Raw genomic sequence first — 115,343 nt, 5'->3', positions numbered from 1 at the left:
ACCATTAGCAGATGTTTTTGATCCAACAGGAGCAGGAGATACTTTTGCAGGTGGTTTTTCAGGATTTATTGCCCAACAAGGTGATGTTTCTTTTGAAAACATGAAGACGGCGATTATTCAAGGTTCTAACTTAGCATCGTTCTGCGTAGAAAAATTCGGAACTGAAAGAATGGAATCATTGAAAAAAGAAGAAGTGCAAGAAAGATTGAAACAATTTAAAGCTTTAACACATTTTGATATAGAATTATAATAAATTTATGCCTCGAAATTTTCGGGGCATTTTTATTTGAAAATACAACACACAACTAAACAACTACAATACAATGAGTGACGCAATCAAACACGAATGTGGAATTGCACTTTTACGATTAAAAAAACCGTTAGAATTCTACAAAGAAAAATACGGTTCGGCTTTCTACGGAATACAGAAAATGTATCTTCTGATGGAAAAGCAACACAATCGCGGTCAAGACGGTGCCGGATTTGCATCAATCAAATTAGATGTTGAACCAGGTGAACGATACATTAGTCGAGTTCGTTCTAATGATGCTCAAGCAATTCAAGATGTTTTTAAACAAATCAATGAACGTGTAAACGAAGAATTGACATTACATCCAGAATATACTGATAATGTTGCGCTTCAAAAAGCCAATATTCCTTACATAGGAGAATTATTTCTTGGTCACGTACGCTACGGAACTTTTGGAAAAAACAGCATCGAAAGTGTTCATCCTTTTCTGCGTCAAAACAATTGGATGCATCGAAATCTTATTGTTGCCGGAAATTTCAACATGACGAATGTTAAAGAACTTTTTAATAGTCTAGTAGAATTAGGGCAACATCCAAAAGAAATGGCAGATACAGTTACTGTAATGGAAAAAATCGGACATTTTCTTGACGATGAAGTTACCGATTTATACCAAGAATGTAAAAACAACGGATTATCCAAAAGAGAAGCTTCACCAATTATTGCTGAAAAACTTCCTGTTGCCAAAATATTGAAACGTGCTTCCAAAGGTTGGGATGGTGGTTATGCCATGGCAGGACTTTTTGGACATGGAGACGCTTTTGTTTTTAGAGATCCAGCAGGAATTCGTCCGGCGTATTTCTATGAAGATGATGAAATTGTTGTTGTAGCTTCAGAACGACCAGTTATTCAAACCGTTTTCAACGTTACTTTTGATAAAGTTCAAGAATTGCAACCAGGAAACGCATTAATCATCAAAAAAAATGGAACGGTTACTGAAGAAGAAATAATCGTTCCAACAGTAAAAAAAGCTTGTTCGTTTGAAAGAATCTATTTTTCAAGAGGAAGCGATGCCGAAATTTATCAAGAACGTAAAGAGTTAGGAAAATTAATACTTCCAGCGGTTCTTGAAGCGATTGAAAATGATACAGACAACACGGTTTTCTCTTATATTCCAAACACAGCAGAAACTTCATTTTACGGAATGGTTGAAGCAGCAAATGATTTCTTGAATCAAAGAAAAAACAAATTTATCCTTGACAATAGAAAAAAGCTAACCAAAGATTCTTTGGAAGAATTGTTGTCTGTAAAAATCAGAACTGAAAAAATCGCAATCAAAGATGCCAAATTAAGAACATTTATAACGGATGATGCTAATCGTGATGATTTAGTCGCACACGTTTATGATGTTACTTATGGAGTTATTAAACCAACCGATAATTTGGTAATTATTGATGATAGTATCGTTCGTGGTACCACTTTAAAAATGAGTATCATCAAAATGATGGATCGATTAAATCCAAAAAGAATAGTTGTTGTTTCATCGGCGCCACAAATTAGGTATCCAGATTGCTACGGAATCGATATGGCTAAGCTAGAAGGATTGGTGGCTTTTCAAGCCGCAATAGAACTTTTAAAAGAGCGAAATCAGTATAAAATAGTTGATGAAGTTTATAAAAAATGCAAAGCTCAAGAAGATTTAAAAGATTCAGAATTAGTTAATTACGTTACAGAAATATATTCACCATTTAGCGATATAGAAATATCAAATAAAATAGCTCAATTATTAACTTCAAGTGATATAAAAGCAGAAGTAAAAATCATTTTTCAATCAGTTGACAATTTACATGTAGCATGTCCGAAGAATTCAGGTGATTGGTATTTCACTGGAGACTATCCAACGCCAGGTGGAAATCGTGTTGTAAACCGAGCATTTATGAACTTTTACGAAGGAAAAGACGCTAGAGCTTATTAAAAATAGTATAAATAGTGTATTTCATCGATTATTATTGTACTTCATCAATAATATTTTGAAACACAATACACCGCCATATATCTTTGGAAGACCATAGCATTAGTAGGTTAAGTTTATGGTAGATTTGGGGCAAAAAAGGTGAAAGAAATTTCACCTTTTTTATTTTCTACAAGTTCCTCTTCCAAAAAGGTTTATTTACTCTCATTTGCCTATCATTCCAATATATTAAACAATTTCAACTGCATTTGTAGGTCTCTTCCTATTATGTTTGCAGTACCATAGAATTAGTAGGTTAAGTTTATGGTAGATTTGGGGCAAAAAGGCGTCCGCAACTGTGGACGTCTTTTTAAAATTCACACACAAAAAAAACCGGCTGCACACACAACCGGTTTTTAATTTTATAAAAACAAAGTATTATTTTGCTTCATCGTATCTTCTAGAAACTTCATCCCAATTAATTACATTAAAGAAAGCTTCAATATAATCTGGACGACGGTTTTGATAATGCAAGTAGTAGGCGTGTTCCCATACATCCATTCCTAAAATTGGAGTTCCGCCACAACCAACTCCAGGCATTAATGTATTGTCTTGGTTTGGAGTTCCGCAAACTTCCAATTTTCCGTCTTTTACACAAACCCAAGCCCAACCTGAACCAAATTGAGTAGCTCCAGCTTTTGCGAAAGCAGCTTTAAACTCTTCAAAAGAACCAAAATCTTTTTCAATAGCAGCAGCTAAATCACCTGTAGGTAATCCGCCACCATTTGGCGACATAACTGTCCAAAATAAATTGTGATTGTAAAAACCGCCACCGTTATTTCTAACAGCTGCTTTAGTCAAATCAAGATTTTTAAGAATTTCTTCAATAGATTTTCCTTCTAGATCTGTTCCTGCAATGGCAGCATTTAGGTTTGTTGTGTAAGCATTGTGATGTTTAGAATGGTGTATTTCCATTGTTCTTGCATCAATGTGAGGTTCTAACGCGTCGTATGCGTATGGTAATTGTGGTAATTCAAAAGCCATGATATTTTTATTTTTAAAAGATTATTACTATGTGAATTCAAAGTTATAAATTTAACTTCTAAAAATGTTACACATTTACGTTATAATTTTATTAAATCCTTATACAAGCCATTCAAATTTGGCTAATACAATCTTAAATCAATGAAGTTCAATTTACAACCAACAAATTTACAGAATGAGTTAATAAAGTTAATTCCATTGCAGGAAACTGATTTTGAAGAACTTTACACTGTAGCAAACGACGAATTACTTTGGGAACAACATCCCAATAAATTACGTTACCAAAAACCAGTTTTCCAAAATTTTTTCGAAGGTGCAATTCAATCAAAAGGCGCATTTTTTATTAGAGAAGTAACAACTAACCAACCTATTGGCAGCAGTAGATTTTATGATTATAATTCAGAAACCAATTCTATATTAATAGGTTACACCTTTATAGGAAGAGAATTTTGGGGAAACGGCTACAACAAAGCATTAAAAAAATTAATGATGGACTATGCTTTTCAATATGTTGACACCATTTATTTTCATATTGGCGCCAACAATATTCGTTCTCAAAAAGCAATGGAAAAAATTGGCGGAATAAAAATTGAGGAATTTGAAGTAGAATATTACGGAGAAGATTCCAAATTGAATTATATTTATCGGATTAATAAAAAATAAATGCAAAAACCAGCTTTCTCCATATACGACGCATCGGCAGGATCAGGAAAAACCTATACTTTGGTAAAAGAATACCTCAAAATCATTCTTTTGTCTAAAAAGCAAGATGCTTATCGCAACATTCTCGCAATTACGTTTACCAATAAAGCGGTGCACGAAATGAAAAGCCGTGTGGTTGATAGTTTGTCTGAATTTGCCAAAGATACTCCTACCGAAAAAGCGCTGAGTTTAATGCAAGTCATTCATTCAGAAACTGGAATTTCACTTTTTGATATTAAGGAAAAAGCCAAAAGTATTATTAAGAATCTGATTCACAATTACGCTGCTTTTGATATTTCCACTATCGATAAATTTACTCACAAAGTCATTCGAGCCTTTGCGCACGATTTGAATTTACCAATAACGTTCGATGTTTCACTTGATACCGAAAACCTTTTAACAGAAGCAGTTGATGCTATAATCGCTCAAGCCGGAGAAGATGAAACGCTAACCAATCTTCTTGTGAATTTCACTATGGAAAAAACCGACGATGATAAATCGTGGGACGTTTCGCGTGAAATTATGGAAACCGGAAAACTAATTTTAAACGAAAATAATCGAGAAGAAATAAGTCATTTTAATAATAAATCAATTGCTGAATTTGTTGAAATCAAGAATAAATTAGTTGAATTTTGTAAACAAATTGAAGCTGAAACCATTGCTCAAGCCACAGAAGCATTGCTTTTGATAGAGAATAATGGGATTGATTTAAAATCGTTTTCTGGCGGATACTTCCCAAAACATTTAGTGAGTATTCAAGAAGGAAAATTCAATCCTAATAACAAAACGTATCACGAATTTGAAGATATAAAAATTAATAAAACCGCTAAAGATGGCGCAATAATCGAAAGCATTATTCCTAAATTATTGTCAATTTTAAAATCGATTTACACCAAATTTGAAAAGAAAAACTTCTACGAAGCGTTTTTAAAAAATATTACACCACTTTCCTTGATGAATACCTTGAGCAATAAATTGCAAGAGATTCAAAAAGAGCAAAATATACTTTCAATTGCCGAATTCAACAAGTTGATTAACGAGCAAATTCAAAACCAACCTGCACCGTTTATTTATGAACGTTTGGGTGAAAAATACAAACATTTTTTTATTGACGAATTTCAAGATACGTCTGAAATGCAATGGCAGAATTTGATTCCGTTGATTGATAATGCACTTTCAAGTGAAGATTTGGATGGAACTCGAGGTTCGCTTATGATTGTTGGTGATCCAAAACAATCTATTTACCGTTGGCGTGGCGGAAAAGCAGAACAGTTTATCGAATTAAGTAAAGATAAAAATCCGTTTATAAATCCAAGTAAAGAGCTTTTTCCACTCGGAATTAACTGGAGAAGTTACGATCAAGTAATTGATTTTAATAATAAGTTTTTTAAATTTTTAGCATCCAAATTTGCTAATGAAGATTACAAAGATTTGTATGAAAACCATTCACATCAAGAATTTAACGATAAAAAAGGCGGTTATGTAAATGTGAGTTTTATTCCAAAAATCGATAAAGAAGAAGTTTTTGATGAAGATAGTTTGGACAAAAACGATTTGTATTTGGAAGCAACTTTAAATGCCATTTTGAAAGTAAAAGCCAATGGATTCAATTACAAAGACATTGTAATTTTAACTCGAACAAAAAAACCAGGAACAGCTATTGCAAATCATTTAATTGAAAATGGAATTCCGATAGTTTCTTCTGAAAGTTTGTTGCTTGGTGCGTCTTCCGAAGTGAAAACGTGTATTTATATATTGCGATATTTAAAAAATTCAAATGATTTAGAATCGAAAGCCAATTTCTTGTATTATTTAGCTAATAATCATCAATCAGAATTGCCAATTCACGATTTTATTGCCAAAGGAATGGAGTTGAAAAACGAATTAGAATTTCAAAATTGGTTGACCGATATTGATGTCGATTTCTCATTTCAAAATATTCGTAAAAAGGCACTTTATGAAGCAACAGAAATCATAATTTCAAAAGTAATTCCGATTGAAAAACGAAATGCCTACGTGCAATATTTCTTAGATTTGATTTTGGAACACGATTTGAAAAAGCAATCCGGAATTTCTGATTTTCTTAGTTATTGGGAAAACAATTCGGAGAAATTAAGCATTCCCTCACCTGAAGGAAATGATGCCGTTCGAATTATGACCATTCATAAATCAAAAGGGTTGGAATTTCCTGTGGTGATTTTTCCATTTGCAGAACAAAATTATTCGCAAAATTTGGGTGATAAAATTTGGATTGCAGCTGATGAAGAACAAATTGGTTTGCCAAAAGCATTAGTTTCTAAAAACAAAGACGTCGAGAATTTTGGCGAAGAAGCATCAAAAGTTTACAATCAGAAAAAAGAAGAAGATTTATTAGACAATATCAATGTTTTGTACGTTGCTTTAACTCGTGCCGAAGAACAATTGTATGTAATTTCAGGATTGGTTTCTGAAAATAGCAAAGGAGAATTGCCTAATAATATGGCGACTTTCTTTATCGGATTTTTAGGAAGTGAATTCAAAGAAGAACAATTAGAATACGAATTTGGTTCGAATAAAAAAATTTCTACAACCAAAGAAGCAGTTTCAAATGCCTTGACAATTCCGCAACTTTCAGAAACATTAAATCCGAAAAACATCAAAATTGCACAACGCGAAAGCATTATGTGGAATACCAAACAACAAAAAGCGATTGAATTTGGAAACATCATTCACGAAATCTTGGCATTTGTAAAAACCAAAAACGACATCGATTTGGCAATTACCAAAGCCATCGAAAACGGATTAATAATTTCAAGTCAGAAAGAAGAAGTTTTGGCAACGCTTTCAGAAATTGTAAATCATAAAGAATTAAGCGATTACTTTTCTGAAGAGCATAAAGTGATGAATGAGCAAACCATCATCCAAAAACAAGGAAATATCGTAAAACCTGATAGAATGTCGATTTCTAAAGACAAAAAAGTATACCTTTTAGATTATAAAACAGGTCAACATTTGCCAAAACACAAAACACAATTAGAAAATTATCAAAAATCTATTGAAGATATGGGATTTCAAGTAGAGAAAAAATCACTCATATATATAGGAGAAACAATTGAAGTGTTACATTTGTAACCACAAACAATAAACGACAAACAAAGAATTAAAATATGTACGGAAAAATTCAACAACACCTGCAAAACGAATTAAATACTATTGAGCAAAATGGTATTTTCAAAAAAGAAAGAATTATTACATCTCCGCAAGGAGCGGAAATTATAGTTAATGGCGAAACGGTTTTAAATTTTTGTGCCAACAACTATTTAGGATTATCATCACATCCAGAAGTGGTTCAATCGGCAAAAGATGCTTTAGATTCTCATGGATTCGGAATGTCTTCAGTGCGTTTCATCTGCGGAACTCAAGATATTCATAAAACATTAGAAAAAAAGATTGCTGAATTCTACGGAACAGAAGATACTATATTATATGCTGCGGCATTTGATGCTAATGGTGGCGTTTTCGAACCTTTGTTAGGAGAAGAAGATTGTATTATTTCAGATAGTTTAAATCACGCTTCTATTATTGATGGTGTTCGATTGTGTAAAGCGGCTCGCTATCGTTATGAAAATTCCAATATGGAAGATTTAGAACAACAACTAATAAAAGCAACCGAAGCTGGACATCGTTTTAAACTTATTGTAACAGACGGAGTTTTCTCAATGGACGGATTGGTTGCGCCATTAGATAAAATTTGTGATTTGGCAGATAAGTATGATGCCTTAGTTATGGTTGATGAATGTCACGCTGCAGGTTTCATCGGAGCAACAGGAAAAGGAACTTTAGAAGCCAAAGGCGTAATGGGAAGAGTTGACATCATCACAGGAACTTTAGGAAAAGCGCTTGGTGGTGCAATGGGCGGATATACAACTGCTAAAAAAGAAGTTATTGAAATTTTGCGTCAGCGTTCTCGTCCTTATTTATTTTCAAATTCATTAGCACCAGCAATTGTTGGAGCTTCAATTAAAGTATTTGAACTTTTAGAAAAAGACACCACTTTAAGAGACAAATTAGAATGGAATACCAATTATTTTAAAGATGGTCTGAGAAAAGCAGGCATTGACTTTATCGATGGAGATTCAGCAATTGTCCCAGTAATGCTATATGATGCCAAGCTTTCGCAAATAATGGCAGACGAATTATTGAAAAAAGGAATTTATGTAATTGGTTTCTTTTATCCAGTGGTTCCAAAAGATAAAGCAAGAATTAGAGTGCAACTTTCTGCAGCTCATACTAAAGAACATTTAGACAAAGCAATACAAGCTTTTACAGAAGTTGCGAAGAATTTAAACGTAATTTAACTAACTTGTTTATTTGCATAAATTTGTAGAATTATTTCATAATTCCCACATTTTAAGCTTTTCATTTTGATAATTCATTTTATCGCATTACTTTTGCACCATTATATGTATATAATCTAACAAAATTAAGTATGAAACATCTTAACAAATTATTTGCTTTATTGATGCTTTTAGGATTAAGTTCTCAAGCACAAGATAGTAACAACAAATGGGCTATTTCGTTTGGAGTAAACGCAGTAGACGGAGCAAGAGTAAGTGCGGCTTCTAAAATAGAAGACCAATTTTCTCAATACTTTGACGCAAAAAGATACTGGAGTGTTTTACCATCAGTTTCTACTATTGGTGTGTCAAGATATGTAGGAGATAATTTCTCTTTTGGAGTAACTGGATCTGTAAACAAAATTACAAAACTTGTAGGTGAAAGAACTTACGATCCTTCAACAAACACTAATGATTACACTGTAACTAATCCTGGTGATTTGATGTATTATGGTGTTGATGGAGTTGTTAAATACAGCTTTATGAACATGATTAAATCAAAAATGATCGACCCATCTGTTCACGTTGGTGGAGGTTATACTTGGTTAGGTGATGCATCTGCTGGTACAATCAACGGAGGTTTAGGTTTGACTTTTTGGTTGTCTGAGCAAGTTGGTTTATCATTTAGTTCAACTTACAAACATTCATTTGATGATTCAAGAAATCCATCATTTGACGTTCCAACTCATTTACAACATTTTGGAGGTTTAACTTTCAAATTTGGTGCTAAAGATACAGACGGTGACGGAATCTACGATAGAGAAGATGCTTGTCCAGATGTTGCTGGTTTAAAAGAATTCAAAGGTTGTCCTGATACTGACGGAGACGGAATAGAAGATAGTAAAGATTCATGTGTTGATACAGCAGGTTTAGCTGAGTTCAACGGATGTCCTGATACTGACGGAGATGGTGTTGAAGATAGTAAAGATGCTTGTGTTGATGTAGCTGGTTTAAAATCATTAAATGGTTGTCCAGATGCTGACGGTGACGGTGTTGCTGATAAAGATGACGCTTGTAAAGACGTTAAAGGTCCTAAAGAAAACAAAGGTTGTCCTTGGCCAGATAGAGATGGTGATAAAGTTTTAGATAAAGATGACAAATGTCCAGATGTTGCTGGTACTGTAGCTAATCAAGGTTGTCCTGAAGTTTCTGACGAAGCTATCAAAAAATTAAATGATTATGCTAAAACTATCTTATTTGATACTAACAAAGCTACTTTCCAACAAAGAACTTACCCAGTATTAGAAGCTATTACTGCTATCTTGAAAGAATACCCAAGTGCTAACTTCTCAATCGAAGGACACACTGATGCTGATGGTAAAGATGCTGCTAACTTAACTTTGTCTGAAAACAGAGCTGCTGCAGTTAAAAATTACTTAATCGAAAAAGGTATCGCTGCTTCAAGATTATCATCTAAAGGTTTCGGTGAGTCAATGCCAATTGACTCTAACAAAACTAAAGCTGGTAAAGCTAACAATAGAAGAGTTGAAGTGAAATTAGTAAAATAATTTCTTCCAAAATATTTTTAAGAAACGCCTCGATTTATTGAGGCGTTTTTTTATATTTATAAAATGAATAACAACTCATTTTTAAATAAACTTTCCAAAGAAATTGTCGCCAACTATTCTGATAATTTTTCAGATTTAATAGTCATTCTGCCTAACAGAAGAGCTAAAGTTTTTCTTATTGATGAACTCAAAAAAGAAACAACGGCAACTATATTTTCTCCTGAAATAATTAGCATTGAAGACTTTGTTCAAGACATTGCAGGAATACGTTCTATTGATAGTGTCGAATTGTTATTCGAATTTTATAATGTCTATCTTTCTGTAACCGAGAAAGACCAAGAATCCTTCGAAACCTTTGCTAATTGGGCAAAGACGTTACTTCAAGATTTTAATGAAATTGATAGATATCTACTTGAACCTGATAAGATTTTAAAATATCTAGAAAACATAAAAGAAGTCGAACATTGGGCAGTTGATATTGATAAACGAACCGACTTAATTCATAAATATTTAATTTTTTGGAAAAAACTCCCACTGTATTATCATTCGCTTTATAATTATTTATTACATAAAGGAATTGGTTATCAAGGTTTAATTTACAGAGAAGCTGTAGATAATCTCAATCATTTTTCGGAAACTATAAAAGATAAAAAATTCCTTTTCGCTGGATTCAATGCTTTAAACCACGCCGAAGAGAAAATAATTCAACATCTTTTAGCCATTGATAAAGCCAAAATCTATTGGGATATTGATGAAACCTTTTTAAACGATCCATTTCACGATACAGGGCTTTTTCAGCGTAGATTCAAATCAACGTGGCCTTATTATAAAACCAGTCCGTATGAATGGATTACAAGTGATTTTAAGCAGGTAAAGAACATCCAAGTTATTGGTACGCCAAAAGCTATTGGTCAAGCCAAAATTGTTGGCGAAATAATTGAAAAGCAAAGTATTCAAAACGAAGGAAAACTTCAAAATGTTGCCGTAGTTCTTGGCGAAGAATCGCTTTTGGTTCCCATTTTATATTCGCTTCCATCCAATGTTGATGCTTTGAATATTACAATGGGTTATTCAAGCAAAAATAATCCTGCACAATTGCTAATTGCCAAACTTTTTAAAGCGCACACCAACGCCATTTCAAGAAATGCTTCAAGTTATGTGTTTTATTATAAAGACGTTTTAGATATTCTAACGCATCCGTTAATTGAACCGTATATCAATGCTAAGGAATTGGTAAACCGAATCAATCAAAACAATTATACCTTCATAGTTCACAAACGAATTCTAGAACTGCAAGAAAATCAGAATGAATTATTTCAATTGATTTTTCAAAAATGGGACACATCTTCTGTTGCTATTTTGGAAAATTTGAGTCAGATTTTGCTTAAAATCAAATCCAATTTAAGTTCAGACAATGAAGAAGAAAAGATTACGAATGCCTTTGTTTATTCGATTTTTAAAGTGATAAACAAAATGATTTCTTACTTTTCGTCTAATTCCAATATTGATTCTGTTGAAACACTTTATGCCATTTACAAGCAAGTAATTGATGTCGCTGAAGTTTCATTTGAAGGTGAACCTTTGAACGGATTGCAAATTATGGGAGTTCTTGAAAGTCGTGTGCTCGATTTTGAAACCGTAATAATCACATCGGTTAACGAAGGCAAATTTCCAGCTGGAAAAAGTATGAATTCGTTCATTCCGTATGATGTTAAAAAGGAGTACGGTTTACCAACTTTCAAAGAAAAAGATGCGATTTACACCTACCATTTCTATCATTTATTACAACGCGCTAAAAATATTTATTTGTTATATAATTCCGATAGTGAAGGTTTGGATGCAGGAGAACGAAGTCGATTCATCACACAATTGGAAGTCGAAAAACAACCCAATCACAACTTGACATTTCAAACGTATAATGCCAATGTTCCCGAAATTGCGCATCAACCATTAGTAATTCCAAAATCGGAAAAAGTGTTGTTGCGATTGAAGGAAATTGCAGATAAAGGATTTTCACCTTCAGCATTGACGACGTATATTCGAAATCCAATCCAGTTTTATTTTCAAAGAATATTGCGCATTTCTGAAACGGATGAAGTGGAAGAAAATATTGCTGTAAACACTCTTGGAACAATAATTCACGGAACTTTAGAAGAATTGTACAAACCGTTTATCGGTAAAATTTTAATTGAAAACGATATTAAAATTTGTATCAAAAATATCGATGACGAAGTGTTGAAACAATTCAAATTAGTATACAAAGAAGGCGAAATCAAAAAAGGAAAAAATTTGTTAGCTTTTGAAGTAGCCAAACGAAATGTATTGAATTTCTTGAAATTAGAATTAGAAGCTATTCAAAACGGTGATAAAATTCAAATTATAGCTTTAGAAAAACATTTAGAACGCGACTTGGTGCATCCAAAGTTACCTTTTTCAGTTAAAATTGGCGGAAACGTTGACAGAATCGAAAAACGAAACGGAAGAATCAGAATCATCGATTATAAAACCGGAAATGTAACCAAACCAAGTGTCACTTTAAAATTTTGGAATGGCTTAACAGAAGACATTAAAAACGATAAAATTATCCAAATTCTTGCTTATGCGTTTATGTATGAAGAAGAGGCCAAAGGTTTAGAAATCGAAGCTGGAATTATTTCTTTCAAAAACTTAAAAAATGGATTTTTGCCTTTTGGTTTTAAAGAAGGTAAAGAAACAGTAGAAGTAATTTCACCCGAAATAATGGAAAATTATCTTGAAGAAATTGTGGTTTTATTGAATGAGATTTTGAGTGCTGATGTGGCTTTTGAGGAAAAAGTTTAATACTCAACCGCAAAGGCGCTAAGTTTTCGCAAAGTTCGCAAAGGAAATGAAATAGGTTTTTGAAAACAGTAAAGAAAAGCTTTGCGAACTTTGCGCTTTTTCTTAGCTTCTTTGCGGTTAAACTCTTTTTAAAAACTCACCCAAAACAACAAACAATTCGTCCTTATTTTCAATATGGCTCATGTGTCCGTCTGGGAAAGTGTGTAGTTTTACGTTGGTTCCTTCAATTTGGTCAATGTTTTCATCGTAATTCAACACCGGATCTTCTTTTCCTAAAATCAATAGCATTGGATAATTGGCAAAATGCAAAATCACTTCTCTGTCTTTTCTAATTTTCATACCTTCTTGACAAGCGACAATGCCTTGAAGTGGCGTTTTTAATGCTTCCAACTTTACATATTCAATTTCATCTAATAGAATTTCACGATTTTTCTCACTGAATAAATTCGCAACACTCATTCGGATGCAAGCCACATAATTCTTTTTCACAGCAATAATCGCTCGGTCACGATTGGCTTTTCGTTCGTCGCTATCAGCTCTTGAAGTAGAATTTAAAAGCACCAAACCTTTCATAGCATCTGGATACAATTCGGCGAAAGCCAACGCAATATAACCTCCCATAGAATGACCAATCAAAACCGCTTTTCTAATTTTCAATTCGTGCAAAACGTGATGCACCATATCGGCTTGATCTTCCATTGAATGCACGTAACCCAAACATTCGGTTTGTCCGTGGCCCAATAAATCAATAGCTATAACGCGATGTTTCTTTGAAAATTCACTCACAAAAGCGTTCCACATTTCTTTATTTTCATAAAAGCCATGCAATAAAACTACAGCCGTTCCTTTTCCTTGGTCGGTGTAAGTGATTTTTGTGTTTTTGTAGATGGTGGTTTTCATTGGTGCAAAAGTAGAATTTTTTAAACTCGAATTCAATTCTATTAAAAAGATTAATTTATAATAGTTTTGTCATTTCGACACAGGAGAAATCACACAAAGTAATCACGAGTGAGATTCCTTCGGAATGACAACTTTGAACATAAAAAAAACGGCTCACTTTCGCAAACCGTTTTAACTGATAACTGAGACTGAGACTGAAAACTAACTATTCATCAAACTCTCAATTTCATCCACTTCAATAGGAATATTGCGCATCAAGTTGAATGCTTCGCCTTTTTCTTGAATTACCATATCGTCTTCAATACGAATTCCGAAACCTTCTGCTGGAATATAAATTCCTGGTTCAACCGTGAATACCATATTCGCTTGCATTGGTTCGTGTAATAATCCGTAATCGTGCGTGTCTAATCCCATGTGGTGAGACGTTCCGTGCATGAAATATTTTTTATACGCTGGCCAATCTGGATTTTCGTTTTGAACATCGGCTTTGTCAATCAATCCCAAACCTAAAAGTTCGGAAGTCATGATTTTACCAACTTCTACATGATATTGTTTCCACAAAGTTCCTGGAACCAACATTTTTGTAGCTTCATTTTTCACACGTAAAACGGCATTATAAACTTCTTTTTGTCTGTCAGAAAAACGTCCCGAAACCGGAACCATTCTCGTCATATCGCTTGAATAATTGGCATATTCTGCACCAACATCAAGCAAAATCAAATCACCTGCATTACATTGTTGGTTGTTTTCAATATAATGTAAAACGTTAGCATTATTTCCCGAAGCAATAATTGGCGTGTATGCAAAACCTTTGGAACGATTTCTTAGAAATTCATGCGCAAATTCTGCTTCGATTTCGTATTCCATTACGTTTGGTTTTACGAAATTCAAAACTCTTCTAAAACCTTTTTCAGTAATATTACAAGCTTCTTGAATCAAATCCAATTCTTCGCTTTCCTTAACAGAACGTAAACGCTGCAAAATAGGATTTGATTTCTCCACTTTATGCGCTGGATAATTTTCTTTCCACCATTTGATAAAACGCGCTTCACGAGTTTCAGTTTCAATTACCGCACGATAATGCTCGTTAGTGTTGATGTAAATGGTTTCGGCATAAGTCATCACTTCTTTCAAAGTTTTATGAAAATCTTGTAACCAAATCACACTTTTAATTCCGGCAACTTCAAACGCTCTTTCTTTTGTAAGTTTTTCGCCTTCCCAAATGGCAATGTGTTCGTTAGTTTCTTTTAAGAATAAAATCTCTTTCAAATGCTCATAAGGCGCATCCGGAAAAATCAACAAAATACTTTCTTCTTGATCAACGCCCGATAAATAAAAAATATCACGATGCTGTGCAAAAGGCAAAGTAGAATCGGCAGAAACTGGATAAATGTCGTTAGAATTAAAAACGGCAACACTATTTGGTTTCATTTGTGCCGTGAATTTGGCTCTGTTTTTAATAAACAAATCACGGTCTATTTGATGGTATTTCATATGTAAGTTTTTATTGTTTTTTAATGGTCATATGCAATCGCCTTGCGGCTCATGTCATTTTTAGATTATTAGATTTTCGGATTGTTAGACAATTCGATAATTTTATTTACCAAAATTAAGGAATAATTGAGTTCAAGTTGTAGCCAAATGGCGTTATTTTAATTAACCGCAAATTCGCAAATTATAATAGCAATTGTAAAGAAAAAATTTGCGAATTCGCGGTAACTATTAATTTATGTTTTTACGAATACGACTCATGTGTCGTGATGAAATTCCTAAGAAAGAAGCTAAATAATGCAACGGAACTTCTTGAAGTAATTTGGGTTCAGTGGCTAATAATTTTTTGTAACGTTCTTCAGGTGTTAACGTTAGCAAGTCAATTCGATAATCATCGATTAAGCAAATTTGTTTTTCGATTACATTATAATAAAACTGATGAAATGCTTTATTGTTTTCAATTAAATCTTTGAAGGTTTTTAAATCTACAATCCATAATTTACAATCGGCAATAGCTTTGATGCTTTTTCGCGATGGTTTGCCAAATAAAAAACTGCTTAAGGATGAAGTTACAGAGTTTTTTAAAGCTAAATAGGTTGTTTTTTCTTCGTCCAAAACTTCTATCGAATGTTGTAAAATCCCACTTTCTACAAAACAAAAATGTTGACAAACTTCATTTTCGTTTACAAAGAATTCATTTTTCTTTAAATGTAAAATTTTAAAACGTGCTTTTGCTTTTGCAATCAATTCTTCCATAGACTGTTCGTTTACATCAATAAATTGACATAAATAATTTAGAAAAACGTCATTAGATTTTGAAACTAGCATCGGTAAAAGTTTTAACAAAAATATCCAAATAGTTTTCAACTCAAATTAAAATCTATATTTTTATAAAAAATTTCACAATGAGAACTAAATTTTTGTCACTACTTTTTCTTTTTGCAATTAGTCTTCACGCACAAGACAAAAAACCGTATCAACTATTTGATAAAAATGGAAAGAAAGTCTCTTACGAAAAATTGCTAAAAGCATCTTTGAAAACCCAAGTTGTTCTTTTTGGAGAATATCATAATAATTCTGTTTCACATTGGTTGCAACTTGAATTGACTAAAGATGTTGCGGCAAAAACACCGGTGGTTCTTGGTGCAGAAATGATAGAAGCCGATAATCAAACCCAATTAAACCAATATTTGAAAGATGAAATTGATCAAAAGAAGCTAGATTCTACAGCGCGTTTGTGGAAAAATCATCCAACAGATTATAAACCTTTGGTTGATTTTGCAAAAGAAAACAACTTTGATTTTATAGCTACTAATATTCCTAGACGTTATGCTTCTATGGTTTCTAAAAAAGGTTTTGAAGCATTAGAAACTCTTACAACAGAAGAAAAGTCATGGATTGCACCACAACCAATTCCTTACGACGCATCACTTCCTGGTTATGTTGAAATGATGAAAATGATGGGTGACCATACAAGTCCAAATATGCCAAAAGCTCAAGCTAGTAAAGATGCAACGATGGCCTATTTTATAAATAAAAATTTGAAAGCCAACAGTGTTTTCATTCACTATAATGGGACTTTTCATTCTGATAATTTTGATGGGATTAATTGGTATTTAAAAACTTACAATCCGACCATAGAAATTGTAACAATATCTACTGTTGAACAAAAAGACATATCAAAACTTGAGAAAGAAAATTTCAATAAAGCTGATTTTATTCTCGTTATTGATGAAGATGTAACAAAAACGTATTAAATTCGTTTCATAGTTATGAGTTTTAAATTTGTTTGAAAATGATTTTAAACCCCAAAACCAAAACTAAAGTATGAAAAAAATAATTTTATTACTATCAATTTTAACTTTAAGCATTTCTTTCTTTTCTTGTGAAGATTTAGATGATAATCAGTTAGAACCTATGTTGATTATTAAATTTAAGTTTGATCCTAATCAATCCAGATTGAATAATTTAGGTCAGCCATCATTTGTTCCTTTTGGTAATGGAGCTCAATCGCCTGTTTTTAATAAAATTTCTTCTCATTATATAGAATTTGCAAAAGACGCCAATACCCAATTAGGTGATGGTAGTATTGTTTATCATGGACAAGAAACAACAATTGGAGGCAATAATGCAATTGATTTCAGTAAAGCTAAAATTGTTGCTGAAGGAGAAGCTTTTTTAGAAATCCCTCTCAAAGATTTAGCAATTGGAAGTTATGAATGGTTGAGAGTTTCTTTATCTTATCAGAATTACCAAATAAAAATTCGTAAACCAGGTTCGAGCCTTGAGTATGATGGAACTTTAGAAAGTTTTGTAGGATTCAACACCTATATAGGAACTCACAGTATTGGAAACACTTTTTTTCAAGTTGATGCCAATAAGCCACAAGGATATTGGGCTTTTGCACTAAATGATTTTCCATATTCTGCATCAGGTCAGGCTCCAGCAGGAGCAACGACAGTTCCAAATCCAATTGCTGCAACATCATCTATTCCTTTAACTTCATGTGTTGTAACAGGAAAATTTAACACACCTTTAGAGATAACAGGATTAGAAAAGAAGAATGTTATAATAACAGTTTCATTATCTACCAATAAAAGTTTTGAATGGATTGATACTAATGGTAACGGAAAATTTGATCCATCTCAAGGTGAAAATGTTGTTGATATGGGATTAAGAGGATTGATTCCGTCTTACACAAAGTAGTTTTGTTTAACAAAAAATACCTTTTTAAATCATTTAACACTTTGAAAATCAACAAGTGTTAAACTCACTTTAAATTGATTATAAATTACGACGAAAAGGTTGTAGTTAATATCAAATAGCTGTATTTTTGTTTGATTTTTTAAAATAAATTATACAATCTTATGGCAAAATCTGCACTTTTAAAGTCATCTATCGCAAAGAAATATTGGATGGCTCTTACGGGTTTATTTTTATGCTTGTTTTTGGCAGGGCATTTAGCTGGAAATCTACAACTGATTTTTAGCGACGCATTACATTTCAATCAGTATGCGTTATTTATGACTTCAAATCCAGCAGTTAAGTTACTTTCTTATGTAACCTACATTTCAATTTTATTTCATGCAGTTGATGGTTTTATGTTAACCTATCAAAATGTTAAAGCAAGACCAGTTGGTTATGCAAAATCCAATCCAGGAGCTAATAGCTCATTTTCTTCTAGAAATATGGCAATCTTAGGAACTCTAATCTTGGTTTTTATTGTTACACACATGGTTAATTTTTGGGCAAAGATGCATTTCGATAAAGACATGCCCTTGCAAACAATTACAGTTGAAGCAATGGGACAAAAACAAGAATTGTATTTAACTACCAATGAAGGTTACATGCCTGTTCAACAGGTAGCAAAATCTATAGATGAAGCTACCAAAACTGGTGTTCAAACTTACATTGAGAATAGAACAGAATTTTACAATACTCAAGCAAAAGTAAAAGTTGGAGAAGGTTACAAGGATCTTCACAAAATTACAGTTGCATTTTTTAAAGATGCAAAGTACGGTTTAATTGCAACAATTCTTTATGTGATTGCAATGGCTGTTTTAGCTTTCCACTTGTTACATGGTTTTCAAAGTGCTTTCCAATCTTTAGGACTTAATAATCCAAATTGGACTCCTAAAATCAAATTTTTCGGAACTGCTTTTGCTATTGTTGTTCCGTTGTTGTTTGCAATTATTCCAGTTTACATTCACTTTTTCTTAAAATAATCAACATCAGATATATATTATGAAGTTAGATTCTAAAATACCAGAAGGGCATATTTCACAAAAATGGACGGATTATAAAGATCATTTAAAATTAGTTGCCCCAAATAATAGACCAAAAATTGACATTATTGTTGTAGGAACTGGTTTAGCTGGAGCTTCGGCTGCCGCTTCACTTGGTGAAATGGGTTATAATGTTAAAGCTTTTTGTTTTCAAGATTCACCTCGTCGTGCGCACTCAATTGCTGCTCAAGGAGGAATAAACGCTGCTAAAAATTACCAAAATGACGGAGATAGTATTTTTAGATTATTCTATGATACCATCAAAGGTGGTGATTATAGAGCTCGTGAGGCAAACGTTCACCGTTTAGCTGAAGTTTCAGGAAATATTATCGACCAATGTGTGGCTCAAGGTGTTCCTTTTGCTCGTGATTATGGTGGATTATTAGATAACCGTTCGTTTGGTGGTACTCAAGTTCAAAGAACTTTTTATGCTGCTGGACAAACAGGACAACAATTATTATTAGGAGCTTATTCAGCTTTGTCAAGACAAATTGGACTTGGACGTGTACAAATGTTCAACCGTCACGAAATGTTAGATTTAGTAAAAGTAGATGGAAAAGCTCGTGGAATTATAGCACGTAACTTGGTTACAGGTGAATTAGAAAGACATTCAGCTCACGCAGTTGTTATCGCTTCTGGTGGTTATGGAAATGTTTATTTCCTTTCTACAAACGCTATGGGAAGTAATGTTACAGCTGGTTGGAAAGTACACAAACAAGGAGCTTTGTTCGCAAATCCTTGTTTTGTTCAAATTCACCCAACTTGTATTCCTGTTCACGGAACTAATCAAGCTAAATTAACTTTGATGTCAGAGTCATTGCGTAATTCAGGTCGTATTTGGGTTCCAAAGAAAAAAGAAGATGCTGAAGCCATTCGTGCAGGAAAATTAAAACCAACACAATTATCAGAAGAAGATAGAGATTATTTCTTAGAAAGAAGATATCCAGCTTTTGGTAATCTTGTGCCACGTGACGTTGCTTCAAGAGCAGCTAAAGAACGATGTGATGCAGGACACGGAATTGAAGCTAACGACACTAACGAAGGAGTTTACTTAGATTTCTCTACTGAAATTCAAAATAAAGGAAAACAAGCGGCTTATGCTCAAGGAAATCATAATCCAAGTGCCGAAGAAGTTACTAAATTAGGTAAAGCTTGGTTGGAAGAGAAATATGGTAACTTATTTACTATGTATCAAAAAATTACGGATGAAAATCCATATGAAACTCCAATGAAAATTTATCCAGCAGTGCACTATACAATGGGTGGTGTTTGGGTAGATTATAACTTACAATCTACAATTCCTGGTTGTTTTGTGGCTGGTGAGGCAAATTTCTCTGACCACGGTGCAAACAGACTTGGAGCTTCTGCTTTAATGCAAGGTTTAGCTGATGGTTATTTCGTTCTTCCTTATACAGTTTCTAACTATTTAGCAGACGAAATTAGAACAGGAAAAATTTCAACAGATTTACCTGAATTTGGTGACGCTGAAAATAGAGTTAAAGATTCTATTGATAAATTCCTAAACAATAAAGGTTCTAAATCGGTGGATCATTTCCACAAACGTTTGGGATTAATTATGTGGAATAAAGTTGGTATGGGTAGAAACGAAGCTGGTTTGAAACAAGCTATTGCTGAAATTACTGCTTTAAAAGAAGAATTCTACAGAGATGTAAATGTTCCTGGAAATGCGGATGAGTTTAATCCACAGTTAGAAAAAGCATTACGCGTTGCCGATTTTATTGATTTAGGTCAATTAATGGCAATGGATGCATTGCAAAGAAACGAATCATGTGGAGGTCATTTCCGTGAAGAATATCAAGATGCTGAAGGAGAAACCCTTCGTGATGATGAAAACTTCTCATTTGTTGGTGCTTGGGAATATAAAGGTGATGATATCACTAAAGAAGAGCTTCACAAAGAAGAATTGAAATATGAGTTTATTAAAATAGCCGCAAGAAATTACAAATAATAGAGTTATGAGCGCAGCAAAAAATATAAATATTACCCTAAAAATTTGGCGTCAGAAAAACTCCAAAGCTAAAGGAAATTTAGAAACATACAAATTAAATGATGTTTCTACAGCAAGTTCATTTTTAGAAATGTTAGACCAATTGAATGAGCAATTAATCAATGAGAATGTTGAGCCAATTGCATTCGATCACGATTGTCGTGAAGGAATTTGCGGAATGTGTTCTTTATACATCAACGGTCGTGCACATGGTCCAGATACAGGAATTACAACTTGTCAATTGCACATGAGAATGTTCAACGATGGCGATACTATATTTGTTGAACCATGGAGAAGTAGAGCATTCCCAGTAATTAAAGATTTAGTTGTTGATAGAAGTGCTTTCGATAGAATTCAACAAGCGGGTGGTTTCGTTTCTGTAAATACATCAGGAAATACAATTGATGCAAATGCAACTCCGATTAACAAAAACGATGCAGATAAAGCTTTTGAAGCTGCTGCTTGTATTGGTTGTGGAGCTTGTGTAGCAACTTGTAAAAATGGTTCTGCAATGTTATTCGTTGGTGCAAAAGTATCACAATATGCATTATTACCACAAGGAAAAGTTGAAGCTACAAATCGTGTTTTAAACATGGTGCGTCAAATGGACGAAGAAGGTTTCGGAAATTGTACCAATACTGGTGCATGTGAAGTGGAATGTCCAAAAGGAATTTCTCTCGAAAATATTGCTAGAATGAACAGAGAATATTTGAAAGCAAGTATAAAATAAAATTAAAATGAAAAAGCTAATTTTTTTATTTTTAGGATTGTCATTATTTAGTTGTTCCTCAGATGGAACTATAGATGATAATGGTTCTGGTGGAGGTTCTGGTGGTGGAAACACAACTGTTGATCCTTTTAAGGCAACTGTTGATGGTATTTCTTATGTTTTTACTACTTTAAATAATACTAATATTGCTGATGCAACAGGTGGATTATATGGTAACACTTATTTTTTAATAAAAGGAAATAAAGATACTGGTTCTGTAAAAGGAAATTTATCTGGAAAAATTGATACTAAAAAGTATGAAATTAAATTAGCTATTCCTAAGAGCAATGTAGCTATTGGTACACATAACTTCTCAAATACTATTCAACCAGATGAATATTATGCCGATTTAGACATAACAGGTGTACTTCCTGCTCAAACAGTTGTAGCATCAACTGGTTTTATTAAGATTACGACTTATAATGCAACTACAAAAAAGATAGTTGGTACTTTTTCATTTAATACAACAGATGGTTCTACAACGGCAATCACTCATACCATAACTGGTTCATTTGATTATGTTTTACCATAAAAATTATTGTTATTAAAATAATCTGAAACGCATTCATTAATTTGAATGCGTTTTTTTTATCTTTGAAAGGCAAACAAAACTACGATGAGAAACTTTCTTTCAATTATAATTCTATTTACCTCAATTGTCTCATTTGGACAAAATTTTCACAAATACGTCAACCCAATGATTGGAACTGGCGGACATGGTCATACTTATCCTGGAGCAACAGTTCCTTTTGGAATGGTACAACTTTCTCCAGACACTAGAATTGATGGAAGTTGGGATGGATGTTCAGGATATCATTACGATGATTCAGTAATTTATGGATTTTCACACACACACTTAAACGGAACTGGTTGCACCGATTATGGTGATATTATGCTAATGCCAACCATGAATGAATCCAATTTTGATCCAAAAGAATACGGTTCTAAATTCTCGCATTCTAATGAAAAAGCAAATGCCGGATTTTACTCAGTAAAGTTAGACAAGCATAATATTGATGTAAATTTAACCACTACAACTCGTGTTGGATTTCATCAATATATCTTTAATAATGCAGGTCAAGCCAATATAATTCTCGATTTAAATCATAGAGATAAATTGCTATATGGCGATATTAAAATCATTGATAAAAAAACAATACAGATTCTCAGAAGAAGTGAAGCTTGGGCCAAAGACCAATACGTTTATGCTCAAATTGAATTTTCTGTGCCATTGGAAATTTCAAATTCTCATTCGGATGAAGCAATTAGTCCAACTTTTTTTGCAGGCACACAGTTGAAATTAGCGTTTTCAAAAAAAGTTAAAAAAGGAGAAAAAATTTCAGTCAAAGTTTCACTTTCTCCAACAAGTTATGAAGGAGCAAAACTAAACATGTCCGAAATTAAACACTGGGATTTCAATAAAGTTAAACAAGAAGCCGAACAACTTTGGAATAAACAATTAGCTAAAATTGAGATTACAGAAACTGATAAAGATAAATTGTCAATTTTCTACACAGCTTTATACCACACAATGGTTCAACCAAACATTGCTCAAGATATTGATGGGAAATATCGTGGTAGAGACAACAAAATTCACAATGGCGAAGGATTCGATTATTATTCAGTATTCTCGCTATGGGATACGTTTCGAGGTGCGCATCCATTGTATACATTAATCGAAAAGAAACGTACTGCCGATTTCATAAATACGTTTCTAAAACAATACGAACAAGGTGGAAGATTACCAGTTTGGGAATTGGCATCTAATGAAACCGATTGTATGATTGGTTATCATTCGGTTTCGGTTATGGCTGATGCTATGGCGAAAGGAATTACTGGTTTTGACTACGAAAAAGCATTTAAAGCAGCAAAACACTCGGCGATGTTAGATCATTTAGGATTGGATGCCTATAAAAGACAAGGTTTTATTTCGATGGATGACGAACACGAAAGCGTTTCTAAAACTTTAGAATATGCTTACGACGATTGGTGTATTGCCCAAATGGCTCAAATTTTAAACAAGAAGGAAGACTACGAATATTTCATGAAACGTTCTCAAAGTTGGAAGAATGTTTTTGATTGGAATACTGGTTTCATGCGACCAAAGAAAAACGGCGGTTGGGATAAACCATTTGATGCGAGAGAAATCAATAATAATTTTACCGAAGGTAATTCATGGCAATATTCGTTTTTTGTGCCACAAGATATTCCAGGAATGATTGAAGCGTATGGCGGAAACGATAAATTTGAAGCCAAACTCGATGAAATGTTCAACTCTGAAAGTAAAACGACAGGTCGAGAACAAGCCGATGTTACGGGATTAATTGGTCAATACGCTCACGGAAATGAACCAAGTCATCACATGGCGTATTTGTACAATTACATTGGAAAGCCAGAAAAAACCACTGAAAAAGTATATTACATTTTAAATAATTTTTATAAAAACACACCAGACGGATTAATAGGAAACGAAGATTGCGGACAAATGAGCGCTTGGTATGTGTTGAGTTCTATGGGAATTTATGCGGTTACGCCTGGGAATCCTGAATGGACAGTAATTAAACCAAATTTCAAAAAAGTAAAAATAAATTTAGAAAATAAGATTTCTGAAGAAATTACAGTTGAAAATTGTTTAGAGCAAAGAGAATATTTTGGATTAAATTTACCAGAAATAGAGTCAGCAACAAATGATTTTGATTATGAAAAAATCATCCCAGTTCCAATCATTCAAGCGGAAAGTAAATCGTTTAAAGATAAAATGACGATTGAAATAGCACATCAGAATAACGGTTGTATTGTTTATTATGTCGTTGATGAAAAGGATAGTAGAGATGATTTATCATTTGGACCGTATGTAAAACCTTTTACGATAGATAAAACTTCATCAATTTCAGCTTATTGTTTATGTGATGAAAAAAGAAAAAGCGACACTATCTCCGCAACATACTTCAAAAAACCAAACAATTACACTATAGACATAAAATCTACTTACAATCCGCAATATCATGCTGGAGGAAATGAAGGTTTAATTGATGGAATTAATGGTTCGACTAACTGGAGAAAAGGCGATTGGCAAGGATATCAAAGTCAAGATTTTGAAGCCATTGTTGATTTGCAAAATGTAAAAGAAGTTTCTAGTTTTAGCGCAACCTTTCTACAAGACCAACGTTCTTGGATTTTAATGCCAACCAAAGTAGAATATTACAGTTCGACAGATAATATCAATTTTACATTAATCACTTCGGTTGCTAATGATGTAGATCCGAAAAAAGATGAAAACATCATTAAAGATTTTAGTTTCAAATCGGCAAAACCTATTAGCGCAAGATATATAAAAGTGAAAGCGTACAATTTTGGAAGACTTCCAGAATGGCATATTGGTTATCATGATAAAGGCGAAGCATTTATTTTCGTCGATGAAATAACAGTAAAATAAATTATTTAAATTTCTCAAATTTCTTTAATCTGTGTTCAAAAAATAAGTATCAAAAGATACTGAAACAAGTTCAGCATAAATGAAAATAGCCATAATACAAACCGAATTATCATGGGAAAATTCCAATGAAAACAAAGCTTTACTTCAAGAAAAGATAAATGCTATTTCGCAATATGTCGATTTAATTGTTTTGCCCGAAATGTTTACCTCTGGCTTTACAATGAATCCGAAAAACGTAGCTCAAACTATGCGAGGCGAAGCTATTTCTTGGTTAAAAGAAACTGCAAAAGCTAAAAATTGCGCCATCAGCGGAAGTTTGGTAATCGAAGAAAACGGTAACTATTTCAACCGATTGGTTTTTGTATTCCCAACTGGAGAAATTCAAACTTATGATAAACGGCACCTTTTTACTTTAGCTGGCGAAGAGAAAGTTTATACAGCTGGAAAGGATAAATTAATTGTAGAATATAAAGGATTCAAAATCTGTCCACTTATTTGTTACGATTTACGTTTCCCAGTTTTTGCCAGAAATGTTGAAGATTATGATGTCTTGATTTATGTTGCCAATTGGCCAAAACCACGTGTAAACGCTTGGGATATTTTGCTAAAAGCACGTGCCGTAGAAAACATGAGTTATGTAATTGGTGTAAATAGGGTTGGAAAAGACAACAACAATCTCGAATATGTAGGACATTCGCAAGCTATTGATTTTCTTGGTAATTACCTTCAAGAACCTCAAGAAATCGAAGGCGTTTTTATAGTAGAATTAGATAAAAATGAACTGTTAGAAACTAGAGAAAAACTAAATTTTCTAAATGACAGAGATAAGTTCCAAATTCTCTAAAAAACACAAAAGGCACAAAATCATTTCTTTTGCGCCTTTCGTGTTAAAATTTATTTCCCAACATCAACTGGTTGTTCAACATCCCAATTAGCTCTCACATCAACTTCTTTTAGAAAGTAAATAACTTCTTCGCTTTGGCGTTGTTCTAGAAAGCTTCCTGGTGTCCATCGCTTGTTTTTATCATCGTCATAGATTACACGAATGGTATATTTTGCAGGATCAATTAAGTCAAAATTCAATAATGTTTCCTTTTCAGAATATTGACTTACAATAACTTTTCCATCTTTATCAGTCAATTCTACAATGACAGGAAAGCGTTTTACATTCTCTAATTTTAAACGGAGGTTTCCATAATCAGAAACGTTGTTGGTTGAAAAATCAAACGATAAACTATCATTTTTTCTATCATAATAATCGGTTAATGCATCGGGCAAAACCTTTAAATTGTATTTTTCTAAAGGTTCTTTGTTAAAAATAAACTTCAATTCTTGTTTTTGTTCATCATACTCATTGGTGAATTTTACTTCTGCAGAATCTTTATTGATTAGTTTCATTTTCGTTACGTCCCATTTTGTTAATGGAACATTAGATTTTATTGCAAAATCATCTCTAAAGCTGATAGTTCCTTGTTGTTCTGAACTAAATCCTAAAGTATCTCTTTTTTGTTCTTTAACTTTTAAAGAAAAGATTTTTTGAAATTTATTTTTAGTAACATCAATACTTAATGAATCTCCTTTTACGGCTTTAAACCAAACTTGAAGCGAATCTTTCTTAGGTAATTGTGAAACAACAAAAGGAATAGCTTCAGAGTTCTTTTTAAGCGTTATTTTTACATCTTTAGGATTTCCTTCATATCCAATGGTAAATCTTGAACCAGAAGCTTGTGATGCGTTTACAGCTTTAAATGTTGGTTCTTCTTTAAAAAGTTCTAATTCATAAATGGTATCATTCGGAATAGTAATGAACTCTTTTTGAAATCCTATTTTTTCAGTTTTTGGATCAAATTTATTGTTTCCGTTTACATCTTTCAAGGCTATTAAACGGTATTTACCTTCTTTAAGATTCTCAAATTTAACTAATTGCAAACTGTCCAAAGTGTTGGTAATATATCTTGGAACTTGTTTGTAAATTATAGAATCATTATATTTATCATTAGCATCATAAAGCATTATGGAAACATAATTATCTACTTTTTTCTCAATAGCATCTTTTACTTTTGCACCCAAATTCAAGGAATCAATGTAACTTCCAGTTGAGAAAACATATTTAAATTGTTGGTAAGGATTTCCTTCGTTATTGTCTGCAATACTTTTTCCGAAATTAAAACTATAAGTAGTGTTTGGAAGAAGCGTGTCTTTAATTCTGATAGTAATGACTTTACTTGCATTGTAAGGTAAAATTTCTGGCTGACGCTTCATAGGTGGTGAGATGATAAGCTGCTTATTAATGTCTTTCAACTTAATGTATTCGTCAAAACTTATTTTTATTTCTTTTCCAGTGAAATTTGTTGAGAAATTTTTTGGTAAACTATTGACCATTTTTGGTGCAATAGTATCTTTCAAACCTCCAGTGATTGTCCCTTTTTTTGCACATCCAATCACCAGAAAAACTAGTAATAGTAAAACATATTTAAAAACACCTTTTTGCATCAATTCTTTAATTTCTTAGCGCAAAATAACAATTATATTTAGTGGAAACGAAATCTTTTTATTTATAATTAACTAAAAATCATTACTGCGTCATTGCCATACAAACAATACTGATTTTTGAACCTGGAATTTTTAGCAGTTCTCTACCACAAGCTTCAAGTGTTGAACCAGTTGTAATTACATCGTCAATTAATAAGAAGTGTTTATTGTGATGGGATTCGTTATAATTAACACCGAAGATATTTTCTACAACTTCAGCTCTTCCCAAAATGGATTTAGATGTTTGTGTTTTTGAATAAACATTTCTAACCAAAATACTTTCATTATAAGATTTCTTCCAGCTTTTGGATAGTGCTTCACCAAAAGAAGTAACTTGATTATAACCACGTTCTTTAAATCTTTTTTTATGTAACGGAATAGGAATTATGAAGTCTACATCATTTAATTCTTCAACATCTTTCAATTCTTCTGCATACCAATATCCAATAGCTTCACCAATTTCTTGATGACCTTTGTATTTTAGTTTGTGAATCATTTCTTGAACAATTCCTTTTTTGTGGAAATACATCAAGCTTGAGGCAAATTCTATAGGAATTCGACCATAAAATTTCGAAAAAACATCATTGTTCTTGCTTAAATGATGATTTGTAAGCGGAATATCATGTCGGCAGGAAGTACAAATTACAATTTCATCTTTCAATAAAAATGAATTACAACCCGCGCACGCTTTCGGAAAAAAGAGATTTATGATGCTTTCAATCATGAAATTGGGCTAATATTTTTATAAAAATATAAAAATCAACGATTCATTGGTTATTTATATTAAATTTTAATTTCACTTTTATATTTTTGCACCATTATGGCAAAACAAGAAGATTTATTTAAAAATGTGGTTTCGCACGCAAAAGAATACGGATTTATTTTTCCGTCAAGCGAAATTTACGATGGTTTAAGTGCAGTTTATGATTATGCACAAAATGGTGTTGAACTAAAGAAAAACATCCGCGAATATTGGTGGAAAGCAATGGTGCAAATGCACGAAAACATTGTTGGGCTTGACGCGGCAATCTTGATGCATCCAACAACTTGGAAAGCTTCAGGTCACGTTGATGCTTTTAACGATCCATTAATTGACAACAAAGATTCTAAAAAAAGATACAGAGCCGATGTTTTAATTGAGGATTATGCCGAAAAATTAAACCTGAAAGCTAAAAAAGAAATAGAAAAAGCTCGCGAACGTTTTGGCGAATCTTTTGACGAAGAACAATATAAAACTACAAATCCACGTGTCATGGAATATCTTTCAAAAGAGAGAGAAATTCTTGAACGAATGGGTAAATCGCTAGGAAGTGGCGACTTAGAAGACGTAAAAGCATTAATTGAAGAATTAGAAATTGCCGATCCAGAAACAGGTTCAAGAAATTGGACAGATGTAAAGCAATTTAACTTAATGTTCGGAACAAAATTAGGTGCATCTGCAGAAAATGCAATGGACTTGTACCTTCGTCCAGAAACAGCTCAAGGAATTTTTGTTAATTTCTTAAATGTTCAAAAAACAGGTAGAATGAAGATTCCTTTTGGAATTGCTCAAACCGGAAAAGCTTTTAGAAATGAGATTGTTGCAAGACAATTTATTTTCCGTATGCGTGAATTTGAACAAATGGAAATGCAATTTTTTGTAAAACCAGGCGAAGAAATGAAATGGTATGAATACTGGAAAACTAACCGTTTAAAATGGCATTTATCTTTAGGATTGGGTGAGAAAAATTATCGATTCCACGATCATGAAAAATTAGCGCATTATGCTAATGCTGCTGCCGATATCGAATTCAACTTCCCATTCGGATTTAAAGAATTAGAAGGAATTCACTCAAGAACTGATTTCGATTTGAAAGCCCACGAACAATTTTCTGGTAAAAAACTACAATATTTTGATAACGAAACCAATTCTAATTACGTTCCTTATGTTGTAGAAACATCAGTTGGTTTGGATAGAATGTTCTTATCGGTTTTTGCAACATCTTTAAAAGAAGAAACATTAGAAGATGGTTCAACAAGAACTGTTTTGAGTTTACCAAGTGTTTTAGCTCCAACAAAAGCGGCTGTTTTACCATTAGTTAAAAAAGATGGTTTGCCAGAAGTGGCTCAAAGTATAATTGATGACTTAAAATGGGATTTCAATGTAGCTTATGATGAAAAAGATGCTGTAGGAAGACGTTACAGACGTCAAGATGCACTTGGAACACCATTTTGTATCACAGTTGATCATCAAACGTTAGAAGACAAAACGGTTACTATTCGTCACAGAGATTCAATGAAGCAAGATAGAGTTGCGATTTCTGAANGCCTTTTTTACTATAATTATCGTTTGTTAAAATCGATAGCCTACAGAAATTGCTATCTTTCCTGTTATTCTTGAATAATCAGTATTAGGAATGTTAGAATTTATAGATAGGTTTCTTCCAATTCCTCCGCCAATTTCAAACATTACATCTCGTTTAGTGTACCATTTTCCACCTAAAGCTATTCCTAACGCAAATGCTTTTACTTTTTCTTCACTGTAAATATTATTTCCTTCAAAATTATAAACTTCTCTGTTTATGCTTTGGTATAAACCAAATCCTTCCATGTAAAATCCAGAAACAGGTTTTTTGCCAAAATAAAATCTATAGTAAGGAGAAATCGCAAATGCTGTATTTACATCTGCTTCTTTATCTAACAAAAAGGTTATGGAAGTTCCAACACTTGATTCGTCGTTGATAGCACGTTCATAAGTAGCATCAAAGGCTCCTAAAACTAAATACAACGCATTTATTTTTACTTCGTTTTTCTTAAAATCAGAAGTTTCGTTTTCTTTTTGGCCAAATCCTTTTACGCAAAGAAGTGAAAAGGCAAATACAATAATTGTTTTTTTCATGTATGTAAAATTTGATTTTTTAGCGGTCATATATGGTATCGCCTTTTTATTTATAGGTATTTGCTTACGCAAACTTGTTGTAAGTGGCGATTTCATATTAATGGTTTAAATTTTTAAAATCTATACCCTACTGTTATTCCACCTCTACCAACAAAAGTGTGTCCAAAGTAGTCGTTTTTTTCAGGGTTTAGTAAATTTCTTCCAATTCCGCCGTTAGCTTCAAGAACTAATCCTTTTTTTGATAGCAGTTTAAATCCTACACCAAAACCTAAAGCAAAATCGGTATAACTATCTCCTTTATCGGTAATTGTTGTATAAGTATTAGTTGGGTAATCATAAGAAGTATAGGTTTCATCGTCGATATCTAAGGTGTTAATCATAGCAAAACCCTCAACAAAAAAACCAGCTGCTGGCTTTTTGCCAAAATAAAAGCGATAATAAGGAGTAAGACTAAAAGAAGTTTCAAAGTCTTTTTCTAATGCAAAATTTACAGAAACACCAATTCCCGATTCGTTATTTAAAATTCTTTCATAACTGAATTCTGGTTGACCTAGAATTAAAAAAAGAGCATTGCTTTTCAATTCATTTCTGTTGAATTCAAATTTATTTGTTTCTTGGCTATTTGCAAAGAGCGAACAAAGCAAGATGGTTAAGAACAATAATTTTCTCATAGTTTTTTTATCAAAAATAATGATATCAATGAAGTAATCAATTACTTTAACATTAAATTTAATCTTTTTTAACTAAACTAATTTCAATTAAATCATAATGAATACCTCTTAAATTGTTAGAAACTATTTCAGGTATTTTTTATATTTATTCTTCCAAAGCATTCCAACCACGAGCTTTTAACGCAATTTTAGTGTTAGCTCTGGTTATCAAGTGCGTTCCTTCGCTTTCGCCAACCATATGACCAATTACGGTGAAATTTGGATTGGCTTTTATTTTATCAAAATCTTCCATAGCAATGGTAAACAATAATTCGTAATCTTCTCCACCATTTATTGCAACTGTTGTAGAATCAATATTGAATTCCTCACAAACATTAATAAATTGTGGATCAACCGGAATTTTCTCTTCGTATAAATTACAACCCACTTTTGATTGCTTGCAAATATGAATAATCTCAGACGATAATCCATCTGAAATATCAATCATTGCAGTTGGTTTTACTTCCAATTTCGATAATAATTCTTTAATATCATGTCGCGCTTCTGGACGTAATTGTCTTTCAATCAAATAAGTATAAGCATCCAAATCGGGTTGATTGTTTGGGTTTACCTGAAACACTTGTTTTTCACGTTCCAAAACCTGCAATCCCATATAAGCGGAACCTAAATCGCCAGAAACTACTAATAAATCTCCTTCTTTTGCACCACTTCTGTACACGATTTCATCTTCGTTTGCTTCACCAATAGCTGTGATTGAGATAATCAAACCTTTCTGAGAAGAAGTTGTATCGCCACCAATAACATCAACATTGTAAAATTTAGAGCCTAATGTAATTCCGTCAAATAATTCTTCCAATGCTTCAAGTGGAAAACGATTAGAAACTGCGACCGAAACTGTTATCTGAGTTGCTTTCGCATTCATAGCACAAATATCTGAAACATTTACAACAACAGCTTTGTAACCCAAATGGCGCAAAGGCATATAAGCCAAATCAAAATGCACGCCTTCAATCAATAAATCGGTTGAAACGACTACTTTCTTATCTTTAAAATCTAAAACAGCAGCATCGTCACCAATACTTTTTATAGTTGAGGTGTTTTTTATATCAAAATTTTTTGTCAAATGGTCTATCAATCCAAATTCGCCTAATTGCGAAAGTGATGTTCGTTGAGGATTTTTATCTTCTATCATTTTGCAAAGGTACAAAGTTTTTTTGCCACAGATTCACAGATTTTTCGCATCTTTATAGTAATAAATCTCTTTTTATGAAAAATTATCAAATTGTAACCCTTACAATAAATCCATCATTAGACAAATCAACGCATTTTAATGGATTGATTGCCGAACAAAAAATTCGTTGCGAAAAACCACGCTATGATGCTGGCGGTGGCGGAATAAATGTGTCGAAAGCGATTGCAAAATTGGGAGGAAAATCAACTTGTATTTTTACTTCTGGTGGTTCTTCTGGAGAAATGTTGGAAGAGTTAATTGTTAAAGAAAATCTAGAAAGTTGTGTAATCAAAACTAAAAATTGGACAAGAGAAAATTTCATTGCATTCGAAAATACAAGTAATGCACAATATAGATTCGGATTTCCAGGAAATGAATTTTATGAAAATGAAAAAGATGAAATTTTGAAAACCACAAAAGAATTGAAAACAGATTATCTAGTAATCAGCGGAAGTTTGAATGAAGGTTTACCTACAAATTTCTATCAAAAAATTGCAACAATAGCGAAAGAATCAAACATAAAAGTTATCGTTGATACTTCAGGCGAAGCTTTGCAAAAAGTAATAGAAACTGGCGTTTATTTAATCAAACCCAACATTGGCGAATTAGCAAAACTAATTGGTGTTGAAAGATTAGAATTACCAGAAGTAGAAAAAGCAGCAAAAAAGCTAATTGAAGATAAAAGCGCCGAAATTGTAGTAGTTTCACTTGGCGCTGACGGCGCAATTTTAGTTACGAAAGACGAAACATATTTAGTAAAAGCACCAAAAGTAGAAAAGAAAAGTACCGTTGGCGCTGGCGATAGTATGGTTGGCGGAATGGTTTGGGCATTATCACAAAACAAAACGCTAAAAGAAGTAATCCAAATAGGCGTGTGCTGCGGAACAGCTGCTACAATGAACGAAGGAACACAACTTTTCAAATCGGAAGATGTGATGCAATTGCTAAAACAAATTTAACAAAAAACCCAACAACTTTCGTCATCGGGTTTTGTCTTTCTTCTTGTATCTTTTTTCTATTCTCTAATTAATCATTCAACTTCAAAACAGCCATAAACGCTTCTTGTGGAATTTCAACATTTCCTACCAAACGCATTCTCTTTTTACCTTTTTTCTGTTTTTCAAGAAGTTTACGTTTTCTCGAAATATCACCACCATAACATTTTGCGGTAACGTCTTTACGTAAGGCTTTTATCGTTTCACGAGCAATGATTTTGGCTCCAATTGCTGCTTGAATCGGAATGTCAAATTGTTGTCTTGGGATTAATTCGCGTAATTTTTCACACATTTTTTTACCAATGTTGTAGGCATTACTTTCGTGAATCAATGCAGATAAAGCATCAACCGATTGTGCGTTTAATAACACATCAAGTTTCACTAATTTAGAAGTTCGCATTCCAATTGGCGAATAATCAAATGAGGCGTAACCTTTAGAAACCGTTTTCAATCTATCATAAAAATCGAATACAATTTCGGCCAAAGGCATATCAAAAGTCAATTCAACTCGTTCGGTTGTTAAATACGTTTGATTGGTGATAACACCACGTTTTTCGATACATAAGCTCATTACATTTCCAACATAATCGGCTTTTGTAATGATGGTTGCTTTAATGTAAGGTTCTTCAACTCGGTCTAATTTTGAAGGTTCAGGTAAATCCGATGGATTGTTAATTACAAATGAAACTTCTGGATCTTTTTTAGTATAAGCCAAATACGAAACGTTAGGAACTGTAGTAATTACAGTCATGTCGTATTCGCGTTCCAATCGTTCTTGAATAATTTCCAAGTGTAACATTCCTAAGAATCCACAACGGAAACCGAAACCTAAAGCAGCCGAACTTTCGGCCACAAATACTAATGAAGCATCATTCAATTGTAGTTTTTCCATAGAAGCACGCAAATCTTCAAAATCGTCGGTATCAACAGGGTAGATTCCGGCGAAAACCATTGGTTTTACATCTTCAAATCCTGTAATCATATTCGTTGTTGGTGTTTTTGCATCCGTTAAGGTATCACCAACTTTTACTTCTTTTGCTTCTTTAATTCCAGAGATTAAATATCCAACATCGCCAGTAGAAATAACGCTTTTCGGAACTTGGTTTAACTTCAAAGTTCCTACTTCATCAGCGAAATATTCATTTCCGGTTGCCATGAATTTAATCTTCTGACCTTTTCTAATTTCACCATTTTTAACACGGAAAATAACTTCAATTCCACGAAACGGATTGTAATGTGAATCGAAAATCAATGCCTGTAATGGTTCGTCAACATTACCTTTTGGCGCAGGAATTTTTTCTATAATTGCAGCTAAAATATTTTCTACACCAAAACCAGTTTTACCTGAAGCGTGAATAATATCTTCCAACTTGCAACCTAATAAATCAATAATATCATCGCTAACTTCTTCAGGATTAGCACTTGGTAAATCAACTTTATTCAAAACCGGAATAATTTCCAAGTCGTTTTCTAAAGCCAAATATAAATTAGAAATCGTTTGTGCTTGAATACTTTGTGCTGCATCAACAATCAAAAGCGCGCCTTCGCAAGCTGCAATAGAACGAGAAACTTCGTATGAGAAATCTACGTGTCCAGGAGTATCAATAAGGTTTAAGATATAATCTTCACCTTTATATTTATATTCCATTTGAATGGCGTGACTTTTTATGGTAATTCCACGTTCACGCTCCAAATCCATGTTGTCAAGCAATTGTGCTTTTTCTTCACGAGCTGTAACGGTTTGTGTAGCGCCAAGAAGTCGGTCAGCAAGCGTACTTTTTCCGTGGTCAATATGTGCAATAATGCAAAAATTTCTAATATTTTTCATGCTTCAATATCAAGTTCAAATTTCAATAGCAATTCTAATGCAATTAATCTGCAAATATAATGTAAAGTTTAGACTTTTAAGCTATGTTTTTTTGTGCTTATTGATAGGAAGTTGGGCTACATTGAGCAAATTTTTCATTTGCTGAAGTGAAAAAAGTATAATCTTTAATAAAAAGTTTTAATAAACGTTCAAATTCTTTTTGTTTTTCTTCAGAAATTAAATTTTCAGGAAGTACATTTTTAGTTTGAAATTATAAATGAAATAATCGATTTTTCCATTTGGAGCAAAATAGATTCTTTGAAAACATTTGGTTTTACTTTCCCATTTGAAGTTGTTTTTATTTAAAAACGAACCAAAATCTTGAAGTAATTTAATATAAGATTCTTGTAACTTTTGTTGCTGTGCTTCTGTTCTGAAAACAGCTTTTGTACTATCAATATGAACCGCCGATTTGTATTCTAAATCTAATTTTTCAATATTAATTCCAATTTTTTGGGCTTCTTCTACAGAAAAAACCTTGGATTGTGAATGCAAATTATTGAAAAATAAAAGAATTAAAAATAGTTTTAAAATTCTCATTTGATTGATGATTGAAACTTTGATTAGGTAAAACTAACGTAATTAATAGTAATAAAATTGTAAAATTGTAATTTCAGCTTTTATAGTTCTTATTTCGATTAACTTTCATTACTAAATATTCTTAACTATCTTTGCAAAAAAATTAATTCAATGCCCAAAATAGGCAACATCATATTGCCCGATTTTCCGCTGTTACTTGCGCCGATGGAAGACGTGAGTGATCCACCATTTCGTAGATTGTGCAAATTGCACGGTGCCGATTTAATGTATTCCGAATTTATTTCTTCGGAAGGATTAATTCGTGATGCTGTAAAAAGTCGTCAGAAATTAGATATTTTCGATTACGAACGACCAGTTGGAATTCAAATATTTGGTGGCGATGAAGAAGCAATGGAAATGTCGTCACGAATTGTTGATGCAGTTCAACCGGATTTAGTGGATATAAATTTCGGTTGTCCTGTAAAAAAAGTAGTTTGTAAAGGTGCAGGCGCAGGAGTTTTGAAAGATGTTGATTTGATGGTACGTTTGACGAAAGCAGTTATTAAAGGAACTAATCTTCCGGTAACAGTAAAAACGCGTTTGGGTTGGGATGAAAATTCTATCAATATCGATGAGGTTGCAGAACGTTTACAAGATATTGGTGTTCAAGCTTTAACAGTTCATGCAAGAACTCGTGCGCAAATGTATAAAGGTCATTCCGATTGGAGTCATATTGAACGTGTAAAAAATAATCCTAGAATAACGATGCCAATTTTTGGAAATGGCGATATCGATTCTCCAGAAAAAGCATTAGAGTATAAAAATAAATATGGTCTTGACGGAATGATGATAGGTCGTGCCGCAATTGGGTATCCGTGGATTTTTAACGAAATCAAACATTATTTTGCTACTGGAGAACATTTGGCAAAACCAACAATTGCTGATAGAGTAGAAGCAGCAAGAAATCATTTAATATGGTCGATGGATTGGAAAGGTGAACGCCTTGGAATTGTAGAAATGCGTCGTCATTACACTAATTATTTCAAAGGAATTCATGGCTTTAAAGAATACAAACAACGTTTAGTAACGACAGACGAACACAACGGATTGATGGATATATTTGAAGAGATTAGCCAAGAATACTCTAATTATCAAATTGTTTAGTTTAAAAGTTTTTTTGTTACTCTACTGCTTGCAATAAAACTTGCAATAATTCCTAAAGAAACAATCGTTAAAAAGACTATCAATACATTTATTATTGAAAATTCAACAGGATAAGCTAAAGTTGGAGTTATCATAATAAGTTGGAATTGTTGTTGAATTAAAACAATGATAATTCCTAAAATCAAACCTATTATACCACCAAAAATACTCAATAAGCTTCCTTGTAACAAAAATACTTTACGTAAATCTTTAACTTCTGTCCCAAGGTTATACAAGGTTTTTAAGTTGGCTTTCTTGTCTAAAATCATCATTATTAATGCTCCTATTAAATTGAAAAGAGCGATAACAATTACAAGAGTAAAAATAAGATAAACCGCAATATTTTCAGTATTTAACATTTTGTGTAAAGTTGCGTTTAATTCAGCTCTTGTTTTTACGTCAACTTTATTATTGAAAATGGACTCTATTTTGGTAATTACTTCAGCTTCATTTGAATTAGGCTTTAATTTCAATTCAATTCCAGAAACTTGATTTGTTTTGTATTGTAATAACTCTTGTGCCAAACCTAAATCGGCAAATACATACTTAGAATCAAGCTCTTCGCTGATTGCATAAATTCCTACAGGAATCAAGACAGATTTATTAAATGAATCTTCTGGATTTAGGGCCAAATCGCCTTTACCGGGTTTAGGTGCCATTACTTCAAAAGCGTTGTTGAAGTCAAACAAACCCATAGATAATTTTTCGGAAATTCCATAGCCAACTACAACTTGGTAAGTTTTGGGTTTTAACCATTGACCATTAAATAGCTTTTGAGAAGCTTTACTAACGTTTTTAAAGTTATTGTCAACTCCTTTTAGAATCGAAATTTGTTGTTTTCCATCAAAAGAGAATAGCACGCGCTCTTCAATTATTTTACTAAAGTCAACTACACCTTCGGTATTTCTAATTTTTTTATCTTGATCAGTTGTAAAGTAAAATGATTTTCCAGTAGATGGAGTTACTTTTAAATCTGGGTCAAAATCATTTGAAAAAGATAAACTAAACACTCTCAATCCACTAAAAACAGAGAGAACTACAAATAAAGCCATGGCTCCAACAATAATTCCGCCTGAAGCAATTTTAGTAATGATGTTGATTGCATTATTCTTGCTCTTACTAAAAAGGTATCGTTTAGCTATGTAAAAAGGGAAATTCACTTACGATCTCTTACGTTTTTCTAGTAATTCTCTATTTTCTATTGGATTTTCTTCGCCTTTTAAAGCATTATCAATTTTTTCGATATAATCTAGTGAATCGTCAATGTAAAAAGAAAGATTAGGTACTTTTCTCAACTGTAATTTGACGCGTTGTGATAAGTCATGTTTTATTAATGGAGCATTAGATTTTACTGCAGCTAAAATTTCTTGAGCTCTATTTTGAGGAAAAACACTTAAATATACACGTGCTACACCCAAATCAGTTGTAACAACAACTTTAGAAACCGAAATTATCAAATTTGTAAGTCCGTTTTTTCTCACTTCACCTTGAAGAATATCTACTAAATCATTTTGTAGAACGCTTCCTATTTTTTTCTGTCTATTTGTTTCCATGGTGCAAAAATACGATTTTAAGTTTAATTTCAAGTCATAGCGTTCATTATGATAAAAATCATTAGTTAATAAAGTTCGGAATTAGTAACTTTGATTTCTAATAAATCACTAAAAACGATTGTAGGGTAATGAGAAAAATAGAACATATAGGAATTGCTGTAAAAAATTTAGAAACTTCCAATTTATTATTTGAAAAATTATTTGGTGCACCAGCTTACAAACAAGAAGAAGTTGCAAGTGAAGGAGTGAAAACTTCTTTTTTTATTAATGGGCCAAATAAAATAGAATTATTAGAAGCGACAAATCCCGAAAGTCCAATTGCTAAATTTATTGATAAGAAAGGTGAAGGGATTCATCATATAGCATTTGATGTAAAAGATATTGTTTCCGAAATGAAAAGATTGAAAGATGAAGGATTTATACTATTAAATGAAACACCTAAAAAAGGAGCTGACAATAAACTAGTGGCTTTTCTTCATCCTAAGACCACTAATGGAGTGCTAATTGAATTGTGTCAAGAAATTGATTAGAGGAATTGAATTTCAAATGATTATAGATTTTGTAAAATTCTAATAAATCAAAAATTTAAAAACACTTGCAATAAATTAAAAATAGTAGTAATATTGCAACCTCATAACCGGTCCTATAGCTCAGTTGGTTAGAGCACCTGACTCATAAACTACTGCCACTTTCCCTTGTATTCCTTTAGTAGTATAGCACCACAACAATCATTCAAATTTATGTACACACTTTTTGCACTCTGCATGCTGTGTTAAACATTATTTTTGTCAAATTTATAGGTTATATTTATTCTGTTATGTAATTATGTTTTTTATTTTCCTTTTTTTGAATAAAAAATTTTAAAATCAAAAATTTCATTCCACTGTATCAATGTTGAGTCTCTTTCTTCTGTTTTCTAAAAGATAATTTCTAAAATCTGAATATTCACAAGGAATTCCGTGACCAAGATCAAATCCATTACCTACTATATATAATTTCATGTACTCTTAAATTTTTATTGTGATTTGAAAATAATATTTAAAGACAATATAATAACATTAAATAAAGATATTTATTTATATATCGGGATTTTAAAATTTATCAAATTTAATAAAAGGAAACATAAATATTCATTGTGTAATTGAAATATAATGAATTGAAATAATGGAAATAAAAGACTTAATAAAAGATATTAAAATATTCCAATTTCTTATTATTTAAATACTTAACCTAATTAGCATATTGATAAAATATAAATTGTTCAATATGTTTTCATTCATTGATAGTTCTGCATCAATATTTTTTTAAGTTGTTAATACATAGACAAAATTTATAAATGCAATAAAAAAGACAGCCCTTTCGAGCTGTCAAATTTTAAGAGTATTCCCAAATAAAACCTCCTGATTGTTGTCTTTCTTTTCTACAACATCTAGTAATGCAGGTTTTGGATATTCCTGTTTTTCTTGATGCTTCTGAAGCAGATTCATAGTAATCTACAAAACTACCATCTAAAGAAATTTGATTAACTGCTTTTTTTCTCAAATCTAGAGTTGAACTTAACTCAATTGTATTTGAATAACTCCAAACAAAATCTTTACAGGTTTTATTGTAATGCAAACAGGCATTACTTATACTAGTTTTAGTTGCATTAACTGCATTAGCTGCACTACTTAAATCATCATAGGAATTGATTAAATCTCCAGTTTCAATATTAAATTGATAAACCGTCTTTTTGAAACCACCTCCTTTATCAGAGTTATATCCATTTGAAATTGTATCAAACTCTTCGATGTATTGTACTTCCTTTTTTGCTAATTCATCAATTGTTGTAGCCGTGTCAATTTGCGACCAAAAAAATGAATTTGTTCCGTAAGTAATAATTGCCTTATGAAATTTTAGTTCACTCCCAGAGAGTGTTTTTTGGAAATGATCTTGTTTTCTCTCCTCAATGCTTTTGGTTGTAGCACCAATATAAATCTGGTTAGTTATATTATTTATAACTTTATAAATTATTTTCTCTTCCATTCTTTTCATTTTCAATTAATTTATTTCATGTTTTGCGGTTGTAAAAACTCCATTTTCTAAAACAATTTTATTCATTATTTCTGCTATTATTTTTGCATCACTTTTTTTACAAAAAAGGGCATCAAATACATATCCAACATAAATACCCTTTGCATTTAGTTCTATTATGCATTTAGTCATAATGTCAACCTCTTTTTTAAATAATTTTTTAGAGGTTGCTTTATGTGAATCTTTTGAGTTGTATTTATCAGCTTCAATGTTTTTAACCATATCGGGTTCGTTATTCAAATAATATTCATAAAGAGTACTTTTTTTCATTTGAGGAACCTTTTTATTAAAAAAAGATAAATTTTCAATCTTAACATTTGCAATATTTATTCCGCTTTCTTCTGCTATTTGCTTATGGGTTATGAATTTTTTAAAACCACCATAAATAGCCATTGCAATGTTTGGATGAAGTGCACAAAAATCAATTTCTACTATACCTTCTCCGTCTATTTTAACAAGTTTTCTTATCCAACTTGGCATTAAATTAAAACTATCAAATACTCTACCGCCAGATTTATCATTTCCAACTATAGGTATCATAAATCCACTATTGGTTAGATATTCAAATGTTTTAATGTTTTCTTCAACAAAACTTCTATTTTCAAAATCTGAGTAATACTCCTTATTTCTATGATTTAAAAATGTAAGAAGCTTACCTTTTTTGGTAACGTAATTTAGTTTTATTAAACGTTTTGCTTCTTTGTTAATTTCTTTTAAAGTTGGGAGTTCAATAGACCCATAAAGATTAAGTAAATTATTTCCTATTTTATTGGATGTTGCAATTGAAAGCTTTTTGTAAATATATTTTCTTCTTTTAATAATACAGTCTTGGTTTTTTATGAAATAGTTACTAATTCCTGTATTAGAAAAGCTATTATTAAATTTAAACTGTTTTGAACAAATCCCTTCTTGATAGATATCCACTCCATTAGAATTTTTTTTTGTTTCTATTACTGGAGCTGTTGTATTTGTTGAATATTTTAGAACATCAAGAACATAATTATATATAAAAGTATTATCGTTTCCTTTCTTAACCTGTTCGTTCAATATTTTTGAAGAAAGTGATTTCCATTTTTCTTCACTAAAAAGTGTTGAGGTCAAGTTTGAGGCTATAATCAAACATTTTTCTACAGCTACTTCTTTATTAGGGTCTATTCTTTTCAAGAGATTTATAGGGATGTTTCTACCTAAATGCCTTTTTAGTTTTTTTGGGACAACTATATTATTAAAGTCGGGAAAAAATTGCGGATAAGTGTCATAGAATTGTTCTGTTGATGATTGAGTTATACTTGTATTCTCCCTTGTTTTTGTTTGGTTTATTGATGCTTTGTTACTAGTTGAACTATCAGTAACATAAGTAATAATAGATTGTTGATTTAATAAACTTGAATCAGTTGAATTATAAACATTAATTCTTTTTTCATTTTGCAATATTGCATCATTCATTTTTTATAATTTTAAATTATTAATTTAAAACTACATCATGGGAAACCTCTTTTTTTGATTTATTTTTATCTGAAATTTAGTCAGACCAGTCTGTTTAGTCAGACTATACTATAAAGAGTTATAGCTTTTTCTTGATTTTTTTCGTTTTTTTAGGTGCTTTTTTTGAGTTTTTAAAGCTAAAAATACACATTTCATGTAATTTTATGCAAAGATAAAATAAATAAATGAGATTTCCAAATTTTTTTGTTATTATTTTCAATATTTAAGTTAAATAATTAAGAATACTACATAAATAAGCCAAATAACCACGTTTTCAAAATAATAAACTCAAAAGCGTGGTTGATTCGGACTTAAAAATTAGCTAACTACTTTTTCAGTGTTTTTTTGGTAACGGAGAGAACGGCTCAAAAAGGAAGGTCATAAAAAATTCAACATAACTCCGAAATAGCACATGGCTATATAATAATATCAAAATGGTAGTAATAATAAGCACTACCATTTATAATGTAAACTGTCTTAAGTTCTGGGGTTACTTTCACCTCTTCCACCCAAGCAATTTGATTTCTAAATAGTTCTCCTATATCATTTTTTACTCGAACTTTAAAAGGACAAAACACCTGTTTAAGTATGTTGTTCCAAGTTACAACGTAAATTATATTTGGAGAGCTATATTTGAGCATTTCTGCTAATTGATTTTTGTTCATTTTTACAATAGATAGTTGCTTTTTTGTATCTATATTTTTTAGATGTTTCTTAATAAAAAAGCTATAGTATTATAATTGTAAGAACCAATTTGGCTGATTGTTTTGCAACGAATTTGCGGTCATATTTATAAACTCGTATGCGTTTACATTTCTTTCTAAATTGGAATCAATATAACTGCTCTTATTAGCTTCTGTAAATATGTTGTACAAGTTCCAAAGAGATATATTTCTGTTTTTATCTCTTGAGAAGTTTGGGCAAGTATAATAATCTTTTACCACAGAATTCATTTGTCCATCGTTTAAAAGAAATCTTCCTTTACTTTTTTGGTCATCCTTTTCAAGATATTGATACATTCTAATTTTTCCAATTAAATGAGCGAATTGATTTTCATTTAGATGGAATTGATTCATCTTTTCCATCAAACTTAAATGTTTAATTCTATCATAATTACTAAACAAATTATACATATCAGTATGCAATTCATTTACAGATGATATCCTAACTTCATTAGTAAATCCATCTGTTGATACACAAAGATTAGTGCAAACCTTATTTTGATATCCAATAAAAATTTTGAATTTTTCTACAGATTTCTTGCTGTAAAGATTCTCTTGATTGTATGATCTTACGCCTCCAACAGACAATGTAAGCGTATTTCCGTTAATAACTTCTTTGGCTTGATGTAATTCAATTAAGAAAGCACAACGTTCGTAATAAAGCGTTTTTTCATCCTCTAATAAATCTTTAGCTGGTTTTCCAATAGCACTTGGGATTCTGCCTTTAACAACATGAGAAACTCTAATGTCAGGTTCTTTAGGAGTAAAATCTGGGAATAATTCCTGGACTACTTCATAAGCTTTATTTATAAACTGATAATGTGATATTGTACTTTCATTATCTTTAGAGAACACAGGAATAATACAATCTTTTTTTAGATGGTCAAGGGAAACCTTTTGTGTATTGGCTTCTATAAAGCTTGAAGTTTTATTAATAACTTCACTTTCCTCTATGACTTGGTCATTGATACTACTGTTAATTACTAATTCCATTTGTTTCATTTTTTGATGGTTGAATAATTTCTTCTTTTGATAAAACTTGAGAATTAATATTTTCAAGTTCTTGTTTACGTCCCATTATTAATGGATGAGTTGATTTTTTTAAACTTGGATATTTCTCATAAATGATTTTTAAATCCTCTAAAGATTCTGCTAATTTAATTTCAAGTTTTACATCTTCAATAGATATTCCTGAATTACACCATTCGATTAGCTTTTTACCTGTTTGAGTTGAGATAATAAACTCTGGAGATTCAGAAAACAAGCCTGTTCTGTCCTTACTTGCTTTACAAAGATGTTTATCGTTTATAATTTCAAAATTGGCTGTCAATTCATACTCAAATCCTTCTCTTGTAATTTCTTTGGTTCCGTGTTTAATAACTTTACTTTTTCCATTTGAATCTGAGTCCATACTATAATCAACTTTTCTTCTAACAGATGTGATTATGTGGCAATTTGAATTTAAAATTTTATCTATAAACGACTGATGTCTAGGAGAAACTCTTGACCAATCTTGGAAGCGTCCACCTAAACTTTCATGTATTTCTAAACAACCTCCTTTTCCTGACCATTCATGAGTAATACTATCAATAATAATTACTTCAATATTTGATAGTTCACAGGCTTCTATAGCTTGGATATATCTTTCAGGAGTATAAGGTTCTGTTAGTGTCAAAACATTATAACCTCCTAAATGGGAGTATAAAGAAGCACTTCCATTTTCAGTATCTATGATTGCGATTTTTGACCAATCATCTGTTATTCCATAGGCTAAGAGTAGGGCTGAGTATGTCTTGCCAAATCCTGATGCACCCGATAGACCTAGTCTTAATTTTACTTGATGACGTTTAGCTATTTGTAGCTTCATAATTTTATTTGTATTTATTTGTTAAAAAATTATAAAACATATGTTTTTGATAAAAACAAAAAGGAGCCTCATTTCTGAAGCTCCTTACATATGTTTCTTTTTAGAGAATTAGTGCACTAAATCGTGCTGCACAACATTAGATTCAATAATGTTATCCTCATCACTGACATATTCATATCTGTGATTTAGTTGAATGATTTCACCTGTTTCTGTCACAGTGTAATCATAAGGATCTGTTTCAACTTTCTTTACTACTCCACTGATTTTCTCTCCAATTAATCCAGAACAAGTTTGTTCATCGAATGTAGTTGGAACAGTTGCAGTTCTTGCAGTAAAATAAGTTCTACCTGTTTGCTGACTTTTAACAGCTTCTAAACCACCTTGTACCACAAGGCAGTAAAAATTTTCTCCATTCTCTTTCTCGAATGTTTTGTAATCTACGATTCTTACCATAGTTTTTGTTTTTTATAGATTAGACATAGCGGAAAAACCCACATTATGAAATATTTGACAAGCTGATAAATCAACTTAACAATTTCACGAGTACGGGTACATCCCAAAACTTAAAAAAGGTCGGGGCATGATGTTGGGTTAGTGTATTCTTACTTTTTTTTAAAAAGTTTGAAAAAAAATTAGAAAACATTTTTTGATACATAATTGGTTAAAAAATCAAAAGCCTCTGAGTCTTCGTTGTCGTCCAAGAAAATTAAATTTATACTTGTTCCATTTTCAAATACTCGTCTTAATGCATATTTCTCAATAATAGGATCATATACCAAAACAAAAATTGCCATCGGTTTGAAGCTTTTAACGTAAAGAATAAATTCTTTTGCAATTGCTAAGTTATTTCCAGATTCATCTTTAACATTTTCAAAGTCATTATATAAAATTTCAAAAAATGTGTTAATTTCATCCAAACGACATGTTATCTTATCTATATAAAATTTATACCCATTTAATCTATAAGTTCCATAGCTACTTTCACCCAGAATAAAATTATATTTCTTTTCAAGGAAAATCTTGAAAATTTTTTCAACAACGTTTTTTTCCTCAGCAAGAGAAATCATCAATCCTTTAGAAATTTGTAAACGAAATTCAGATTCTTCTAAAAAATCTTTTGCTGTTTCACTAGAAAAACAAAAGCTATAAAACATTGAACTTATTCTAAATTTAGTTTGCTCTATCTTTTCCTCTGATGAAATTTGTAAATCATTTTTTTTAATTGAAATTGTATCTTCTAAATTTGTGCTTTCATTATTATTAATTAAGCTTTTAATTTTTTCACTAACCAAACCTATGAAAACACCAACTACTGAAAATATAACAGCAGTTAAAACTAATATTCCTAAGAATTCTGGAATCGTGTTTGGTTTACTCATAATTAAATTGTTTTATTTATAATCGTTCCGCTGAACCACAAATAATTCCATCTGAATTATAAACATTTACAAAATCTATTCCCGTTGAAGGTAATAGTGAGTTTATCCAAACGTTTGCAAATTCAGTTGCCTCAATTATATTTATGTAATTTTCTGTATAAATATTTAATACATTCTCATTTATTGTGGCTTTAAGTATTCCTTCTTGATCTTCTAACTGTTTTACAAACAATTTTCTAGCATCATTAATAATATTTTGCTTTGACAATTCTTGATTAACCATTGTTTGAAAATAAATGTCAGCTAATTTTTTATTATTTAATTTTCTTTCTCGATCAATAGTATCTCGAGCTTCTCCTTCTTTGATTGCAGCTATAACAAAATAAGTTACAATTAATCCCAATGTTATAAATATTATTGTCATAGATATTTTTAAATTATTTTATTTATTTAATATAAATCCTTTTGTAAAAACAAACAACTATAAATTCTAATGTTGAATATTGTAATTTAATTTATTCTCTTATAGGTTTTTATTATACTACCGTTGTATGTACTTGTAACTAAAGTAGTGGAGTTTAAAGTTAAAACCGTACTGTTAAATGATGATATTGAAGATGTTATTTTTTTTATTGTTGTTCCGTCAAACGTATAATTATTTGGATATACATGAACGGTACAAGGAGAAGGTATATTGTCATTATGATTCTCTACCATCGTATTATTAGCAAAATATTCCAATGAATTTCTATGACACCCAGTTGGATTGTAATCATCATGTATTACACCATTTTGTGTTGTTGAGAAAAATTCCCATTTACCTATTAATAAGTCTGAATTACTAGTTTGAGAATTTTCATTATGGCTACAAGAATAAAATGTTAGTAGAAATAATATAAATAGTTTTGAACCAATTTTTTTTTTAGTTTTCATGTTTTTAAATTTTATATTGAAGTTTTATTTTTTAAATATATCATCAATTTCATTATTAGCGGATTTTCCGTCTAATAAGTCTTTGAATCCTCTTAACATATCTAAATTAGTGAATGTTATAAATATAGAATATGAATTGTATGGTTTGATTTCAATTTTAAAAGATCCATCCGATTCACCATAAAAAATCATAGTCATTTCTTCTGCAAATTCATCTACATAACCATGAAACTTAAAACTTTCTTTTTCCATGGTTTTAAATCGACAAACTTCTTTTTGGAAAGTTTTATAATAGGAATTATTTAACTCAATCCATTTTAATGATGTTTTTACACCATCCTTTAATGTCTTAAGACTGGTAGGACCTAATCTATATGCTTTATTAAGTGTAAAATTTCCAGACCAAGAGTTTTTATTGTATGTTTCAATAAACGTACTATTAGTGCCAACAGCTACGGTTATTTTATCTTGTGCTTGAGTTGTTAATAATCCAAATAGAATAACAATTAATGCTAATTTTATTTTCATGTATCATTTTATTAAAAAAGTAAAATCTTTTAATATTAAAATTTTACCCTTTTAAATTTTTTTTGTTAATTTTTTATTGATAAAGACCTGCTAAAAGAAGAATTATCCATCCTATTACTAATAAATAACCAAGGGGCCCAGCTTTACCTCCTAATAATTGTAAAGGCCAAAGCGGTCCAGCTATAAAAGCAATAATTATATATATAATAAAAGCTACTATTAACATTTTTTATTTTATTTATGGTTTTTAGTTTACGTATTGTTAACAAATTTATAAATTTAAATAATATAAGCAAATATGCCTATCTAATAATTAGTTTATTCATCGAATTTTATTTCGTGGATAAACAGGATAAAAAAAGAATATTAATTTCCTTTGGAAATAAACTCAGAGAGCTAAGACTTTCAAAAGGTTTTACTCAAGAACAGCTTGCAAATGAACTTGGAGTAGAAATATCTCAAATTAGTAGAATAGAGAGAGGGATAATTAATACCTCAATTACTAACTTATATGCAATTTCTATTGTCTTAAAGATAGAAATTTGTGAATTGCTTCCTCCACATACAAAGGATTAATTTTTCTTTTTAAAATATTTTTTTCATCATTTAAATTGATTTATAATTGTTATTAATAATTATTTTTTGTTTTTGTAGAAACACTGCAATAATATAACTTACTATTGCAGTCTATTTACAAAAACATTATGCCAGTTAATTTAAATGCTTTAATTCGTTACAAGACTATTGATGAATGTCTATCAAATCCTAATATAAAATGTAATATTGATTTACTAATTGATAGATGTTCTGAAAAACTAGCTGAATATCAAGGTGTATATTCAGGTATATCCGAACGGACTATTAGAAATGACATTAGAATTCTAAGAAGTGATATTTTAGGGTTTAACGCTCCAATTATAGTTGAAGATGGCATTTATAGTTATGAAGATATAAATTTTACTATTTTTGGTAGACCTATTAAAGAATTAAATTTGTTAATTGAAGTTCAAAAATTAATTGTTGAAAATATTGATTATTTTGACAATAAAAACAATAAAGTGTTTGAAATTCTTGTTGAATTATCTAAAATTACACAAATTGAATTACCTGAAAAATCTAAAGGAATTGATGGAAAAATATTTCCCTATCGTGTAAATCACTCTCCTATTCAAGAATATAATAATAACATGAATTGGAGTGTGATTTTTGAAACATTACAATTTTCTAATTCTTTTTAGATATTTTCCAATTTAGTAAGTAACTTCTATTTATGTAATTCTACCAAGAGAAATAATTAAATTATTGATTTTATTATATTTTCATTCATCATATCTATAATATCGTTATCAAACATTTCAAGATAAATACCTGTTACAGAATTTCCATATTCATGTCCAAGAGCTTCTGCAATTAAGTCTTTACTATAGCCAAGTTGCTTGCCAATGTTTGCATAAGAATATCTAAATACGTAGGTAGTTATTGGAGTTTCTATCTCAACTAATTTGCTGATTTTTTTAAGTTTCTTATTAAGTTTCTTTCTAAAGTCTGCATATTGTTTTATCTCTACAAGAGTTACTTTATTAAAATGTTCCATTAGATTTCCAAACAAATACTGTGTATCATCTTTAAATTCATTAATTAATTCTTGTACTTGAGGCAGCATCTTAACACTATACATTTTACCAGTTTTTGCTCTCTTATAAATGATTCTATCATTATGAAGATTAGATTTTTTAAGTAAAAGTAAATCTGTAAGGTTAATTCCTCTTAACATAAAAATCAATTTTCCTATACACCAAGATTTATATAGCTTGTTATTATTATCTATATTATAAGCAAAGTATTTTTGCATCTCTATTATTGATATAGTTCTAGGAGTAGTTTTCTCTTTCTTTATTTTATATTTTCTAAAAGGATACCATTCAAGGGTTGCAACATTATACAATATAGCACGATTACATATAGCTCTGAAAGTTCTCATGTACACAGCAATTCCATTTACTGAAACACCTCTTTTTAATAAAGTAGTTTCTATAATAATCAAGTCTTTATAACTCACTTGTGAGAACATGCAATTGCAGTCAATAATCTTTGATATAACTGAAAGTGTAGTTATATAGGATTTTGCAGTTCCTGTACGATTACTGTCTAAAAGTTGCTGTATTACTTCTTTCCAAAACTCCTCTATGGTAGTCAATTCAGCAGGTTTTTGTAATACATACCTTTTAAGTATATTGATGTCAAATGTTGAATTAATATTTTCTTTTAGAAATTCTCTAATTCTTTTAGAGTACTTTTCTTTTTGCTCTTCAATATTAAAGTTTGCATCCATATTACCTAAAATAAGTTGCTTCTTTTCATCAAAAAGATTTTTATGAATACTGTAGTTGGTTTTGATGTCAAAGTACCTATCCTTGTGGCGTATTCTTAATACCACTGGAAATGTTTCATTTTTCTTTCTTCTGCGCTGATCAAGTACAATTTTAATAGTTGCCATAATTTAAAATATGTAGCACTTGAGTACATAAAAAAGTGTACACGGTATTTGCACTATTTTTACACTATTAAGGTCATTTTTGACCTGTAAGCATAACTTATGCAAATCTGACGAAAGTTGAAATGATGGAGTTTTACACTTAAAAGAGTTAAATATAACTACTCTAAACCTCTATTAATCACTTGTAAAGTCTCTATTAGTAAGGAATTTTAGAAAACACTTGCAATAAATTAAAAATAGTAGTAATATTGCAACCTCATAACCGGTCCTATAGCTCAGTTGGTTAGAGCACCTGACTCATAATCAGGTGGTCCTTGGTTCGAGCCCAAGTGGGACCACTAATAAAATCAAAGGTTTCAAGATTAATTTCTTGGAACCTTTTTTAATTTGCAATATTTCTGCAAGATTCTCGTTCCAATATATCATTAAACTATGTTGATTTATCCTCTTTATAATTATAATTAGGTCTATCCAATTCGTTAAAGATGTAGTTACTTAAATCTAATTATTATCGTTTTTATTTAACTCAAGGTTTATTTCTGATAGATTAAATAGAGTCTGCATAATATCCCACATCGCAACAGTTGTGGTAATAAAAAGTGTCAAATTAATTGTTTCAGGTAGTCTAAGATATTCTACTCTCCATCCAAATGGATTTGTAATTTCTTTTGCAATTGAAAAGCTAATAATTAATAAAATAGAGTAGAAAATTAGCCATATATCACCTTTTATTTCTCCAAAACCACTTATAAGACTCAAATACATTTGTTCCTTTTTATCTTTACTAAGTTTTTTATGACTATCAATTTTAGACTTTATATCAGATACCATAGAGAGTCCGAAAGTATATATTGTCAAAGCAAACCCTATTAAAACCCCAAAATATGTGAATAAATTGCTTGTTTTAAAAATTTCAAAAGATGATATTTTAGTTTCCCGTACTAAGTAATTAGATATGAAACCTATAAATAATACAAGTATAAAATTGAATAATTTTCTAAAATTACTATTATTCTTCATCTGTTTCATCTTCTCGGTTTTCTAATCTGTGAATGGAATTCAGCTTGTCTTTAATATTTTGTAATTCATCATCTGAATATTTTTCATTTTTTTTCCTCTTAATGTATGTTTTTGATGTATCAGATTCAGAAGTTTTTGTTTCTCGGATACCGTTACGTTTGAATTTAAGTAAATATTTCCCCCCAACTTCTCTAACATAATCAATATAATCTCCCAATGTCTCTTTCATTATTTTTAGACGACCTTCCTTATTCTTAAACGAAATATCTAAAATTTCATTATTAGTTGCTTCCTTTATCTGTTGTAGTACATCTCTCGTGTCTGAATTGCCAAACAAAGCCATATTAGGAGCATTCATAACAAGTGACAACTCGTAAATTTCTTCTGCCGTTTCAACATAGTTCCAAAACTTTTTACTTGATACTAGTGGATATATATTTACTACATAGTCATATTTTATCATCTGACTTCTAAAAAATTCTGCTAGAAAATTTACGGAACTTTCTATTTGTTGAAATACAGAGACATTTCTCTCGACCAAAATTATTTGGTTGGTGGTGTCAATTATAAGATATACATACTTAGCTTCTTTTATTCCTTTTATTTCAATATCATTATCACCTTCAACATAAATATTTTCATTGGACTCACGAGCAAATTTTATGATAAAAATATCATCCTTGTCTTGAAAACTATAAAATAAAAATCGTTTGTTACCCTTTATCCATTCTGATTTAACATTACTAGCAAGGTTTTTAATAACGCCTTTCATTAATGCCTCTTTACTTTCATTAAGTTCCTGAATTATTGTAATCTGCTCACTTACAGGAGTGACTAAATACCGGTAAGCAAAAAATGGTGACCTTTTATCTATCATATTCTAAGATATTTTCAAAATGGTAAATCATTCCATTCTGTTTGTTCTATTTCTTTGGTTTTTTGTATCCTTAGTTCCAATGAATCAATGAATTTGATTGTATTTGAAACATTATTAAAAATCAATAAACTTTCTTGGTAATTTAAGACTGGATTATCGTGAGCAAAACTTTTATTGTTTCTTATGTCATTAAATGATTCTATTATATTGATAGAGTATTTTAATATTTTCTCTGACATCTTTGATTCAATGTATTCATTTTCAATTAAGAATTTTATATACTTTCCAAAAATTCCATTTAATGATTCCGATTTTTCAAATGAAATTTGATGTTTAACGCAAAGCTCTCTCAGATAACGAAATGTAAAGGTGTGAAGTCTATCCAAAGCCACTTCCGGTTCATTTTTTTCAATACTTTCTTTTATTGATTTTGCTAGTAATTTGAAGTCCCTATCATCTACGTTTGGTTTAATAGAGTCTATATTATCAACAATATTTTCTTGTTTTAATCTTTCCGCTATCCTTAAACATTCTTTGTATAATTTTTCATCATCTCTTGGGTCAATTTCTCCAATATGAACTTTTGAAATCCAATATTCACAAAAAGCGAAAAGTAATTTACCAAATGTGTAATTAGATTCAACTTTAATAAACTGCCTTAAGCGATTTGCTTTTGAATTTGAAGAAAAATGATACTTTTTATCGTTTATATCAAGACCGGTTGATTCGCCAACAAACTCTTGAAAAGTTCTATCTGAAAAGTCTATTACATAGCCACTTTTCATACCTAAAAACTTTTCAATATAATCACGCTCTGAATAGTTTAAGTCCGCCATTTAATTTATTTTTTTGATGCTTACATAAATTGAAAAAAAAATCAAATTTTTCTATTTACTTTTTTTTCAAAAAAATTATCTTTTTAAAAAATTACTTTCTAGCATAACTTATTAATAGGTCATTAATTTATTTATACATTGAAATTAATTACTTCTTCTAATTATAAAATATTACTTCTACTTAATCAATTTATAAATCAATAACTTATTAATGTTTTTACTAATTAAAATAGTGCTATACTGGGGTTATTAGGCTCAATTCGCTCTAATGTGTTACGGCTCCGCAACCATTCCTAAATTATCCCCATTCAACGTATAAGTTGAAGTCCCTGAAAAATCATTGGCTAATAGTTTTGCTTGTTCTATAACCGTCTCTGTTGCCTTCAACTCCATATCCGGTGGATAACCGTGCTTACGAAGTATTTTCTTAACGGCAATTCTCATTTTGGCTTGCACATTTTCTCGTACCGTCCAATCAATAGATGTATTGCTTCTAACGGTATCAACTAATTCACGTGCTATATGCCTAAGGATATCATCTCCCAATACCGCTACTGAACTATCATTAACTTCCAAGGCTGAATAGAAGGCATACTCTCTAAAATCAAGTCCTAAATCTTCTCCTCGTCTATCTGCCTCTTTTATCTCTTTGGCAAGTCGTATCATCTCATCTATAACCTGTGCGGAGGTAATTAAATTGTTTTGATAATTCTTTACAGAACTATCCAACATCTCTGAGAATTTTTTTGCTTGTACCAAATTTACTTTGGTTCTTGTTTTAATCTCTCCTTTCAATAATTTCTTTAATAATTCTAACGCTAAATTTTTATGGGTCATTCCTTTAACCTCTGCCAAAAATTCATCTGAAAGTATTGAAATATCAGGTTTTTTTATTCCGGCCGCATCAAAAATATCAATCACTTCATCGGATACTATGGCATCAGATAGTATTTGTTTGATTGCGGTATCTATCTCCTCATCTGTCTTACCTCTTTCACTTTGGGTAACCTTTACAATCCTTGTCTTTATGGCTTGAAATAATCCAACTTCATCCCGGATATCCATTGTATAAGGATGGGGGACTGAAATGGCAAATGATTTAGTAAGTTCGGTTACCGCATTTATAAATCTCTCTTTCCCATTTTCCAATCCCAGCACATAATTAGCACCTTGAATGGGGAAGTAAAGTTTTTCCTTTGGAGACATAGTGAAAAACGATTTATAATCAAATCCTTTTTTAACTAATTTATCCAAGGGTTGTTCGGAGAACATTTGAGAAACGATTTCATATTTACCCATCATTACCGATGCGGCTTCATCTTGGTCAAAGGCAGGTTTTCCTTTACCACCACTATCGGTATATAATGCCAAGGCACGTTTCAAATCGTTTGCAATACCGATATAATCAACGACTAATCCTCCTTCTTTATCTTTATATACTCTATTGACCCTTGCGATGGCTTGCATCAAATTATGACCTTGCATTGGTTTATCAATATACAAGGTGTGCATTGATGGAGCATCAAATCCCGTGAGCCACATATCTCTAACAATGGCAATCTTTAATTTGTCTTTGGGGTCTTTAATTCGTTCTCCCAAAGCCTTTCTTTTTGCCTTGTTTCTAACGTGAGGTTGGAAACTTAATGGGTCAGAAGATGAACCGGTCATTACTACTTTGATTGAACCATCTGCATCGTCGTCACTATGCCATTCAGGTCTTAGTTTTATAATTTGAGCATATAAATCAACGCAGATTCTTCGGCTCATACACACAATCATTGCCTTACCATCAAGAATCTCATTACGTGATTCAAAGTGTTTCACGATATCATTGGCAATCAATTCCAATCGGTGTTCGTTACCAACTATAGCTTCTAATCTTGCCCATTTGGATTTTAGCTTTTGTTTTTCGGTGAGTTCTTCACTTTCGGTGAGTTCTTCAAACTCGGCATCTACTCTTGGCTTTTCCTCTTCTTTAAGGTTAATTTTCGCCAATCTATTCTCATAGAAGATTCTAACGGTAGCACCATCTTCCACGGCTTGTTGAATATCATACACGTCAATATAATCTCCAAACACGGCTTGGGTGTTCTTGTCGGTATTGGCAATCGGGGTACCTGTAAAACCTATAAAGGAAGCATTGGGTAACGCATCTCTCATATGTTTTGCGAATCCGTCCATAAAGTCGTATTGACTTCTATGAGCTTCATCGGCAATCACAACAATATTTCTTCTGTCTGATAATTGCTCAAATTGTCCTTTGATGTTTTTGGTTTTTCCTTCTCCAACATCCACTTTATCTACAACTTCAGGAAGGAATTTTTGGATGGTAGTAAAAACGATTCCCCCTGACGAAACACTTAATTTTTTTTTCAGGTCGTCACGATTCTCTGCTTGCACCGGTGTTTGACGGAGTAAGTCCTGACTTTGAGAAAAAGTATCAAACAATTGGTCGTCTAAGTCGTTTCTATCCGTTAAAATAACAAGTGTTGGGTTGTTTAATGCCAATACCAATTTACCGGCATAAAATACCATACTCAACGACTTTCCGCTTCCCTGTGTGTGCCAAATAACACCGGCTCTTTGGTCTCCTTTTTCGGAGGTAGCCAGTTTGGTTGTTTCCACCGCTTTATTAACTGCGAAGTATTGGTGGTAACGTGGGACTATTTTGGTAATTTGCTCTTTGTTCTGATGGAAAATTATGTAGTTACGGATAAGGTCGGGTAACACATTTTTATTCAACATCCCTTTTGCTAATACTTCCATTTGGGGGATATTCTCATCAGCAACTAATTTTCCATCTATGGATTTCCAAGGCACAAAAAATTGCTTTGGAGAGGTTAAGGAACCATACAATGCCTCCCAACCATCAGAGATGATTAACAGGGCGTTATATTGAAATAAAGACGAAATAGTTTGTTTGTATGTTTGTAATTGGTTGAAAGCTGAACTTATGGTTGCGTTTTCATCCACCGCATTTTTTAGTTCAATAACCACCAAAGGAAGCCCGTTGATAAACAAGATTAAGTCCGGACGTTTATTTACGTTGTTTTCTATGATGGTAAATTGATTCACCACTAAAAACTCGTTATTGGTTGGATTCTCGTAATCCATCAACCATACTTTGTCTCCAACGATTCTATCTCCCTTTCTGTATTCTACATCCACACCATCGGTGAGGTACTTATGAACCTGATAATTATTTTGGAATAGATTAGGACTATCGGTTCTCAATAATTTCTTTACTGCCTCCTCTTGTGCCTCGTAAGGAACATTCGGGTTTAGTTGAGCAATGGCTGAGTGTAACCTATTTTTTAACACCACTTCGTTAAACTCACGTTCTTGAGCTGTACCCTCAGGTGAAATATCTGCGCCATTCACATAGGAATATCCTAAGTCAATGAACTCTTGAATAATAACTTGCTCTATATGGTCTTCTGAGATAACTGCCATTAGTTGTTGATTTCGTTAATTTCTAATTCACCAGAAATAAGTTTTGGTAAAAGTGTATCTCTTAAATTGATTAGATATTTTAGTTCCGATTTATTAGTAAAAATCATCTTTAAAATATTTTCTTGAATAGAACTAAAATCAGAAACTATATTCTCTATTGGTAACGATATTAAATATTCAAAAATTTTAGACTTATCTGTATGAGGAATTGCTGCACCAGTAGTGTTATTTCTAATATCTTGTTCTTTGTATTTTAAGAATTGATACAAAAGATTATTGTTTATTCCATTTGATTTAATTATCGCTAACGTAGAACCAAGAATTCCATTAAAACCTATTTCAATTCTTCCTGAACTTGCACCATCCATAACAATTATTATGTCATCTTTTTCACAAATTACCATTTTTTCAGGTCTTGCGTACATTGATTTACCTGAGTCTAAAGTTTCAATCAATATTTGAGGTAAAGTGTTCTCAATTTCTCTATCAAAAACTTCGGGGGGTTTTTTCCCCTTAATGAACTTGATAAAATTAACTAACCTTTCAACTTTCCACCCCTTCGGAATCTCACCCAACTCACTATCCACCATCTCACCACCGGAAGATTTATAAGGTTCTCCGTTTTCGTTGGGGAAATCAAAATCAATAAACCACTGCTTAAACAGGGTTTGTGCCAGTGTTTCTAACTCTTGGTTGATTTTGTTGTTGAGTTCTATTTTATCGTCAAGAGAAGATAGAATTTCTGCAATGGCTGTTTGGGTTGGGAGTTCGGGGATTGAGAATTTTAATTTCTTAACTACACTTCCTGAAATTTCAGCAAAAGTAGTTCCGGTACCAAGTGTTTTTATTCTTTCAATATTAGATTTTATAAGATAATAAATAAAATTGTAATCGGCTTTTTCAGGATTTACTATTAAACTTTTGAAACCTTGATTCGTACAAACTTCATTTTCTGCAATAGCAAGATAACCAATAGGTGCTCTTGAAGTTAAAAGTATTGAGTTTTTGGGTAATATTCTTGCTGAGGAGTTTTTTAATCCTAATTCTGTTATGTTTCTTTCTCCTCTTGAAATAAAACGATTTTTATGATTTGTAAGGTCACGAGGTGTTATCCACGAAATTTCACCTCCATAATAAGAATCTTCTTTGGTTGAAGGAGTCCCTCCACCTATAACTTCACAAAAATCTTCTATTTTATACTCCTTCCACTCACTCATAACTCAATCCCCACTTTTTTAAGGTTAAGTTTAATGCGTTCTTGCAATTCAATAGATTGCTCAAAATGAGATTTAAGGTTCTCAGATATCACAGCAACTTTATCTTCAAATGAAACTCCATCATCTTCTATGTCTTCAGTACCCACGTATCGTCCGGGAGTTAAGACAAAGTTGTTCTCTTCAACTTCTTTTAATGTAGCTGATTTACAGAATCCTTGTATATCCTCGTATTTCCCGTCTTTGTTTCTCCAATTGTGATATACCTCTGCAATTTTAGTTATATCCTCATCATTGAATGCTTTGTTCTTACGGGTTACCAATGAACCAAACTTTCTGGCATCAATAAATAGAATTTCATCTTTACGATTTCTTAGTTTGCCGTTCGTTCTATTGCGTGCCAAAAACCATAAACAAGCCGGAATCTGAGTATTGAAGAATAATTGAGTTGGAAGGGCAACCATACAATCTACCACACCATCCAAAATCATATTTTTTCTAATCTCATTTTCCCCACCTGAATTGGAAGTCATAGAACCATTAGCAAGTACAATTCCGGCAACACCATTAGGACTTAGTTTGTTTATCACCAATTGTAACCATCCATAGTTGGCATTACTTGAAGGTGGTACTCCATACTTCCACATATGAGAATCCTGTAAAGACTCGGCACCATAATCAGAGATATTGAAAGGTGGATTCATTATGGCGTAATCAACCTGAAGGTCTTTGTGTCGGTCATTATGGAAGGTATCACCTAATTCAATCTTGGCATCAATACCACGAATGGCAAGGTTCATTTTAGCTAATCGGTAAGTAGTTGGGTTGCTCTCTTGCCCATATACCGATATATCATCTAATCTACCTCCGTGAGCATCAATAAACTTTTCACTTTGAACGAACATCCCCCCTGAACCACAACATCCGTCATAAATTCGTCCATTATAAGGTTCTAACATCTCAACCAACAATTTCACAATACTTTCAGGTGTATAGAACTGACCCCCTCGTTTTCCTTCAGCATCGGCAAACATTCCTAAAAAGTATTCATACACACGACCTAAAAGGTCTTTGCTCTTTTGACCCGGTTCATTAAATCCTATGTTACCAATCAGGTCAATCAATTCACCCAATCGTTTTTTATCTAAGGCTGGACGTGCATAATCTTTTGGAAGAACTCCTTTAAGGTTGGGGTTTTCCTTTTCAATGGCATCCATCGCATCATCAATATCCTTGCCGATTGTTGGAAGTTTGGCTCTTTCATATTGTAGATATTTCCATCGTGCAGTTGGTGGGACGAAAAATACGTTCTCTGCCAAGTACTCGTCCTTATCTTCCGGGTCGGATAATTTATCTTCCAGTAATTTGGAATGTAACTCTTCAAAACTATCAGAGATGTACTTTAAAAATATTAAACCTAAAACGATGTGCTTATATTCGGCCGCATCCATATTGTTGCGGAGTTTATCTGCGGTTGCCCAAAGGGTCTTTTCTAAATCTTGAATCATTCGGGTTACTTAGTTTTCTATGATTAAATCGGCAATTTTAACTTTCAATGTTTTCGCAATCACACCAAGGGTTTCAATACTCGGCATAGTTTGGTTACTACACCAATAGGACATTGTGACCTTAGACACTCCTATTTGATTAGCGAGGTCTTTTTGGTGAATCTTTTTTTCTTTGATTACTTCTTTAAGTCGGAGTTCAACAGCCATTTCCATTTATGTTAAGTCGTAAAGTTAAGGTAAAATTTTAACTTAACGAAACGGACTACAACTAATGTTAAAATGGGTGTGTGTAGAAAATATGCTACTCCTTTATTCACAGCGGTTAGAAAGATTTTAAAAAAAATTAAAAAAATTTTCATTGCCCGTTTGACTCTTAATTTTTTTTCAATTATTCTTTTTCAAGAGTTAGAAGTTTAATTTAAAAAAATGGAAAAATGAAAACAAAAGAAAAGAAAGAAGTAAAAGAAATGAAATTCAAAATGAGATTTGATGCGTGGAAGGAAATCAAAATAATCATTATAGATGAAGAAAAATTCAAAGAAAGTTGTGAGGAGTTCTTTGAGGATGAAGAAAGAGAAATTGATTTCTATGATTTAGAAGATTCCTACTTTGAGGATTGTGTTGAAATTGAACACGGAGAAATAGAATGGGATGATGAGGATAGAGAAGAGTACGAAGAAATAATGGGTGAATATATTTCACAGATAATGTAAAAATGGTTTGGGTTAAACTGAATCAACTATTTATATTTAGTTTCGGTGAATATTAATTTAACCCCATCTCAAATCTTATTTTGTTTCAAATTAATTAGTGTATCAAAAAAATAGATTTCACCCGCGCCGACCTATTGACTTTTCGCTGTATGTTAGCCAATAAGTAATTCAAAGGATAAAATTGAGACAATATGATAAAAGCAGTTATTTATTCACGAGTGTCTTCAGAAGGTAATCGTCAGGACACCGAAAGACAAACAAAAGAACTTATTGAATATGCCAACAAAATGGGTTATGAACTCGTTGGGGTGTATGAAGAAAAAGTAAGTGGTTATAAGAAAAATGAAGACCGCCCTGTTTTCTCAAAAATGTTGGAGGTGATAGAAAGAGGAAACATAGATAAAGTATTGGTATGGGAACTCTCACGCATCGGGAGGTCAGTTATCCAATCATTACAGAACATCCAACTCCTGACCGACAAGAAAGTATCTATTTATATCAAGAACTTCAACTTAGAGACATTGAACGATGATAAAACTCCAAATTCATTATCTATGTTTATGGTGCAGATATTATTTTCTGTTGCCAATATGGAATCACAACTAACTAAAAGCAGGATGATTTCAGGTTATCGTAATCACATCAAGAATGGTGGGAAGGTTGGAAGAAAATCAGGGTCAATAGAAACAGAAGGAGAAACCATTCAAAAACATACAGATATAGTTAAACTATTGAAGAAGAAATTAACCATAAGACAGATAGCCGGATTAACTAATAAATCAACAAATACGGTATTAAAAGTTAAAGGCATAAGCGAAAAATTAATGATGATATGATTACCTCACCAACACCACCTTCAAAGACATTGTCTATTGCCAATCACCTTCTTAATAAATCGGTTAAGAAGAAGTTTGGCAATGAAATCACTATCCGGATTAATTCATTGAAATTTATGGATAATCGGTTGGGGGTAACATCATATATATCACCGAAGTTTATGACCGAAGAAATCAACTTGAAGTCATCAAAGAGGATGAGTTTAAACTTTATCAAACTCATCAATGAATTTCTGTTTCATCAACTCAATAATATTTTACTAATGGTTGAAGCTGATGAGTATAAAGAAGTCACAAGCATCAGATTAGTAGTGGTTTAGGTGGGGTTGCTTTACTCAAATATTTTAAGTACATTTGACCCTAAATCCTTTTAGGAGGGTTGTTTTTTATCGGTATTACAACTAGCGTTTGCTATATTTTCCGCTCTTGAAAGGTCGAAACTTCAAAACGAAACGGGAATGTATAAGACAATCGCTCACGATATGGCGTGAGCAGTTCTATTACATTTGTTTCGTAGGTATTCGACCACCTCCAAGAGCATTTAATAGCAATCTGTCTCACGCTAGTTTATTATATTGATTCTACAAGTGAGACATAGTAGAGCTAATTTAACAGAAATGGCTGAAAATAAGTTACTCACAAGTGAAAATTCTCTTGAAAAATTAAAGTTTTATAATAGTGGTGATGTGTTGTTTCATTCCCCGGCCGGAATGACATTTTGGAATCACAAAGGATTTAAAATTAATTTCTATCTGCAAGAAGACCACATACTTTGTAATTATGACGGAATGGACTTTCAATTCGAAATTTGGAGTGGAAGTGATGCATTTAATTCATTTATTAAGCATTTTATAATTATTAAAAATGATGAAATAAAAATTGTTTTCAAAGATTCCATACCGAAAGTTGTAAAAAATACTTGGGCTAAAATTGGTGTTGATTACGATAAAATAAAGAATGCTGAAGAGACATTGGAATTTTACAAAAAAATGTTCAATTCGAGAAAGTTTTTTATTTCTAAAAAATATCTTCCTTTTAAAAATCAAATTATTGAATTCTTGAATGATAATTATTCAAATCAATTAGATGATGATTATTTGCCTAGTAAGAATAAATAAAAACTACACAGACCATTTATGAAAAATAACAACCTATTAAAATCATTCATTAAGGAACAAGGTTCTTTAATGTTTGTGATAAAAAGAAATGACTTCAAATACTATCTGTCAATAGTATTGGTGTTTTTGAGTGTTATGTTGTCGTTAAGAAGTTTGTATGTTGTAGAAAACTTTCACATAGACAAAGACCAAACTCAGTTCATTTTATGGCTTTTAGTTACTTTTTTACTCCCTTTTTTATTGTATTTTGAGTATTATAAAAGTCAAAAAGAACAATTTTTAATTTTAAGTATTGATGCCTTGGAACAATTCTATTTTTGGCATAAAAAAGAAAACCGAAAAGAAGCTAAGTATTTAAATTTAAACGAATACGGCATAATTTCTATCTCTTTGAAAGGAGATAATGAAATCATTTTATTAACTGAAAAAGAGCTTCCTTGGGGGAAGCGTAAGATAGTAATATCAGATGAATTCAAGGACAGAAAAGAGCAAGTATTAGAATTCTTAAAACTAATTTACTAAAAGGGATGATGCGATTAAAACCAATAATAATTTCCGTTTTACTAATCATTTGTTTCAGTTGCAAAAATAACACTAAAGATGATGTTGGAACATCTTTTAATAATGAAGGCAACGAAGAAAAATCAATTTGTGCCTCTTGTGGAAAAGAAACAAACTGGGGTGATGCTTATTATTGGACATATAACGAAAATATGTCACCACAAGATAAATTATCTATTCTTCAAATAGGAACCACTGAAAATTTTTCCGATGAAAATGGAGAAATCCATAAAGGTATAGGTTCTGAAATGCCATATTATAATAATGGAAAATATATAAAAGGTGTGTTTTGTTCCTATCAATGTGCCCAAAATGATTCTAATAGAAACAACCCTCAAAATTCAACTCCGGAATATGTTGAATCAAATAATACTGAGGAATGTAGAACTTGTGGTAAAATTTTAAATATACCTACATCAAGAAATTGCACTTGGTGTAATAAGGTATTTGATGGTTGGTCCCCCAACGAACACTCTTGCACTTATGTCATTGAATGTTCCGCAAAAGATGATTCTGAACGTGATTTTCAATTTAATATTCATAATGGTTGTGATTGGAAAGTTGAAGACAGACATTTTTGTAGTTTAAAGTGCGTTAGTGAGTATAACAATAGATAAAAGATGAATAATATGAAAAAATTGAATTTATTAAAATTGAATATAGAATTGTTTTTAAGATGGATAGCATTATTATATGGTTATGTATTTTCATTTTTTGCTCTTTTTCAAATAATTTGGATTTATACCGCCAATAATGTTTATGATAAACTTAAAATTAGCATTCCTGATTATGGTTCGTTAGGAATAATAATATTTATTGTTAAAATTTTTTTACCGATACTAATTAGCATATTCTTTTTAGTTGCAACAAGAAATTTTAAAGAGATTAAAAAATTAATTGAAGAAAATAAAAAATTATGAAAAAGAAAATATGAAAAAAACAATCCTACTTCTACTATTCATTTTCTCTATTAACTTTGTTTTTGCAGATTCACCCCTGACTTCAACAGATTTTGGAAATGCCTATTTGGATATACCTATCGTTCAAAAAGCTTTCGTTTCAAAAGGGAGTATAACAAACGAAATGATGGACTACATTGACGATGATGCCAACCCATTAGATATAAAATTGGCTATTATCAACTCGCTTGGGTGGGAACACAAAGGAGTTGTGTTAAGCAAGATTTTCTTGATGTATGTGATGAAGAAGAAAAACTATCAATCTGAATATAACAATGACTACTTGGCGTTTAAATATTATGCCACACGAGATGAGTTGATATGCTATGCCTATATGAAGGCATTAGATAATTATTTTGATGTTGTTGAGGCATTTGAAATTGCCGGAGACGCTTTACGAAAATCTCCTGATAGTTTTGCGGTGAATATGATTTACAATCTTATCAAATGTCAAGGATTAACAGCGTTTGGAGAGTATTGTTATGCAAGTCAATTGTTTCTATCATTAAAAGTTAATCCAAAATTAAAGATGGATATGAGGAAAGAATCTATGGGTTATGTGCTTGAATATATGACCTCCATTGGAGAGAATTGTAAAGACAAATAAATTACAAGACCACAGACCTAAAAAATCTGTGGTTTTTTTCTTTTTAATTCACCGAATACTTCTACACCCGAGTTGTAATCAAAAAGTTTTAAAAAGTACCTGTTTAAGAGTTCATAATCGTTTATTCCTACTGCTATTGATTCCGGAAAAGGCTTAATCTTTTTTATCCGGGTTTTAAGGTCTAATACATTGAGTTCTTTAATTGGCTCAAATGCGAGATAAATTATCGTTGTATCAGGGGTTTCCTGAAATTTGTAAAAGCCATTAAGGATATTTTGGAACCATTCCCGATTGGTGAGTTTGCCAACTGCACTTTTTGAGTTTGTAAGTTTTTGATAGAATTTGGATATTGACCGGTTATATTTATAAAAATCCTCGGTTTTATAGGTTAGAACAACAAGAACGAAATTTATATTTGTTTTGTCTTTTTGGTATTTTTCTAACCTAACTTTAATACTTTCTTCCTTTTTATTCATTGATTAACGGTTATGTTTTAATTGAGGGATTATGTTTTTTAACCTAGTAAGTTATATTTTGGGGTTATTATTAAAAATATACTATAAAAACCCAGCAAAAAAGGGTGCTTATGGTACAGGTAAAACGTTTATTTACAGGCCTTTTTAGCTAATAAATGTTGTTCTATAACCTCAATTTCTCCCTCATCATTAAATTTTATAAGTTCAACCGGTAAAAAGGGTATTTGTTGAAGTTCTGCAACATTTACCAATTCGTTAAGTGCCTCTATCCGTTCGTCAGTAAATGGATTTTTATCGTAGTAAATCAGAATTGTTTCAAACAAATCAATTTCGTCTATGATAAACATTCCCCCCTCCTCATTTATTAAATTATGAAAGAAGTGAAAGATTAGATTAGGGTACAATGACCCGGGGGGAAATGATATCTCTACTTTGAAAAAAGTTTTTGTGTCTATTAGTTTAGATTTGTTTTCATCCAAAACAAGTTTGAGTCCATCTATGCTGTAGTATTTTTTTATTTTTTGTTCGTCATCAGGTGTTATGGTAACCTTCCAATGTCTGAGATGGATAGGGAAATCAATACCACTATTGTATATATTCAATAACTCCAAGTGCTTAAAGAAATCAAAACAATTTTTTGATTCATCCGGATAATTACACATATCCAAAATTTCTATGTTACCATCTTCGTCATATTGTATGTTGAACCCATATAAATCTGTAATTGTTACCATAATATCTCTTTCATAATAAATAGTTCATACACTATAAAAGTTCAAGTATTTTCAAATTTTATGGCAAAATTTTTTTTGTGATAGTGGGATTTTATTTTTTGAAGCGGGTATGTTTTATGAAAGGGATTAACATTTGATATTGAACTCTACACCCGGCAGGAAGGAAGGGGGGGATACTTCCATTGATTTATACCCCCCCCCGGGAGGGCTATATTTTGAAATAAAAGTTATAATGCATATCTTTGTTACATAATTATGTAACCATAAATGAAAACCATTGCCTCGTCTCTGAAAATGATAATTAATAGTTTGGAAAGTTTCCAAACACTAAGTCCATTTGATTACGACTCTTTCATTTCTCATTATAACCGTTTTTTTTCAACTTATAAGGAAATAATTGATAATTACGATAATTCTAAAATAAATGTTGAAAAGGAAAACTATTTAAAAGACCCATACTTTGCTTTGTATATTATTGATAACAAAGCAAAAGTGAAATGTATAACGGCTAAGGTTAAATGGGTTTTTCCGATTAATGGTGAATTTAAAAAATTAAAGTATCAATCAGTACATATTGGTACCACCAAACAACTTGGTACTGATATTGAATCTGCTGACTTATTAAACATTGCAAAAATTAGAATTAGGGAGTATTTTAATGAAAAATCTCCGAATACCCCCGTTGATTTGGAAATGTTAAAATCAAATATGGAAATAGGTGAGTTATCTGAAAAGTTAAGAAGGTATAAAGACAGAATTATAGCTGAACTTAACCCCACTTTTTATATATCGAAAGTATCTAATAAGTCAAGTTACAAATCAATTGTCGCAAATATTAAATGGGGGTTTCCATATCCGGGCAGAACGATAAATCCAAGATATATCTCTTTTTACATTGGTTCTGAAAATGAAATATCAGAGGACATAAAAAGTGCGGATTTTATAAATAAAATTAAACCCAAAGTGTTAGAATATTTGCATAAAAACCTATATTCAGGGAGTAATTACAATATTAAGAAATAGTTAAGTAATAAATTTATTTACTAATGCACTTGCGTACTTTATAAAGTCTTTCTAGTTTTGCATCAGAATCTTAAAAGCCAATCTCAACGATTGGAATTTTTTTAAACAAGGTTCTAATGCTAAATTATACTTTATGAAAACAAAAACTTTAACAAGTGTTTCGGTGGTAAATCCACAAAAGTTGAAAATTAATTCAACAACACATTTGCTTTATGTAATCCCCTCCAATTACGAGGAGATTTTAAACAACATTCGTGAGTTTGGAATACTTACTCCGTTACTTGTAAATAAGGATTATGTGGTAATATCCGGTAATTTAAGGTTAAAGATTGCGATTGAACTAAAACTAAAAAAAGTACCGGTAGTTTTTACAGATACTCCAAATGAAATGATGGATATTCTTGCAGTGTCATCAAACAAGTTTAGAACAAAATCAATGGTTGATATTGCTTCTGAAATAAGGTTTTATGACGAATATTATTCTCTTAGAAGAGGGGAAAGAACTGACCTTAATCCACAAATGAAGTTGGTTAAAGACGAAAAGGATTCTGCATATAAATCAATCGGACAATACAGAATAAACAAAATAAAGTCAATTGAAAAAAAATTGAAAAAACTTCACGGGAATACAGAATACTCAATTGATATACTCAATAAACAGTTGAGAAAAATAGATGAAGATGTTTGCACATTGAATGAATTGGATAAAAAACTTGAACGGGAACTTCTCAACAAATGTAATGAGGAAAATAAAGGTTTGAAATATGAAATTAAAACCCAAATGGTATCAATTTTTAATAAAGATTGTATTGATATGTCTGAATTAAAAAATGGGATGATACAAACAATAATTACGAGTCCTCCTTATTATTGGATGTTTGATTACGGGACTGGGAAAGACCAAAATGGACAAGAAAAAACGGTTGAGGAATATGTAGAAAATCTTGTGAGAATATTTGATGAAGCAAAAAGGGTTTTGAAGGATGATGGGTCTCTATTCGTCAATATTAATGATTGTGTTATTAAAGGGATATACCAATCCGTTCCGGAATTATTCTTAATTGAGATGAAAAAAAGAGGGTGGCTATACGTAGATTGTTATTTTTGGTTAAAATCCAACCCTCGATATACCCAAGGGAAAAGAAGTGTTAGAAATTTTGAACCAATTTATCATTTTGTAAAAAGTGAGGATTATTACTATACACAAGATTGGGTGTTAAGTATTAATGACCCTGAAAACAATATCTCTTTGAGTAAATCGGGATTTAAACCAAAATTAAAATCCGGGTTAGATTATAGAGATAAGGTATTATCTACTAGTTCTTCAAATACACAAGAATTAAGAGATAAATGCAAAAAAGAAAACCTGCCAATGGAGAATTCTTGCACATTTCCAATAATGCTTCCAACAATATTTGTTTTATCAACTTCAAAACCAGGTGACTTGATTTTGGATATGTTTAGTGGCACCGGAACAACTGCTGAAAGTTGTATTTTATTAGATAGAAAATATGTGGGTTATGAGGTAAATCCCCTATTCATTAAAGCATCTGAAATAAGGCTTTCAGATTACGAACTAGGACAAGTAGCATAAAAATTTTAAGATATGAAAATAGAAAACAATAAATCAATTAGTCGTTATATGAACGTAAAACAATTATCAGAGTACCTTCAAATTTCAACCTCAAACATTTATAAAAGAACTACTAATGGTTCAATTCCGGTAATAAAAATGAATAAAAGGGTGATATTTGATAAAGAAGAAATAGATAAATGGATGTCATCAGGTTGTGATTCAAACCTTCAAATTCCGTCTCTTAAAGTAGCTTAAATTATGGCAACATTTACATTAGTATTGGACCAAAGGGTTAAATTAAAGGGGGGACTATTTAATCTGTCAATTAGAGTGATTAACGGGAAAGAACAGTTTTATCTCAACCTATCTAAATTGAATAAAGAACAATACCATCACATTTTTATTAGAAAAGGGATGGACTCAAAAAGCATAGAGTTTAGAGAAAAATGTAATGAAGCACTAATAAGAAGTGAAAGGTTGTTTCTTCAGATAAGACCATTTGATAAAAAGAAGTTCAGGTCACAATTTTTTAAAAATGAAGAGAAAACAACCGACTCATTGTTATTAAGTGATTTGTTTGAAAGATTTGCGACAAATTATTCAAGTTTGAAAATAACAAGTCAAAAACACTACAAATACACTAAATTATTGTTTGACGGTCTTTTTCCAGACCTATCTGTCCTTGATGTGACTCCGGGGTTTATAAATGATTTTATAAAGAAAAGAACTGAGCAAGGTGTTAGTCCAAGTACAATAGAATCCAATTTGAGAAATTTAAGGAGGATAATAAACTATTTCATCAACGAAGAACCAATAATCCCTAGTACGTATGTTTATCCTTTTGGGAAAAGGGGTTACAGCATACAAAATCTTTATCCGTCAAAAGTAGTGTTATCAAATGATGAGATAAAAGCAGTCATAGATTTAGATGAATTTGACTCAAATAAACAAGAGTACGCAAGAGATATTTGGTTATTATTATATAGATGTAACGGAAGTAATTTTGCTGACCTGTTGAGAATGAAATGGACTGATATAAGAGGTAATTGTTTGGAGTTTTACCGGAAGAAGACAGAAACAACCAAGAGAAAAAACAGAAAGAAAATTTTGGTGCCTTTAACTGAAGAGTTAAAAAACCTTATTGATAAGATAGGAGACAAAAATAGTATTTACATTTTGGGTAAGTTAAAAGAAGGTTACACCGAAAAGATGTTTGATAACAAAAACCATAAATTGAAGGCTCAAATTAATGCTGAATTAGAATTACTCTCAAAGAAATTAAACTTATCCGTTCCCCTGAGAACTAAAACTGCCCGGGATTCCTATGCTACCACTCTAAAACGAGCCGGTGTTTCAAAAGACCGAATTGGTGAAATGATGGACCATTCAAGTTCATTGGTCACGGAACATTATTTAGCTAGTCTTGATAGAGATGAAGTTTTTGAAATAAATAAACACCTTTTATGAGGTGTTTTTTTTATATTTGCCCCACTTAAAAATAAAAGCCTTGTTTTTAAGCAAGATTTTAAGCAAGAATGATTGAGAAATGAGGGTGAATAATGATAAATAATGTAATCATTAAATTTATTAAAATCTTGAAGGTCAATGTTATCAAGTTATTATAGTTAATCTATCAATAACTCATAATCAGGTGGTCCCTGGTTCGAGCCCAGGTGGGACCACAAGTAAAAGACCTCGAAAAAAGAGGTCTTTTTTATTATACGTAAACCAAAAACGTTTTTTTTACGTTAGTATTGAAAATGATAGTTGTTTGTAAACAAATTGTCAATTGTTTACTACAATAATTAAAATATAAGACAAAAAATTTTGATAAAGAGATTTTTTTTTTACTTTTACGCCCTATGAAAATTGTCCCAAATAAGATAATAGTATTAATCGTCGGGTTGTTAAGTGTAAATTTTACATTTGCAGCACCAGATCCGCCAGAGCCAATACCACCACCACCGCCAGGTTTACCGGTAGATGGAGGTCTAATGGTTTTGTTTTTTGCGTCATTAATTTTTGCATTTTACAAAATATATACAATAAAAAAAGCTTCAAGATAATTGAAGCTTTTTTGTTTTAATAAGTTTATATTTATTTACTAGCATTCAATTTTGCTACATATTTTCCAATTACATCAAATTCTAAATTAATTTTTGTTCCAATTTTAAAACTTTTGAAATTGGTATGCTCAAAAGTGTAAGGTATTATGGCAACACTAAATTCATTGATTTTAGAATCTACAACAGTTAGACTAACGCCGTTAACTGTAATAGATCCTTTTTCAATAGTAATATTGTTTAATGCAGCATCATATTCGAAAGTAAATTTCCAACTTCCGTCTGTTTCTTCAACAGATTTACATAAACCAACTTGATCAACATGACCTTGAACAATGTGTCCATCAAGTCTATCTCCTAGCTTCATTGCGCGTTCTAAGTTTACAATGTCGTTTATTTTCCAATCACCAACATTTGTTTTGTCAATTGTTTCTTTTATAGCGGTTACAGTATAGTTATCGTTTTCTATTCCAACCACAGTTAGGCATACGCCATTGTGAGCAACACTTTGATCAATTTTTAGTTCGTTAGTTATGGATGAGGTAATAGTAAGATGAAGGTTTTCTTCTTCTTTTACAATGTCTTTTACTATTCCAAGCGTTTCTATTATTCCTGTAAACATTTGTCGTTTTATTTTACTAAATTTGCACTTCAAAATTAGCAATAAATAAGAAGAAGTCACTATGAAAAAAGCAGAAAATATAATCGTTGGAATTTCGATAGGAGATTTAAACGGTATTGGAAGCGAAGTAATATTAAAAACATTTGAAGATATTCGAATGTTAGAGTTGTGTACACCTGTAATTTTTGCTAATGTTAAGATTTTATCCTTTATTAAAAGAAACCTAAATTCTGAAGTTGCACTTCATGGGATTGATAAACTAGAACAATTAGTGAAAGGAAAAATTAATGTGCTTAATGTTTGGAGAGAAGGAGTAGATATTAATTTTGGTCAAAATGATGAAAACGTAGGTAAATACGCTATAAAATCATTTGCTGCTGCTACCGATGCTTTAAAAGAAGGATTAATAGATGTTTTAGTTACTGCACCAATTAATAAATATAATATTCAATCGGAAGAATTTAAATTTCCAGGGCATACAGATTATTTAGACAAGGAGTTGGAAGGGAATGCATTAATGTTAATGGTTCAAGACAATCTGAGAGTTGGGTTATTAACCGATCATGTCCCAGTAAATGATGTTGCTAAACATTTGACAGAAAAATTAATTTTCCAAAAAATAGAAACTATTAATTTGACTTTAAAACAGGATTTTAGCATAACTAAACCTAAAATTGCGGTTTTAGCTTTGAATCCTCATGCTGGTGATAATGGAGTTATTGGTAAAGAAGATGACGAAATTTTAAAACCCGCAATTAAAAAATTATTTGATAAAGGAATTTTTGCATTTGGCCCTTATTCTGCTGACGGTTTTTTTGGAAGTGGACAATATGAAAAGTTTGATGCTGTAATTGCAACCTATCACGACCAAGGATTAATTCCTTTCAAAACGTTGTCTTTTGGTAATGGTGTGAACTACACGGCAGGTCTAAACAAGATAAGAACTTCTCCAGATCATGGAACAGCTTACGAAATTGCAGGAAAAGGATTAGCAGACGCATCTTCATTCAAAGAGGCGGTTTATCTTGCGATTGACATCTATCACTCAAGAAATGAGTATTTAGAGTTGTCAAAAAACCCTCTAAAAATCAAAGAAAAACAATTAGAGACAAAAAAAGGTGCTTAACGCTTTTGATTTTACAATAAATTTATATCTTTGCACTCCCAAACCCGAATCTTCGGATGGGACAAATTGATGAAATGATGAAAGTTACAAATGAATTTTTAATTCCGTTTATTGGATTAAAGTTAGGAAAACATCAATTTGAATTTCAAATAAAGAAAAAGTTCTTTGATAGTTTTGATTATCACGAATATGAAGACTGTGATATCAAAGTAAATGTAGTTTTAGAGAAAAAAAGTACCATGTTGGAGCTTTCTTTCAAACACAAAGGATCAATTCATGTGCCTTGTGATTTAACTAACGAAATGTTTGACCTTCCTATAAAAGGTAAAATAAGATTAGTAGTTAATTTTGGAGAAGAGTTTAATAACGATAACGAAGAGTTATTGATTTTGCCTCATGGTGAGCATCAAATAGATATATCGCAATATATTTATGAAATGATTGTGCTTTCGGTTCCTTTAAAAAGGGTTCATCCAGGAATAAAGGAAGGAACTCTACAAACAGAAACACTCGAAAAATTAACAAAACTATCTTTAAAAGAACAGAAAAAAGAGAGTAAAAAAGAAGAAAATACAGACCCTAGATGGGACAAATTAAAGCAACTATTAACGGATAAATAATATAGTAAAATGGCACATCCTAAGAGAAAAATCTCCAAAACAAGAAGAGATAAGAGAAGAACACATTACAAAGCTACTGCAGCTACAATCGCAACTTGTCCAGTAACTGGAGAAGCACATTTATACCACAGAGCTTACTGGCATGAAGGTAAAATGTATTACAGAGGTCAAGTAGTTATTGATAAATCAGTAGTTGCTGCTTAATATATTTTTAAAATTACATTTAAACTCTCACGACCTGTGAGAGTTTTTTGTTTTTTATAAAATTTGATTATAACTAAATATTTTTTTGTAAATTCCACCTCTTTTAAAATTTGATTTATAAAGAGGTTATAAATAAACTATATGAGTAAAATTACAGCCGCAATTACCGCTGTTGGTGGATATGTTCCAGATTATGTTCTGTCTAACCAAGTATTAGAAACTCTTGTAGATACCAACGATGAATGGATTACTACTAGAACAGGTATTAAAGAAAGAAGATTGTTGAAAGAACAAGGGAAAGGAACTTCTTATTTAGCTATTAAAGCTGCCCAAGATTTGTTTAAAAGAGGAAATATTAATCCAGCTGAAATTGATTTGGTAATTATGGCAACAGCTACGCCTGATATGCCAGTAGCTACAACTGGAGTTTACGTTGCTACACAAATTGGAGCTGTGAATGCTTTTGCTTATGATTTGTCTGCTGCATGTTCAAGTTTTCTTTATGGTATGTCAACAGCAGCTGCATACATAGAATCAGGTAGGTATAAAAAAGTTTTATTAATTGGAGCAGATAAAATGTCTTCAATAATTGATTATACAGATAGAGCAACTTGTATCATATTTGGTGACGGTGGAGGAGCTGTTTTATTTGAACCTAATAACGAAGGATTAGGATTGCAAGATGAATTTTTACGTTCTGATGGAATTGGTAGAGAATATTTGAAAATTGATGCTGGTGGTTCTATTTTACCAGCTTCTAAGCAAACGGTAGAAAATAGTCAACATTTTGTTTTTCAAGATGGTAAAACTGTTTTCAAATACGCAGTTTCTGGTATGGCAGATGTTAGTGATAAAATATTACAACGTAATAATTTGACTAAAAATGATGTCGATTGGTTAATTGCACATCAAGCTAATAAAAGAATTATCGATGCAACTGCATCAAGAATGGAACTTGACGAAGAAAAAGTCTTAGTAAACATTCATAAATATGGAAACACAACTTCAGCAACATTACCTTTGTTGTTGAGTGATTTTGAACATAAATTTAAAAAAGGTGATAACCTTATTTTTGCTGCTTTTGGTGGCGGATTTACTTGGGGTTCAATTTACCTTAAGTGGGCATACAACAAACAATAAAAAACTATAACTTAAACAAATCAATTATGGATTTAAAAGAAATTCAAAACCTAATCAAATTTGTATCTAATTCAGGTGTTGCGGAAGTAAAATTAGAAACTGGTGATATTAAAATTACCATCAGAACTACTTTAGAAGGAAATACTCCTGATATAACCTATGTGCAACAAGCGCCAATGCAACAAGCTGTGCAACAATCGGCTCCAGTTCAACAAGTTGCAGCACCAGCGGCTCCTAGTGTACCTGCAGTAGATGAAAATGCAAAATATGTTACAATTAAGTCGCCAATGATTGGTACATTCTACAGAAAACCAGCTCCAGACAAACCAACTTTTGTTGAAGTCGGTTCTTCAATAGGTAAAGGCGATGTACTGTGTGTTGTTGAAGCAATGAAATTGTTCAATGAAATTGAAGCTGAAATCACAGGAAAAATTGTAAAAATTCTTGTTGATGATATGTCTCCAGTAGAATTTGACCAACCTTTATTCTTAGTTGATCCATCTTAATTTAGATTTTTAGATTTTTAGATTTTTAGAACCGTATAGATTTCTAATTATCCAAAAATCCAACAATCCAATTGTCTAATAATCTAAATTATAATAAGATGTTTAAAAAAATATTAATTGCCAATAGAGGTGAAATTGCACTACGTGTAATTAGAACTTGTAAAGAGATGGGCATAAAGACCGTGGCTGTTTATTCAACGGCTGATGCAGAAAGTTTGCACGTTAAATTTGCAGATGAAGCAGTTTGCATTGGTCCTCCACCTAGTAATTTATCTTACTTGAAAATGTCAAATATCATTGCAGCTGCCGAAATTACTAATGCAGATGCAATTCACCCAGGATATGGTTTCTTGTCTGAAAATGCTAAATTTTCTAAAATCTGTCAAGAACACGGAATTAAATTCATCGGTGCTTCTCCAGAAATGATTGACAAGATGGGAGATAAAGCTACTGCAAAATCTACTATGATTGAGGCAGGAGTTCCGTGTGTACCTGGTTCTGAGGGAATTTTAGATTCTTTTGAAGATGCTCAAAAAGTTGCTAAAGAAATTGGTTATCCAGTAATGATGAAAGCAACTGCTGGTGGTGGTGGAAAAGGAATGCGTGCTATTTGGAAAGAAGAAGATTTGCTAAAAGCATGGGAAAGTGCACGTCAAGAAGCTGCAGCAGCATTCGGAAATGACGGCATGTACATGGAGAAACTTATTGAAGAACCGCGTCATATCGAAATTCAAGTTGTTGGAGATTCTTATGGAAAAGCTTGTCACCTTTCAGAAAGAGATTGCTCTGTTCAAAGACGTCATCAAAAATTAACTGAAGAAACACCTTCACCATTCATGACAGATGAATTACGTCATAAAATGGGAGAAGCTGCAGTAAAAGCTGCTGAATATATTAAATATGAAGGAGCAGGAACAGTTGAGTTCCTTGTAGATAAACACAGAAATTTCTACTTCATGGAAATGAATACTCGTATCCAAGTAGAACACCCAATTACTGAACAAGTTATCGATTACGATTTGATTCGTGAACAAATTCTTGTAGCTGCAGGAGTGCCAATTTCTGGGAAAAATTATTTACCACAATTGCATTCTATAGAATGTCGTATTAATGCTGAAGATCCATATAATGATTTTCGTCCTTCGCCAGGGAAAATTACAGTTCTTCACGCTCCAGGCGGACATGGTGTGCGTTTAGATACTCACGTTTATGCTGGATATACAATTCCGCCAAATTATGACTCTATGATTGCAAAGTTGATTACAACAGCCCAAACACGTGAAGAAGCTATCAATAAGATGAAACGTGCTTTAGACGAGTTTTATATTGAAGGAATTAAAACAACTATTCCTTTTCATAGACAATTGATGGATGAACCAGATTATGTTGCAGGAAATTACACCACAGCATTTATGGAATCCTTCAAAATGAAAGACTTAGAATAATAGAATTTCAAACAATTCAGATTAAAAACCATTCGAATTAACGAATGGTTTTTTTTTGATTACTATTATATAAAAAAACCCGTTCAGTTACGAACGGGTTTTTAATTATCTAAAATAATTTAGATTATGCTTCAAAAGGAATTACAGAAACAAAAGACTTGTCGTCTGCTTTTTTCTGAAATTTCACAATACCATCAACTTTAGCATGTAAAGTATGATCGTTACCCATGTAAACATTTTCACCTGGATTGTGTTTAGAACCTCTTTGTCTTACGATAATGTTTCCAGCAATTGCAGCTTGACCACCATATATCTTAACGCCTAAACGTTTTGAATGTGATTCTCTACCATTCTTCGAACTACCGACACCTTTCTTGTGAGCCATGATGTATTGGTTTTTATAAGTTAATTACTCTTGGTTATCTTTCTTTTTAGCTTTTTTAGGAGCTTCTACCCCTTCAGTTTTTTCTGCTTTAGGAGCTTTAGCTTTTTTAGGAACTATCTCTTCTGTAGTTTCTACTACCGGAGCTGCTTCTTTTTTAGGAGCTGCTTTTTTTCCACCAGTAATACTAATTCCTTCAATAAGGATTTGAGTCAAATACTGGCGGTGACCATTTCTTTTCTTGTAACCTTTTCTTCTTTTCTTTTTGAAGATAATTACTTTATCACCTTTTAAGTGTTGTAACACTTTTGCTTCAACAGAAGCACCTTCTATAGCTGGGGCGCCTAAAGTTACATTTCCATTATCGTCTAATAAAAGAACTTTGTCAAAAGAAACTTTTGAACCTTCTTCACTAGCCAAACGGTGAACATAAACCTTTAAGTCTTTGCTTACTTTAAATTGTTGCCCTGCTATCTCTACGATTGCGTACATAACAAATTGTTTAGTTAATTTTTTTAAGGTTGCAAATATACAAATAAATATTTCTCATACAACCCATTTTTAAAAAAGTTTTCACTTATAAATCAATTGATTATATATTTTGAAATTTAAAGTTAAATACTTTTTTAAGTAGGAATAAAAAAATCTATTTTTGTGTAACAGAAATTGCAATTATTACACTAATTGTACTATCAACTAAAATTTATAATAGTTTTTATGAAAAAATCTTTAATCGCTTTAAGTTCAGTGCTTATGCTTGGAGGAACAGCTCATGCCCAAAAGGTTGCTTTTGAGGAATATGACTTAGCTAATGGAATGCATGTTGTTTTACACAACGATCAATCCGCACCTGTTGTTATAACTTCGGTTATGTATCACGTAGGTTCAAAAGATGAAAATCCTGAAAGAACAGGTTTTGCTCACTTTTTTGAACATTTATTATTTGAAGGAACTGAAAACATCAAAAGAGGTGAGTGGTTCAAAATTGTTACAGGAAATGGTGGAACAAACAACGCCAATACTTCTGATGACAGAACTTACTACTTCGAAGTTTTCCCATCAAACAATTTAGAATTGGGATTATGGATGGAATCAGAACGATTAATGCATCCTGTTATCAATCAAATTGGTGTTGATACTCAAAATGAAGTCGTAAAAGAAGAGAAACGTCTTAGAGTTGACAATCAACCTTATGGTAGCTGGATTGCTCAAGTAAAAAAGAATTTATTCAAAAATCATCCTTATCGTTGGGCAACTATTGGTTCTATGGAACATCTAGATGCTGCAACTTTAGAAGAATTTCAAGCGTTTAACAAAAAATTCTATGCTCCTAAAAATGCTGTATTAGTAGTTGCGGGTCAATTAGACATTGCAAAAACTAAAGAATGGATTGAAAAATATTTTGGACCAATTCCTGCTGGTGAAAAACCAGTTAAGCAAACATTTGTTGAAGAACCAATTACGCAACAATTAAATGCTAGATATGAAGATCCTAATATTCAAAAACCAATGGTGGTTGCTGCCTATAGAACACCATCAATGAAAACTAGAGATGCTAGAGTTTTAGATATGATTTCTACTTTATTGAGTGATGGAAAAAGTTCAAGATTGTACAAAAAAATCGTTGATGAGAAGAAAATGGCTCTTCAATTAAGTTCATTCAATTATAGCCAAGAGGACTATAGTTCTTACATGATTATCGGAATTCCTCAAGGTGAGTTTACATCTGCTGATTTAATTAAAGAAGCTGATGAAGAAATTGTAAAACTTCAAACAGAGTTAATATCTGAAAATGATTTGTTGAAATTGAAAAACAAATACGAAAATAACTACGTAAACGGAAATTCAAGTGTTGAAGGTGTTGCTGAAAATTTAGCTACATATTATATGTTGTATGGCGATATTAATTTAATCAATACTGAAATTGAAATTTATCGTTCAATTACTCGTGAAGAAATTAGAGATATTGCTAAGAAATATTTGAATCCAAATCAAAGATTGATTTTAGATTATGTTCCTGCAAAAGACAAAGCTGACTCAAACGAAAGTGAACTGGCGAAGCAAAATAAATAAACTTACACGAAAATGAGAAAATCACTAATTATATTATCAAGCTTGTTTTTAACTATCACTATGCAAGCACAAGACAGATCACAGCCGAAACCAGGACCAGCTCCTACTATTAACATTAAAAAACCAGTTTCATTTGTTTTACCAAACGGATTGAAAGTTTTGGTTGTTGAAGATCATAAATTACCTAGAGTTTCATTCAACCTTTCTATCGACAATGCTCCTTATGCTGAAGGCGATAAAAAAGGTTTAGATGAATTAACAGGTTCATTAATTGGAAATGGTTCTAAAACTATCAGCAAAGATGCTTTCAATGAAGAAGTAGATTTTTTAGGTGCTGATATAAACTTTAGTACAAATGGAGCATTCTCAAGCGGTTTGTCTAAATATTCAAAAAGAATTTTAGAATTAATGGCTGATGGGGCATTAAACCCAAACTTTACTCAAGAAGAATTTGATAAAGAAAAAGAAAAACTTATTGAGGGTTTAAAAACACAAGAAAAAAGTGTTCCTGCTGTTGCCGGAAGAGTTGAAAACGTATTGGTTTACGGAAAAAACAATCCAGCTGGAGAATATCTAACAGAGCAAACTATCAACAATGTTTCTTTATCAGATGTAAAAACTAATTATAGCACTTATTTTGTTCCAGAAAAGGCTTATTTAGTAGTTATTGGTGATGTTAAATTTAAAGAAACTAAGAAATTAGTTGAAAAACTTTTTGGTTCTTGGGTTAAAGCTAAAGCACCTCAAATTACTTATAACACTCCAAGTAACGTTCAATACACACAAATTAACTTTGTGGATATGCCAAATGCAGTTCAATCTGAAATTTCTTTAGTGAATACAGTAAATTTAAAATTATCTGACCCTGATTTCTTTCCAGTTATTGTAGCAAATCAAGTTTTAGGTGGAGATTTTAATAGTTATTTAAACATGAACTTACGTGAAGCTCATGGTTGGACTTATGGCGCTCGTTCTAATGTAGGTTCAAGCAAATACATGGCTAGTAAATTTAAAGCTAACTCACAAGTGAGAAACGCTGTTACTGATAGCGCTGTTGTTGAATTCTTAAAAGAAATTAAAAGAATCAGAACAGAAAAAGTTTCAGAGCAAACATTAAACGATGTAAAAGCTGGATATGTTGGAAGATTTGTAATGCAAGTTGAAAAACCTCAAACAGTAGCTCGTTATGCATTAAACATTGAAACAGAAGGTTTACCTGCAGATTTCTATGAAAACTATATCAAAAACATTCAAGCGGTAACTGCTGACGATGTTACAAGAGTTATGAATAAATATGTTCTTGAAGATAATTTAAGAATTATTGTTACAGGTAAAGGTTCAGAGGTTATTCCTGGTTTAGAACGATTGAAAATTCCAATGTTCTATTTTGATAAATTTGGAAATCCAACAGAGAAACCAGCTATGAAAAAGCCTACTCCTGTTGGAGTTACTGTGAAAACAGTTATGGATAATTATATCAAAGCTATTGGTGGAGATAAAGCTGTTGCAGCGGTAAAAACTATTTTCTTAACTGGTTCTTCAGAAATTGAAGGAGCACCAGCGCCATTATCTTATGTTGTAAAAAAAGACGTAAAAGGAAAAACATTATCTAAACTAGAATTAGTTGGAATGATGGAACTTTCTAAACAAGTTATAGGAGATACAAGTGGATATACTTCTTCTCAAGGTCAAAAGAAAGATTTAACTCCAGAAGAATTTGCTGAGAAAAAACCTTTAGCAACAACATTCGAAGAATTAGCATTAGCTAAAAAAGCTGACGTTGTTGTAGACGGAATAGAATCAATAAATGGGGTTGATGCTTATGCTATCAAAAATGGTAAAACCACTATTTACTATGATGTAAAAACTGGTTTAAAACTTTTATCATCAACAACATCTGAAAGAAATGGTCAAAAAATGACTTCTACAATTACTTTCAATGACTATAAAGATGTTAAAGGAATTAAAGTACCTCACAATATCATAATGTCTCAAGGTAGAGAAATTGATATCAAAATTTCTGATGTTAAAATCAACGAAGGTGTAACCGATGCTGATTTTCAATAATTAGATAGAAATAATTTAATAGTAAAAGACCGTTTCATTAATTTGAAACGGTCTTTTTATTTTTAAAAGCTATAACCTACTTCTTACTCGACAAATAAACTCCAATCAGAATAATAAATGCTCCAATAAATTGTATTGGTGTTAGCATTTCGTTGTCTAATAATCCCCAAAAGAAAGCCACAACCGGAATTAAATAAGTTACCGAAGTAGCAAAAACTGGCGATGACATTTGAATCAATTTAAAGAAAATAATATTTGCAATTCCAGTTCCAACAACGCCAAGAATAATTATGTAAATCATCGAATTTTGAACTTCTGCATTTTCTACAACAGATAAAAAGTCGGTTGAGAATAATACAATCAAAGCTGGAAGTAACATCACTAAAAAGTTTCCTGTAGAAATACTCAAAGGTTTAACATCGGATAAATGTTTCTTTAACAAATTCACATTCGTTGCATAACAAATGGAAGCGATAAGTACCAAAACAGTATACCAATAGTTTTGATTAGGATGATTCATTGCTCCATTGACAATAAGCAAAAGCGTTCCAATTAATCCAATGATTACGCCAAAAACTTGTGTACGTTTGAAACTTAAGCCAAAGGCTAATCCACCAATAATTAAAGTGTTTAAAGGTGTTAGTGAATTTAAAATTGAACTCACGGAACTACTAATCTGTGTTTGAGCAATAGCAAAAAGAAATGCAGGAATAAATGTCCCAAACAAAGAAGTTAACGCAATGTATTTCCATTGGTGTTGTTTGATTTCAGTAATGCTTTTAAATCCGATTATGATTAGGAATATAGCAGAGAAAATAATTCGTAACGAACCCAATTGCATTGGCGATAAACCAACCAATCCTTTCTTGATTAAAATAAAGGAACTTCCCCAAATCAAGGCAAGAACGGTTAAAAACAACCATTTTAATGTATTTGTTTGCATAGCATTTTTTTAGCACCACAAAATTGACATAATTTTATGAATTGTCGCATAAAAAAAGTTGTAATTTTGTAAAACAATTAAAAGTCAAAAAATTAAAAACATATATACAATGAGAATTTCTAAAGGAATCGTTGGTCTAGCATTGGCATCAGTGCTTTTTGTGGGATGTAAAAATACTGATAGCAAACCAACAGAAGTTAAAGAAGAAGCTACTGCCAAAAAAGAAATTGCAGCGGCAACTAAACCCGAAACTGCAACATTTCATATTGAAGGAATGACTTGCGCAGTAGGATGTGCTAAAACTATCGAAGAAAAATTAGCCGAAATGGATGGCGTTCAAAATGCAAAAGTAGATTTTGAAACAAAAACGGCTACTGTAAATTTTGATTTAGACAAATTAAAATCAGAAGATTTAGTAAAAGCAGCAGAATCTTGTGCTGATGGAAAAACATATAAAGTTTCTGATGTAAAACTTGGAAATAAAGCTTAATTATTATTTCAAATTAATAAAGAAAGGATTCGTATTGCGAATCCTTTTTTGTTTTACTTCCACTTCAACGATTCCATCAAATTTTGCATATCGTTTTTGATATAATCTGCAGCTGGCATTATCGAATCGTAATTTGGTTTGGCATAGAAATAAACAGAACCTGTCAAGAAATGTTTAGTACTATCGGTTACGTAAAATTGTGAGTTAGTTGCAGCATTTCCGCCAACGCGATAAAACATACCGTACACTTTTTTTTCATCGTTTATAAAAGGTTGTTCTAAGATGTCGTCAGCTTTAATGACGTGTTCGTAAGTTAGTTTTTGAGCATCACGTAGCAGTTTATCAATGTTGCCATTTACAGATTTATAAGTTAAATAAATCGTAGCTTTCATCTTCGGATAAGTTATCGTGAAACCACAATCAGTTTTTTCTTTTATCACAGCATCCGAATTAATATTGAAGGTAAACGGACAATGATTTTCAAAAGCAGCATATTCAGCAATTGGATAATCCAATCGTAATTGGCTTGAAGGTTTTGGTAACACATCGTCTTTACAACTTGTAAAAATTACTGTGCTAAAAGCTAAAGTCAATCCTACTATATAATGAAATGGTTTACGCATCAATGGTAACTTTTATTTGTTTAACTCGTTTTTTATCAACTACTTCTATGGTAAATAAGCAGTTTTCAAATTGTATTTTTTGTCCTTTCTTTGGGAAATTCCCTAATATTTCTAAAATAAATCCGGCTAAAGTTTCAGCTTCTCCTTTTCTTATTTCAAATAAATTTTCGTCAACATCAATAATTCTGTAGAAATCTTTTAGGTTAATTTTTCCTTCAAACAGGTAATTTCTATCATCTATTTGAGAAAAATTAATATTCTCATCATCAAATTCATCGCTGATATCACCTACAATTTCCTCAATAACATCCTCTAAAGATACAATTCCTGACGTTCCGCCATATTCATCAACCACAATGGCTAAATGACTTTTCATACCTTGAAAATCTTTCAATAAATCGTCTAGTTTCTTGTTTTCAGGAACAAAAAACGGTTCACGAAGTAAGGTTTTCCAATCAAATTCTTTCTTATTAATGTGCGGAATCAAATCCTTAATAAACAAAACGCCTTCTATATGGTCAATATTGTCTCTGTAAACAGGAATTCGCGAATATCCTTTTTCAACAATTTTTGGAAAAATTTCTGCAAAAGTTTCTTCAATATCTAGAGCAAATAAATCAATCCTTGGACTCATGACTTGTTTCGTGTCGGTATTTCCAAAAGAAACAATACCTTCTAATAGTTTTTGTTCTTCTTGAGATGTATCTTCTGTTGAAGTTAATTCTAGAGCTTGCGATAGTTGATCTACAGAAAAATTGGTTTTTTGTTTTCCTAATTTCTCTTGAATATAATTAGTAAAAGCTCTCATTGGCAAACTAATTGGCGAAAGCAATTTATCTAAAACAGAAAGCGGATAAGCTATAAACGAAGCAAATTTAATGTTATTTCGACTTGCATAAACTTTAGGTAAAACTTCTCCGAAAAGTAAAATTAGAAACGTGACTAAAATCACTTCAACAATAAATTTCAAAAGAGGTGAAGCAATAGTTGAAAAAACTTCATCAAGTGAAAAGGAAAATAAAATTACAATTGAAATATGAAGAAAATTATTAGCAACTAAAATAGTTGCCAAAAGTTTTTTAGGTTTCGAAAGCATTTGATTGACAACAATAGCTTTCGAAGGATTTTTTTGTTCTAAATCGGAAATATTTTTAGGTGTAAGCGAAAACAAAGCAACTTCAGAAGCTGCAACCATCGAACAACAAAAAAGCAAAATTATAATTCCAATGATGCCAAAAAGCATGTTGGTGTCAACGGTAGAAAATAATGTAAAACTGGGCTCTGGGTCCAAATTAAATTAAATTAGTTAAACATAATTAATAAGGCATATCATTTTCGATAGCCGAATTAGGTGCGTCAAAGTTACCGCTTTTAGGTTCAGATCCTGAAATTTGTTTGTTGCCTTCTGTATCTTTTTTTACTGTTAAAAAGGTAAACTCAGTAACTTGAATTTCTGTAGTATATTTAGTAGAACCATCCTCAGCTTGCCATTGGCGCGATTTGATTCTGCCTTCAACATATATTTTATCACCTTTCGTAAGGTATTTTTCACAAATTTCGGCAGCTTTATTTCTAACTACAAGATTGTGCCACTCAGTAGAAGTGATTTTTTCGTTGGTAGATTTATTGATATATACTTCATTCGTCGCCAATGGAAAACGCCCAATGCAGTTTCCTCCTTCAAAATAATGCATTTTAATATCGTCACCTAAATGACCGATAAGCATAACTTTATTTAATGTTCCGTTCATGATAAAACAAATTTAATAACCAAAATTACAAATTAAATAGAATATTTCTCAATAAAATTATAAATTACTATCGGAAAAGGATAATTTCTTAAGGAATTCAAGCTAATTCCATTCATTAATTTATTTGAAACTTCAACTTTATAAAAATTAATATGCAGTTTTTGATGTGATAATTTGTGAATAATCTGATTCTCATTATAAATTGAAATGTCTTTAATTTTTAAATCTGAATAGTTTTCATGGACTAACTTAGACAAAACATCAAAATCAATTTCATTTTCAGTTTCAATTACCGGAAATTCATATAAGTTGTGCCAAATTCCTTTTTCAGTTCTCTTATTAATTAATGTAGTTTCAGAATCATCCAAAAAAATCAAATAATTAAAATATTTATTTGTGACTTTAGTTTTTTTCAATTTTATAGGAAGTTCGGCAACTTTTTTCTTTTGCAAAGCAGCGCAACTACTATTAAAAATACAAATTTCACAATTAGGATTTTTAGGAACACATTGCAAAGCTCCAAATTCCATAATAGCCTGATTAAACTGCGCTGGATTATCATTCAGAATCAACTCTTTTGCTAAAGCAGTAAATTCTTTTCTAGCCGAACTTGATGCAATATCGGTTTCAACATTAAAATATCTCGCTAAAACTCGATATACATTTCCGTCAACCACAGGTACAACTTCATTAAAGGCGAAAGAAGCAATGGCGGCAGCAGTATATTCGCCAATTCCTTTCAGTTTTAACAAGTCGTTATAATTATTTGGGAAATTTCCGTTAAGGTCAAAAGCTATAATTTGTGCCGTTTTGTGCATATTTCTTGCTCGTGAATAGTATCCTAATCCTTGCCAAAGTTTTAAAACTTGCTCTTCATCGGCTTTCGCCAAATCAAAAACAGTTGGAAAAGCGTCCATAAATGATAAAAAATATGGCAATCCTTGGGCTACTCTGGTTTGCTGAAGCATAATTTCTGAGAGCCAAATTGGGTAAGGATGTGAGGTATTTCGCCATGGTAAATCACGTTTATTTTGTAAATACCAATGCAATAATGAGTTAGAAAATTCCATAAATAAGTTAAGATTAACAAAAGTATAACTTTATGTGATTAAATTTTAATCAATTATCCTTGAAATATTGTTTTTTTAATTCTTATATTTGCACACTCAAAAAAATACACATAATATTTAAATAGAAAGAAAATGACGAAAGCAGACATCGTAGCGAAAATTTCAGAAAAATTAGGTCTTGAAAAAGGTGATGTTCAATCAACAGTTGAAGCATTAATGGAAGAAGTAAAAACTTCTTTAGAAAATGGAGATAACGTTTATTTAAGAGGTTTCGGTAGTTTTATCATCAAAACTAGAGCTGAAAAAACTGGTAGAAACATTTCAAAAAATACTACAATTAAAATTCCTGCTCACAATATTCCTGCATTTAAACCTGCAAAAGTATTTGTTGAAGGAGTAAAAACTAAAACTGAAGTAGCAGTTTAAAAACTTATTTATTAATCACAAAAAATCAACCTATGCCAAGCGGTAAAAAAAGAAAAAGACATAAGGTAGCGACGCACAAACGTAAAAAAAGAGCGAGAGCTAACCGACACAAAAAGAAAAAGTAGTTTTAAACTACTTTTTTCTTTTTAAACGTTCATTGAAAACGAAATTTAGTAATCAGTATTCAGTCACAGTAAGCAGTCTGCTAACTGAAAATTACTACTGCTAACTAAAATTCACCGGGTAAAAACCTGTAAAAAATGTTTAATCCATCTGTAAATAAGATTTTAGACGTTAGATTTTAGATTTTAGATTGTATCTATTTTCTTTTCTCTTTTCTCTATTTTCTCAAAAAACAGATAAAAATTTACAACATGAATAAAGAATTAATCATTCGCAAGGATGACAATGCTGTAGATTTTGCCTTATTAAAAGATGGAAAACTAATTGAATTACACAAAGAAGAAGAAAAAAAGAACAGTTTTGCTGTAGGTGATATTTTTATTGCCAAAATCAGGAAGCCTGTCGCTGGATTAAATGCAGCTTTTGTAAATGTTGGCTACGAAAAAGACGCCTTTTTACATTATCACGATTTAGGTCCGCAATTAGCTTCTTATTTGAAATTCATTAAACTTGTAAGCGCAGGTAAAATAAAAGATTTCTCCCTAAAAAACTTTCAGTTTGAAAAAGAGATTGATAAAGATGGTGCCATATCAGATATTCTGAGCGCCAATCAATCTGTTTTAGTGCAAGTGGTTAAGGAACCAATTTCTACCAAAGGTCCAAGAATTAGCTCTGAGCTTTCTTTTGCCGGTAGATATTTAGTTCTTGTCCCTTTTTCTGACCGAGTTTCTGTTTCTCAAAAAATAGAAGACAAAGCCGAAAAAGACCGATTGAAAAAATTGGTACAAGCAGTCAAACCAAAAGGATTTGGCGTTATTGTGAGAACAGTAGCAGAAGGCAAAAAAACAGCCGAACTAGAAAAAGATTTGCAAAACCTAAACGATAGGTGGCTTGCAATGTGTAAGAAATTACCAACTGCTCATCATCCTTCTAAAGTGTTAGGAGAACTTAACAAAGTTTCCTCAATGCTTAGAGACATTTTCAACGATACTTTCACCGGTATTCAAGTAGATGATGAAGAGTTGTACCAAGAAACGAAGGACTATATAGCCGAAATAGCACCTTCAAAACAAAATATGGTGAAGCTTTATCAAAATAAAGACCTTCCTATTTTTGAGAAATATCATATAGAGCGTCAAATAAAAACCTCATTCGGACGAACAGTTTCCATGAGTAAAGGAGCTTATTTGATTATAGAACATACAGAAGCGCTTCACGTTATCGACGTAAACAGCGGAAATCGTTCTAACAAGGCAACCAATCAGGAAGATACTGCTCTAGAAGTGAATATGATTGCCGCAGCAGAAATTGCACGTCAGTTAAGACTTCGCGACATGGGTGGAATTATTGTAGTCGATTTTATCGATATGCAAAATCCTGAAAATCGTCAAGTTCTATACAATTTCTTGAAAGAAGAAATGGAAGATGACAAAGCTAAACACAAGATCTTACCACCAAGTAAATTTGGATTAGTTCAAATTACTAGACAAAGAGTAAGACCAGAAGTAAATATTGAAACAAGGGAAGAAAATCCTAATAATTTGAGTAGCGATGTAGATGCGCCAATCCAAATTATAGATAAGATTACTTTTTCACTTGAAAAAATCATGAAAGACCACAAGAAAGTAAAACTTAACGTTCATCCTTTCGTGGCAGCATACCTTAAAAAAGGTTTTCCATCAATACGTTCAAAGTGGTTCTTTGAACATAAAAAATGGGTGAAAATCATACCTCGTGACGCTTACACGTACCTAGAATATCACTTTTTTGATAATCAAGGAAAAGAAATTAAATAAGAAAAACCGCCTTTCGTGAGATTGGCGGTTTTTTTGTGCTTTTTATTTTCGAATTAAATAAGTTAATCCCTCACAAACTCGACCTTTCTATTAATTTCATTACCAAATTCATCTACAACCGTGATGTAATGAAAACCGGTGTTGGCTTCAATTTGCATTTCGTGAAACGTTTGGGTTTCGCCTTTGTAAATGTTGTCAACATACCAAAAAAGTTTGGCTTCTTTGTTGGAGTGCGCCACTTTTAGAATTACAGGTTGCACTTTACTTTGGAAGTTTTTGGTTAGATATATTTTGCTATTCGTTTTCGGATAAATAAAATCCATCGAAGCTTGTTGCGTTGGCGTACAATCAGCCCGAAATGGTGGCAATGGCATATAATCTATGTGTTGACTTTTGTAATACCATTCCATAACTGGTGGCAAAACAAACCATTTTTTAGTGACAATATTATCTACATTTTCGCAACTGCTGTTTACTCGATATTGTTGTGAAGCATCCAAATGCACCAATTTATGATACGGACAAATACTGGTTTTTTTACCATTTTTAGGAATCAATTGATTGGTTTTCGGGCAATCATCTTGTGCTAAATGACCACTTTTAGTGCAAACATCGGCATATTCTAAATCATTCAATGGCGGACTAAAAAACGCTTTTCGTGGCAATAAATTAAAAACATCAAACAATATTGGTGCAGCACTGTCAACGCCTGTCAATTGTGGTCTACCTTCGCCAGAAGCATTGCCAACCCAAACGCCAACTACATATCTAGAATTGGTTCCAATTGCCCAAGCATCACGATTTCCAAAACTTGTTCCTGTTTTCCAAGCAATGTCTAAGGATGAATCGTAGAATCGCCAAGCTTCATCGCCTTCTGGACGATTAACTTCTTTCATGGCGTTGTAAGTCAAATAAATGGAACCAGCACCAAGTATGGGTTTTTGATTGGTTTCATCGCCATAATCTTGTTCAAATCCGTTTACGAAATTCAGTTCGGCAAATTCATTATTTCGATATTTTCCTTTTGTTTTATTGAAATAATTTACGGTTGAAGATAAATTAGCATACGTTCTACACAAATCCCAAAGATTACTTTCGGCACCACCAAGAATGAGCGATAATCCATAATGATCTGGTCGTTTATTGATGTTTTTCAGTTGGAATTTTTGAAGCAATTCATAAAAATTATTCACGCCGTGTTCTTGTAACATCAAAACCGCTGGAATATTTAACGAACGAGATAACGCTCGTTGTGCTGGAACTGCGCCATCAAACGTCAGATTAAAATTCTGTGGCGCATAACCCGAAATTTGCGTTGGAATATCAGCAACTAACGTATTGGGAAGAAGTTCACCCGAATCTAACATCGACGCATAAAGCAAGGGTTTCAAAATACTTCCTGTGCTTCGTGGTGCCGAAATAATATCAACATCTTTATCGTGATCTTTATCGGTTGGAGCATTTCCAACATAACTGATTACGTTACGATTTTGAATGTCAATTACCATTATCGCCAAATTGTGAACTTCATTTTGCTTGTATTGATTGTAATAATAAGCAGCAATTTGGTTCACACGATTTTGCAACGAAATATCAACCGTAGTTTTAATACGTTTTCCTTCGTCTGATTTTGCAACTCGTTGTAATAAATGAGGTGCAATTTGCGGAACATTATAAGGTTTTTGTGGCAACGGTTCTTCAATTGACAATTGATATGTCATTTTATCAATTACTTTTTCGTTATATAATTTCAGTAAAAGTCTATTGCGTTTTTTAAGTAATTTTTGTTGGTTTTTACCAGGATAAATTAAACTTGGAGCATTTGGTAAAACCGCTAAAGTAGCCGTTTCTGCCCAAGATAATTGATGTGATTGTACTCCAAAATAACGCCAAGAAGCCATTTCTAATCCAACTACATTACCGCCATAAGGTGCATGAGCAGCGTACAATTCTAAAATTTTTTCTTTAGAATGACGAAACTCCAATCGGGTTGCGAGAATGATTTCTATTACTTTTTCAAAATAGGTACGTTTTTTATTTTTTCGAGATAAACGAATTACTTGTTGCGTCAAGGTACTTCCGCCACGAACTACTTTTCCTGCGCTTCGATTTTGTTGAATAGCTTTAACCATCGCAACAGGATTAAAACCCCAATGATGATTGAAATGCTCGTCTTCAAAATACGTTATACATTTCTTGAACTTATCTGGAATACTATCTTTTGAAGGAAAACGCCATTGTCCATCGCGCGCAATTTTTGCAGCTAATAATTCGCCATCACTACTTTCAATTACTGTGGAATAAGGTTCTTCAAAAAGTGTTCTTGGCAATGAAAAATAGTAAACCACAAGAAGAATAAATGCAATAGCAGATTTCTTTTTGTTGGTTTTGATGTATTTTAAAATGCGTTGAAGAAACGCTTGGAGTTTTTGTTTCATTTTTGTTTTAAACCACAAAAGGCACAAAAGATTTTAACTTTTTAGATTTAGAATTATAGAAGACACAAAGAAAGCTAGAAATTTCTTTTGCTTTCTTTGTGTCTTTTGTGTTTAAAAAAATTACTTCACCACTTCAACCCATTGACCTTTAGTTCGAGCCAAGAATTCATTGTCATACATAGCTTCACATTGTAATCCTGGCAAGTAATATTTACCTAGGTATGAAGCATTTAACAAGATTTTGAATGTTCTTGTTTCGCCACCACGAAGACTGAAATAGTAATTGGCTCTATCATCACGAATGTCAATATAATCAGCAACATTAGAAGTTGATTCACCAAATTCAGTGTATCTTGTATTTACAATTTCGAATCCTGATGGTAGAATTTGCGAAAGCGCAATGTTATTTACATATTCATTTTTCTTATTTGAAATTGTAACTTCTGCAATGAATTCTGTGCCTTGAGCAATTTTGGTAACCGAGATTGCTTTACCTTTTCGGTCTTTGAAAACTACATTGGCAGACACATTATTTTGAACTACATTTTCTTTTCCAACAGGAAGAATTCCGCTATTTAGAACACGAACGAATATCGTATTATTCTTGTTGTTCTTAATAGTAACAGAGTTAGTACCTGAAACTAAAGATAATTTTCGTTGCGCAACTGTTTTATTGGTATTAATTACTACCGATTTTCCTCCATTCGTATATTGAACAGAAACACCTTTGCTACCATTACTTTGTGCAAATTTTGACATGGCGTATAATCCGTAAGCAGTTGTTTGTGTGCTCATCCATTGATTGCTTGATAGATTTTTTGCCAATTTGGTTGCCATTGCAAAAGCTTTTTGTTTTTGACCTAATAATACTAAAGTTTCTAAAGCCATGGCACGATTTCTTTCATTTGAACCATAATAATAGTAATAACCATCTTCATTCTGTTCGTCAATCATTGATTTGCTTAATAACGCTAAACCTGCCGAATTTTGTTTGATAATAGCATAAGTTGCAGCCAAACGCAATCTACTTTCGTTAGATATTCCAACCGTTTCACGAAGTCTGTTCATCGAAGCTAAATCGGCTGAACCTGCAATAGCTAATGTGTAAAGACGATAAGCTTGTGCAAAATCGTTACCATATTGTTTTTCAAAACGCCATTGTTTTGCCATTTTCTTTTGATAGGAAATCCATTTATTTTTGAAAGAAATCGGTAAAACATAGCCTTTTTTCTCCGCTTCAATTAAGAAATGTCCAGCATAAGATGTTCCCCAATCGTCGGCTTCGGTATTGCCTGGCCAATAAGCAAATCCTCCATTCGCCACTTGGAAATTTCCTAATTTTTGGATTCCTCCTGTTACATTTTTCTGAATTCTTTGTTTGTAAGTTGCGTCTAAATCCATTACATCATTCAAATACAATTGTGGAAAAACAGACGATGTAGTTTGTTCCACACAACCATGCGGATATTGAATCAAGTAATCTAATCTTCGGCTAAAATCAACTGTTGGAACCGATGAAACTTCCATTTTGGATTTGTTACTTCCAGCTACGCCAAATAAATCCCAAGAGATTTTTTTAGAACTATTGGGTTCAATAATAATATCGGTGTATGTTGTGGTTATTGGATTTGGATTCATCACATCAATTTCAACATCATAAGTAGATTTCTCTTTTCCTGATGTGGCGATGATTTGCACTTTTCCAATTCCGGTTATGTTTCCAACACTTAAATTGAAATACACCATTTTTTCGTCTGGTTCTGTGAATTTTACAATTTGACTTGCTTTTCCAAGAACTCTAACAGCATTATTAGTTTTAATTTGAAGTGTTACATTCTTAATGCTTTTCTCTGTTGCAAAAAGCGTTACAGGAATCGTAACATTTTCTGAAGGAGAAATTTTTCGTGGCAACGAAGCCAAAACCATCAACGGACTTTTTACTTGTGTAGCTTTTTCAGCCATTCCATAAGCGCTATTTTCTTTATTGGCAGCAACAACCATAGTACGAACCGAACCAATATATTTTGGAAGTTTAATTTGATGCGTTTTAGAATCGCCTTTTCCTAATTCAAATGGACCGAAATACATCACAACTGGTTTGAAACGATTGGCCTTTTTAGCTTTTCCGCCACCTAAATCGGCATCACCACCAATGGCAAAAACCTGATTTACTTTTCCGCCATAAGCACCAATTACATCATCATAAATATCCCAAGTTCTAACACCTAACGCTTCGCGAGTATAGAAATTATCCCAAGCATTTGGAGTTTTGAAACGCGTTAAATCCAACAAACCTTCATCAACAACTGCAATAGTATAAGTCATCGCTTTGCCTTGTTTTTCAGATACTTTTACATTTACCGTTTGTTCTGGACGAAGCACATCAGGCATTGAAATTTGTGGTTCTAAAACCGTATTTTTATCGACAACTTCAATTGGAACAATTCCATACATTCTTATTGGCGAATCGTTTTTGGTAGATGCGTGTGGCTGTAAAAGCGTTACATTGATGTAAACATTTGGCGCCATTTCACCAGTAATCGGTAATTCGACAGTAGTTTCACCTTTTTTGGTTTTTGCCCAAAGCGTTTTCACGACTTTAGTTCCGTTTTCTACAGAAATTAAAGCTCTTCCGCCTTCACTTGATGGGAAGAATATTTTGGCAGTTTCACCAACGGCATATTTTTCTTTATCGGTTGAAAAACGTAACATTGTCGCTGCTTTTCCATCTTCATTTTTAGAACGAGCTGACCAATATGGTGAATCTATATAAACTCTTGTTCCTGTGGCGTGACCATCATTTGGATCGGAAACACGAACTAAATAATTACCCCAATCGTTTTCTGGAACCACAAACGAAATGCTTGTTTTTCCTGAATAATCGGTTGAAACTCTAAAGTTTTTGTAAGCAATTGTTGAAGTTGACGAACTATAATTTGACAAATTATCATTAGAAGCATCCCACCACCAACGAGATTCTAATTTGTAAATACGCACATCCAAATTCTGAACTGATTTTGGTTTTCCGTTTTCGTTTACAGCGACAATATCAAATCGGTTGGCTTTTCCAGTTTCTAATAATCCATATTTGTTTGGTTGTGGCGCTTTCACACCAATATAAGTTTGGTACGGAGAATAAGTTGTCGAAGCGACATCAGTAGAAACATCGCCACCTTGTTCGTAAACTTTTGTGATAAAAGCGGCTTTCAACATTCCTGGTGCTTGACCTTGCAATGTTGGTTTTATCGGAATGGATGCACGACCATTTCCATCAACTTTACCTGAAAAAATATTGATTTCTTCCGTTGAAAAACTTCTTGTCGGATCATCAAAAACATATTTGTCAAATCCTTTGAACGTTGTAACTTGTTGTGAGAATTTGGCTTGAACTTCGGTTTTTAAATCTTTTGCAATAGCACCATGAAGCCATAACACTTGTATGTTATTGACATTGTTTTTGCTTGTAGAAAGCATCGTTCCATTAAAACTATTTTTAATTTTTAAACGATTGGGTTTTATGGTTTCAATTTTGATGCTTTTGTAAAAACGAGCGCCACCAACACTTACCACAGCTTCCCAATTTCCTGTTGGCGCATTAGATTGTGTTGGAACAATGAATTTATAATGACTTAAAGCCGTTCCTTTTTGAACCGATTGATACACGGTTTTTCCACTTGGATCGTTTACTCTAATTTTTATCGGATGATTTTCTGGTAATTTATTGGCGTTATCATTTAAAATGAATGACAGATACAACGAATCGCCTGGACGCCAAACGCCACGTTCACCATATAAATATCCTTTCAAACCTTTTTGCAACGTTTCGCCTGAAACATCAAAATCACTTACAGATAAAGATAATTCGTCGTCCAATTTCACGTAAGTGCTTTGGTCGCCTTTGGTAACAATTGCGAAATAGGCAATTTTCTCTAATTGGAACGATGCCATTCCATCGCCATCAGTACTTGAATCAGCAATTTTTTGTTGTTGGTAATTGTATAAAGTTACGGTTGCGCCCGAAACGGGATCAGTAGAAACGATATCACTAACGGCAATAACTACCGATTTATCTGTTCCACGTTTAGCAATTACACCTAAATCGGTTGCTAAAATATTGGTTCCAATGGTTGTGTTGTTGTAATAATAATAGTCGGTGCATGGATCAAGACTTTCTCTGTAATCATAATCTTCTTCATAGTAGTAATAGTCGTAATTATTGCCGCTATAATTGACGTCGTCTTCGTTTTCTTCCTCAGAATCTTGATTTTCTTCTTCGTTATTTGGCGTTTCATTTCCGCATTTGTAAAGTGAATATTTCTTTTTGAATGAAAATTCCACACGATAAATCGCACCTGGTTCTGGAGTTACAATTTTAGAAATATCTAAAGCGTAGGTATTCCATTTGGTATAATCAAGAAGATTATTTTGTTTTAATTCGATGGTTTTTTTGGCGACCGATTGTCCAACTTGTTTTAAATTTCGAGTTCCGTTAAGTTCATTATTTTGCAAAAATTGCATGATGTTGTTTTTGTAGATTTTGTACACTTTTACATCAACAGCATTCAAATTTGCCGCTTGAAAATTGATTTTTAAATTGTTTGAACTTGGTAAAATCGTTCCACTTTTTACTAATCGAACCGCTGGTTTTATTTGTTCAAATTGTAATTTTTCAGAATAATTTTGTTTCATTTTGTAGCCGTATTCGCTTTCAATTCCTTGAAAAACTTCGACTAATTTTGTTCCAGCAAAGGATTGAACATTAGATTCTTCTTCTACAGTTTCAACAACTGGTTCTACATAAGCAACAGCTGAATCGACAGCAACAGCTGCTGTATCAACGGCAACGGCAGCAGCTTCAACTACAACAGCGGCAGAATCAACAGCAGTAGTTACACTTTCAGTAATAGTTTCTGCAGAATTTCCTTTATCTACTTCAGAATTTTTAGCTTCGTTGCTGAAAAACACTTTCAAAACGTTGCCCATTGTGGCAAATTTCAAATTGTTAGTGTTTTCAATTGCGATTAATCCTTTAAAATCTTGATCTCTTTTTAATGGATCAGAGAAGTTTATTAATAAAGATTGGTTGTTTTCGTCACCAATTTTAATATCTAAAACTTTGAATTGATTTTTACCTGGAATTGGATATTGTACTTCGCCTTCTTGCTCAATATCTGCATCATCGCCATCCCAGGCAATGGTAATTTCGCTGTCGTCATCGAAACGTTTTATTTTGTCGATTGTAAATTTGAATTCGGTTGAAGTACTTGTAGCTTTATCAAAAATAATTTTTAAATCATCATCATTTTGAGTTGATTTCAACAATTTTTGAGCGTCTTCAAAGGAAAGATTGTCAGCAGTTTTAATCGTTCCATTTAAATAATAAGTGTCTCTGTCATAGGATTGTAAATCTAATGTATTGACAATAAAATCTTGCTTAATAGTTTTAATCGAGAACTTAAAATCCTCTAATTCTTTTGGTGTCTTATCATTGATTTGCGAAAGGTGAAGCGTAATTTGATACAAAGTATTTTGTTCCAATTTGTCTTTTGGAATAAAAGCAATGGTATTGTTAGAAAGTGCCACCACTTTTCCTGAAACACTTGGAGAAATATCGAACAAATCTTCGTCTAATTCTTGGTTGGGTTTCCAATCACTTTTATTGAAAGCCAATTGCACACGAATATCGGAACTGACCGATACAAAACCAGAAGAAAAACTCGATATATAATCCTTGTATAAAGTGAAGTCGGAATCAAAATCGGCAGCCGATTTTTTAGAACAAGAATGCAATACAAAGATTGCAAGAAACAAACCGATTAACTTGCTGGTTTTCATATGTTTTTTGGAATTATTGGTTAGAACTTTTTGACTTGAAAAAATGCTTTTTTAACACTTTCAATTAATGCTATAACAGAAATAAATTTTAAATATTGTAGTAAATGTAAAATAATTTTTTGGACAATTTTTCTTGTAAAAAAAGGAATTTTTCTACTTTCTTTTTTCGGCAAAAAAACGCTTCATTAAGTCGCCACATTCTTGAGCTAAAACACCATGATTTACTTGAGTTTTTGGATGTAATTTGGTTCCTAAAGTTAGAAATCCACGTTGTTCGTCTCTAGCACCAAAAACAATTTTAGAAATTTGACTCCAATACAATGCACCAGCGCACATTTGACATGGTTCAAGCGTAACATATAAAGTGCAATCTTTCAAGTATTTTCCTCCAAGGAAATTGGCAGCGGCAGTTATCGATTGCATTTCGGCATGAGCCGTGACATCGTTTAATAATTCAGTCAGATTATGACTTCGAGCAATTACTTTGTTATCAATTACAATAATGGCGCCAACAGGAATTTCACCTTTTTCAAAAGCAGTTTCGGCTTCTTGCAAAGCTTTTTTCATGAAGTATTCGTCGGTGAAAATGTTTTCCATTAGGCAAAAGTACAATTTTGATGTAATTTTTCGTTATAATTGTATAGTCAACATTTTATTATGGAAAATAAATTTAAAATTACTGTTCCAAAACCTTGTCATGAAGATTGGAACGCCATGATTCCTTCGGATAGAGGAAGATTTTGTAAAGCTTGCACAACCCAAGTTGTTGATTTTACAAACATGAGTACAGATCAAATTAGAGATTATTTGTCTAAAAACACTAATGTTTGCGGACGATTTAAAAACGAACAATTGGATTCGGTTATCATTCAAATCCCTAAAAGTGTTATATTTTCTCAAGTTCATTTTCAAAAAATGTTTATGTTGGCTTTGTTGATTTCGATGGGAACAAGTTTATTTAGTTGTCAAAATTCTGATGGAATTAAACAGAAAATTGAAACGGTTGAAGTTGTTGAGGAAGAACCAAGGATGACACTTGGAATTATTTTACCACCTAAAGATTCAATTAATAACAAAGTTGAAAGTTATCAGAAAAGAAATAAAGAAAAGAAGAATTTAAGTAGAAACAATATAGAAAATGAAAAGATTATAGAAGCAAAAGATAGTTTAAGACAAATTATTGAGGCAGATTATGTATATGGTATGCCGGGAATTACAGTTTATCCTGAATATGCTGGAGGATTTAAGATGCTTGATAAATTTGTCAAAGAAAACTATATATTTCCTAAAAAAGTTAATAGAAAAGAAGGCAAAATAGTTGTTTCATTTGCTGTAAATAAAACTGGAGAACTTGAGGATTTTAAAGTTAAAAATGACATCGGTTTTGATGCTGGAAATATTTTGATTGAAGTTTTGAAGAAAACACCAAAATGGTATCCAGCAGAATTTCAAGGAAAAAAGCAAATTGTATATTATGATATGGAACTTAATTTGATAAATGATACGATTGATAAATTTTTGAGCAAAAAAATTATTGCTAAAATTGATAAAATAGAATTAATAAGAATTACAAAATTTGACCATTAAAATTGTAATTTTGCTTTTTATTTTCAAATGAAAAGCAACCTACTTCAAAACATCAATAATCCATCCGATTTAAAAAAATTGGAACCATCGCACTTACCACAATTGGCTAAAGAATTGCGTGATTTTATTATTGATGTAGTTTCTGTAAAAGAAGGACATCTTGGTGCAAGTCTTGGTGTGATTGAACTTACAATTGCTTTGCATTATGTTTTTGATACACCAAATGATTTATTGGTTTGGGATGTTGGTCATCAAGCGTATGGACATAAAATTCTAACAAAAAGAAAAGATATTTTTCACACCAATCGTCAACTTGGAGGCATTTCTGGATTTCCAAAACGTAGCGAAAGTGTTTATGATACTTTTGGCGTTGGACATTCGTCAACCTCTATTTCGGCTGCTTTGGGAATGGCTATTGCTTCTCAGCTGAAAGGTGAAAATAAACATCATATTGCTGTAATCGGTGATGCTTCAATTGCTAGCGGAATGGCTTTTGAAGGATTAAATCACGCTGGAGTTACTGATGCGAATTTGTTAGTAATTTTGAATGATAATGCTATTGGAATTGACCCAAGTGTCGGTGCCTTGAAAAACTACTTAACTTCTGTTAAAGAAGGAAAAAATCCGAAGCAGAATAACATGATTAAGTCGTTGAACTTTGATTATTCTGGACCAATTGACGGACATGATTTTGAAGCTTTGATTTCCGAATTAGAACGTTTGAAAAAAGTAAAAGGACCAAAATTTCTACATATAATTACCACAAAAGGTAAAGGTTTACAACAAGCCGAAGAAGACCAAGTAAAATATCACGCACCAGGAAAATTTGATAAAACAACTGGTGAAATTCATCCGAAATCGGAAGAACATTTACCACCTAAATTTCAAGATGTTTTTGGTTGGACTTTAGTTGAATTAGCTACAAATAATTCAAAAATTATTGGAATTACACCTGCAATGCCAAGTGGAAGTTCGTTGAAATTTATGATGGATGCTTTTCCAGAAAGAGCTTTTGACGTTGGAATTGCCGAACAACATGCAGTAACTCTTGCGGCTGGAATGGCAACGCAAGGAATGGTGGTTTTTTGCAATATCTATTCTACATTTTTGCAACGCGCTTATGACCAAGTGATTCATGATGTGGCTTTACAGAATTTACCAGTGATATTTTGTTTAGACAGAGCAGGATTAGTCGGAGAAGATGGTGCAACACATCACGGTGTTTTTGATTTGGCATATTTGCGATGCATTCCGAATATGATAATTTATGCTCCAAAAGATGAAATTGATTTGCGAAATATTCTGCATACAGCTTCGTTAGGACTAAATCATCCGATTGCAATTCGTTATCCTAGAGGAAGAGGAAAATATCCAAATTCAAAATTCAAAATTTCAAATTCAAAATTCCAGAATATTGAAATAGGTAAGGCGCATTTGCTGAAAAGAGGAACTAAAACAGCCGTTTTATCTACAGGTTTTATTGGAAACAATGTGGCTTTAGCTGTAGATAAAGTTTCAAATTATGAAGCAATTGCACATTATGATTTTGGATTTGTAAAACCATTGGACGAAACGATGTTACATGAAATTTTCAATTCATTTGAAACTATTATTACTATTGAAGATGGTATAATTAAAGGTGGATTTGGTTCGGCAATTATGGAATTTGCCTCTGAAAATAATTATAAAAACACCATAAAAACGCTCGGGATTCCTGATGATTTTATCGAACACGGAACGGTGGAAGAATTGCAACAAATTTGTAAAATTGACGTTAAAAGTTTAGAAACACTTTTTTCTACTATTTGATTTTACGATTTTTGCATAACTTTTAATTTTTTTGTCATGAGATTCTTCCTCAAATCATCTGTAGTTTTAATTTTGCTACTTACACAAATCACTTTTTCTCAGGCAATTCAAACTAAGTTACCAGATACTATTTCTCATTGGGAAAAGAAAAATGTGGTTGGTTTGGATATTAGTCAAATAGCATTTATGAATTGGAATGCTGGAGGGAATAGTTCAGTTTCTGGTTTATTGAAAGGTAATTTTGTTAGAAAATACACTACAGACAATGTTAGATGGGTTAATGAGATGATATTTAAGTATGGTGTAAATAAACAAGATGGTGTTGAACTTAGAAAAACGGATGATGCTTTTCAATTAAATTCTACTTTTGGGTATAGACAAGACACTATTTCAAATTGGTATCATTCAGCTAAACTAAATTTTAGTACACAGTTTACTGATGGATATTCATACCCAAACACTGAAAAAGCTATTTCAAAACCTTTTGCACCTGCTTATATTTTTCTTGGAATTGGTGCAGAATATTCCAACAAAGAAAAAAAGATTAATGTATATATTTCTCCTCTGACACAAAAAACAACTTTAGTTTTAGCTCGAGAATTGGCAGCTCAAGGTGCTTTTGGTGTTTCTAAAGCTGTTTATGATGATAATGGAAATATGGTTAGTGAAGGAAAAAAATCTAGAACAGAATTAGGTTTCTTAGTAACAAGTGGTTACAAAAAAGAAGTTTTTAAGAACATAATAATTGAAAACAGATTGAATTTATATTCAGATTATATAAACAAGTTTGGAAATATTGATGTTGATTGGCAAATGCAATTTGATTTAGTTGTAAATAAGTATGTTAGGGCTAATATTGGAGCGCATTTAATTTATGATGATGATATCAAGGCAAAAGAGGAAATAGATAATATTCAAGTAACTGTTGGTCCAAAAGTTCAATTAAAACAAATGTTGGGAATAGGAATAATTTATAATTTTATATAAATAAAAAGGCTTTCATTAATTTGAAAGCCTTTTAAATTTATATTAATTACTATTTAGTTTTTAATAATTTTTTGAGTGAAGTTAACATTGTCACCATTCACTTTTAAAATGTACATTCCAGATTGTAAATTGTTTAAGTTTAATGATTTCTCAGTATTGAAATCTTCATTTTTATATTCACTTACAATTCTACCATTTATATCAATAACTTGAATATTTACTTTTCCTACGTAGTTGTCGATTCTTACATTAAGGAATCCATTTGTTGGATTTGGATAAATTCTGAATAATTCATTATTTTCAAAATAATCTACACTTAATGTACAATTAGGTCCAGGAGCAAAAGCTGTAAAGTCTTCTATTTGATCATCACAATCTTGATTACTTCCTGCAGATGCATTTAATCCAACACCTCTTCTTCTGAAAACTTCAGCAATTAAGCAATAATCTTGTCCACCAGTTGTTGCTTGATCTGCCGCAAATAAAGCATCTCTTGCTGACACGACTGTAGGGCTACAAGGTTGTAGTTTAAGACCATCAATAACTAATCTCATTACTTTGTTGTTTCCACCTGTACCTGTATATTTATTATCATTATATCCATATTTTTGAATATAAGCCCAATTTAAATCCCAAAGAACTGTTGCCCAAAAATCACCATTTACATATCTGTATGAAGTATCAGCAGGATCTGAAGGAATAGGTGTGTTAGAATCGCCATATGTCAATGGGTTTATTGACATATCAGTTGAGTAAGGATATGAGCGAAGTCCACCACCATTTGTTGGCTCACTTAATACAAAAGTAGCTAATCCTTTTGGAGTTGAACCTACATCACCAGGCTTAATTTGCATCATCATTGCAAACCAATCCGACCAGCCTTCTCCCATTTGATCATAATTTTGAAGACAACTTGAGTTTAATCTACCACCGGCTAATCTTGTAGAAATACCATGGCCAAATTCGTGAGATATGATACCATTATCTAAATCTCCATCTGAATTAATAAATGGTTGTTTTTGTAATTTTACTGTCACAGGACCACTTTGCATTTGTGCAATAATAGCTTCTCCAACTTCTTGTGTTACAAAAACAGCTGGTATAAGTATATTCGCATCAGCACCACTCATAGTGACAAGTTGATTTGCGACGTTATTCACAACAATTACTGCAATTGCACCTGCGTTCTGTGCATTAATTACTTTAGAAACAAAAGTACAATCTCCTCTTCTTAAAATTACAATTTTACCATTAAGTGCTGCTGCATTTGATGCCGGAGTACATGCAATAGATGTAGAAGGATCCGCATCTAAATATAATGCTAATTCAGTTTCAATTGAACCTGGAGCTGATGGAACTGGAACATTTCCTGGATCGAACCCATTATCAGCTGAATAATAATCACCAGCTATTGAGGATGGAGATAATACAAATAAAGATTTAGGACCATAGTTCCATAAATACATTTGCATTCTTGGCTTTTGCCCATCAACAGGAGTTGAAAAATTAGCATTGTTTGAAGTTGGTGCAGCTGCTTGTGATCCATCTTGTGCATCTCCCCAAAGAGCGTCAGATGAAGCTGGTGCAGTTACTGTTGTATAATTTGTTTGTTGAAAATTACCATTTGCTTCATTAAATCCATATTGATACCAAATATCGTGAAGTATGTTGGTCATGTAGAACAAGTTAGTTGTTGCTGCGCTAATATAAGTGTCTGCTGCAACATTTGTTCCTGGATAAGGAAAATCAAAATTTAATGCTGCACCACCATCTGGAGCAAAACCATTAGTAGCGGCATTGGTATTGTGAGTTGTTGGGTTTGCACCTGTATAATCTGCTCTTGCCCAAGTATTGTTACCTCTTGTGTAAGTATATTTTAAACTTGCAGTATTTCCAGCAATTGTATTTGTATCATGCCATCCTTTTGGAGATGCAGTTGCATTTTCTGGATTCGTAACTAATTGTCTTGCAGTATGATTTGGACTTTCAAAGTTGAAAGGAATAACTCTGTAAGAACCGCCTTGTACTTGAAGAGGAGAAGCTAAACTTTCATCTTTAAATAAATTTTTGTAAAAAGAAAAATCAGAAGAACCATGTTTATGGCCTTTGTGATTTTCAAAATTACATGAAATTACTAGGTCGTGTTTTTGAAGAATAGTTCCAGTAACTGCATCAACTCGCATACTCCAAAGATGTTTATAATCTTGAGTGTAGAATGAATAATCCCAAGCCAATCTTAAAGTTTCACCCATTGGTTGATAAACAAGTTCAGCAGTAATAGGATCTTCTATTAAGTTACCATTAGAAATTTTGAATTCATTATTACTAATAGTTTCAATGATTTGGTTGTTTGAACTTGATTGATTAACTGATTCAAAAGCTTTGTTAAGTGCATTTAAAACAGATAATGTAGGTGAAGTTGTGTTAACTTTCTGAGCAACATTCGAAATAAAAACTCCAGTAGAGTTGATTACTTCATCATTCTTCATCCAAATGTTTGAAACAGAATTAAAGATTTCAATTCCTTGATGTCTTTGTTTAATCCAATAAGTATCAATTTTTGTTGATTCTGAATTACCTGTACTTTCAATTGTCCAATCACTTAAATCTTGTGATGTAAGATTAAATTTGGCTTTGTTTCTGTCTAAATAGTTTTGAATTTTCACTCTATTTTCTTGTGAAAAACTCAAAATTGTAAACAAAATCATCAATAGAGATGTAATTTTTTTCATAATTAAAGTTTGTAGTTTTTTATAGGGTAACAAATCTAAATTAATTTTCATCTAAAAGCAACTATTTTGCTTGAAAATCATAATTTTAACAAATTTTATGCAGTAATTATTTTGTTATATAATAATGCTTTACCATCAGTTAACATCGAAATGAAATGGCAAATGTGTAATAATCTTTCGTACAATGTTTCTTTTTCAATATGATGTTTTTCCGGCAAGATCTTTAATAATAGCTTATCATAATTGGTAGATTTTCCTTCATAATTATTATTGTAAGCCGTTATGAATTTATCTAACAAATTATTAATCATATGATAACCTGAAAGCTCTTTCTCAATTACTTCACGACTTTGATAAATATTTTTCACACTCAGTTTTATAATGTCATCAATTTGTGCTTTGTATTTACTTTTATCTGTTAATGCATATGGAAATTCTCCTTTTAGAATTGCTTCTTCATTTTCTATAAATATACGAACCGCATCGTTAATTAGATTTCCAATGGCTAAAGCACGCAAATAACTTATTCTGTCTTCTTTGGTAGTAAGTGTTTGATATTTATTAGTATCAATAGTGTCTTTAACCAATTTAATTAAATATTCTAAGGCAAAATCTTCCGACACTAATCCGAGATTTATTCCGTCTTCAAAATCAATAATGGTATAACAAATGTCATCTGCAGCTTCAACTAAATAGGCAAGAGGATGTCTCTCATAGCCAATATCATTTCCCGATTTGTTCGGAATCAATCCTAATTCATCGGCTACTTCTTTGAAAAATTCTTTGTCAGTTTGAAAGAAACCATATTTTTTATCCGCAATGTTTGAAGTTGGTTTTTTAGGCAAACTTTCTTTCGGATATTTCATAAAAGCTCCTAAAACGGCATAAGTCAATCGGATGCTTCCTTCTATTCCAGGTCGTGAACTTGTTAGAACCGAGAATCCGTTGGCATTCCCTTCAAAATCTATTAAATCTTGCCATTCTTTATCGGTTAGTTGTTCTTTAAACTTTTGTCCTTTTCCGATAGAAAAATATTCACCTATCGCTTTTTCACCTGAATGCCCAAAAGGTGGATTTCCAATATCGTGTGCCAAGGAAGCTGCGGCTACAATGGCTCCAAAATCATTGGCTTGATAACCGTATATTTCTTGTAAATGTGGATATTTTTCAATGATTTTTTTTCCAACCAGTCGGCCAATTGAACGTCCTACTACTGAAACTTCTAAACTATGTGTTAATCGAGTATGAACGAAATCGGTTTTCGAAAGCGGAATGACTTGCGTTTTATCTTGTAAACTTCTAAATGCTGATGAAAAGATAATTCTATCGTAGTCAACTTCAAAGCCTAAACGCGTATCGTCTTGCTCTATTCGTAGTCGTTTTCCTTTGTCGCCTTGACGTTTTAAAGATAAAAGTTGTTCCCAGTTCATCATTTAATAGTAGATTTTAAATATTAGATATTAGATAATTTTTTTCATGCAAATACTATTGTCAACACCTTGATATTGCCCAAAGTTTTCAATGATTTTATATCCTAATTTTTGATATAAATAGATAGCATCTTTTTGCAAATGACCTGTTTCTAATAAAGCAGTTTTATAATTTTCTTCTTTTGCCCAAGATTCTAATTCTGTTAAAACTTTAGAAGCAATTCCTTTTCCACGATGTTTTGGTAAAGTAAACATTCGTTTCATTTCGGCCGTTTCTGCATCATATTCTTTGTAAGCGCCAATTGCAATTGGAATTTCATTTTCATAGACAATTAAGGCGTTTTTCAATAAACTTGACTTATTAAATTGGGAATAAAAGGCATGATCTTCACCATCTAAAACAGCTAAATAGGCATCCAATTGAACTACGAGTTTTTCAAAATCGGGATTATCAGAGGTTGTCCTTTTGATGCTAAGCATTGCAATTATTTTTTATCATTCGCCAAAAAGAAATGGCGTGATTTTTTCGGATATTGATTGTAACTTTTATCACTCGGATTTGCAATAACTGATTTGATATTGATTTCATCTCCTAATTTAAAATCCTTTACAACCATTTGATAATCTAATAAATATTCGCCACAGAAATAGTTTCCGTTTTCATCTTTTTCAATAATTCCTGTATATACTCCTTTTTCTTTTGCCATGGTAATTTTATTTGATTTCAAAGATAATTAAAAAACAAAACAGCCATCGAATAGATGACTGTTTAAGTTGATTAATTATAATTATTTTTTATATTTAGCTATAATTTCTTTAATTACTTCGCTAGTTAGTTCATATCCTTTTTGTTGTGGCCAACCTTCCCATCTAACAATTCCATCTGGATCAATTAACACACAATGAGGTATTCCTTTTACAACATAGCTATCGTTTAACCTTTTACTTGTGTCAATCGCACTGTAATATTCAATTTTAGGATTGATTTGTGTTAAAACTTTTTCTTTGGTTTCATCACTTATTCCAACAATAATTAAATCTTGTTCAAATTCTTTTTGAAATGAATTTAGTTCAGGAATTGCTCTTTTACATGGTCCGCACCAAGTAGCCCAAAAATCTATTAATACAAATTTTCCTTTCAATTCAGGCTTGTCAGAAATCCACTCTTCAACAACAAAAGCAGGTGCTTCTTTGTCTTGAAATGATTTTGCCCAAAGTCTTTTTTCTTGAGCTTCTGAAATTAAAGTAACTAACAGGAAAAATACGATAATGCTTTTTTTCATTTCTTTAATTTTTATGAACCACACATTTCACAGTCATCTGGACCAGCATTTTTTGCCATTTCAATCATTGCTCTGTATTCTTCGGCTGTCATTTCAACTGGTTCGTTTAGAACAGCAATTGGTTGTAATGGTTCTGTAATGGCATTTATTTCTACTGTAGGTTGTTCTTGAACTTCAATTGGTTCTGCTTTTTTATCGTTGTTTAATGTAAACTTGATGGCATCAACCGCAGCTTTTGTTCTCAAGTAATACATTCCAGTTTTTAAACCTGATTTCCACGCATAGAAATGCATCGAAGTCAATTTAGCATAGTTGGCATCTTGCATAAACAAGTTCAATGATTGTGATTGGTCAATAAAGTAACCTCTTTGACGGCTCATATCGATGATGTCTTTCATAGACATTTCCCAAACAGTTTTGTAAAGTTCTTTCAAATCTTGTGGTACCGATTCGATATTTTGAACCGAACCATTGTGACGCATAATTTCTTGCTTCAAGGTTTCGTTCCACAATCCTCTTTCTACTAAATCGTTTAATAAATGTTTGTTTACCACAATGAATTCTCCTGAAAGTACTCTTCTTGTATAAATGTTAGAAGTGTAAGGTTCAAAAGCTTCGTTGTTTCCAAGAATTTGAGATGTTGAAGCCGTTGGCATTGGCGCCACTAATAATGAGTTTCTAACACCATTTGCTAAAACTTCTTTTCTCAAACCTGCCCAATCCCATCTTCCAGAAAGTTCCTCGTCTTTAATATTCCATAAATTATGTTGGAATTCACCTTTAGAAATAGGTGAACCTTCATAGGAAGAATAGGGTCCTTCTTGTTTAGCCAATTCCATAGAAGCAGTAACTGCTGCAAAGTATAATGTTTCAAAAATTTCTTGATTCAATTGTTTTGCTTCGTCACTTGTAAAAGGCATTCTTAACATGATAAAAGCATCTGCCAAACCTTGAACACCGAGTCCAACAGGACGGTGGCGCATGTTAGAGTTTTCAGCTTCTATTACAGGATAATAATTTCTATCAATTACTTTGTTTAAGTTTCTAGTTACTCGTTTTGTTACATTGAAAAGTAATTCGTGATTGAATTTTCCGTTTTCAACAAACATTGGTAATGAAATAGAAGCTAGATTACAAACAGCAACTTCATCTGCAGAAGTGTATTCCATGATTTCAGTACACAAGTTAGACGAACGGATAGTTCCCAAATTCTTTTGGTTCGATTTTCTGTTCGCTGCATCTTTGTACAACATATATGGAGTTCCAGTTTCAATTTGTGATTCTAGAATTTTTTCCCAAAGTTCACGCGCTTTTACTGTTTTTCTTCCTTTTCCTTGTACTTCATACGAAGTATATAATGCTTCAAACTCATCGCCATAAACATTATCTAATCCAGGACATTCATTAGGACACATTAAGGTCCAAGTTGAATCTGCTTCAACACGTTTCATGAACAAATCGGAAGTCCACATAGCGAAGAATAAATCTCTTGCGCGCATTTCTTCTTTTCCTGTATTTTTTTTCAAATCCAAGAAATCAAAAATATCTGCATGCCATGTTTCTAGGTAAATCGCAAAACTTCCTTTACGTTTTCCACCACCTTGATCTACATAACGAGCAGTATCATTGAAAACTCTCAACATCGGAACAATTCCGTTTGAAGTTCCGTTGGTGCCACGAATATAAGAACCTGTTGCACGAACATTGTGAATTGCTAATCCAATTCCACCTGCAGATTGTGAAATTTTTGCCGTTTGTTTCAGCGTATCGTAAATTCCATCAATACTATCATCTTTCATAGTTAATAGGAAACAAGATGACATTTGAGGTTTTGGAGTTCCAGCGTTGAACAATGTTGGTGTCGCGTGTGTAAAGAATTTTTTCGACATTAAATCGTAAGTTTCAATAACTGATTCTAGGTCGTTTAAGTGAATTCCAACAGAAACACGCATCAACATGTGTTGTGGTCTTTCAACAATTTTACCATTGATTTTTAACAAATAGGAACGTTCTAGAGTTTTGAAACCAAAATAATCGTAGTTAAAATCTCGGTTATATATAATGTGAGAATTTAAAAATTCTGAATTTTCTTGAATTACATTGTGAACTTCTTCCGAAAGCAATGGTGCTTCTTGATTGGTTCTTGGGTTTACATAATGATACATTTCATTCATCGTTTCTGAGAATGATTTGTTGGTGTTTTTATGTAAATTTGAAATAGCGATTCTTGCTGCTAACTGTGCATAATCAGGATGCGAAATTGTCATTGACGCTGCTGTTTCTGCTGCAAGATTATCTAATTCTGACGTAGTTACTCCATCATACAATCCTTCAATTACACGCATGGCTACTTTTACAGCATCTACTCTGTCGTTTAAACCATAGCATAGTTTTTTAATTCTATCGGTGATTTTGTCAAACATTACCGGCTCTTTGTGGCCGTCTCTTTTTACTACGTACATAAGTTTTAAGTTTTTGTGAAATAGAAAATCCCTTCGCTATTTCGGGTTATTTGTTAATAGCTATTAGCTGTCAGGCATCAGCATTTAGCCTTTTTTTGAATAAAGCATGAATGGATTGTTTAGAATTTTTCCTTTTAAGCAAATTCAGCTAATTGCTTAAAGCTAGAACCTAGAAATCAGCGTCGAAACTAATTTTACTTGCTTCAGAATCAGAATTCATTACACCAGCTTTTTGGTATTCTGCAACACGTTTTTCAAAGAAATTTGTTTTTCCCTGAAGCGAAATCATGTCCATAAAATCGAATGGGTTTGAAGAGTTATAAACTCTATCGCATCCTAATTCTACTAACAACCTATCGGTAACAAATTCTAAATATTGTGTCATCAAAGTAGCGTTCATTCCAATCAAACTTGCAGGAAGTGATTCGGTGATGAATTTTCTTTCGATGTTTAAAGCGTCAGTTAAAATTTCTGTGATTCTTGCTTTAGGAACTTTATTTACAATATGATTGGTGTGTAAATGCACGGCAAAATCACAATGCATTCCTTCATCACGAGAAATTAATTCGTTTGAAAAAGTTAAACCTGGCATTAAACCACGTTTTTTCAACCAGAAAATCGAGCAAAAAGAACCTGAGAAGAAAATTCCTTCAACGGCTGCAAAAGCAATCAATCTTTCTGCAAACGAATCAGATTCTATCCATTTTAAAGCCCATTCAGCTTTGTCTTTAATGGCAGGAAAAGTTTCTATGGCATGAAAAAGTTCGTGTTTTTCTGCTTCGTCTTTTACATAAGTATCTATCAATAACGAATAAGTTTCGCTGTGAATGTTTTCCATCATGATTTGAAATCCGTAAAAAAACTTTGCTTCTGGATATTGTACTTCGCTTACAAAATTTTCAGCAAGGTTTTCATTTACAATTCCGTCAGATGCAGCGAAAAATGCAAGAATGTGTTTGATAAAATATTTTTCATCATCATTCAATTTATTGTTCCAATCATTCAAATCGGTGTGTAAGTCAATTTCTTCTGCTGTCCAAATACAAGCTTCTTGTTTTTTATACCATTCCCAAATATCTTGATGCTTAATTGGGAAAATTACAAAGCGATCTTTATTTTCTTGAAGGATTGGTTCTATGAAAGACATAATTATGGTTTTTATTAAGGTTTTTTTAACTTATTTCAACTGTTACAAAGATTGATAATTTTAAACGAAAATGAAAGTCAAACTTATTCACAATCGGCTTTAGTTTTTAACAATGTGTAGGAATACTACTAATTTTTACTTTTTCATAACTATTTGTTTAACAATATTTTACAAACGTTGAAAAATGAAAAAACCCATAAAAATAAGGGATTTATGAATTTTTACTATAAGTTTTCGTAATGTTTTTGAAAGGAAATTTTAAGTAAAAAGCTAAACAAAAAATGCAACTTTCGATAGGTTGAAAGTTGCATTTTTAAAATTTTAGAAAAAGAAATTTTTACTCTTCTTGTTCAGCATCAATATAAGTTTTGTTTCCGTTTTTATTGATGTAATATTTTCCACCTCTTGGTCCGGTGAATACTTTTTTACCTTTATATTTTCCAGTTACTTTATCGGCAACTTTTTTCTCTGCAGTTTTAGAAGCTGCAGTTTCTTTCATATCTTCTTTTTCTTCAGCTGCAGTTTTTTTAACCTTTGTAGTAGTTTTTTTTGCTGTAGCTTTCGCTTTTCCTGTTGCAGATGCTTTTGTTTCTTTAGCTTTATCTTCTGCATCTTTGAAACGTTTGTCAGGAGTTCCGTCTTTTTTTATTTTAGTTGCTTTTTCTTCAGTTTCTTTTTTAGCTTTCGAAGTTTTCGCCTTTACGTCTTTTTTAGCTTTAGAAGTTTTAGCTTTAGCGTCTTTCTCTGTTTTTTTAGCTGCTTTTTCAGCATCTTTCTTAGCTTTAGCTTTCTCTTCTTTTAGTTTCTCAGCTTTTTCTTTTTTAGCTTTCACTACTTTTTCAGTTTTAGCTTTAGTTTTTGATGCTTTTTCTTTTACATCTTGTGCAAAAGTTGTGTTTGAGAAAATAAACACTAAGCATAATAAAATTAGTTTTTTACTCATGGTCTTAATTTTTTTTAATTGGTTTTCGTGAATCTGCGATTTCATTGTGAATTCTTAATATGGTTATTAAAGTTTAAAATTAACGAATTAATTCTAAACAACAATTATTCCAATATCATTTTTTTGTAGAACTATGTCTACACTAAAAGAATGCTCTCAATTGAACATTTCCTGTGTGAATTGTACTTGATGTATCTGATTTTCGTCCTTGATAGTTGATATTAATGTCTAAATATTGAGTTAGATTTTTCTGTAAAAGTAATCGCCAAGTACTGTTTTTTCCTGGTTGCAAACCTTCAAGCATTTGAAAAGCAACAGGTGAAAGTGCATTGCCAATGAATTCATTATTATAAAGTGAGAACTCTCCATTGGCTGTAAATTTATTGTCGCTTGAATAATTAAACGAAATTCCGAAACGTTGTTGTTTTAAAGATTCGAGTAAGTTTATAATATTCTCCTTGTTTTTATATTCATAAAAAAGTGACAAACTTTTATTGTTCGAAAATAAATAGGAGATTTTGGGTTCAACCGAATAGGAATTTAATTCAAAGTTTCGCGTCGCATAATTATCTGAGATACTTTCTGAATTTGAAACAGAAGAATCCAAATTAAATAACCAACTTTTTTTCACCAAATGTGCGTATTGCACCTGATTGGATTGTGTTGTGTTTTCTTGCGAACCGATAGACAACAACGTTTTTACTCGTCCATTTAAATGAGTGTACGTTAATGAGTGACGTTGCTTGCCTCGATTGTAAAACAAACTATTTCTGAAATTAGTGTTCAATCCGAGTAAATTATCTTCGCTTGTTGAAAACGGATTCAGATTAAAATTATCAGTATCGCGTTGGATTTTTCTGTCTAATGAAAATGAAGTTTGGTTATAAAAATAGGAGAGTAGTTTCTTGAAACCTTTATTGTTAATCCATTTTGAAGGACTTAAAGTTACCGATTGCGAAAATTTATTTTGATGTGTTTTTACAAAAATTTGATTGGGAAGAAACACACGAACATACTTGGCTTGATCTGGAAAAGCAGCGATTTCAAACTCTTGTAGTTCTTGTATTCCGTTGTTGTTATAATCATTCCACATGTAAACTCCTTGTCCGGGATTGACTTCTAAATAAGTGAATTCCTGTTGAGCAATGGTTCCTGAAGCAGTTTCGTAGGCAACTGTGGTTTGAATTAACTGATTGAAAAAATTATCATTGTAAAGCAATCTAGAATTCAATGATGGTTCTGTTGGAATCGTTGCATTGGTATATTTTAATCTTCGATAATTTACAAAAAGAGATAAATTGGTTTTCTTATTTTGAATCAATTTAGATTTCAAATAATAGGAATCAGAAGTATTTACTCGTTGCAAAATTCCTAATTGCAAACTGTCGTTTTTTCGATTCAAATAGCCAATTTCAGTGTAAACTTTTGTACTATCACCACGACCAATAAACGCACCATATTCTGAAAAACGTTGACTTAAAGTGGTGAATTGATTTGTGGCAACCAATTGTTCCTGATTGTCTTCAAGGTTAAAGCTTCCACCAATCCAATTCTTTTTAAAATGTAATTTTGCTCTAGTTTGATTTCGAATAAAGTCAGTATTTGAAATAGTTCCAGTGCTTTTCATGAAACTAGAATTTTGTTGAACAACTAATTTTTTATGTTTGAAACTTCCTTGAACAATATGTCGTGTTCCTGAAAAATTATTGGTAAAATCTAGTTTTTCTAGTTGATATTTGGCAAATCCTTTGGCTTTAAAATCAAAATTTAAACCTGAAACCAACAAACTTTGATTACCAGAAATGGTTGTTAAATTCCAATCACGATTGAATTCTATATTGAATAATCGTTCTATAGTCTTGAAATTTTGTTGCACTAATTGATAATTTGCAAAAGCATCTAGATTATATTTTCCTGAATAAAGTCTCTGTTTTCCATTGATTTTTGTTGCAATCCCTCTGTTGTTATTGTCGTCAATGGCTGAATAAAGATTCAAATCGTTGTTGCTTACTCCGAGTTCAAAATCAATTGCGGTTTTCTCATTTGGTTTGTAACTTCCTAAAATTGTGGCAATTTGAATTTTTGTTGGAGCAATTAATCGTGTTATTGGTTCGTAATTTCCTTGTGGGATCCCAGCAATTGGAGCAACATATTCATAGATTTTTCCAACGGCATTATTGTTTGCTAAAACGTAATTTCCTAAGTTATTTCCAACCAACGAAAATCGTACATTATACAAGGTGTCATTTGCATCATTTGAATATTGAAAAACTTCAACACCACCAATAATGACTTTTTCATACAAAACTTTATTTTCTGAATAAGAATCTTCGTAAGCTGATGGCGCAGTCATTAAATTAGAATCATCTCCAGTATTTTTGAGAACTTCAACTTGTTGACTAGATAAATTTTGTTGCAATGGTTGGTTTTTCACATCATTTTCAGAATATAAAAATCCGCCAATAGACCATTTTTCGCTTTGATGTGTTGCGCCTCCATAGGTTACAAATCGAGTGAAATTTCTATCAGAATATTGATATTCAATAACAATTCGCATTTCGGAAGTGATAGGAAATAGAGAAGTAAAAATGATTTCTCCTGCATTATAATCGATTATGTAATCATTGCTTTCACCTCTTTTTAATAAAATTCCATTAACAAAAACTCTTTCTGAACCCGAAATTACCAGTACAAATAATTCTCCATTGGCACCACGTAATTTATACGGACCTTGATTTCCTTCTTGTCCAGTGAAATTGCTTTTTGCATATTGACCACGAACAACTGCACCAGAGGCAAAGACTTCAGTTTTATTTTGAGGTGTTCCAAAAGTGAATTTTGATGATATTCCTTGAACTTTTTTATTGAAATTTAAAAACTTAGATTGTCTGTTTTCAAGAAATAAATCACCAGCGCGAATACTCCATTTGTCTGAAAACAATTCGATGAATATTTGGTCAAATTCGTCTAATGTTTGCGAATAGCCGCCAGCTTGCAAAGGAATATTACTATCTTGAATAGAAGCACGAAGTGAAACTTTATTGGAAATTTTACCTGTAATTTGCAAATCAAGATTAGAATTTACTGTTGAATTTTGATTGTTCCCAACAGTAATTCCACGAGTTATACTTCCCGAAGTATTCAGTCCGTCAAATGGTTTGAAGGTTTTTAGATTGTCTCTTTTTATGGTGTATAAATTTCCAGCTTCGTTTGAAACCACTCGTTTTTCATCATAAATAGAATAGGTTTTAGTAAGAAATTCAGGAAACTTCAAATAACGAATGGTCAATGAATCTTGAGAAACATAATTGTTTTTGAAAATCAATTTTGAGTTTTGAAAATCTACTTTATAATAGGAAGAGTCGATTTCGATTCCTTGTTTATTAAGGATTTTAAAGAACGATTTATTGATGCTAACGTTATCAATAGCGATAGTATCTTTAGAAATAGCTATTTTTTTGTTTTTATATGGCGTTTCTATTTCCTGAGCAAAAATGCCCGAAAAACAGAACAATAACATCCATAAAAAACTATTTTTTAACATAAATAAGATAACTCATAAATGTCAAAAGTAGTATTTATAATTGGAAAAAGCTCATGGGAAAACAGATTAAGAAGCCAATTTCTTAGAGGCAAAAAGTTTTTCTATTCGGAAAAAGGCAATTATAAAAAGACTTGTTGCAATTAAATGATATGAAAAATCAAAAAATGTGTTTGACGGAATAAAAACAGCAAGAAAATAACTAATTACTCCAGAAAATATTCCAATAATAAAACCAATTGCTAAATTGAAAATTCTATTTTTTCTTGAAATAAAAAAGAAAAATAAAGCACTGGAAATAACAACTACTTCAAATCTTGCAAAAATACCATTGTCTTTTCCTTGATAAAAAGACGTGTCAAAAAGCTTGTATAAATCGCGTAAAAAAATGACAATTAATGAAAGTAAAACGAGAAATACTATTATTTTCAATTTTCTTGACATTACTCCTTAGTAACAATCTGCATGGTTTCTCTAGAAATTTGTTTTACTAAAATGGTTTTGTCTTTTTCTACCATTTCTGCTGCTTCTTTAGAGAAGTGACGAATGGTGTAAAGCGAAACATTTTCATTATAAGAAACTTTAAATTTCTTTGAAAGAATAGTTTTCAATTCATTGAAATTTTCAAATTTATCTTCAATACAAATAGAAAAACTGATGGCTGTGTTTTGAATCAAACTTACTTTGATTTTATACTTATGTAAAAGCGCAAAAATTTCACTGATATTTTCTTCCATAATAAAAGAGAAATCTATGGATGAAAGAGAAATTAATAATTGGTTTTTCTTTACAATAAAACAAGAAGCTTTTGGTTCTAAATCGGCACCTTTAGAAACTGAAGTTCCAGGTAACAAAGGATTTATAAAGGATTTAACAAAAAGCGGAATTTCTTTTTTCTGTAAAGGTTGCAATGTTTTTGGGTGAATTACAGAAGCTCCATAAAAGGCTAATTCTATTGCTTCACGATAAGAAATTTGATTCAATAAAATAGCATTTTCAAAATATCTTGGATCGGCATTCATTACACCAGGAACGTCTTTCCAGATGGTTACGCTTTCCGCACTCAAACAATAAGCAAAAATCGCTGCAGTATAATCGGAACCTTCACGACCTAAAGTTGTGGTAAAGTTATTTTCGTCTGAACCTAAAAATCCTTGTGTGATGTTTAATGCTTTTTTCTTAATTCCTTTAGAAATCAATTTTTGAGTTTGCTCCCAATCTACATTGGCATCACGGTAAGTGGCATCGGTTTTAATGAAATTTCTAACATCAATCCAATTGTTTTTTAAACCTTGGTGATTGAAATAATAGCTTACAATTGTTGTAGAAACAATTTCTCCATAACTAATTACTTGGTCGTACACAAAGTTGTAATTTGGAGATTTATTACTTCTCAAGAAATATTCTAAATCGGCAAAATGACTGTTCACCGCAAAGAAAACATCATGTTCTTCATCGTCAAATAAGTCTAACAAAATTTGATTATGGTATTTTCTAACTTCTTGTAAGGAAGCATGAAATTCGTTAGATTTTTCAAAATAATTTTTGATTACAATTTCCAAAGCATTGGTTGTTTTTCCCATTGCAGAAATTACAATTAATACATCTTCATGACCCACTTTTTGTAAAACATCAAAGACATTTTTTACACCATCGGCATCTTTCACTGATGCGCCACCAAATTTAAATATTCTCATTTTAATTTCAGATTTCAGATTTCAGATTTCAGATTTTTAGCCGAAATAGAAATCAATTCTTTTTATTTTATTTTTCTAGAAATTCGTTAATTCCACTTTCATCCATTTGAACCACGCGCCAATCATCAAGAATTTTTGCTCCACTTTTTTTATAAAATTCAATTGCAGGAGTGTTCCAATCTAGAACATTCCATTCAATTCTTCTCACATTATCACGTTTTCCTTGGGCTATGATTTCACTGTAAAGTGCAAATCCTGCTCCGGTTCCGCGTTTGTCTTCTTTTACAATTAAATCTTCAAGGTGAATTGTCTTGCCTTTCCAAGTAGAATATCTGTAATAATAAAGAGCAATTCCGATGATTTTCTGGTTAACTTCTGCAACAAATGTATGAAACAAAGGGTTTTCTGCAAAACCATCACGAATTAAATCGTTGACAGTTATAACAACGGCATCAGGTTCTTTTTCAAAAACGGCTAATTCTTTTATCAACTCTAAAACCG

The 115,343-nt window shown here is 31.9% G+C and carries 104 protein-coding genes and 1 tRNA gene (2 of these 105 cut by a window edge); 48 read left to right on the top strand and 57 right to left on the bottom strand.

Features of this window, described 5'->3' with window-relative positions:
• Together ABD771_RS13235 and ABD771_RS13230 are read left to right on the top strand one after the other, a co-directional pair.
• Window positions 1-250, top strand: the end of a protein-coding gene (locus ABD771_RS13235) for a PfkB family carbohydrate kinase (RefSeq protein ID WP_345095352.1). The gene continues 674 nt to the left of window position 1, outside the view; only the last 250 of its 924 coding nucleotides appear in the window; the start codon falls outside the window, past its left edge; it ends in the stop codon at window positions 248-250.
• A 73-nt stretch (window positions 251-323) separates the two neighbouring features.
• A complete protein-coding gene (locus ABD771_RS13230; RefSeq protein WP_345095350.1) occupies window positions 324-2,222 on the top strand; it encodes an amidophosphoribosyltransferase in 1,899 nt (632 codons plus the stop codon).
• A gap of 414 nt (window positions 2,223-2,636) precedes the next feature.
• Here the strand turns inward: ABD771_RS13230 and ABD771_RS13225 are convergent, their stop codons facing one another.
• Complete coding sequence (locus ABD771_RS13225) at window positions 2,637-3,242, bottom strand: superoxide dismutase (RefSeq protein WP_345095348.1); 606 nt, start codon at window positions 3,240-3,242, stop codon at window positions 2,637-2,639.
• A gap of 141 nt (window positions 3,243-3,383) precedes the next feature.
• Here ABD771_RS13225 and ABD771_RS13220 point away from each other — a divergent pair, with 141 nt between their 5' ends.
• From ABD771_RS13220 to ABD771_RS13200, 5 genes are all read left to right on the top strand, one after another.
• Window positions 3,384-3,905, top strand: coding sequence for a GNAT family N-acetyltransferase (locus ABD771_RS13220; protein ID WP_345095346.1), 522 nt, complete (start codon window positions 3,384-3,386; stop codon window positions 3,903-3,905).
• The gene (locus ABD771_RS13215) at window positions 3,906-7,055 is read left to right on the top strand and encodes a UvrD-helicase domain-containing protein (protein ID WP_345095344.1); all 3,150 of its coding nucleotides are present in this window, start codon (window positions 3,906-3,908) and stop codon (window positions 7,053-7,055) included.
• A 35-nt stretch (window positions 7,056-7,090) separates the two neighbouring features.
• Window positions 7,091-8,281, top strand: a complete 1,191-nt coding sequence (gene kbl / locus ABD771_RS13210) for a glycine C-acetyltransferase (protein ID WP_345095342.1) — start codon at window positions 7,091-7,093, stop codon at window positions 8,279-8,281.
• Between the two features lie 131 nt (window positions 8,282-8,412).
• Window positions 8,413-9,828 (top strand): OmpA family protein, encoded by a 1,416-nt coding sequence (locus ABD771_RS13205; RefSeq protein WP_345095340.1) that lies wholly within the window; start codon window positions 8,413-8,415, stop codon window positions 9,826-9,828.
• A 63-nt stretch (window positions 9,829-9,891) separates the two neighbouring features.
• Window positions 9,892-12,648, top strand: a complete 2,757-nt coding sequence (locus tag ABD771_RS13200; RefSeq protein ID WP_345095338.1) for a PD-(D/E)XK nuclease family protein — start codon at window positions 9,892-9,894, stop codon at window positions 12,646-12,648.
• Between the two features lie 117 nt (window positions 12,649-12,765).
• Here the strand turns inward: ABD771_RS13200 and ABD771_RS13195 are convergent, their stop codons facing one another.
• The 3 genes from ABD771_RS13195 to ABD771_RS13185 all read right to left on the bottom strand — a co-directional run bounded on the left by ABD771_RS13195 (window position 12,766) and on the right by ABD771_RS13185 (window position 15,867).
• On the bottom strand, window positions 12,766-13,548 hold the full coding sequence (locus ABD771_RS13195) for an alpha/beta fold hydrolase (protein WP_345095335.1): 783 nt from the start codon (window positions 13,546-13,548) through the stop codon (window positions 12,766-12,768).
• Window positions 13,549-13,749: 201 nt separating this feature from the next.
• Entirely contained in the window at window positions 13,750-15,042 is a 1,293-nt protein-coding gene (locus ABD771_RS13190) for an aminopeptidase P family protein (protein WP_345095333.1), read from the bottom strand.
• A 228-nt stretch (window positions 15,043-15,270) separates the two neighbouring features.
• On the bottom strand, window positions 15,271-15,867 hold the full coding sequence (locus tag ABD771_RS13185; protein ID WP_345095331.1) for a Crp/Fnr family transcriptional regulator: 597 nt from the start codon (window positions 15,865-15,867) through the stop codon (window positions 15,271-15,273).
• Window positions 15,868-15,944: 77 nt separating this feature from the next.
• Here ABD771_RS13185 and ABD771_RS13180 point away from each other — a divergent pair, with 77 nt between their 5' ends.
• From ABD771_RS13180 to ABD771_RS13145, 8 genes are all read left to right on the top strand, one after another.
• A complete protein-coding gene (locus ABD771_RS13180; protein ID WP_345095328.1) occupies window positions 15,945-16,796 on the top strand; it encodes a ChaN family lipoprotein in 852 nt (283 codons plus the stop codon).
• Window positions 16,797-16,866: 70 nt separating this feature from the next.
• Window positions 16,867-17,745: a hypothetical protein gene (locus ABD771_RS13175; RefSeq protein ID WP_345095326.1), complete on the top strand. Its 879-nt coding sequence runs from the start codon at window positions 16,867-16,869 to the stop codon at window positions 17,743-17,745.
• A gap of 161 nt (window positions 17,746-17,906) precedes the next feature.
• A complete protein-coding gene (locus tag ABD771_RS13170) occupies window positions 17,907-18,764 on the top strand; it encodes a succinate dehydrogenase cytochrome b subunit (RefSeq protein WP_345095324.1) in 858 nt (285 codons plus the stop codon).
• 19 nt (window positions 18,765-18,783) lie between these two features.
• Window positions 18,784-20,793 (top strand): fumarate reductase/succinate dehydrogenase flavoprotein subunit, encoded by a 2,010-nt coding sequence (locus ABD771_RS13165; protein ID WP_345095322.1) that lies wholly within the window; start codon window positions 18,784-18,786, stop codon window positions 20,791-20,793.
• A 7-nt stretch (window positions 20,794-20,800) separates the two neighbouring features.
• Window positions 20,801-21,562 carry a succinate dehydrogenase/fumarate reductase iron-sulfur subunit gene (locus ABD771_RS13160; protein WP_345095320.1) on the top strand — a complete coding sequence of 254 codons (762 nt, stop codon included), beginning with the start codon at window positions 20,801-20,803 and terminating at the stop codon, window positions 21,560-21,562.
• A 7-nt stretch (window positions 21,563-21,569) separates the two neighbouring features.
• Window positions 21,570-22,133, top strand: a complete 564-nt coding sequence (locus tag ABD771_RS13155; protein ID WP_345095318.1) for a hypothetical protein — start codon at window positions 21,570-21,572, stop codon at window positions 22,131-22,133.
• A gap of 84 nt (window positions 22,134-22,217) precedes the next feature.
• Complete coding sequence (locus tag ABD771_RS13150) at window positions 22,218-25,037, top strand: GH92 family glycosyl hydrolase (protein WP_345095316.1); 2,820 nt, start codon at window positions 22,218-22,220, stop codon at window positions 25,035-25,037.
• Between the two features lie 79 nt (window positions 25,038-25,116).
• Entirely contained in the window at window positions 25,117-25,881 is a 765-nt protein-coding gene (locus ABD771_RS13145) for an amidohydrolase (protein ID WP_345095314.1), read from the top strand.
• A 50-nt stretch (window positions 25,882-25,931) separates the two neighbouring features.
• Here ABD771_RS13145 and ABD771_RS13140 read toward each other — a convergent pair whose 3' ends face one another.
• On the bottom strand, window positions 25,932-27,530 hold the full coding sequence (locus tag ABD771_RS13140; RefSeq protein ID WP_345095312.1) for an Ig-like domain-containing protein: 1,599 nt from the start codon (window positions 27,528-27,530) through the stop codon (window positions 25,932-25,934).
• A gap of 82 nt (window positions 27,531-27,612) precedes the next feature.
• Window positions 27,613-28,293, bottom strand: coding sequence for a ComF family protein (locus ABD771_RS13135; RefSeq protein WP_345095310.1), 681 nt, complete (start codon window positions 28,291-28,293; stop codon window positions 27,613-27,615).
• Between the two features lie 96 nt (window positions 28,294-28,389).
• On the opposite strand from ABD771_RS13135, the gene ABD771_RS13130 reads away from it, so the two are divergent.
• A complete protein-coding gene (locus ABD771_RS13130) occupies window positions 28,390-29,949 on the top strand; it encodes a glycine--tRNA ligase (protein ID WP_345095307.1) in 1,560 nt (519 codons plus the stop codon).
• On the opposite strand, the gene ABD771_RS13125 is transcribed toward ABD771_RS13130, so the two are convergent.
• The 3 genes from ABD771_RS13125 to thiL all read right to left on the bottom strand — a co-directional run bounded on the left by ABD771_RS13125 (window position 29,902) and on the right by thiL (window position 32,310).
• Window positions 29,902-30,447: a DUF3575 domain-containing protein gene (locus ABD771_RS13125; RefSeq protein ID WP_345095304.1), complete on the bottom strand. Its 546-nt coding sequence runs from the start codon at window positions 30,445-30,447 to the stop codon at window positions 29,902-29,904. The genes ABD771_RS13130 and ABD771_RS13125 overlap by 48 nt on opposite strands.
• A gap of 113 nt (window positions 30,448-30,560) precedes the next feature.
• Window positions 30,561-31,118: a DUF3575 domain-containing protein gene (locus ABD771_RS13120; protein WP_345095301.1), complete on the bottom strand. Its 558-nt coding sequence runs from the start codon at window positions 31,116-31,118 to the stop codon at window positions 30,561-30,563.
• A gap of 145 nt (window positions 31,119-31,263) precedes the next feature.
• A complete protein-coding gene (gene thiL / locus ABD771_RS13115) occupies window positions 31,264-32,310 on the bottom strand; it encodes a thiamine-phosphate kinase (RefSeq protein WP_345095299.1) in 1,047 nt (348 codons plus the stop codon).
• Window positions 32,311-32,384: 74 nt separating this feature from the next.
• On the opposite strand from thiL, the gene ABD771_RS13110 reads away from it, so the two are divergent.
• A complete protein-coding gene (locus ABD771_RS13110; protein ID WP_345095297.1) occupies window positions 32,385-33,308 on the top strand; it encodes a 1-phosphofructokinase family hexose kinase in 924 nt (307 codons plus the stop codon).
• 67 nt (window positions 33,309-33,375) lie between these two features.
• On the opposite strand, the gene lepA is transcribed toward ABD771_RS13110, so the two are convergent.
• Both lepA and ABD771_RS13100 read right to left on the bottom strand, forming a co-directional pair.
• Window positions 33,376-35,172: a translation elongation factor 4 gene (lepA, locus tag ABD771_RS13105; protein ID WP_345095295.1), complete on the bottom strand. Its 1,797-nt coding sequence runs from the start codon at window positions 35,170-35,172 to the stop codon at window positions 33,376-33,378.
• Between the two features lie 216 nt (window positions 35,173-35,388).
• The gene (locus ABD771_RS13100; RefSeq protein WP_345095293.1) at window positions 35,389-35,751 is read right to left on the bottom strand and encodes a hypothetical protein; all 363 of its coding nucleotides are present in this window, start codon (window positions 35,749-35,751) and stop codon (window positions 35,389-35,391) included.
• A gap of 150 nt (window positions 35,752-35,901) precedes the next feature.
• On the opposite strand from ABD771_RS13100, the gene dusB reads away from it, so the two are divergent.
• Entirely contained in the window at window positions 35,902-36,894 is a 993-nt protein-coding gene (gene dusB, locus ABD771_RS13095; protein WP_345095291.1) for a tRNA dihydrouridine synthase DusB, read from the top strand.
• Here the strand turns inward: dusB and ABD771_RS13090 are convergent.
• Both ABD771_RS13090 and rbfA read right to left on the bottom strand, forming a co-directional pair.
• Window positions 36,891-38,093 (bottom strand): ABC transporter permease, encoded by a 1,203-nt coding sequence (locus ABD771_RS13090; RefSeq protein WP_345095289.1) that lies wholly within the window; start codon window positions 38,091-38,093, stop codon window positions 36,891-36,893. The two genes, dusB and ABD771_RS13090, sit on opposite strands and share 4 nt — an antisense overlap.
• On the bottom strand, window positions 38,094-38,486 hold the full coding sequence (gene rbfA / locus ABD771_RS13085; RefSeq protein ID WP_298305562.1) for a 30S ribosome-binding factor RbfA: 393 nt from the start codon (window positions 38,484-38,486) through the stop codon (window positions 38,094-38,096). It abuts the gene before it with no gap.
• 128 nt (window positions 38,487-38,614) lie between these two features.
• On the opposite strand from rbfA, the gene mce reads away from it, so the two are divergent.
• The gene (gene mce, locus ABD771_RS13080; protein WP_345095287.1) at window positions 38,615-39,016 is read left to right on the top strand and encodes a methylmalonyl-CoA epimerase; all 402 of its coding nucleotides are present in this window, start codon (window positions 38,615-38,617) and stop codon (window positions 39,014-39,016) included.
• A gap of 345 nt (window positions 39,017-39,361) precedes the next feature.
• Here mce and ABD771_RS13075 read toward each other — a convergent pair whose 3' ends face one another.
• From ABD771_RS13075 to ABD771_RS13025, 11 genes are all read right to left on the bottom strand, one after another.
• Window positions 39,362-39,487 (bottom strand): AbiH family protein, encoded by a 126-nt coding sequence (locus tag ABD771_RS13075; protein WP_345095285.1) that lies wholly within the window; start codon window positions 39,485-39,487, stop codon window positions 39,362-39,364.
• A gap of 373 nt (window positions 39,488-39,860) precedes the next feature.
• Window positions 39,861-40,520 (bottom strand): NUMOD1 domain-containing DNA-binding protein, encoded by a 660-nt coding sequence (locus ABD771_RS13070; RefSeq protein ID WP_345095283.1) that lies wholly within the window; start codon window positions 40,518-40,520, stop codon window positions 39,861-39,863.
• 6 nt (window positions 40,521-40,526) lie between these two features.
• Window positions 40,527-42,005, bottom strand: coding sequence for a hypothetical protein (locus ABD771_RS13065; protein ID WP_345095281.1), 1,479 nt, complete (start codon window positions 42,003-42,005; stop codon window positions 40,527-40,529).
• Window positions 42,006-42,460: 455 nt separating this feature from the next.
• A complete protein-coding gene (locus tag ABD771_RS13060) occupies window positions 42,461-42,709 on the bottom strand; it encodes a hypothetical protein (protein ID WP_345095279.1) in 249 nt (82 codons plus the stop codon).
• 69 nt (window positions 42,710-42,778) lie between these two features.
• Complete coding sequence (locus ABD771_RS13055; RefSeq protein WP_345095277.1) at window positions 42,779-43,759, bottom strand: DUF3871 family protein; 981 nt, start codon at window positions 43,757-43,759, stop codon at window positions 42,779-42,781.
• Window positions 43,743-44,633, bottom strand: coding sequence for an AAA family ATPase (locus ABD771_RS13050; RefSeq protein WP_345095275.1), 891 nt, complete (start codon window positions 44,631-44,633; stop codon window positions 43,743-43,745). The genes ABD771_RS13055 and ABD771_RS13050 overlap by 17 nt, the downstream gene beginning before the upstream one ends.
• Before the next feature lie 108 nt (window positions 44,634-44,741).
• Entirely contained in the window at window positions 44,742-45,086 is a 345-nt protein-coding gene (locus tag ABD771_RS13045) for a hypothetical protein (protein ID WP_345095273.1), read from the bottom strand.
• Window positions 45,087-45,265: 179 nt separating this feature from the next.
• Window positions 45,266-46,012, bottom strand: a complete 747-nt coding sequence (locus ABD771_RS13040) for a hypothetical protein (RefSeq protein ID WP_345095271.1) — start codon at window positions 46,010-46,012, stop codon at window positions 45,266-45,268.
• Between the two features lie 16 nt (window positions 46,013-46,028).
• Complete coding sequence (locus tag ABD771_RS13035; protein WP_345095269.1) at window positions 46,029-46,436, bottom strand: hypothetical protein; 408 nt, start codon at window positions 46,434-46,436, stop codon at window positions 46,029-46,031.
• A gap of 86 nt (window positions 46,437-46,522) precedes the next feature.
• Entirely contained in the window at window positions 46,523-46,945 is a 423-nt protein-coding gene (locus ABD771_RS13030) for a lipocalin family protein (RefSeq protein ID WP_345095267.1), read from the bottom strand.
• 24 nt (window positions 46,946-46,969) lie between these two features.
• Complete coding sequence (locus ABD771_RS13025; RefSeq protein ID WP_345095265.1) at window positions 46,970-47,473, bottom strand: hypothetical protein; 504 nt, start codon at window positions 47,471-47,473, stop codon at window positions 46,970-46,972.
• Between the two features lie 339 nt (window positions 47,474-47,812).
• On the opposite strand from ABD771_RS13025, the gene ABD771_RS13020 reads away from it, so the two are divergent.
• Window positions 47,813-48,049, top strand: coding sequence for a helix-turn-helix domain-containing protein (locus ABD771_RS13020; protein WP_345095263.1), 237 nt, complete (start codon window positions 47,813-47,815; stop codon window positions 48,047-48,049).
• A gap of 128 nt (window positions 48,050-48,177) precedes the next feature.
• A complete protein-coding gene (locus tag ABD771_RS13015) occupies window positions 48,178-48,711 on the top strand; it encodes a hypothetical protein (protein WP_345095261.1) in 534 nt (177 codons plus the stop codon).
• Window positions 48,712-48,767: 56 nt separating this feature from the next.
• Here ABD771_RS13015 and ABD771_RS13010 read toward each other — a convergent pair whose 3' ends face one another.
• Window positions 48,768-49,970: a phage integrase SAM-like domain-containing protein gene (locus ABD771_RS13010; RefSeq protein WP_345095259.1), complete on the bottom strand. Its 1,203-nt coding sequence runs from the start codon at window positions 49,968-49,970 to the stop codon at window positions 48,768-48,770.
• 264 nt (window positions 49,971-50,234) lie between these two features.
• Here ABD771_RS13010 and ABD771_RS13005 point away from each other — a divergent pair.
• A tRNA-Ile gene (locus tag ABD771_RS13005) sits at window positions 50,235-50,308 on the top strand.
• Between the two features lie 163 nt (window positions 50,309-50,471).
• On the opposite strand, the gene ABD771_RS13000 is transcribed toward ABD771_RS13005, so the two are convergent.
• From ABD771_RS13000 to ABD771_RS12970, 7 genes are all read right to left on the bottom strand, one after another.
• On the bottom strand, window positions 50,472-50,999 hold the full coding sequence (locus ABD771_RS13000) for a hypothetical protein (protein WP_345095257.1): 528 nt from the start codon (window positions 50,997-50,999) through the stop codon (window positions 50,472-50,474).
• On the bottom strand, window positions 50,980-51,867 hold the full coding sequence (locus ABD771_RS12995) for a hypothetical protein (RefSeq protein WP_345095255.1): 888 nt from the start codon (window positions 51,865-51,867) through the stop codon (window positions 50,980-50,982). Before ABD771_RS12995 ends, ABD771_RS13000 begins: the two co-directional genes overlap by 20 nt.
• A 14-nt stretch (window positions 51,868-51,881) precedes the next feature.
• Complete coding sequence (locus ABD771_RS12990) at window positions 51,882-52,703, bottom strand: abortive infection family protein (RefSeq protein ID WP_345095253.1); 822 nt, start codon at window positions 52,701-52,703, stop codon at window positions 51,882-51,884.
• Between the two features lie 273 nt (window positions 52,704-52,976).
• A complete protein-coding gene (locus ABD771_RS12985) occupies window positions 52,977-56,156 on the bottom strand; it encodes a type I restriction endonuclease subunit R (protein ID WP_345095250.1) in 3,180 nt (1,059 codons plus the stop codon).
• Entirely contained in the window at window positions 56,156-57,373 is a 1,218-nt protein-coding gene (locus ABD771_RS12980) for a restriction endonuclease subunit S (RefSeq protein ID WP_345095248.1), read from the bottom strand. Before ABD771_RS12980 ends, ABD771_RS12985 begins: the two co-directional genes overlap by 1 nt.
• A complete protein-coding gene (locus ABD771_RS12975) occupies window positions 57,370-58,878 on the bottom strand; it encodes a type I restriction-modification system subunit M (protein ID WP_345095246.1) in 1,509 nt (502 codons plus the stop codon). The genes ABD771_RS12980 and ABD771_RS12975 overlap by 4 nt, the downstream gene beginning before the upstream one ends.
• Before the next feature lie 9 nt (window positions 58,879-58,887).
• On the bottom strand, window positions 58,888-59,091 hold the full coding sequence (locus ABD771_RS12970) for a helix-turn-helix transcriptional regulator (RefSeq protein WP_345095244.1): 204 nt from the start codon (window positions 59,089-59,091) through the stop codon (window positions 58,888-58,890).
• A 221-nt stretch (window positions 59,092-59,312) separates the two neighbouring features.
• Here ABD771_RS12970 and ABD771_RS12965 point away from each other — a divergent pair, with 221 nt between their 5' ends.
• The 7 genes from ABD771_RS12965 (at window position 59,313) to ABD771_RS12935 (ending at window position 63,672) form a co-directional block, all read left to right on the top strand.
• A complete protein-coding gene (locus tag ABD771_RS12965; RefSeq protein WP_345095242.1) occupies window positions 59,313-59,591 on the top strand; it encodes a hypothetical protein in 279 nt (92 codons plus the stop codon).
• Window positions 59,592-59,782: 191 nt separating this feature from the next.
• On the top strand, window positions 59,783-60,427 hold the full coding sequence (locus ABD771_RS12960) for a recombinase family protein (protein WP_345095239.1): 645 nt from the start codon (window positions 59,783-59,785) through the stop codon (window positions 60,425-60,427).
• Window positions 60,428-61,014: 587 nt separating this feature from the next.
• Complete coding sequence (locus tag ABD771_RS12955; RefSeq protein WP_345095237.1) at window positions 61,015-61,545, top strand: hypothetical protein; 531 nt, start codon at window positions 61,015-61,017, stop codon at window positions 61,543-61,545.
• An 18-nt stretch (window positions 61,546-61,563) separates the two neighbouring features.
• On the top strand, window positions 61,564-62,067 hold the full coding sequence (locus tag ABD771_RS12950; protein ID WP_345095235.1) for a hypothetical protein: 504 nt from the start codon (window positions 61,564-61,566) through the stop codon (window positions 62,065-62,067).
• Window positions 62,068-62,072: 5 nt separating this feature from the next.
• Window positions 62,073-62,723 (top strand): hypothetical protein, encoded by a 651-nt coding sequence (locus ABD771_RS12945; protein WP_345095233.1) that lies wholly within the window; start codon window positions 62,073-62,075, stop codon window positions 62,721-62,723.
• 12 nt (window positions 62,724-62,735) lie between these two features.
• Complete coding sequence (locus ABD771_RS12940; protein ID WP_345095231.1) at window positions 62,736-63,026, top strand: hypothetical protein; 291 nt, start codon at window positions 62,736-62,738, stop codon at window positions 63,024-63,026.
• Window positions 63,027-63,036: 10 nt separating this feature from the next.
• The gene (locus ABD771_RS12935) at window positions 63,037-63,672 is read left to right on the top strand and encodes a hypothetical protein (RefSeq protein ID WP_345095229.1); all 636 of its coding nucleotides are present in this window, start codon (window positions 63,037-63,039) and stop codon (window positions 63,670-63,672) included.
• Window positions 63,673-63,689: 17 nt separating this feature from the next.
• Here the strand turns inward: ABD771_RS12935 and ABD771_RS12930 are convergent, their stop codons facing one another.
• Window positions 63,690-64,148: a hypothetical protein gene (locus ABD771_RS12930; RefSeq protein WP_345095227.1), complete on the bottom strand. Its 459-nt coding sequence runs from the start codon at window positions 64,146-64,148 to the stop codon at window positions 63,690-63,692.
• 128 nt (window positions 64,149-64,276) lie between these two features.
• Window positions 64,277-64,882, bottom strand: coding sequence for a hypothetical protein (locus ABD771_RS12925; RefSeq protein WP_345095225.1), 606 nt, complete (start codon window positions 64,880-64,882; stop codon window positions 64,277-64,279).
• 267 nt (window positions 64,883-65,149) lie between these two features.
• Between ABD771_RS12925 and ABD771_RS12920 the strand changes: the two genes are divergently transcribed.
• From ABD771_RS12920 to ABD771_RS12900, 5 genes are all read left to right on the top strand, one after another.
• Window positions 65,150-65,905, top strand: a complete 756-nt coding sequence (locus ABD771_RS12920; protein WP_345095223.1) for a hypothetical protein — start codon at window positions 65,150-65,152, stop codon at window positions 65,903-65,905.
• 133 nt (window positions 65,906-66,038) lie between these two features.
• Window positions 66,039-67,499: a DNA methyltransferase gene (locus ABD771_RS12915; RefSeq protein WP_345095221.1), complete on the top strand. Its 1,461-nt coding sequence runs from the start codon at window positions 66,039-66,041 to the stop codon at window positions 67,497-67,499.
• A 12-nt stretch (window positions 67,500-67,511) separates the two neighbouring features.
• Window positions 67,512-67,736 carry a helix-turn-helix transcriptional regulator gene (locus ABD771_RS12910; protein WP_345095219.1) on the top strand — a complete coding sequence of 75 codons (225 nt, stop codon included), beginning with the start codon at window positions 67,512-67,514 and terminating at the stop codon, window positions 67,734-67,736.
• A 3-nt stretch (window positions 67,737-67,739) separates the two neighbouring features.
• Window positions 67,740-68,948, top strand: a complete 1,209-nt coding sequence (locus ABD771_RS12905; protein ID WP_345095217.1) for a tyrosine-type recombinase/integrase — start codon at window positions 67,740-67,742, stop codon at window positions 68,946-68,948.
• A gap of 395 nt (window positions 68,949-69,343) precedes the next feature.
• Window positions 69,344-69,547, top strand: coding sequence for a hypothetical protein (locus ABD771_RS12900; RefSeq protein WP_345095215.1), 204 nt, complete (start codon window positions 69,344-69,346; stop codon window positions 69,545-69,547).
• Between the two features lie 31 nt (window positions 69,548-69,578).
• Here the strand turns inward: ABD771_RS12900 and ABD771_RS12895 are convergent, their stop codons facing one another.
• Complete coding sequence (locus ABD771_RS12895) at window positions 69,579-70,166, bottom strand: riboflavin synthase (RefSeq protein WP_345095213.1); 588 nt, start codon at window positions 70,164-70,166, stop codon at window positions 69,579-69,581.
• Between the two features lie 61 nt (window positions 70,167-70,227).
• Between ABD771_RS12895 and pdxA the strand changes: the two genes are divergently transcribed.
• From pdxA to accC, 6 genes are all read left to right on the top strand, one after another.
• On the top strand, window positions 70,228-71,292 hold the full coding sequence (pdxA, locus tag ABD771_RS12890; protein ID WP_345095211.1) for a 4-hydroxythreonine-4-phosphate dehydrogenase PdxA: 1,065 nt from the start codon (window positions 70,228-70,230) through the stop codon (window positions 71,290-71,292).
• Window positions 71,293-71,369: 77 nt separating this feature from the next.
• Complete coding sequence (locus tag ABD771_RS12885) at window positions 71,370-71,912, top strand: YceD family protein (RefSeq protein WP_345095450.1); 543 nt, start codon at window positions 71,370-71,372, stop codon at window positions 71,910-71,912.
• Between the two features lie 9 nt (window positions 71,913-71,921).
• A complete protein-coding gene (gene rpmF, locus ABD771_RS12880; RefSeq protein WP_298305572.1) occupies window positions 71,922-72,116 on the top strand; it encodes a 50S ribosomal protein L32 in 195 nt (64 codons plus the stop codon).
• 141 nt (window positions 72,117-72,257) lie between these two features.
• On the top strand, window positions 72,258-73,256 hold the full coding sequence (locus ABD771_RS12875; protein ID WP_345095208.1) for a beta-ketoacyl-ACP synthase III: 999 nt from the start codon (window positions 72,258-72,260) through the stop codon (window positions 73,254-73,256).
• Window positions 73,257-73,282: 26 nt separating this feature from the next.
• A complete protein-coding gene (accB, locus tag ABD771_RS12870; protein ID WP_345095206.1) occupies window positions 73,283-73,762 on the top strand; it encodes an acetyl-CoA carboxylase biotin carboxyl carrier protein in 480 nt (159 codons plus the stop codon).
• Between the two features lie 98 nt (window positions 73,763-73,860).
• Complete coding sequence (gene accC, locus ABD771_RS12865) at window positions 73,861-75,207, top strand: acetyl-CoA carboxylase biotin carboxylase subunit (RefSeq protein ID WP_345095204.1); 1,347 nt, start codon at window positions 73,861-73,863, stop codon at window positions 75,205-75,207.
• 124 nt (window positions 75,208-75,331) lie between these two features.
• On the opposite strand, the gene rpmA is transcribed toward accC, so the two are convergent.
• Both rpmA and rplU read right to left on the bottom strand, forming a co-directional pair.
• The gene (gene rpmA / locus ABD771_RS12860) at window positions 75,332-75,592 is read right to left on the bottom strand and encodes a 50S ribosomal protein L27 (RefSeq protein ID WP_345095202.1); all 261 of its coding nucleotides are present in this window, start codon (window positions 75,590-75,592) and stop codon (window positions 75,332-75,334) included.
• Window positions 75,593-75,616: 24 nt separating this feature from the next.
• A complete protein-coding gene (gene rplU / locus ABD771_RS12855; protein ID WP_345095200.1) occupies window positions 75,617-76,081 on the bottom strand; it encodes a 50S ribosomal protein L21 in 465 nt (154 codons plus the stop codon).
• A gap of 225 nt (window positions 76,082-76,306) precedes the next feature.
• Here rplU and ABD771_RS12850 point away from each other — a divergent pair, with 225 nt between their 5' ends.
• Window positions 76,307-77,662, top strand: a complete 1,356-nt coding sequence (locus ABD771_RS12850) for a M16 family metallopeptidase (protein WP_345095197.1) — start codon at window positions 76,307-76,309, stop codon at window positions 77,660-77,662.
• 12 nt (window positions 77,663-77,674) lie between these two features.
• Window positions 77,675-79,729 (top strand): insulinase family protein, encoded by a 2,055-nt coding sequence (locus ABD771_RS12845; RefSeq protein WP_345095195.1) that lies wholly within the window; start codon window positions 77,675-77,677, stop codon window positions 79,727-79,729.
• A gap of 76 nt (window positions 79,730-79,805) precedes the next feature.
• Here the strand turns inward: ABD771_RS12845 and ABD771_RS12840 are convergent, their stop codons facing one another.
• Window positions 79,806-80,672 carry a DMT family transporter gene (locus ABD771_RS12840; RefSeq protein ID WP_345095193.1) on the bottom strand — a complete coding sequence of 289 codons (867 nt, stop codon included), beginning with the start codon at window positions 80,670-80,672 and terminating at the stop codon, window positions 79,806-79,808.
• 109 nt (window positions 80,673-80,781) lie between these two features.
• Here ABD771_RS12840 and ABD771_RS12835 point away from each other — a divergent pair, with 109 nt between their 5' ends.
• Window positions 80,782-81,162 carry a heavy-metal-associated domain-containing protein gene (locus ABD771_RS12835; protein ID WP_298304312.1) on the top strand — a complete coding sequence of 127 codons (381 nt, stop codon included), beginning with the start codon at window positions 80,782-80,784 and terminating at the stop codon, window positions 81,160-81,162.
• A gap of 53 nt (window positions 81,163-81,215) precedes the next feature.
• Here the strand turns inward: ABD771_RS12835 and gldD are convergent, their stop codons facing one another.
• The 4 genes from gldD to mutY are packed head-to-tail and all read right to left on the bottom strand — an operon-like array spanning window position 81,216 to window position 84,606.
• Window positions 81,216-81,785: a gliding motility lipoprotein GldD gene (gldD, locus tag ABD771_RS12830; RefSeq protein ID WP_345095191.1), complete on the bottom strand. Its 570-nt coding sequence runs from the start codon at window positions 81,783-81,785 to the stop codon at window positions 81,216-81,218.
• The gene (locus ABD771_RS12825; protein ID WP_345095189.1) at window positions 81,778-83,076 is read right to left on the bottom strand and encodes a gliding motility-associated protein GldE; all 1,299 of its coding nucleotides are present in this window, start codon (window positions 83,074-83,076) and stop codon (window positions 81,778-81,780) included. The genes gldD and ABD771_RS12825 overlap by 8 nt, the downstream gene beginning before the upstream one ends.
• A 25-nt stretch (window positions 83,077-83,101) precedes the next feature.
• Window positions 83,102-83,536, bottom strand: coding sequence for a single-stranded DNA-binding protein (locus tag ABD771_RS12820; RefSeq protein WP_345095187.1), 435 nt, complete (start codon window positions 83,534-83,536; stop codon window positions 83,102-83,104).
• Window positions 83,537-83,568: 32 nt separating this feature from the next.
• A complete protein-coding gene (gene mutY, locus ABD771_RS12815) occupies window positions 83,569-84,606 on the bottom strand; it encodes an A/G-specific adenine glycosylase (RefSeq protein ID WP_345095185.1) in 1,038 nt (345 codons plus the stop codon).
• A 132-nt stretch (window positions 84,607-84,738) separates the two neighbouring features.
• On the opposite strand from mutY, the gene ABD771_RS12810 reads away from it, so the two are divergent.
• Window positions 84,739-85,032, top strand: coding sequence for an HU family DNA-binding protein (locus ABD771_RS12810; protein WP_035127849.1), 294 nt, complete (start codon window positions 84,739-84,741; stop codon window positions 85,030-85,032).
• 374 nt (window positions 85,033-85,406) lie between these two features.
• Entirely contained in the window at window positions 85,407-86,951 is a 1,545-nt protein-coding gene (locus ABD771_RS12805) for an Rne/Rng family ribonuclease (RefSeq protein WP_298118363.1), read from the top strand.
• Between the two features lie 62 nt (window positions 86,952-87,013).
• Here ABD771_RS12805 and pbpC read toward each other — a convergent pair whose 3' ends face one another.
• From pbpC to ABD771_RS12790, 3 genes are all read right to left on the bottom strand, one after another.
• The gene (gene pbpC, locus ABD771_RS12800) at window positions 87,014-89,389 is read right to left on the bottom strand and encodes a penicillin-binding protein 1C (RefSeq protein WP_345095182.1); all 2,376 of its coding nucleotides are present in this window, start codon (window positions 89,387-89,389) and stop codon (window positions 87,014-87,016) included.
• A 120-nt stretch (window positions 89,390-89,509) separates the two neighbouring features.
• Window positions 89,510-95,224: an alpha-2-macroglobulin family protein gene (locus ABD771_RS12795; protein ID WP_345095180.1), complete on the bottom strand. Its 5,715-nt coding sequence runs from the start codon at window positions 95,222-95,224 to the stop codon at window positions 89,510-89,512.
• A gap of 153 nt (window positions 95,225-95,377) precedes the next feature.
• Window positions 95,378-95,821 carry a nucleoside deaminase gene (locus tag ABD771_RS12790; RefSeq protein ID WP_345095178.1) on the bottom strand — a complete coding sequence of 148 codons (444 nt, stop codon included), beginning with the start codon at window positions 95,819-95,821 and terminating at the stop codon, window positions 95,378-95,380.
• A 60-nt stretch (window positions 95,822-95,881) separates the two neighbouring features.
• Between ABD771_RS12790 and ABD771_RS12785 the strand changes: the two genes are divergently transcribed.
• From ABD771_RS12785 to ABD771_RS12775, 3 genes are read left to right on the top strand one after another with little or no spacing between them, the layout of a single operon-like run.
• Complete coding sequence (locus tag ABD771_RS12785; protein WP_345095176.1) at window positions 95,882-96,811, top strand: energy transducer TonB; 930 nt, start codon at window positions 95,882-95,884, stop codon at window positions 96,809-96,811.
• Between the two features lie 27 nt (window positions 96,812-96,838).
• Window positions 96,839-98,620, top strand: coding sequence for a 1-deoxy-D-xylulose-5-phosphate synthase (locus tag ABD771_RS12780; RefSeq protein WP_345095174.1), 1,782 nt, complete (start codon window positions 96,839-96,841; stop codon window positions 98,618-98,620).
• Between the two features lie 36 nt (window positions 98,621-98,656).
• The gene (locus ABD771_RS12775; protein ID WP_345095172.1) at window positions 98,657-99,607 is read left to right on the top strand and encodes a DUF3078 domain-containing protein; all 951 of its coding nucleotides are present in this window, start codon (window positions 98,657-98,659) and stop codon (window positions 99,605-99,607) included.
• A gap of 53 nt (window positions 99,608-99,660) precedes the next feature.
• Here the strand turns inward: ABD771_RS12775 and ABD771_RS12770 are convergent, their stop codons facing one another.
• The 12 genes from ABD771_RS12770 to ABD771_RS12715 form a co-directional block, all read right to left on the bottom strand.
• Window positions 99,661-102,339 carry a T9SS-dependent M36 family metallopeptidase gene (locus tag ABD771_RS12770; RefSeq protein WP_345095169.1) on the bottom strand — a complete coding sequence of 893 codons (2,679 nt, stop codon included), beginning with the start codon at window positions 102,337-102,339 and terminating at the stop codon, window positions 99,661-99,663.
• Between the two features lie 95 nt (window positions 102,340-102,434).
• Complete coding sequence (locus ABD771_RS12765) at window positions 102,435-103,769, bottom strand: deoxyguanosinetriphosphate triphosphohydrolase (RefSeq protein ID WP_345095448.1); 1,335 nt, start codon at window positions 103,767-103,769, stop codon at window positions 102,435-102,437.
• 30 nt (window positions 103,770-103,799) lie between these two features.
• On the bottom strand, window positions 103,800-104,249 hold the full coding sequence (locus ABD771_RS12760; RefSeq protein ID WP_345095167.1) for a GNAT family N-acetyltransferase: 450 nt from the start codon (window positions 104,247-104,249) through the stop codon (window positions 103,800-103,802).
• A 5-nt stretch (window positions 104,250-104,254) separates the two neighbouring features.
• Entirely contained in the window at window positions 104,255-104,476 is a 222-nt protein-coding gene (locus tag ABD771_RS12755) for a hypothetical protein (protein ID WP_345095165.1), read from the bottom strand.
• Window positions 104,477-104,557: 81 nt separating this feature from the next.
• Window positions 104,558-105,052, bottom strand: a complete 495-nt coding sequence (locus ABD771_RS12750; RefSeq protein WP_345095163.1) for a TlpA family protein disulfide reductase — start codon at window positions 105,050-105,052, stop codon at window positions 104,558-104,560.
• 11 nt (window positions 105,053-105,063) lie between these two features.
• Window positions 105,064-107,514, bottom strand: a complete 2,451-nt coding sequence (locus ABD771_RS12745) for a ribonucleoside-diphosphate reductase subunit alpha (protein ID WP_345095161.1) — start codon at window positions 107,512-107,514, stop codon at window positions 105,064-105,066.
• A 169-nt stretch (window positions 107,515-107,683) separates the two neighbouring features.
• Window positions 107,684-108,661, bottom strand: coding sequence for a ribonucleotide-diphosphate reductase subunit beta (locus ABD771_RS12740; protein ID WP_345095159.1), 978 nt, complete (start codon window positions 108,659-108,661; stop codon window positions 107,684-107,686).
• Between the two features lie 337 nt (window positions 108,662-108,998).
• Window positions 108,999-109,604: a hypothetical protein gene (locus tag ABD771_RS12735; RefSeq protein ID WP_345095157.1), complete on the bottom strand. Its 606-nt coding sequence runs from the start codon at window positions 109,602-109,604 to the stop codon at window positions 108,999-109,001.
• Between the two features lie 142 nt (window positions 109,605-109,746).
• The gene (locus tag ABD771_RS12730; RefSeq protein ID WP_345095155.1) at window positions 109,747-113,148 is read right to left on the bottom strand and encodes a hypothetical protein; all 3,402 of its coding nucleotides are present in this window, start codon (window positions 113,146-113,148) and stop codon (window positions 109,747-109,749) included.
• A 66-nt stretch (window positions 113,149-113,214) separates the two neighbouring features.
• Entirely contained in the window at window positions 113,215-113,577 is a 363-nt protein-coding gene (locus tag ABD771_RS12725; RefSeq protein ID WP_345095153.1) for a hypothetical protein, read from the bottom strand.
• An 11-nt stretch (window positions 113,578-113,588) separates the two neighbouring features.
• Window positions 113,589-114,842, bottom strand: a complete 1,254-nt coding sequence (locus tag ABD771_RS12720; RefSeq protein WP_345095151.1) for an aspartate kinase — start codon at window positions 114,840-114,842, stop codon at window positions 113,589-113,591.
• A gap of 67 nt (window positions 114,843-114,909) precedes the next feature.
• A protein-coding gene (locus ABD771_RS12715) for a GNAT family N-acetyltransferase (RefSeq protein ID WP_345095149.1) crosses the window boundary here: on the bottom strand, window positions 114,910-115,343 show its 3' portion. The gene runs 37 nt beyond the window's last position; the window shows 434 of its 471 coding nt (coding positions 38-471); its start codon lies off the right edge, out of view; its stop codon occupies window positions 114,910-114,912.

The sequence above is a fragment of the Flavobacterium chungnamense genome (genome assembly GCF_039539165.1).
Taxonomy (GTDB): Bacteria; Bacteroidota; Bacteroidia; order Flavobacteriales; family Flavobacteriaceae; genus Flavobacterium; species Flavobacterium chungnamense.
The sequence above is the reverse complement of the archived record's forward strand: the minus strand, read 5'-3'. Positions and strand labels throughout refer to the sequence as shown.

What these genes read in the sequence shown, in the direction of transcription:
- ABD771_RS13110 (WP_345095297.1), top strand. Translation starts at nt 32,385, where the DNA reads ATGAAAAATTATCAAATTGTAACCCTTACAATAAATCCATCATTAGAC.
- ABD771_RS13155 (WP_345095318.1), top strand. Translation starts at nt 21,570, where the DNA reads ATGAAAAAGCTAATTTTTTTATTTTTAGGATTGTCATTATTTAGTTGT.
- ABD771_RS12975 (WP_345095246.1), bottom strand. Translation starts at nt 58,878, where the DNA reads ATGATTCAAGATTTAGAAAAGACCCTTTGGGCAACCGCAGATAAACTC.
- ABD771_RS12980 (WP_345095248.1), bottom strand. Translation starts at nt 57,373, where the DNA reads ATGAGTGAGTGGAAGGAGTATAAAATAGAAGATTTTTGTGAAGTTATA.
- lepA (WP_345095295.1), bottom strand. Translation starts at nt 35,172, where the DNA reads ATGAAAAATATTAGAAATTTTTGCATTATTGCACATATTGACCACGGA.
- ABD771_RS12760 (WP_345095167.1), bottom strand. Translation starts at nt 104,249, where the DNA reads ATGCTTAGCATCAAAAGGACAACCTCTGATAATCCCGATTTTGAAAAA.
- ABD771_RS13065 (WP_345095281.1), bottom strand. Translation starts at nt 42,005, where the DNA reads ATGAATGATGCAATATTGCAAAATGAAAAAAGAATTAATGTTTATAAT.
- ABD771_RS12985 (WP_345095250.1), bottom strand. Translation starts at nt 56,156, where the DNA reads ATGGCAGTTATCTCAGAAGACCATATAGAGCAAGTTATTATTCAAGAG.
- ABD771_RS12850 (WP_345095197.1), top strand. Translation starts at nt 76,307, where the DNA reads ATGAAAAAATCTTTAATCGCTTTAAGTTCAGTGCTTATGCTTGGAGGA.
- ABD771_RS13135 (WP_345095310.1), bottom strand. Translation starts at nt 28,293, where the DNA reads ATGATTGAAAGCATCATAAATCTCTTTTTTCCGAAAGCGTGCGCGGGT.
- ABD771_RS12790 (WP_345095178.1), bottom strand. Translation starts at nt 95,821, where the DNA reads ATGGAAAACATTTTCACCGACGAATACTTCATGAAAAAAGCTTTGCAA.
- rpmA (WP_345095202.1), bottom strand. Translation starts at nt 75,592, where the DNA reads ATGGCTCACAAGAAAGGTGTCGGTAGTTCGAAGAATGGTAGAGAATCA.
- ABD771_RS12950 (WP_345095235.1), top strand. Translation starts at nt 61,564, where the DNA reads ATGAAAAATAACAACCTATTAAAATCATTCATTAAGGAACAAGGTTCT.
- ABD771_RS12720 (WP_345095151.1), bottom strand. Translation starts at nt 114,842, where the DNA reads ATGAGAATATTTAAATTTGGTGGCGCATCAGTGAAAGATGCCGATGGT.
- ABD771_RS12945 (WP_345095233.1), top strand. Translation starts at nt 62,073, where the DNA reads ATGATGCGATTAAAACCAATAATAATTTCCGTTTTACTAATCATTTGT.
- ABD771_RS12785 (WP_345095176.1), top strand. Translation starts at nt 95,882, where the DNA reads ATGGAAAATAAATTTAAAATTACTGTTCCAAAACCTTGTCATGAAGAT.
- ABD771_RS12810 (WP_035127849.1), top strand. Translation starts at nt 84,739, where the DNA reads ATGACGAAAGCAGACATCGTAGCGAAAATTTCAGAAAAATTAGGTCTT.
- ABD771_RS13015 (WP_345095261.1), top strand. Translation starts at nt 48,178, where the DNA reads ATGCCAGTTAATTTAAATGCTTTAATTCGTTACAAGACTATTGATGAA.
- ABD771_RS13045 (WP_345095273.1), bottom strand. Translation starts at nt 45,086, where the DNA reads ATGGTAAGAATCGTAGATTACAAAACATTCGAGAAAGAGAATGGAGAA.
- ABD771_RS13120 (WP_345095301.1), bottom strand. Translation starts at nt 31,118, where the DNA reads ATGAGAAAATTATTGTTCTTAACCATCTTGCTTTGTTCGCTCTTTGCA.
- ABD771_RS12730 (WP_345095155.1), bottom strand. Translation starts at nt 113,148, where the DNA reads ATGTTAAAAAATAGTTTTTTATGGATGTTATTGTTCTGTTTTTCGGGC.
- ABD771_RS12885 (WP_345095450.1), top strand. Translation starts at nt 71,370, where the DNA reads ATGAAAGTTACAAATGAATTTTTAATTCCGTTTATTGGATTAAAGTTA.
- mutY (WP_345095185.1), bottom strand. Translation starts at nt 84,606, where the DNA reads ATGGAATTTTCTAACTCATTATTGCATTGGTATTTACAAAATAAACGT.
- rpmF (WP_298305572.1), top strand. Translation starts at nt 71,922, where the DNA reads ATGGCACATCCTAAGAGAAAAATCTCCAAAACAAGAAGAGATAAGAGA.
- ABD771_RS12780 (WP_345095174.1), top strand. Translation starts at nt 96,839, where the DNA reads ATGAAAAGCAACCTACTTCAAAACATCAATAATCCATCCGATTTAAAA.
- ABD771_RS12840 (WP_345095193.1), bottom strand. Translation starts at nt 80,672, where the DNA reads ATGCAAACAAATACATTAAAATGGTTGTTTTTAACCGTTCTTGCCTTG.
- ABD771_RS13070 (WP_345095283.1), bottom strand. Translation starts at nt 40,520, where the DNA reads ATGAAAAGAATGGAAGAGAAAATAATTTATAAAGTTATAAATAATATA.
- ABD771_RS12795 (WP_345095180.1), bottom strand. Translation starts at nt 95,224, where the DNA reads ATGAAAACCAGCAAGTTAATCGGTTTGTTTCTTGCAATCTTTGTATTG.
- ABD771_RS12755 (WP_345095165.1), bottom strand. Translation starts at nt 104,476, where the DNA reads ATGGCAAAAGAAAAAGGAGTATATACAGGAATTATTGAAAAAGATGAA.
- pdxA (WP_345095211.1), top strand. Translation starts at nt 70,228, where the DNA reads ATGAAAAAAGCAGAAAATATAATCGTTGGAATTTCGATAGGAGATTTA.
- ABD771_RS12905 (WP_345095217.1), top strand. Translation starts at nt 67,740, where the DNA reads ATGGCAACATTTACATTAGTATTGGACCAAAGGGTTAAATTAAAGGGG.
- ABD771_RS13180 (WP_345095328.1), top strand. Translation starts at nt 15,945, where the DNA reads ATGAGAACTAAATTTTTGTCACTACTTTTTCTTTTTGCAATTAGTCTT.
- ABD771_RS13170 (WP_345095324.1), top strand. Translation starts at nt 17,907, where the DNA reads ATGGCAAAATCTGCACTTTTAAAGTCATCTATCGCAAAGAAATATTGG.
- rbfA (WP_298305562.1), bottom strand. Translation starts at nt 38,486, where the DNA reads ATGGAAACAAATAGACAGAAAAAAATAGGAAGCGTTCTACAAAATGAT.
- rplU (WP_345095200.1), bottom strand. Translation starts at nt 76,081, where the DNA reads ATGTACGCAATCGTAGAGATAGCAGGGCAACAATTTAAAGTAAGCAAA.
- ABD771_RS12935 (WP_345095229.1), top strand. Translation starts at nt 63,037, where the DNA reads ATGAAAAAAACAATCCTACTTCTACTATTCATTTTCTCTATTAACTTT.
- ABD771_RS13175 (WP_345095326.1), top strand. Translation starts at nt 16,867, where the DNA reads ATGAAAAAAATAATTTTATTACTATCAATTTTAACTTTAAGCATTTCT.
- ABD771_RS13075 (WP_345095285.1), bottom strand. Translation starts at nt 39,487, where the DNA reads ATGAAATTATATATAGTAGGTAATGGATTTGATCTTGGTCACGGAATT.
- ABD771_RS12940 (WP_345095231.1), top strand. Translation starts at nt 62,736, where the DNA reads ATGAAAAAATTGAATTTATTAAAATTGAATATAGAATTGTTTTTAAGA.
- ABD771_RS12995 (WP_345095255.1), bottom strand. Translation starts at nt 51,867, where the DNA reads ATGATAGATAAAAGGTCACCATTTTTTGCTTACCGGTATTTAGTCACT.
- ABD771_RS13195 (WP_345095335.1), bottom strand. Translation starts at nt 13,548, where the DNA reads ATGAAAACCACCATCTACAAAAACACAAAAATCACTTACACCGACCAA.
- ABD771_RS12930 (WP_345095227.1), bottom strand. Translation starts at nt 64,148, where the DNA reads ATGAATAAAAAGGAAGAAAGTATTAAAGTTAGGTTAGAAAAATACCAA.
- ABD771_RS13035 (WP_345095269.1), bottom strand. Translation starts at nt 46,436, where the DNA reads ATGACAATAATATTTATAACATTGGGATTAATTGTAACTTATTTTGTT.
- ABD771_RS12750 (WP_345095163.1), bottom strand. Translation starts at nt 105,052, where the DNA reads ATGAAAAAAAGCATTATCGTATTTTTCCTGTTAGTTACTTTAATTTCA.
- ABD771_RS13000 (WP_345095257.1), bottom strand. Translation starts at nt 50,999, where the DNA reads ATGAAACAGATGAAGAATAATAGTAATTTTAGAAAATTATTCAATTTT.
- ABD771_RS12970 (WP_345095244.1), bottom strand. Translation starts at nt 59,091, where the DNA reads ATGGAAATGGCTGTTGAACTCCGACTTAAAGAAGTAATCAAAGAAAAA.
- ABD771_RS13025 (WP_345095265.1), bottom strand. Translation starts at nt 47,473, where the DNA reads ATGAAAATAAAATTAGCATTAATTGTTATTCTATTTGGATTATTAACA.
- gldD (WP_345095191.1), bottom strand. Translation starts at nt 81,785, where the DNA reads ATGCGTAAACCATTTCATTATATAGTAGGATTGACTTTAGCTTTTAGC.
- ABD771_RS13100 (WP_345095293.1), bottom strand. Translation starts at nt 35,751, where the DNA reads ATGAGAATTTTAAAACTATTTTTAATTCTTTTATTTTTCAATAATTTG.
- mce (WP_345095287.1), top strand. Translation starts at nt 38,615, where the DNA reads ATGAGAAAAATAGAACATATAGGAATTGCTGTAAAAAATTTAGAAACT.
- ABD771_RS13060 (WP_345095279.1), bottom strand. Translation starts at nt 42,709, where the DNA reads ATGAACAAAAATCAATTAGCAGAAATGCTCAAATATAGCTCTCCAAAT.
- ABD771_RS12920 (WP_345095223.1), top strand. Translation starts at nt 65,150, where the DNA reads ATGAAAACCATTGCCTCGTCTCTGAAAATGATAATTAATAGTTTGGAA.
- ABD771_RS13220 (WP_345095346.1), top strand. Translation starts at nt 3,384, where the DNA reads ATGAAGTTCAATTTACAACCAACAAATTTACAGAATGAGTTAATAAAG.
- kbl (WP_345095342.1), top strand. Translation starts at nt 7,091, where the DNA reads ATGTACGGAAAAATTCAACAACACCTGCAAAACGAATTAAATACTATT.
- ABD771_RS13055 (WP_345095277.1), bottom strand. Translation starts at nt 43,759, where the DNA reads ATGGAATTAGTAATTAACAGTAGTATCAATGACCAAGTCATAGAGGAA.
- ABD771_RS13225 (WP_345095348.1), bottom strand. Translation starts at nt 3,242, where the DNA reads ATGGCTTTTGAATTACCACAATTACCATACGCATACGACGCGTTAGAA.
- accC (WP_345095204.1), top strand. Translation starts at nt 73,861, where the DNA reads ATGTTTAAAAAAATATTAATTGCCAATAGAGGTGAAATTGCACTACGT.
- ABD771_RS13165 (WP_345095322.1), top strand. Translation starts at nt 18,784, where the DNA reads ATGAAGTTAGATTCTAAAATACCAGAAGGGCATATTTCACAAAAATGG.
- pbpC (WP_345095182.1), bottom strand. Translation starts at nt 89,389, where the DNA reads ATGAAACAAAAACTCCAAGCGTTTCTTCAACGCATTTTAAAATACATC.
- ABD771_RS13145 (WP_345095314.1), top strand. Translation starts at nt 25,117, where the DNA reads ATGAAAATAGCCATAATACAAACCGAATTATCATGGGAAAATTCCAAT.
- accB (WP_345095206.1), top strand. Translation starts at nt 73,283, where the DNA reads ATGGATTTAAAAGAAATTCAAAACCTAATCAAATTTGTATCTAATTCA.
- ABD771_RS12805 (WP_298118363.1), top strand. Translation starts at nt 85,407, where the DNA reads ATGAATAAAGAATTAATCATTCGCAAGGATGACAATGCTGTAGATTTT.
- ABD771_RS13160 (WP_345095320.1), top strand. Translation starts at nt 20,801, where the DNA reads ATGAGCGCAGCAAAAAATATAAATATTACCCTAAAAATTTGGCGTCAG.
- ABD771_RS12745 (WP_345095161.1), bottom strand. Translation starts at nt 107,514, where the DNA reads ATGTACGTAGTAAAAAGAGACGGCCACAAAGAGCCGGTAATGTTTGAC.
- ABD771_RS13140 (WP_345095312.1), bottom strand. Translation starts at nt 27,530, where the DNA reads ATGCAAAAAGGTGTTTTTAAATATGTTTTACTATTACTAGTTTTTCTG.
- dusB (WP_345095291.1), top strand. Translation starts at nt 35,902, where the DNA reads ATGCCCAAAATAGGCAACATCATATTGCCCGATTTTCCGCTGTTACTT.
- ABD771_RS13050 (WP_345095275.1), bottom strand. Translation starts at nt 44,633, where the DNA reads ATGAAGCTACAAATAGCTAAACGTCATCAAGTAAAATTAAGACTAGGT.
- ABD771_RS13040 (WP_345095271.1), bottom strand. Translation starts at nt 46,012, where the DNA reads ATGAGTAAACCAAACACGATTCCAGAATTCTTAGGAATATTAGTTTTA.
- ABD771_RS12895 (WP_345095213.1), bottom strand. Translation starts at nt 70,166, where the DNA reads ATGTTTACAGGAATAATAGAAACGCTTGGAATAGTAAAAGACATTGTA.
- ABD771_RS13230 (WP_345095350.1), top strand. Translation starts at nt 324, where the DNA reads ATGAGTGACGCAATCAAACACGAATGTGGAATTGCACTTTTACGATTA.
- ABD771_RS12735 (WP_345095157.1), bottom strand. Translation starts at nt 109,604, where the DNA reads ATGAGTAAAAAACTAATTTTATTATGCTTAGTGTTTATTTTCTCAAAC.
- ABD771_RS13010 (WP_345095259.1), bottom strand. Translation starts at nt 49,970, where the DNA reads ATGGCAACTATTAAAATTGTACTTGATCAGCGCAGAAGAAAGAAAAAT.
- ABD771_RS12820 (WP_345095187.1), bottom strand. Translation starts at nt 83,536, where the DNA reads ATGAACGGAACATTAAATAAAGTTATGCTTATCGGTCATTTAGGTGAC.
- ABD771_RS13190 (WP_345095333.1), bottom strand. Translation starts at nt 15,042, where the DNA reads ATGAAATACCATCAAATAGACCGTGATTTGTTTATTAAAAACAGAGCC.
- ABD771_RS13200 (WP_345095338.1), top strand. Translation starts at nt 9,892, where the DNA reads ATGAATAACAACTCATTTTTAAATAAACTTTCCAAAGAAATTGTCGCC.
- ABD771_RS12845 (WP_345095195.1), top strand. Translation starts at nt 77,675, where the DNA reads ATGAGAAAATCACTAATTATATTATCAAGCTTGTTTTTAACTATCACT.
- ABD771_RS13185 (WP_345095331.1), bottom strand. Translation starts at nt 15,867, where the DNA reads ATGCTAGTTTCAAAATCTAATGACGTTTTTCTAAATTATTTATGTCAA.
- ABD771_RS12770 (WP_345095169.1), bottom strand. Translation starts at nt 102,339, where the DNA reads ATGAAAAAAATTACATCTCTATTGATGATTTTGTTTACAATTTTGAGT.
- ABD771_RS12875 (WP_345095208.1), top strand. Translation starts at nt 72,258, where the DNA reads ATGAGTAAAATTACAGCCGCAATTACCGCTGTTGGTGGATATGTTCCA.
- ABD771_RS12990 (WP_345095253.1), bottom strand. Translation starts at nt 52,703, where the DNA reads ATGGCGGACTTAAACTATTCAGAGCGTGATTATATTGAAAAGTTTTTA.
- ABD771_RS12915 (WP_345095221.1), top strand. Translation starts at nt 66,039, where the DNA reads ATGAAAACAAAAACTTTAACAAGTGTTTCGGTGGTAAATCCACAAAAG.
- ABD771_RS12965 (WP_345095242.1), top strand. Translation starts at nt 59,313, where the DNA reads ATGAAAACAAAAGAAAAGAAAGAAGTAAAAGAAATGAAATTCAAAATG.
- ABD771_RS12910 (WP_345095219.1), top strand. Translation starts at nt 67,512, where the DNA reads ATGAAAATAGAAAACAATAAATCAATTAGTCGTTATATGAACGTAAAA.
- ABD771_RS12835 (WP_298304312.1), top strand. Translation starts at nt 80,782, where the DNA reads ATGAGAATTTCTAAAGGAATCGTTGGTCTAGCATTGGCATCAGTGCTT.
- ABD771_RS12775 (WP_345095172.1), top strand. Translation starts at nt 98,657, where the DNA reads ATGAGATTCTTCCTCAAATCATCTGTAGTTTTAATTTTGCTACTTACA.
- ABD771_RS12900 (WP_345095215.1), top strand. Translation starts at nt 69,344, where the DNA reads ATGAAAATTGTCCCAAATAAGATAATAGTATTAATCGTCGGGTTGTTA.
- thiL (WP_345095299.1), bottom strand. Translation starts at nt 32,310, where the DNA reads ATGATAGAAGATAAAAATCCTCAACGAACATCACTTTCGCAATTAGGC.
- ABD771_RS12740 (WP_345095159.1), bottom strand. Translation starts at nt 108,661, where the DNA reads ATGTCTTTCATAGAACCAATCCTTCAAGAAAATAAAGATCGCTTTGTA.
- ABD771_RS12765 (WP_345095448.1), bottom strand. Translation starts at nt 103,769, where the DNA reads ATGAACTGGGAACAACTTTTATCTTTAAAACGTCAAGGCGACAAAGGA.
- ABD771_RS12925 (WP_345095225.1), bottom strand. Translation starts at nt 64,882, where the DNA reads ATGGTAACAATTACAGATTTATATGGGTTCAACATACAATATGACGAA.
- ABD771_RS12960 (WP_345095239.1), top strand. Translation starts at nt 59,783, where the DNA reads ATGATAAAAGCAGTTATTTATTCACGAGTGTCTTCAGAAGGTAATCGT.
- ABD771_RS13150 (WP_345095316.1), top strand. Translation starts at nt 22,218, where the DNA reads ATGAGAAACTTTCTTTCAATTATAATTCTATTTACCTCAATTGTCTCA.
- ABD771_RS13205 (WP_345095340.1), top strand. Translation starts at nt 8,413, where the DNA reads ATGAAACATCTTAACAAATTATTTGCTTTATTGATGCTTTTAGGATTA.
- ABD771_RS13215 (WP_345095344.1), top strand. Translation starts at nt 3,906, where the DNA reads ATGCAAAAACCAGCTTTCTCCATATACGACGCATCGGCAGGATCAGGA.
- ABD771_RS13125 (WP_345095304.1), bottom strand. Translation starts at nt 30,447, where the DNA reads ATGAAAAAAACAATTATTGTATTTGCCTTTTCACTTCTTTGCGTAAAA.
- ABD771_RS13030 (WP_345095267.1), bottom strand. Translation starts at nt 46,945, where the DNA reads ATGAAAACTAAAAAAAAAATTGGTTCAAAACTATTTATATTATTTCTA.